This window comes from Pseudofrankia coriaricola (genome assembly GCF_032027725.1).
Lineage (GTDB): Bacteria > Actinomycetota > Actinomycetes > Frankiales > Frankiaceae > Pseudofrankia.
On the sequence record NZ_JASNFO010000072.1, the window covers coordinates 1 to 103,657 of the forward strand.

At 72.2% G+C, this 103,657-nt stretch carries 83 protein-coding genes and 2 pseudogenes; 50 read left to right on the forward strand and 35 right to left on the reverse strand.

Going from position 1 to position 103,657, the window contains the following annotated elements:
- Positions 1 to 44 precede the first annotated feature (44 nt).
- Positions 45 to 1,772, reverse strand: coding sequence for an IS1634 family transposase (locus tag QOZ89_RS31980; RefSeq protein WP_312623741.1), 1,728 nt, complete (start codon positions 1,770 to 1,772; stop codon positions 45 to 47).
- A 147-nt stretch (positions 1,773 to 1,919) separates the two neighbouring features.
- Positions 1,920 to 2,468 carry a TetR/AcrR family transcriptional regulator gene (locus tag QOZ89_RS31985; RefSeq protein ID WP_071047425.1) on the reverse strand — a complete coding sequence of 183 codons (549 nt, stop codon included), beginning with the start codon at positions 2,466 to 2,468 and terminating at the stop codon, positions 1,920 to 1,922.
- A gap of 127 nt (positions 2,469 to 2,595) precedes the next feature.
- Here QOZ89_RS31985 and QOZ89_RS31990 point away from each other — a divergent pair, with 127 nt between their 5' ends.
- Both QOZ89_RS31990 and QOZ89_RS31995 read left to right on the forward strand, forming a co-directional pair.
- Positions 2,596 to 3,390 carry a class II aldolase/adducin family protein gene (locus tag QOZ89_RS31990; protein ID WP_071047424.1) on the forward strand — a complete coding sequence of 265 codons (795 nt, stop codon included), beginning with the start codon at positions 2,596 to 2,598 and terminating at the stop codon, positions 3,388 to 3,390.
- Positions 3,391 to 3,395: 5 nt separating this feature from the next.
- Positions 3,396 to 4,934 (forward strand): class I adenylate-forming enzyme family protein, encoded by a 1,539-nt coding sequence (locus QOZ89_RS31995; protein ID WP_071047423.1) that lies wholly within the window; start codon positions 3,396 to 3,398, stop codon positions 4,932 to 4,934.
- Between the two features lie 11 nt (positions 4,935 to 4,945).
- Here the strand turns inward: QOZ89_RS31995 and QOZ89_RS32000 are convergent, their stop codons facing one another.
- The gene (locus QOZ89_RS32000; RefSeq protein WP_312627389.1) at positions 4,946 to 5,707 is read right to left on the reverse strand and encodes a sugar phosphate isomerase/epimerase family protein; all 762 of its coding nucleotides are present in this window, start codon (positions 5,705 to 5,707) and stop codon (positions 4,946 to 4,948) included.
- A gap of 50 nt (positions 5,708 to 5,757) precedes the next feature.
- Between QOZ89_RS32000 and QOZ89_RS32005 the strand changes: the two genes are divergently transcribed.
- Positions 5,758 to 6,513 carry an SDR family NAD(P)-dependent oxidoreductase gene (locus QOZ89_RS32005; RefSeq protein ID WP_071047421.1) on the forward strand — a complete coding sequence of 252 codons (756 nt, stop codon included), beginning with the start codon at positions 5,758 to 5,760 and terminating at the stop codon, positions 6,511 to 6,513.
- 109 nt (positions 6,514 to 6,622) lie between these two features.
- On the opposite strand, the gene QOZ89_RS32010 is transcribed toward QOZ89_RS32005, so the two are convergent.
- The gene (locus tag QOZ89_RS32010) at positions 6,623 to 7,591 is read right to left on the reverse strand and encodes a TIGR03621 family F420-dependent LLM class oxidoreductase (protein WP_071047420.1); all 969 of its coding nucleotides are present in this window, start codon (positions 7,589 to 7,591) and stop codon (positions 6,623 to 6,625) included.
- Positions 7,592 to 8,289: 698 nt separating this feature from the next.
- On the opposite strand from QOZ89_RS32010, the gene QOZ89_RS32015 reads away from it, so the two are divergent.
- Positions 8,290 to 8,736: a hypothetical protein gene (locus QOZ89_RS32015; protein ID WP_131803821.1), complete on the forward strand. Its 447-nt coding sequence runs from the start codon at positions 8,290 to 8,292 to the stop codon at positions 8,734 to 8,736.
- 277 nt (positions 8,737 to 9,013) lie between these two features.
- Here QOZ89_RS32015 and QOZ89_RS32020 read toward each other — a convergent pair whose 3' ends face one another.
- The 7 genes from QOZ89_RS32020 to QOZ89_RS32050 all read right to left on the reverse strand — a co-directional run bounded on the left by QOZ89_RS32020 (position 9,014) and on the right by QOZ89_RS32050 (position 18,002).
- Positions 9,014 to 10,549 carry a class I adenylate-forming enzyme family protein gene (locus QOZ89_RS32020; protein WP_071047418.1) on the reverse strand — a complete coding sequence of 512 codons (1,536 nt, stop codon included), beginning with the start codon at positions 10,547 to 10,549 and terminating at the stop codon, positions 9,014 to 9,016.
- Positions 10,546 to 11,535: an enoyl-CoA hydratase/isomerase family protein gene (locus QOZ89_RS32025; protein ID WP_071047417.1), complete on the reverse strand. Its 990-nt coding sequence runs from the start codon at positions 11,533 to 11,535 to the stop codon at positions 10,546 to 10,548. The genes QOZ89_RS32020 and QOZ89_RS32025 overlap by 4 nt, the downstream gene beginning before the upstream one ends.
- Positions 11,536 to 11,811: 276 nt before the next feature.
- Positions 11,812 to 12,675, reverse strand: a complete 864-nt coding sequence (locus QOZ89_RS32030) for an enoyl-CoA hydratase/isomerase family protein (RefSeq protein ID WP_071047416.1) — start codon at positions 12,673 to 12,675, stop codon at positions 11,812 to 11,814.
- 115 nt (positions 12,676 to 12,790) lie between these two features.
- A complete protein-coding gene (locus QOZ89_RS32035; RefSeq protein ID WP_198543126.1) occupies positions 12,791 to 14,212 on the reverse strand; it encodes an acyl-CoA dehydrogenase family protein in 1,422 nt (473 codons plus the stop codon).
- A 5-nt stretch (positions 14,213 to 14,217) separates the two neighbouring features.
- Positions 14,218 to 15,060 (reverse strand): enoyl-CoA hydratase-related protein, encoded by an 843-nt coding sequence (locus QOZ89_RS32040; protein WP_071047415.1) that lies wholly within the window; start codon positions 15,058 to 15,060, stop codon positions 14,218 to 14,220.
- A 60-nt stretch (positions 15,061 to 15,120) separates the two neighbouring features.
- Positions 15,121 to 16,452: a hypothetical protein gene (locus QOZ89_RS32045; protein ID WP_312627396.1), complete on the reverse strand. Its 1,332-nt coding sequence runs from the start codon at positions 16,450 to 16,452 to the stop codon at positions 15,121 to 15,123.
- A gap of 296 nt (positions 16,453 to 16,748) precedes the next feature.
- On the reverse strand, positions 16,749 to 18,002 hold the full coding sequence (locus tag QOZ89_RS32050) for an amidohydrolase family protein (protein ID WP_083418263.1): 1,254 nt from the start codon (positions 18,000 to 18,002) through the stop codon (positions 16,749 to 16,751).
- Positions 18,003 to 18,373: 371 nt separating this feature from the next.
- On the opposite strand from QOZ89_RS32050, the gene QOZ89_RS32055 reads away from it, so the two are divergent.
- From QOZ89_RS32055 to QOZ89_RS32075, 5 genes are all read left to right on the forward strand, one after another.
- Positions 18,374 to 19,609 (forward strand): acyl-CoA dehydrogenase family protein, encoded by a 1,236-nt coding sequence (locus QOZ89_RS32055; protein WP_071047414.1) that lies wholly within the window; start codon positions 18,374 to 18,376, stop codon positions 19,607 to 19,609.
- Positions 19,610 to 19,612: 3 nt separating this feature from the next.
- A complete protein-coding gene (locus QOZ89_RS32060; RefSeq protein ID WP_071047413.1) occupies positions 19,613 to 20,680 on the forward strand; it encodes an acyl-CoA dehydrogenase family protein in 1,068 nt (355 codons plus the stop codon).
- A gap of 109 nt (positions 20,681 to 20,789) precedes the next feature.
- Positions 20,790 to 21,644, forward strand: a complete 855-nt coding sequence (locus tag QOZ89_RS32065; protein ID WP_071047412.1) for an enoyl-CoA hydratase/isomerase family protein — start codon at positions 20,790 to 20,792, stop codon at positions 21,642 to 21,644.
- Between the two features lie 45 nt (positions 21,645 to 21,689).
- Positions 21,690 to 23,867 carry an acetate--CoA ligase family protein gene (locus QOZ89_RS32070; protein WP_071047411.1) on the forward strand — a complete coding sequence of 726 codons (2,178 nt, stop codon included), beginning with the start codon at positions 21,690 to 21,692 and terminating at the stop codon, positions 23,865 to 23,867.
- 503 nt (positions 23,868 to 24,370) lie between these two features.
- A complete protein-coding gene (locus QOZ89_RS32075; protein ID WP_083418262.1) occupies positions 24,371 to 25,168 on the forward strand; it encodes an OmpA family protein in 798 nt (265 codons plus the stop codon).
- Positions 25,169 to 25,365: 197 nt separating this feature from the next.
- Here QOZ89_RS32075 and QOZ89_RS32080 read toward each other — a convergent pair whose 3' ends face one another.
- On the reverse strand, positions 25,366 to 26,031 hold the full coding sequence (locus QOZ89_RS32080; RefSeq protein ID WP_071047409.1) for a TetR/AcrR family transcriptional regulator: 666 nt from the start codon (positions 26,029 to 26,031) through the stop codon (positions 25,366 to 25,368).
- A 553-nt stretch (positions 26,032 to 26,584) separates the two neighbouring features.
- On the opposite strand from QOZ89_RS32080, the gene QOZ89_RS32085 reads away from it, so the two are divergent.
- The 4 genes and pseudogenes from QOZ89_RS32085 (at position 26,585) to QOZ89_RS32100 (ending at position 31,283) form a co-directional block, all read left to right on the forward strand.
- On the forward strand, positions 26,585 to 27,928 hold the full coding sequence (locus QOZ89_RS32085; RefSeq protein ID WP_083418261.1) for an ABC transporter substrate-binding protein: 1,344 nt from the start codon (positions 26,585 to 26,587) through the stop codon (positions 27,926 to 27,928).
- Positions 27,929 to 28,044: 116 nt separating this feature from the next.
- A pseudogene (gad, locus tag QOZ89_RS32090) lies at positions 28,045 to 29,052 on the forward strand (glutamate decarboxylase); the annotation flags it as partial.
- 42 nt (positions 29,053 to 29,094) lie between these two features.
- Positions 29,095 to 29,640, forward strand: coding sequence for a hypothetical protein (locus tag QOZ89_RS32095; RefSeq protein WP_071047408.1), 546 nt, complete (start codon positions 29,095 to 29,097; stop codon positions 29,638 to 29,640).
- Positions 29,637 to 31,283 (forward strand): recombinase family protein, encoded by a 1,647-nt coding sequence (locus tag QOZ89_RS32100; RefSeq protein WP_083418260.1) that lies wholly within the window; start codon positions 29,637 to 29,639, stop codon positions 31,281 to 31,283. The genes QOZ89_RS32095 and QOZ89_RS32100 overlap by 4 nt, the downstream gene beginning before the upstream one ends.
- Positions 31,284 to 31,419: 136 nt before the next feature.
- On the opposite strand, the gene QOZ89_RS32105 is transcribed toward QOZ89_RS32100, so the two are convergent.
- The gene (locus QOZ89_RS32105; protein ID WP_198543137.1) at positions 31,420 to 31,584 is read right to left on the reverse strand and encodes a hypothetical protein; all 165 of its coding nucleotides are present in this window, start codon (positions 31,582 to 31,584) and stop codon (positions 31,420 to 31,422) included.
- Between the two features lie 99 nt (positions 31,585 to 31,683).
- Here QOZ89_RS32105 and QOZ89_RS32110 point away from each other — a divergent pair, with 99 nt between their 5' ends.
- Complete coding sequence (locus tag QOZ89_RS32110) at positions 31,684 to 32,061, forward strand: PLP-dependent aminotransferase family protein (protein WP_071047406.1); 378 nt, start codon at positions 31,684 to 31,686, stop codon at positions 32,059 to 32,061.
- Here QOZ89_RS32110 and QOZ89_RS32115 read toward each other — a convergent pair.
- The 4 genes from QOZ89_RS32115 to QOZ89_RS32130 all read right to left on the reverse strand — a co-directional run bounded on the left by QOZ89_RS32115 (position 32,058) and on the right by QOZ89_RS32130 (position 34,821).
- Positions 32,058 to 33,302 (reverse strand): CaiB/BaiF CoA transferase family protein, encoded by a 1,245-nt coding sequence (locus QOZ89_RS32115; RefSeq protein WP_397428881.1) that lies wholly within the window; start codon positions 33,300 to 33,302, stop codon positions 32,058 to 32,060. The genes QOZ89_RS32110 and QOZ89_RS32115 overlap by 4 nt on opposite strands.
- A gap of 97 nt (positions 33,303 to 33,399) precedes the next feature.
- On the reverse strand, positions 33,400 to 33,888 hold the full coding sequence (locus QOZ89_RS32120; protein ID WP_071047405.1) for an FAS1-like dehydratase domain-containing protein: 489 nt from the start codon (positions 33,886 to 33,888) through the stop codon (positions 33,400 to 33,402).
- Between the two features lie 52 nt (positions 33,889 to 33,940).
- The gene (locus QOZ89_RS32125; protein WP_071047404.1) at positions 33,941 to 34,351 is read right to left on the reverse strand and encodes a Zn-ribbon domain-containing OB-fold protein; all 411 of its coding nucleotides are present in this window, start codon (positions 34,349 to 34,351) and stop codon (positions 33,941 to 33,943) included.
- Positions 34,348 to 34,821 (reverse strand): MaoC family dehydratase, encoded by a 474-nt coding sequence (locus QOZ89_RS32130; protein ID WP_083418259.1) that lies wholly within the window; start codon positions 34,819 to 34,821, stop codon positions 34,348 to 34,350. Before QOZ89_RS32130 ends, QOZ89_RS32125 begins: the two co-directional genes overlap by 4 nt.
- A 283-nt stretch (positions 34,822 to 35,104) precedes the next feature.
- Between QOZ89_RS32130 and QOZ89_RS32135 the strand changes: the two genes are divergently transcribed.
- From QOZ89_RS32135 to QOZ89_RS32150, 4 genes are all read left to right on the forward strand, one after another.
- Positions 35,105 to 36,250, forward strand: a complete 1,146-nt coding sequence (locus QOZ89_RS32135; protein WP_071047403.1) for a thiolase C-terminal domain-containing protein — start codon at positions 35,105 to 35,107, stop codon at positions 36,248 to 36,250.
- 177 nt (positions 36,251 to 36,427) lie between these two features.
- Positions 36,428 to 37,288, forward strand: a complete 861-nt coding sequence (locus tag QOZ89_RS32140; protein ID WP_241841561.1) for an ABC transporter ATP-binding protein — start codon at positions 36,428 to 36,430, stop codon at positions 37,286 to 37,288.
- A 138-nt stretch (positions 37,289 to 37,426) separates the two neighbouring features.
- The gene (locus QOZ89_RS32145) at positions 37,427 to 40,267 is read left to right on the forward strand and encodes an ABC transporter permease subunit (protein WP_071047402.1); all 2,841 of its coding nucleotides are present in this window, start codon (positions 37,427 to 37,429) and stop codon (positions 40,265 to 40,267) included.
- Positions 40,268 to 40,919: 652 nt separating this feature from the next.
- Positions 40,920 to 41,615 (forward strand): GntR family transcriptional regulator, encoded by a 696-nt coding sequence (locus QOZ89_RS32150; RefSeq protein ID WP_071047401.1) that lies wholly within the window; start codon positions 40,920 to 40,922, stop codon positions 41,613 to 41,615.
- 97 nt (positions 41,616 to 41,712) lie between these two features.
- Here QOZ89_RS32150 and QOZ89_RS32155 read toward each other — a convergent pair whose 3' ends face one another.
- Positions 41,713 to 43,347 (reverse strand): AMP-binding protein, encoded by a 1,635-nt coding sequence (locus QOZ89_RS32155; RefSeq protein WP_312627408.1) that lies wholly within the window; start codon positions 43,345 to 43,347, stop codon positions 41,713 to 41,715.
- Positions 43,348 to 43,521: 174 nt separating this feature from the next.
- On the opposite strand from QOZ89_RS32155, the gene QOZ89_RS32160 reads away from it, so the two are divergent.
- The 9 genes from QOZ89_RS32160 to QOZ89_RS32200 all read left to right on the forward strand — a co-directional run bounded on the left by QOZ89_RS32160 (position 43,522) and on the right by QOZ89_RS32200 (position 55,333).
- A complete protein-coding gene (locus QOZ89_RS32160; RefSeq protein WP_083418258.1) occupies positions 43,522 to 44,637 on the forward strand; it encodes a Rieske 2Fe-2S domain-containing protein in 1,116 nt (371 codons plus the stop codon).
- Positions 44,638 to 44,741: 104 nt separating this feature from the next.
- Positions 44,742 to 45,506 (forward strand): acetoacetate decarboxylase family protein, encoded by a 765-nt coding sequence (locus QOZ89_RS32165; protein WP_071047399.1) that lies wholly within the window; start codon positions 44,742 to 44,744, stop codon positions 45,504 to 45,506.
- Between the two features lie 19 nt (positions 45,507 to 45,525).
- Positions 45,526 to 46,761, forward strand: coding sequence for an amidohydrolase family protein (locus QOZ89_RS32170; protein ID WP_071047398.1), 1,236 nt, complete (start codon positions 45,526 to 45,528; stop codon positions 46,759 to 46,761).
- On the forward strand, positions 46,758 to 47,660 hold the full coding sequence (locus tag QOZ89_RS32175; RefSeq protein ID WP_071047397.1) for an SDR family NAD(P)-dependent oxidoreductase: 903 nt from the start codon (positions 46,758 to 46,760) through the stop codon (positions 47,658 to 47,660). Before QOZ89_RS32170 ends, QOZ89_RS32175 begins: the two co-directional genes overlap by 4 nt.
- A gap of 147 nt (positions 47,661 to 47,807) precedes the next feature.
- The gene (locus tag QOZ89_RS32180) at positions 47,808 to 49,898 is read left to right on the forward strand and encodes a TerD family protein (RefSeq protein WP_312627412.1); all 2,091 of its coding nucleotides are present in this window, start codon (positions 47,808 to 47,810) and stop codon (positions 49,896 to 49,898) included.
- A gap of 498 nt (positions 49,899 to 50,396) precedes the next feature.
- Positions 50,397 to 51,923 carry an HNH endonuclease signature motif containing protein gene (locus QOZ89_RS32185; protein WP_312627414.1) on the forward strand — a complete coding sequence of 509 codons (1,527 nt, stop codon included), beginning with the start codon at positions 50,397 to 50,399 and terminating at the stop codon, positions 51,921 to 51,923.
- A gap of 209 nt (positions 51,924 to 52,132) precedes the next feature.
- Entirely contained in the window at positions 52,133 to 52,999 is an 867-nt protein-coding gene (locus QOZ89_RS32190; protein WP_071047394.1) for an alpha/beta fold hydrolase, read from the forward strand.
- A gap of 197 nt (positions 53,000 to 53,196) precedes the next feature.
- On the forward strand, positions 53,197 to 54,408 hold the full coding sequence (locus tag QOZ89_RS32195) for an acetyl-CoA C-acetyltransferase (RefSeq protein WP_071047393.1): 1,212 nt from the start codon (positions 53,197 to 53,199) through the stop codon (positions 54,406 to 54,408).
- Between the two features lie 115 nt (positions 54,409 to 54,523).
- Positions 54,524 to 55,333: an SDR family NAD(P)-dependent oxidoreductase gene (locus tag QOZ89_RS32200; RefSeq protein WP_071047392.1), complete on the forward strand. Its 810-nt coding sequence runs from the start codon at positions 54,524 to 54,526 to the stop codon at positions 55,331 to 55,333.
- Positions 55,334 to 55,445: 112 nt separating this feature from the next.
- Here QOZ89_RS32200 and QOZ89_RS32205 read toward each other — a convergent pair whose 3' ends face one another.
- Both QOZ89_RS32205 and QOZ89_RS32210 read right to left on the reverse strand, forming a co-directional pair.
- The gene (locus QOZ89_RS32205) at positions 55,446 to 56,381 is read right to left on the reverse strand and encodes an aldose 1-epimerase family protein (RefSeq protein WP_071047391.1); all 936 of its coding nucleotides are present in this window, start codon (positions 56,379 to 56,381) and stop codon (positions 55,446 to 55,448) included.
- Between the two features lie 84 nt (positions 56,382 to 56,465).
- Complete coding sequence (locus tag QOZ89_RS32210; RefSeq protein WP_071047390.1) at positions 56,466 to 57,215, reverse strand: enoyl-CoA hydratase-related protein; 750 nt, start codon at positions 57,213 to 57,215, stop codon at positions 56,466 to 56,468.
- Positions 57,216 to 57,929: 714 nt separating this feature from the next.
- Between QOZ89_RS32210 and QOZ89_RS32215 the strand changes: the two genes are divergently transcribed.
- The gene (locus QOZ89_RS32215; protein WP_071047389.1) at positions 57,930 to 59,471 is read left to right on the forward strand and encodes a class I adenylate-forming enzyme family protein; all 1,542 of its coding nucleotides are present in this window, start codon (positions 57,930 to 57,932) and stop codon (positions 59,469 to 59,471) included.
- 136 nt (positions 59,472 to 59,607) lie between these two features.
- On the opposite strand, the gene QOZ89_RS32220 is transcribed toward QOZ89_RS32215, so the two are convergent.
- From QOZ89_RS32220 to QOZ89_RS32230, 3 genes are all read right to left on the reverse strand, one after another.
- Entirely contained in the window at positions 59,608 to 60,099 is a 492-nt protein-coding gene (locus QOZ89_RS32220; protein ID WP_071047388.1) for a hypothetical protein, read from the reverse strand.
- Positions 60,100 to 60,340: 241 nt separating this feature from the next.
- Positions 60,341 to 60,922, reverse strand: coding sequence for a hypothetical protein (locus tag QOZ89_RS32225; protein WP_312627420.1), 582 nt, complete (start codon positions 60,920 to 60,922; stop codon positions 60,341 to 60,343).
- Between the two features lie 95 nt (positions 60,923 to 61,017).
- Complete coding sequence (locus QOZ89_RS32230) at positions 61,018 to 61,767, reverse strand: hypothetical protein (protein WP_312627422.1); 750 nt, start codon at positions 61,765 to 61,767, stop codon at positions 61,018 to 61,020.
- An 82-nt stretch (positions 61,768 to 61,849) separates the two neighbouring features.
- Between QOZ89_RS32230 and QOZ89_RS32235 the strand changes: the two genes are divergently transcribed.
- Entirely contained in the window at positions 61,850 to 62,056 is a 207-nt protein-coding gene (locus QOZ89_RS32235) for a helix-turn-helix domain-containing protein (RefSeq protein WP_241841558.1), read from the forward strand.
- 120 nt (positions 62,057 to 62,176) lie between these two features.
- Here the strand turns inward: QOZ89_RS32235 and QOZ89_RS32240 are convergent, their stop codons facing one another.
- Complete coding sequence (locus QOZ89_RS32240) at positions 62,177 to 62,398, reverse strand: Clp protease/crotonase-like domain-containing protein (RefSeq protein ID WP_071047386.1); 222 nt, start codon at positions 62,396 to 62,398, stop codon at positions 62,177 to 62,179.
- A gap of 345 nt (positions 62,399 to 62,743) precedes the next feature.
- On the opposite strand from QOZ89_RS32240, the gene QOZ89_RS32245 reads away from it, so the two are divergent.
- From QOZ89_RS32245 to QOZ89_RS32255, 3 genes are all read left to right on the forward strand, one after another.
- Complete coding sequence (locus QOZ89_RS32245) at positions 62,744 to 63,859, forward strand: NDMA-dependent alcohol dehydrogenase (RefSeq protein ID WP_071047385.1); 1,116 nt, start codon at positions 62,744 to 62,746, stop codon at positions 63,857 to 63,859.
- A gap of 188 nt (positions 63,860 to 64,047) precedes the next feature.
- On the forward strand, positions 64,048 to 64,299 hold the full coding sequence (locus tag QOZ89_RS32250) for an SDR family NAD(P)-dependent oxidoreductase (protein ID WP_071047384.1): 252 nt from the start codon (positions 64,048 to 64,050) through the stop codon (positions 64,297 to 64,299).
- Between the two features lie 135 nt (positions 64,300 to 64,434).
- Positions 64,435 to 64,941: a pyridoxamine 5'-phosphate oxidase family protein gene (locus tag QOZ89_RS32255; RefSeq protein WP_312627425.1), complete on the forward strand. Its 507-nt coding sequence runs from the start codon at positions 64,435 to 64,437 to the stop codon at positions 64,939 to 64,941.
- Here the strand turns inward: QOZ89_RS32255 and QOZ89_RS32260 are convergent, their stop codons facing one another.
- From QOZ89_RS32260 to QOZ89_RS32270, 3 genes are all read right to left on the reverse strand, one after another.
- Entirely contained in the window at positions 64,942 to 65,844 is a 903-nt protein-coding gene (locus QOZ89_RS32260) for a sterol desaturase family protein (protein WP_071047382.1), read from the reverse strand.
- Between the two features lie 124 nt (positions 65,845 to 65,968).
- Positions 65,969 to 67,606 (reverse strand): amidohydrolase family protein, encoded by a 1,638-nt coding sequence (locus QOZ89_RS32265; RefSeq protein WP_071047381.1) that lies wholly within the window; start codon positions 67,604 to 67,606, stop codon positions 65,969 to 65,971.
- Complete coding sequence (locus QOZ89_RS32270; RefSeq protein WP_071047380.1) at positions 67,600 to 69,309, reverse strand: CoA transferase; 1,710 nt, start codon at positions 69,307 to 69,309, stop codon at positions 67,600 to 67,602. The genes QOZ89_RS32265 and QOZ89_RS32270 overlap by 7 nt, the downstream gene beginning before the upstream one ends.
- 39 nt (positions 69,310 to 69,348) lie before the next feature.
- Here QOZ89_RS32270 and QOZ89_RS32275 point away from each other — a divergent pair, with 39 nt between their 5' ends.
- Entirely contained in the window at positions 69,349 to 70,413 is a 1,065-nt protein-coding gene (locus QOZ89_RS32275) for an enoyl-CoA hydratase/isomerase family protein (protein ID WP_083418255.1), read from the forward strand.
- Between the two features lie 116 nt (positions 70,414 to 70,529).
- Positions 70,530 to 71,291: an enoyl-CoA hydratase-related protein gene (locus QOZ89_RS32280; protein ID WP_312627428.1), complete on the forward strand. Its 762-nt coding sequence runs from the start codon at positions 70,530 to 70,532 to the stop codon at positions 71,289 to 71,291.
- A gap of 120 nt (positions 71,292 to 71,411) precedes the next feature.
- Here QOZ89_RS32280 and QOZ89_RS32285 read toward each other — a convergent pair whose 3' ends face one another.
- Positions 71,412 to 72,263, reverse strand: coding sequence for an ABC transporter permease (locus QOZ89_RS32285; RefSeq protein WP_312627430.1), 852 nt, complete (start codon positions 72,261 to 72,263; stop codon positions 71,412 to 71,414).
- A complete protein-coding gene (locus QOZ89_RS32290) occupies positions 72,263 to 73,360 on the reverse strand; it encodes an ATP-binding cassette domain-containing protein (protein ID WP_312627432.1) in 1,098 nt (365 codons plus the stop codon). The genes QOZ89_RS32285 and QOZ89_RS32290 overlap by 1 nt, the downstream gene beginning before the upstream one ends.
- 258 nt (positions 73,361 to 73,618) lie before the next feature.
- Between QOZ89_RS32290 and QOZ89_RS32295 the strand changes: the two genes are divergently transcribed.
- From QOZ89_RS32295 to QOZ89_RS32320, 6 genes and pseudogenes are all read left to right on the forward strand, one after another.
- On the forward strand, positions 73,619 to 74,362 hold the full coding sequence (locus tag QOZ89_RS32295) for a TetR/AcrR family transcriptional regulator (RefSeq protein WP_312627434.1): 744 nt from the start codon (positions 73,619 to 73,621) through the stop codon (positions 74,360 to 74,362).
- A 205-nt stretch (positions 74,363 to 74,567) separates the two neighbouring features.
- Positions 74,568 to 75,857, forward strand: a complete 1,290-nt coding sequence (locus tag QOZ89_RS32300) for an apiosidase-like domain-containing protein (RefSeq protein ID WP_312627437.1) — start codon at positions 74,568 to 74,570, stop codon at positions 75,855 to 75,857.
- Positions 75,858 to 76,022: 165 nt separating this feature from the next.
- Positions 76,023 to 77,336, forward strand: a complete 1,314-nt coding sequence (locus QOZ89_RS32305) for an SAF domain-containing protein (RefSeq protein WP_312627439.1) — start codon at positions 76,023 to 76,025, stop codon at positions 77,334 to 77,336.
- A gap of 389 nt (positions 77,337 to 77,725) precedes the next feature.
- On the forward strand, positions 77,726 to 80,548 hold the full coding sequence (locus tag QOZ89_RS32310) for a beta-glucosidase family protein (protein WP_312627441.1): 2,823 nt from the start codon (positions 77,726 to 77,728) through the stop codon (positions 80,546 to 80,548).
- Positions 80,549 to 80,831: 283 nt separating this feature from the next.
- Positions 80,832 to 82,019, forward strand: coding sequence for an ATP-binding protein (locus QOZ89_RS32315; protein WP_312627443.1), 1,188 nt, complete (start codon positions 80,832 to 80,834; stop codon positions 82,017 to 82,019).
- A 649-nt stretch (positions 82,020 to 82,668) separates the two neighbouring features.
- Positions 82,669 to 83,433: pseudogene (locus QOZ89_RS32320) on the forward strand (flavin-containing monooxygenase); the annotation flags it as partial.
- Between the two features lie 753 nt (positions 83,434 to 84,186).
- Here QOZ89_RS32320 and QOZ89_RS32325 read toward each other — a convergent pair.
- Complete coding sequence (locus tag QOZ89_RS32325; RefSeq protein ID WP_397428883.1) at positions 84,187 to 84,588, reverse strand: hypothetical protein; 402 nt, start codon at positions 84,586 to 84,588, stop codon at positions 84,187 to 84,189.
- A 303-nt stretch (positions 84,589 to 84,891) separates the two neighbouring features.
- A complete protein-coding gene (locus QOZ89_RS32330) occupies positions 84,892 to 85,101 on the reverse strand; it encodes a hypothetical protein (RefSeq protein WP_312627445.1) in 210 nt (69 codons plus the stop codon).
- A gap of 732 nt (positions 85,102 to 85,833) precedes the next feature.
- Between QOZ89_RS32330 and QOZ89_RS32335 the strand changes: the two genes are divergently transcribed.
- The 7 genes from QOZ89_RS32335 (at position 85,834) to QOZ89_RS32365 (ending at position 95,987) form a co-directional block, all read left to right on the forward strand.
- The gene (locus tag QOZ89_RS32335) at positions 85,834 to 86,004 is read left to right on the forward strand and encodes a hypothetical protein (RefSeq protein WP_198543124.1); all 171 of its coding nucleotides are present in this window, start codon (positions 85,834 to 85,836) and stop codon (positions 86,002 to 86,004) included.
- Between the two features lie 747 nt (positions 86,005 to 86,751).
- Positions 86,752 to 89,559, forward strand: a complete 2,808-nt coding sequence (locus QOZ89_RS32340; RefSeq protein WP_312627447.1) for a GMC oxidoreductase — start codon at positions 86,752 to 86,754, stop codon at positions 89,557 to 89,559.
- 93 nt (positions 89,560 to 89,652) lie between these two features.
- Entirely contained in the window at positions 89,653 to 90,189 is a 537-nt protein-coding gene (locus QOZ89_RS32345) for a DUF1697 domain-containing protein (RefSeq protein ID WP_071047370.1), read from the forward strand.
- 98 nt (positions 90,190 to 90,287) lie between these two features.
- Positions 90,288 to 91,232, forward strand: coding sequence for a ribokinase (locus QOZ89_RS32350; protein WP_083418251.1), 945 nt, complete (start codon positions 90,288 to 90,290; stop codon positions 91,230 to 91,232).
- 191 nt (positions 91,233 to 91,423) lie between these two features.
- A complete protein-coding gene (locus QOZ89_RS32355) occupies positions 91,424 to 92,266 on the forward strand; it encodes a polysaccharide deacetylase family protein (RefSeq protein WP_241841557.1) in 843 nt (280 codons plus the stop codon).
- Between the two features lie 241 nt (positions 92,267 to 92,507).
- On the forward strand, positions 92,508 to 94,913 hold the full coding sequence (locus QOZ89_RS32360) for a DEAD/DEAH box helicase (RefSeq protein WP_071047369.1): 2,406 nt from the start codon (positions 92,508 to 92,510) through the stop codon (positions 94,911 to 94,913).
- Positions 94,914 to 94,955: 42 nt separating this feature from the next.
- Positions 94,956 to 95,987, forward strand: a complete 1,032-nt coding sequence (locus QOZ89_RS32365; protein WP_071047368.1) for an amidohydrolase family protein — start codon at positions 94,956 to 94,958, stop codon at positions 95,985 to 95,987.
- Positions 95,988 to 96,189: 202 nt separating this feature from the next.
- Here QOZ89_RS32365 and QOZ89_RS32370 read toward each other — a convergent pair whose 3' ends face one another.
- A complete protein-coding gene (locus QOZ89_RS32370; protein WP_071047367.1) occupies positions 96,190 to 96,912 on the reverse strand; it encodes a Mut7-C RNAse domain-containing protein in 723 nt (240 codons plus the stop codon).
- A gap of 204 nt (positions 96,913 to 97,116) precedes the next feature.
- Here QOZ89_RS32370 and QOZ89_RS32375 point away from each other — a divergent pair, with 204 nt between their 5' ends.
- Positions 97,117 to 97,290, forward strand: a complete 174-nt coding sequence (locus tag QOZ89_RS32375) for a hypothetical protein (protein WP_157910443.1) — start codon at positions 97,117 to 97,119, stop codon at positions 97,288 to 97,290.
- Between the two features lie 209 nt (positions 97,291 to 97,499).
- Here QOZ89_RS32375 and QOZ89_RS32380 read toward each other — a convergent pair whose 3' ends face one another.
- The 3 genes from QOZ89_RS32380 to QOZ89_RS32390 form a co-directional block, all read right to left on the reverse strand.
- Entirely contained in the window at positions 97,500 to 98,852 is a 1,353-nt protein-coding gene (locus QOZ89_RS32380) for a glycosyltransferase (RefSeq protein ID WP_312627454.1), read from the reverse strand.
- 228 nt (positions 98,853 to 99,080) lie between these two features.
- Entirely contained in the window at positions 99,081 to 99,875 is a 795-nt protein-coding gene (locus QOZ89_RS32385) for an alpha/beta fold hydrolase (RefSeq protein ID WP_071047365.1), read from the reverse strand.
- 29 nt (positions 99,876 to 99,904) lie between these two features.
- Entirely contained in the window at positions 99,905 to 100,288 is a 384-nt protein-coding gene (locus QOZ89_RS32390) for a VOC family protein (protein WP_071047364.1), read from the reverse strand.
- Positions 100,289 to 100,344: 56 nt separating this feature from the next.
- On the opposite strand from QOZ89_RS32390, the gene QOZ89_RS32395 reads away from it, so the two are divergent.
- Together QOZ89_RS32395 and QOZ89_RS32400 are read left to right on the forward strand one after the other, a co-directional pair.
- The gene (locus QOZ89_RS32395; protein ID WP_071047363.1) at positions 100,345 to 100,986 is read left to right on the forward strand and encodes a TetR/AcrR family transcriptional regulator; all 642 of its coding nucleotides are present in this window, start codon (positions 100,345 to 100,347) and stop codon (positions 100,984 to 100,986) included.
- Positions 100,987 to 102,436: 1,450 nt separating this feature from the next.
- The gene (locus QOZ89_RS32400) at positions 102,437 to 103,615 is read left to right on the forward strand and encodes an ISAs1 family transposase (protein WP_312623925.1); all 1,179 of its coding nucleotides are present in this window, start codon (positions 102,437 to 102,439) and stop codon (positions 103,613 to 103,615) included.
- Positions 103,616 to 103,657 lie beyond the last annotated feature (42 nt).

Genomic DNA, 103,657 nt, shown 5'->3' on the forward strand with positions numbered 1-103,657 from the left:
CTGCGGGCTCGTGACTTGCGGGTTCGCGGCAGCCATTGATCGTCTTACTGACTACCAACGGTCTTGGAGATAGGCGCGCCGATTAGCTGGAAGACCTTTCTCTGGGTTTCGGTGGCGTTCGTGAGTAGCTGAAGGCTGCCGCCGCCGCTGATGCGGATCTCGTCGCGGGTCAGGGTGGCCAGGTGCGCGAGGAGGCCCTGGAAGCTGTAAAGAGGCGTTCCGTCGGGCTGTTCCTTGCGTGTGGATTTCCGGTTGGCGGCCTCGGAACGGAGAGCGGGCGCGACCGGGTCGGTGCGGCCTGGCGGCTCCTCGTCCGTGAAGGTGAGGGGGGCGAGCCGTTTCCTCAGGTGCCAGGTGATGTAGGCAGCGAGGGAGCAGATCAAGAGATGTGCGCGGACCCGGTTTTCCAGGTAGTGGTAGATCGGTCGCACCTGAAGGTCGGTCGTCTTGATCGTACGGAAGACTCGTTCGACCTGGGAGAGGTTCTTGTACGCGGTGACGATCTCGTCTCCGCGCATTCCGCTCGCGTGTTTCTCCTCGGCGCGGACGACGTAGATGCCGTCGAGCGCCGCCTCGGCGGCGATGCTCTCCTCCCGCCGGGCGATGGTGACATCGGCGTCCGTGATCGTGATCTCGAGGTGCTTCGCCATCTTCCGCCTGTGGACAATCTTCCCGATCTTCATGCCGATGTCCGCGGCGCCGACGATCCGGCCTTCCGTGACGGCGGCGACGACTGGGGCGAGCGCCTTTTCGGTGGCATCGAGCAGTTCGTCACGCTTGCGGGCACGCTCGGCTGCCAGGAAAGGGTTCCGGCAGGCGATCAGCCGCTCTCCGGGAAATTTCGGGTGGCGGATCTCGGCGAGGTTGGTCTCGTCGAACAGGGTCGGCTGCAGCGGGCCGTCCACGGCCGCGAGCTGGGCGATCTGGGGCGCGCGCAGGGCGGTGATCCATCCCAGGTCGTCGGACTCGCGGAGCGCCCTGATACGCGCCGACGTGATCATCCCTCGATCGCCGACCATGATCACACTCTTCAGGTGGAACGTTTTCTGGACGGCGTGCACGGCTTCGATGAACGCGGACGGGTCGCCGGTGTTACCGGGGAAGACGCGTATCGCGACAGGCCGGCCGTCGGCGTCCGTGAGGACTCCGTACTCGATCTGCTCGAGCCCGCGACGGCCGTCACGGGAATAGCCATGGGACGCCAGCGGGCAGCAGTGCCCTTCCATCCAGGACGACGACAGGTCGAAAAGAACCTGGCCGCCGTCGACGAGATGCCGGCCCACGAGTTGCCTTTCGATGTCGTCCTGCCGGTGTAGCAGCCAGTCCATGGCGGCATAGATCTCGTCGGTCGACGCCGTGTCTATCCCCAGGTCCGCGCCGAGCGTGTTGTCGGACCACCAGGATCTGGTGGCGAGCTTCGAACCGGGCTGGATAATCCGGGCGACAATCAGCGCTAGGGCGATATCCCGCTGTCGCCCAGCCGGCCCCAGCAGTGCCGGCAGGCCGAGCTGCCGGGCGACCGTCATGACCGCGGCGACATTGCCGTGCTGAAGAGACCGAGCGATCTCGACATCTTTCTCGACATCGACCAGCGTCCGGCCCGCGAGCGCTTTCCTGAGCACGTCGATGGCCGCCGGCGGAAGGTGCGAGACGTTCGCAATGGTCTCGTTCTTGACCTTTCCGTCTTCCCGGAAGGTACGCCGCACCAGATGCGACACGTACTCCCGCGGCTCGCCGGCCGCGTTCGTCTGCCGACTGACAATCCGGTCCACGTGCATAGCACCCGTTTGCCTCGCCACGAGTCGATGATCCCATCCAGCAAGATCCCGATCAAGCAACCTACTGACTACACTTCGGACAACACAGGCCAAAGTGCCAGGCTGTGCGCGTAGCGATCTTCGAGCACTCGCAAGTTCGGTCTAGGCGGGGCGCAGCGCCGCGAGCACCAACCGGACGTGCTCGCGCACGTCGTCCTCGTCCAGCGGCTTGTGCCCGACCATCAGTCGGAAGTAGAGCGGCGCGTACACCAGGTCGAGCACCACGTCGGGATCGGCGGGCCGAATCTCCCCGGCCGCGATGGCCGCCCGCACGATCGCGATGCCCTGGCGCCGCCGCGCGTTGATGTAGCCGTCGCGGAACGCCTCGGCGAGCTGCGGGTCGGACCGGCCGGCGGCGATCAGCGCCGCCATCGCGGTCCCGGTCGCGCCCCGGAACGCCGCGGTCATCATCAGCAGCCGGTCCTCGACCTGCTGTAGCTGGAAGCGCTCGGGGTAGGGCAGCAGGTCCGCGGACTCGCGCAGGAACGCCGACATGATCACCGCCGCGCGGTTGGGCCACCACTTGTAGATGGTCACCTTGCTCACGCCCGCCCGCGCGGCGATCGCTTCGACCGTCGTGGCCTCGAGCCCGCGTTCGACCAGCAGCGCGTACGCCGCGTCGAGGATCGCCGACTCGGCTCGTGCCGCCATGGCTGGCGCTCCTTTCTGTTGACGCTGAGCTGCCCGGTTGACGCCGCGCTGCCGGTTGACACGGCACCTGCCCGGTTGACACAGTGAACTGAACGTTCAGTTCAGCCTAGTCGGACGGTGGGCAGTCATGGCAGCGGTCGCCGAGTACGCGTCGTTCGAGCTGCCCGTCACGCGGGTCGCCGAGGCCGGGCCGATGTCGGCCGAGGAGCGGCGGATCCGGCGCGATCTGGCCGCCGCGTACCGTCTGTGCGCTCTCTTCGGCTGGGACGACCTGATCTACACCCACATCTCGGCGCGGGTACCCGGCCCAGGCGGCCACTTCCTGGTCAACCCGCTCGGCCTTGGCTTCGACGAGATCACCGCGTCCAGCCTGGTGAAGATCGACCTGGACGGCACGGTCGTCGGCGAGAGCCCGTTCCGGCCGAACGCGGCGGGCTTCGTCATCCACGGCGCGATCCACGCCGCCCGCGAGGACGCGCACGCCGTGGTGCATCTGCACACCGAGGCCGGCATGGCGCTGTCGACGCTGGCCGACGGGCTGCTTCCGCTGACCCAGCATGCGATGCGCTTCCACGACCGGCTCGGCTACCACGACTACGAGGGCATCGCGCTCGCCTCGGGAGAGCGGGAGCGACTGGTCAGTGACCTCGGCGACCACGCCGGCCTGATCCTGCGCAACCACGGGACGATCACGGTCGGCCGCAGCGTCGGGCACGCCATCACGGAGACCTTCTATCTGGAGAAGGCCGCGCGGGCGCAGCTTCTGGCGCTGTCCAGCGGGCAGCCGCTCACCATCCCGCCGCCCGAGGTCGTCGCGTTGACCGTCCGCCAGTGGCTGCGCGACCTCGCCGGCTCGCACGACCGCGAGTGGCCCGCGCTGCTGCGGAAGGTTGAGCGGCTCGACCCGTCCTACGCGGACTGACGCCCGTGCCTTCCACGACGTTCCACGAGCTGTGGTCCGCGGCCGTGGCCGGCCACGGCGACCGGCTCTTCCTGCTCTTTCGCGACGACCACGCGATCAACGCGTACTCGTACGAGGAGTTCGACGAGGTCGTGGCCGAGACCGCCGGGACGCTGCGGGCCGCCGGGGTCGGGCCCGGCTCGTGCGTGCACCTCGCGCTCGCCAACTGCCCGGCCTTCGTCGCCGCCTGGCTCGCCGCCGCCCGGCTGGGCGCCTGGATCGCGCCCGCCGACCCGGCGTCGACGGCGCGCGACATCGCCTCCCAGGTCCGCCGGATCCGGCCGGCCGTCGCCCTGTGCGCCGCCGCCCGCGCGGACGCCTACCGCGCGGGCGCCGCCGGCGCGGTTCCCGTGGTGGTCGAGCTCGCCGAGACGGCCGCCGATGTGGCACCGGGCGGCCCGCTCTCCCGCGGCGAGCCCGTCGCCGCCGCCGCGGCCGGCATCGGCCCGTCCGACCGGCTCGCGGTGATGTTCACGTCGGGCACCACGTCCGAGCCGAAGGGCGTCGTGCTGACGCAGGAGAACTACCGGACGGTCGGCGCGGTCATGGCCGCGGCCGTGGGCCTGCGCCCCGAGGACCGCTGGCTCGTCACGCTGCCGCTCTTCCACGCGAACGCGCAGTACTACTGCTTCGCCCCGGCGATCGCGACCGGCGCCGCCGTCGCGCTCACCCACACGTTCTCCGCGTCCCGCTGGTTGCGGCAGGCGGACGAGCTCGGCGTGACGCACGCGAGCCTGTTCGCGGCGCCGATCCGGATGATCCTCGCCCGCTGCGGGACCGAGCTCCCGCCGCTGCGGCTGCGGCACGTGTGGTTCGCGCAGAGCCTCGGGGAGCAGCACTACGAGCGATTCGCCGCGATCGTCGGGTGCCGGCCCCGCCAGCTGTACGGGATGACCGAGACCATCGCCGCGGTCACCGGCGACACCAGCGTCCCGCTGCGGCACGACGTGATCGGCGAGCCGCTCGGCGACCGCGAGATCGCGGTGGTCGACCCGGTGGACGGCGGTCCCGCCGCCACGGGGGCGCCCGGCATGCTGCGGGTACGCGGGGTGCGCGGCGCGGACCTCTTCGCGGGCTACCTCGACGACCCGGAGACGAACGGCCGGTCGTTCACCGACCTTCCGGACGGGACGAGCTGGTTCACGACCGGTGACCTGGTGGCGGCCGACGCCGACGGGCGGCTGCGCTTCGTCGGCCGGCTCGACGACGTGATCAAGGTTTCCGGCGAGAACGTCAGCCTCACCGAAGTGGAGTCGGTCCTGGCGCAGGCGCCGGGCGTCCTGGAGGCCGCGGTGGTGGCCAGGCCGGACCCGACCCGCGACGTCGTCCCCGTCGCGTACGTCGTGCCGCGGGACGCGGGCGCCCCGCCCGACCTGGCCGCGTTGGCGGACTGGGCGACCGGCAACCTCCCACCGGCCGCCCGCCCCCGCGAGTGGCACCTGATCGACGAGCTGCCGCGTACCAGCGTCGGCAAGGTCCGCCGGTTCCGGATCGGCTCGGCGTGAGCGGCCCGCCGTCAGCGCCAGTACGGCACCGTCGCCGCCATGGCCGCCTGCGGCAGCTCCAGCGGGCGGCGGCGCAGCTCGTCGTTCAGCACCTCGACGCTGACGAGCCCGTCGTAGCCGCGGTCGCGCAGCGTCCCGACGAACCGGGCCAGGTCCAGCTCGCCCTGCCCCGGAAGCGCGCGCCGGTGCGCGGTCTCGCTCATCGCATCGTCGGAGGCCGGCGGCAGCGCGTCGGCGAGCTGCACGTACGCGACGCGGTCGAGCGGGACCTGCTCGAGCTGCTCCCAGGGGGCGCCGCCGCGGAAGAAGTGCCAGCTGTCGATCAGCACTCCGGCCCGCTCCGGGCCCGCGGCCTCGACCACCTCGATCGCGGCGTCGATCGACGGCACCCCGCCGAGCGGGCTGAACTCCACCGCCAGCCGCGCCCCCGCCTCGGCGAAGACGTCCGCGCTCCGCTTGATGAGGTCCAGCGTCTGCCCGCCGAGCGGCGCGAGGAACGTCGCCACGACCCACTCGGCCCGTACGGCCGCCGCCGACGTGGCGAGCCGGGCCGCGTGCCGGAGCACGGTGTCGTCCCGCCCGGTGAACAGCAGCGCCATCAGCTCGTGGCAGCGCAGCCCGGCCGTGTCGAACGCGGCCGCGGCCTTCTCGTCCGCCCCGCCGACCACGAGCCCGAGCGCCGAGAAGCCGGCCGCCTGGGTCGCGCCGGCCATTGCGTCAATGTCGACATCCCACATCGTGTCGGGGCTCAGCGCGAACTCGACAGTCACCATGGCCTCCTCAAAATCCGCCCCCACTATACCGTTGTACTATACTTTCCCCCATGAGCGACGAAAAGACGGGTCGGCTTGCCGGAAAGGTCGCCGTGGTCACCGGCGCCGGTTCAGGAATAGGGCGCGCGACAGCCCTCCTCTTTGCGCGGGAAGGTGCTCGCGTGGTATGCGCGGACATCAGCGGGCGAGAGAAGGAAGCCGTTGCCGAGATCGGTGATGGAGCGGTCGCGGTTCATGTCGACGTATCACAGAACGACGACGTCGCGCGAATGATCGAAACCGCCGAGCGCGAATTCGGCGGCCTCGACGTGCTGTTCAACAACGCCGGCTTCGGCGGCCCGCGCCGCCCGCTGGCCGAGTTCGACGAGCAGATCTTCGACGACGTTGTCGCGGTCAACCTCAAGGGCGTCTTCCTCGGCATGCGGCACGGCATCGCGGCCATGCTGCGCAGCGGCGGCGGCTCGGTGGTCAACACGGCGTCCGTCACCGGCCTGGTGGGGATGAAGAACCAGGCGGTCTACGCGGCGGCCAAGGGCGGGGTCGTGCAGCTCACCAGGTCGGCCGCGCTCGACTACGCCACCAAGGGGGTGCGGGTGAACGCGATCTGCCCCGGCATGGTCTGGACGGGCCTCGCCGGCGGGGAGCCCGGCTCGACCCCGCCGCCCGACCTGATCCCGCCGCAGCCGATGAAGAGGTGGGGCATGCCGGAGGAGCTGGCGGCCGCCGCGCTCTTCCTGGCGAGCGACGAGTCGTCGTTCATAACCGGCACGCTGCTCCCGGTGGACGGCGGCTACACGGCCCGCTGAGTGATCCTGGGGACAATCGGACCTGCCAGATCGCTTCGCGATCCGGCAGGAACCCCGGCCGGGCATGCGAAGAAGATCATTTTCGCACGCCCTTTGGCCCTCCAGGGACCTACTTCCCGGCCAGCCGGTCGACGATCGGCGCGAACGCCTCCGCGTCGGACTGCTGGACGCTCACGTAGTTGACCCCGAAGGTCTCCCGCCGCAGCTCCAGCAGGTCGACGATCTCGTCGGCGGTGCCGGCCAGGACGTTGGGGTGCCTGCGCAGCTCGGACGGCGGCATGCCCATCGCCTCGGCGACTGGCGCGAGCGCGCCCTCCGGGTCGTCGGTCACCCGGGTGAAGAACGGCGAGCCCTCGACGTCGAGCGTGGCGAACCGCTCGCCGGCCGCGTCCCGCACGTACCCGAGCCGGCGTTCCGCCTCCTGGTGCGGGGTCAACCCGTCGTCGTTCACGGGCGTGAACGGCACGTTCGCGATGCTCGCGATGTCGGCCTGCCGGCCGGCGAGCGACAACACCCGCTTCTTCCCGCCGCCGATCATGATCGGCGGGTGCGGCCGCTGCACGGGCAGGGGCAGCCCGGTGTAGCCGCTCACCTCGACGAACTCGCCGTGCCGGTCCAACTCCTCGCCCGCACAATGCGCCTTGAACAGCGCGATCACCTCCTCGAGCTTGGTGATCCGCCGTGGCCCCGGCGCGAACTCCAGTCCCATCGCCCGGTACTCGGGCGCGCTCCAGCCGGCGCCGATGCCGAACTCCAGCCGCCCGTCCGACAGCAGGTCGAGGGTGGCCGCCTCCTTCGCCAGCACGGCCGGCACGTGGTAGTCGACGCAGAAGACCCGGCAGCCGATCCGCAGCGTTTCGGTCACGGCCGCGGCGACGGCCATCGCGGTGATCGGCGCGAGATGCTGCGGCGGTTGGCGGGCCTCGCTGCTCGCCGGCCCACGACCCAGATAGTGGTCCGCCAGGAAGAGCGTGGAGAACCCCAGGTCCTCGATCCGGCGGGCGAGCGTTCGCCACTCACCGCCGGAACGCGCCTTGGTCGCCTGCACCGCGAATCGGAAGGCCCTCGAACTCGCCATGATCGTGAACTTTAGAGCAAGGGACTGCCGCCGGTCCACGATCGTTGACCCAGTCCGACTTCTGTGATCGTTTGGATCTGGCGGGCTGGGGTTGTGTGGCCGGGCTGTCCTGAGCGGCGTGGTGGTCCCAGACGTAAGGGGACAGGGACGTGAAGGGGACAGCCGGGGGCTCACCGGACTCGTGGCCGGGGTGACGATCCAGTGCCATGATCGCGGCGACCGCGCTGTCCAGAGGCCTTCCCGTATATACCTGCAACCCCGCGGACTTTGCCGGCATCGACGAACTGACCGTTGTCGCCGTCCCAGTACCCGCGCCACCGGTCATGTCAGGAGCGTAGGCATCCGGCGTTCCCGGTCAGCTGCTGAGTTCGGTGGCGATTTCGACCGGTCGGTGACGCGGCCCCTGGTTACCTCTCGGTGCCGAGGGCGGACGCGGCGGAATTCGTCCGACAGCATGTTTGCAGTCACCTGCCGCGCGGGAATACGGACCGCGCCGACGGCTCCGGCCCGAGAACGCGGGCACGGTATTTCCGTCATGTAATGCCGGGTAGTCGAAGGTGACAATATCGACCTGATGGTCGGACCTTCTCCGGAGCCGCTCGGCGCGAGGGCTCCTGCGTGCCGAGGTCGGCCGCCCGTGCCGGCCTTCGGGGAACCTTCGGTCGGGTTTGTTCGCTCACTTGGAGGGGATTCCGATCATGAAGGCTATCTCGTCCGCCAGGCGAAAGAACCGTGCGCGCCACCGGGCCGTCGACCGGCCGGCGTGGGCTGGCGGATCCAGCTGGCGGCTCCTGCCCGCGGCCGTCGCCCTCGGCGTGACCGCGGTGGGGCTGGCGGGAGCGTCCCCCGCGGCGGCGGCGTTGCCGTATGGACCGGACACCTGCAAGCAGGGCTACGTCTGGCGGGAAGCCTTTTCCGGCGACCATGTCTGTGTGACGCCGGGAACTCGTGCGCAGGCCGCGGATGACAACCTGCACGCCGCGGCGCGGCGGGCAGGTTATGGGGCATACGGCCGGGACACCTGTAAGCAGGGTTACGTCTGGCGCGAGGCCAGGCGCAGCGACCATGTCTGTGTGACGCCGGGGACTCGTACGCAAACCGCCTACGACAACAGCCAGGCCGCCAACCGCCGCGTCCGGGGCTGACCGGAAACCCGCCTGCTGTGACGAAGCCCGCCCTGACCGCGCCTGAGCGACGTCACGGCCTACCTAGCTGATGAAAGCGTGAGATCTCAATCGACCGGCGTCCAGGCGTCATAGGGGCGTTTGGGCGCCGGTCTCCTTTGCGAGCCTTCAATGGGCCGATGCGTGCTCATAACCCGGCCGTGAAACCGGCCGGGGCGCGGCCGCGGCGCGCCGGACCGATTCGGGACAACCCCGTCGCGACTCTCCCGCGGTCTGATCCGGGCTGGTCCGATCCGGGTCAGCTGGTGGTGGGCTGGGTGGCGAGTCTGACGAGGTCGCCGGCGCGGATCTTGCCTACCTCGGTGCGGGGGAGCTCGTCGAGCTGGACGAAACGGACCGGCACCTTGTAGGGGAGGAGCTTCTCCCGGGCCGCCGCGGCGAGGGCCGCCGGGTCGAAGGCTGCGCCCGGGTGGGTGACGACGAAGGCCCAGGGGACCTCGCCGAGGCGGTCGTCCGGTATGCCGACGACGGCGCAGTCGGCGACCGCGGGGGAGAGACGGAGGACCTCCTCGACCTCGCCGGGGAAGACCTTCAGGCCGCCGCGGTTGATCATGTCGGAGACGCGGCCCTCGATCCAGAGGAAGCCGTCCTCGTCGATCCGGGCGATGTCGCCCGTGCGGAACCAGCCGTCCGGGGTGAGCCGGTCGCCCAGCGCCTTGCCGTCGGCGTATCCGGCGGACACCGCCGGCGTGCGGACGTAGAGCTCGCCCTGCCCGCCCGGCTCGGCCTCACGTCCGTCCGGGCCGACGATGCGCGGCGTCACCCCCGCGTGCGGGCGGCCGATCGAGCCGAGCTTGGACTCGCCGAACGCCCGCGCGTCCGCCGCGTTCCAGCCGACGATCTCGCCGCCGATCTCCGTCTGGCCGTAGCAGTTGAGCACGGTGACGCCGAACTTGTCCTTGAACAGCCGGGCGCGCAGCGGCGAGAGCGGCGCGGTGATGCCCCGGACGTAGCGGAGCGGCGCGAGCGAGGTGATCGACGGGTCGTCCGTCAGCATGTTCATCGCCGCTGGTGGCAGCACCGTCGAGCGGATCTGGTGCTTCGTGATGGCCTTGCCGAACGCCGCCGTCGTGAACGTCGGCATGATGACCGCGGGAGCACCGACGCGGAACGCGAACAGCACGTTGTAGATGCCCGCGGACAGCGCCATCGAGGTCGGGATGAGGTTCGGCATCGGTACCTTGCGCTGCGCCAGCTTGTCCTTTGCCGCGTCGCCGACGAGCTTCGCCAGCACCGGCTCCAGCAGTGCCAGGTAGCCCGAGTGCCGCAGCAGCACCGGCTTGGGCCGGCCGGTCGTGCCGGACGTGAACTGCACCAGCGCGATGTCGGCGTCGTGCGCGGGCACGTCCGCGGGCGTGCGCAGACCGGGCACCGCCTCGGCCCAGGCCAGCTCGCCACCGCTCGTACCCGCGTGGACGACGACCGGCAGGTCGCCGCCGGTGACGCGGCCCGCCCAGCCGGGCATCGTGACGACCGCCGCCGGGCGAACAGCCTCGACCAGGTAAGCGATCTCCGCGTCCGACGTGCGCGGGTTGAGCGGCACGTACACGGCCTCGGCGGTCCAGACGCCGAACATCGCGGCTACGACCTCGGCCCCGCCGGGCAGCATCACCGCCACCGGGTGGCCGGGGCGCACCCCGGCCGTCCGCAGCGCCGCTGCCAGCGCCTCGGCGCCGCGGCGCAGCGCCGCCCGGGTCGTCTCCTCGTCCCCGACGAAGACCGCGGGCGTCGTCTCGTCGTCGGCGCGGGGCTCCAGCAGGTCGACGAGCCTCATGCCGACCCCTCCGGATCGGTCGGGTCCGTCGCCGCGGCCGTGGTCGTGGTCCGCTCGTCGGCCCGCTTCGCGGCCGCGACCGCGGTGGCCGGCTTCGGCTCCTGTTCCAGCTCGGCCCACTTGGCGGGGCGCTTCTCGACGAACGCCGCCGGGCCCTCGACCTGGTCGGCATGGCCCCAGACGGAGACGAGGTGCGCGGCGCCGGCCTTGCACGCGGCCGTCAGCCCGTCCTCCAGCGCCCCCCACAGCGCACGCTTGGTCGCGCGCATCGCCACCGGCGAGTTGCGGGCGACCAGCTCGGCGATCTCGGCGGCCCGCTCGCGCAGCCGTGCCGGCGGGTCGACAACCTCGCTGACCATGCCCAGCTCGTAGGCGCGCGCCGCCGGCATCCGCTCGTGCGCGCCGACCAGCGCCATCCGCATCACCGGCTCGAACGGCATCTTGCGCAGCAGGGCCATCAGCTCGAACGAGACCACCTGGCCGACGGAGACGTGCGGGTCGAAGAACTTCGCGTCCGCGGCGGCGATGACGATGTCCGCGTCGGCGACGAAGTGGAACCCGCCGCCGCCGCACAGCCCGTTGACCGCCGCGATGACCGGCTTCTCGACCTTCTGGTGCCAGGCGGTGAAGTGCAGGTCGAAGACCTCGGCCTCCGCCCGGTAGCGCTCCATACCCAGGCCGTCGGTGGCGATCTCGGCCACGTCGACGCCGGTCTGGAACGCCCGGCCCTCACCGGTGTGCACGATGACGCGGATCTCCGGGTCGCCGTCGAGCTCCAGCCAGGCCTTGGCCAGCTCGTCGCGCATCCGGTTGTTCATCGCGTTCAGCTGCTTCGGCCGGTTGAAGATGAGCCAGCCGACGTGGCCGCGGCGGGCGACGACGAGCGTCTCGTAGCCGGGGTACAGGTGGTCGAAGTCAGCCTCGGTCGCGGGCGTCCCCGGCGCCACCGACGCCGCCCCGGTCGCCGACGAGTCCGTCACGCTCATCCTCCTAGGCCGTTTCTTCGAGATCTGGAATGGAGACGGGCCGGAGCTCCGCCGCGGACACAGAATGTGTTCGGGCATACACGGCTGTGTGGGCCGCTGGGGCGCCAGACGGCCGCGGGAGGGGTGAGGGGTGGGCCGTCGGCGAGCTCAGCTCTGGTCCATGCGAGCCGCCGAGGCCGAAGCGTGGCGGATGGGCAAGCCCAGAGGCTTGCCCATCCGCCACAGTCCAACGGACGGCCTGGGGTTCGTGGCGGATGGGCAAGCCTATAGACGGGCTCATCTGACACGCTCCGCTGTCGGCTTCCGCGAGGCGAGCACCTTCTCGTGCTCCGCCTCCCGGTCGAGTGACGCCCAGCGCGCCGCGCGCTTCTCGACGAACGCCGCCGGGCCCTCGACCTGGTCGGGGTGGCCCCACAGGCCGACGAGGTCGGCGGCCGCGGCCTGGCAGGCGGCCGTCAGGCCGTCCTCCAGCGCGCGGTAGAGAGCGCGCTTGGTCGCGGCCATTGCCGCCGGCGAGTTGCGGGCGATCTTCGCGGCCAGGTCCGCGGCCCGCTCGCGCAGGTCGGCCGGGTCCCGGGCGACCTCGCTGACCATGCCGAGCTGGTAGGCCCGGGCGGCGCCGAGCTTCTCGTGCCGCCCGGCGAGCGCCAGCCGCATGATCGTCTCGGCGGCGAGCTTGCGGGTCAGCGCGATGCCCTCGAACGCGGTCACCTGCCCGACCGACACGTGCGAGTCGATGAACGTGACGTCGGATGCGGCGATGACGACGTCCGCGTCCGCGACGAAGTGCAGGCCGCCGCCGACGACCCGCCCCTGGATCGCGGCGATCACCGGCTTGACGACCCCGCAGTGCCAGCCGGTGATCCGCAGCTCGGACCGCTTGGTCCGCCGGGACTGCTCGCGCAGCGCGCCCGGGTCGCGGCTGAGCTGGACGACGTCCAGGCCGGTGCAGAAGTCCCGGCCGGCGCCGACGTTGACGATGACGCGCACCTCCGGGTCGGCGTCGAGTTCGGCCCAGGCGCGCGGCAGCTCGTCGAACATGGCGCCGTCCATGGCGTTGCCGGCCTTCGGCCGGTTCAGCTCGAGCCAGCCGACCGGCCCGTCCCGACTGACCCGAAGGGTCTGGTACTCCTCAGCCATCTACTCCGACTCCGAATAGCTCCGACTCCGAATAGCTCTGACTTCGAATAGCTCTGACTTCGATTGGCCCCGACGTCGACCAGCTCTGACTGGCAGCGATCTCGTGAGGGCGCGGTCAGCTGCGGGGGACGTCCTTCCAGGCCTTGCCGCGGTACTGGTCGGGCTCGCGAGGCAGGCCCAGCACCCGCTCGGCGAGGATGTTCTTGTTCACCTCGGACGTCCCGCCCTCGATCGTGTTGGCGCGGCTGCGCAGCATGCCCCGTACCTCGTGGGGGAGGGACTCGGCGTAGACCTCGGCCGGGTCGAGCGGGGCGCCGTCAGCGCCCGCGTGCTCGGTGCCGGGAAGGAACTCCGACTCCCAGGCGGCGCCGTACGCGCCGAGCAGGTCGGCGGCCAGCGCCTGGGTGCGCTGGTTGAGGTCGCCCTGGTGGACCTTGCCGATCGAGCTCTCCGGACCGGGCGCGAGCCCGGCGGCGAGTCGGGCGCGGATGCGCTCGTTCGTCCAGGCCCGGATCCGCTCCTCGCTGTAGAGGTGCGCGATCTCCTGCCGGACGGTCGGCTCGTCCCAGCCGCCCGGCCGGCCCGCGGCGCTGACGTCCCTTGCGAGCTTCACCAGATGCAGCGCGCCCGAGCCGCCGATCCGGTCGACGCCGCCGGAGCCGGAGCCGGAGACCATCTGCCGCTCGCCGGACAGGGTGGAGTTGCCGACCCGCCAGCCGTCGCCGACCGCGCCGAGCCGCTGGCTGTCCGGGACGACCGCGTCGTCGAGGAAGACCTCGCAGAAGTCGACCTCGCCGGTGACGTGCCGCAGCGAGCGCACCTCGACGCCCGGCTGGCGCATGTCGATGAGGAAGTAGGTGATGCCGTTCCGCTTCGGTACGTCCGGGTCGGTGCGGGCCAGCAGCACGCCGTAGTCGGCCAGGAAGCCCCAGGTCGTCCAGACCTTCTGGCCGGTGACGATCCAGTTGTCACCCTCGCGGACGGCCCGGGTGGCCAGCGACGCGAGGTCGGAGCCGGCGCCGGGCTCGGAGAACAGCTGGCACCACACCTCCTCGTTGCGCACGATCGGCGGCAGGAAGCGGCGCTTCTGCTCCTCGGTGCCGTGCGCGAACAGCGCGGCGGCGGCGTTCGCCAGGCCCAGCGGGTTGAGCCGGCCCAGGTTGTACGGGCGCAGCTCCTCGTCGGCGGCCCGGGCGGCCCCCGACGACAGACCGAGGCCGCCGTACTCGGGCGCCCATCGGGCCGCGACCAGCCCGGAGACGCCGAACACCGGGTACCAGCGCTCGTAGTCCGCCCGGCTGCGAACTCTCCGGATCGCCGCCCGCCCGCCAGCCGTGGCCGCTTCGCGCCAGGCCACCGGCACGTTCGCCTCGACCCACGCGCGCACCTGGGCGTGGGTCTCTTCCGGCGTCGCGTCCGCGGCGAGCAGCAGCCTGCCGTCCGGCCCGACCGGCCCCTTCGCGTCCGCGGCGCCCTTGGGAAGCACCGCGTCCGGGCCGCTGGCCGCGTCCGGCGCGTCCGGCGTCGTCACCGACATCCCTGTCACCGCCCCTTGAAGTTCGGCGAGCGCTTGGCGGCGAAGGCTGCCAGGCCCTCCCGGAAGTCCTCGCTGCGCGATGAGAGCTCCATGCCGAAGCCCTCGCTGCGCAGCTGGTCGTCCAGGTTGTTCGACGCGCCGACGTGCAGCAGCCACTTGGTCAGGCCCAGCCCGACCGTGGGGCCGGCCGCGAGCCGGGCCACGACGCCGCCCACGGCCGCCTCGAGCTCCTCGGCCGCGGCGGCGGCGTGGATCAGGCCCCACTCGACGGCGGTGGCCGCGTCGATCCGCTCGCCGAGCAGCAGCATCCGCCGGGCCCGCACCTCGCCGACCCGGCGTGGCAGCAGCCAGGTCAGGCCGCTGTCCGGGGTGAAGCCGCGCTCGGAGAACGGCGCCCAGAACCGGGTGTCCGCGGCGGCGACCGTCACGTCGGCCGCGACGGCCAGCGCCAGGCCGATCCCGGTCGTCCAGCCCTGCACCGCGCACACCACCGGGGTCTGCAGGCCGCAGATCAGCGGGATCAGCCGGTGCGCCTGGAACGGCAGCCGGCGCTGGATCGAGCCCGCCCGCGGCTTCGCCCCGCCGGCGGCATTGCGGGCGACGATGTCCGCGCCGCCGCAGAAGTTCTCGCCGTTGCCGCGCAGCAGGATGACCCGGACGGCCTCGTCGGTGCCGGCCTGGGCGATCGCGTCGATCAGCCCGTACATCATCGTGTCGTTGATCGCGTTGCGCTTCGTCGGCCGGTCCAGGGTCAGCCGCAGGACCGGCCCGTCGAGCACGATGCTGAGGCCCGGCACGCTGTCGTAGGCGGCGGCGCCGGGAACGGCGGCCGGATCGTCGCTCGTCACGTCAGCCCTGACCCAGGTCGTGGGCTCGCCGCGTCGCCGCGCTCATCACGCTCGTCACGCTCACCGGAACTGCTCGACGATCGCGTCGAGAGTGCTCTGGAGGTTGCCGGTGCCGCCGGGCGGGTCGGGCAGGCGGACGGCGCCGTGCTCCCGGCTGGGCAACAAGATCGTCGCCGTACCGGGCGTCGTGAGTTCGTCGCGCTGGTTGGTCGCCGCAAGCTCCAGGTCGACGGCGGGCCGGCCGCCGTCGGCCAGGTACTTCTTCACGACCGTGCCGCGCAGCCACTGCGTGTCGCCGACGTAGTTGAACTTGCGGAACTCGCAGGAGAGCTTCCACAGCCAGGCGTCGTCGCCCATCCAGTCGGTGCACAGATGAATGAGCCAGGTCTCGCGCATCCGGCCGTAGTCGTAGGTCGTCGGGTTGCCGGCGCGGCGGGCGAGCTCCGGGTCCCAGTGCACCCGCTGCTGCACGTCCGGGATGTTCAGGTCGTCGCGATAGTAGAAGCCCGGGATGCGCCGGCGGTTCGTCAGCGCCAGGCGCAGCGGGGCGACGCCGTAGAGGCCCATGCCCATGCCGACGTGCCAGCAGACCATGTCGGTGACGCGCAGCGGGCCCTTCACCATCGGCCCGACCGTGTCGCCGACCTGGACGTCCTCCCAGTGGCGCGGGTCGCCGCCGCGCCGGGCGGCGGCCTCGGCGTCGTAGGCCGCCTCGATCTCGGCGATCTGCTCGTCGGTGTAGCGCTGGGGCTCGACCTTCGCGTACTTGCCGCGCTCCCGGGCCTTGCGGCGCTCGGTGCGGACCATGTTGCGGTACTGCCCGGACAGCGGCGTGCCGGTCTCGTCCATGAAGACCTGGCCGCCCCACTCGTGGACCGCCCGGCCGGCGAACTCGCTCACCTTGTCGTGCACGCCGACGAGGGCGTTGCGGCGGAACACCCGCAGCCCCGGCCGCAGCGGTGCCCACCACTCGCGGGACGCCGCCGAGTAGAAGGCGTGCACCCCGCGCAGCGGGTCGCCCTTCATCACGTCGCGCAGGTGGTCCGGGATGCGGGTGACCTCGTCCTCGCCGATGAGGGTGTCGCCGCCGACGAGCGGCGGCGGGGCGATCGGCCCGCCCCACACCGAGGCGGTCGCGTAGTCCTCGTCGCACCACAGCGGGTTGTCGTCGCCGTAGCAGCGGGCCACGTTGCGGAACGCGTCGACGTTCGGGCGCCGGTACTGCGGCGGGGCGGTGTGCGGCTCGGCGATGCCGATCCGGGCCCGCAGCCGCGCGATCCCCTCGTCGGTGATCGTCCCGTCGGGCCTGCGCTCCTTGGCCTCGGTCCTGGCCTCGCCGTTGGCCTCGGGCTTCCCTTCGGTCGCGGTGGCGTCGTTGGCATTCGTGACCACGGATGGGCCGCCTTTCGGTCTTACGGCCTGCTATGACGGTAGATGCGGAAGACCCCGGTCGTAACGGTCAGGACCGAGCAACCGAGCTGGCGCGGAGGCGCGCCACCGCGGAGGCCCGGCCCCGGAGCGAAGCGAACGTGGTTGGGCCGCAGCGGAGGTCGCCGAAGCGCACGTTGGCGGGGGTGGACCCCGCGCGGCGGTGCCGTGGGAGCGAAGCGAGTACGGGGCCGGAGTGCCGTGCCCGGACGGAGCGAACCAGCAACACAGCGCCGCGCCCGGACGGAGCGAACCAAGAATCACAGCTCCAGGCCCAGGAGCCTGGCCGCGTTGCCACGGGCGATCTTGTCGATGTCCGCTTGGGGCAGGTGGCCGAACTGCTGCGCGGCGGCCTTCTTCGACTGCGGCCAGGTGCCGTCCTGGTGCGGGTAGTCGGTCTCGAAGACGACGTTGTCGATGCCGATCCGGTCGAGCAGGTCGACGCCCACCGGGTCCTTGAAGAAGCAGCTGTAGACCTGGCGGCGGTAGTAGACCGACGGTGGCTCGGGGCAGTGCAGCTGGCCGTGCGCCCAGCCGCGGTGGGTCAGCCACACGTCGTCGGCCCGGTCGAGCACGTACGGGATCCAGCCGATCTGGGCCTCGGCGTACATGAGTTTGAGGTCCGGGAAACGATGCGGCACGCCGGAGAACAGGAAGTCGACGAGGCTGCCGGCGCTGTTGCTGAACAGGACTGTCGCCTGCACGGCCTCGGGCGCGTCCGGTGCCGTCTGCATGACCTTGGTGCCCGACCCGATGTGCATCGCGACGACGGTGCCCGTCTCCGCGCAGGTGGCGAAGAACGGGTCCCAGTACCCCGAGTGCAGACTCGGCAGGTCCAGGTACGCCGGAAGCTCGGTGAACGCGACCGCGCGCACGCCACGGGCCGCGTTGCGGCGCACTTCGGCGGCGGCCAGGCTCACGTCCCACAGCGGCACGATGCACAGCGGGAGCAGCCGCCCGCCCGACGTGCCACACCACTGTTCGACCATCCAGTCGTTGTAGGCCTCGACGCAGAGCTTCGACAGCTCCTTGTCCTTGCCCCACAGGAAGATCTGCCCGCAGAACCGCGGGTAGTTCGGGAATGCGAGCTGCGCGGCGACCCCGTTGATGTCCATGTCGGCGATCCGGTCGGCCACCTTCCAGCAGCCGGGGCGCATGTCGTCGAAGGTGATGCCGTCCATGGTGACCTCGTCGGCGGGGACGCCGGCCGCGGCGATGTAGCGCTTGAGGCTCGTCATCCGGCCCTCGTAGCTCCACCAGGCAACGTCCGGACCGTCGGTGCCAGGAGCCTCGATGTAGCTGGAGCCGACGAGCTTCACCTCGCCGGCCGGGGCCATGACGATGCGTGGGCCCTGCTCGCGGTGCTTCGCGGGCAGCCGGGAGCTCCACACCTCCGGCGCCTCGACGACGTGCGCGTCCATGTCGATGAGATCCGGGATCTTCGCCAGGACCGACGCGTCGACGTCGGGCCCGCCCACCACCTGCGGGAGCTGCTCTGTCGTCAGGTCTGTCATGGCCGTATGCACCACCGATCCGGCTGAGTACTGCTCGTCACTGCTCGATCGACCGCCGCGCCGCTGTACGGCCGCCTGCGTCGCCCGCGGTCACCGCCGTCCGGCCGCTCCCGGCGGATCGCGGCTGTCGCTGGTGTCGCGGCGGTCCGCTGCGCTAGCATAATGTATACGATCTGCCCGGCCAACCGTTTGCGGAGCCGCCAACGATGTCGGCGCCGCGGGCGAGGCGGCGCCGGAGGGGGCGTAGCCCCCGTCCCCTCCGGCGTGGGCGCCTGCTTGGGCGAAGGGCGCGCGACGATGGCGAAGCCACGTGCCCGGGGCCTGCCCAGGGACCGGCGAGGCCGGGTCCGCCGGACGAGACGAGGTGGAGCATGCGGCTGCGGGACTCCGAGTCCGACGCGAGGTTCCGCAAGGAGGTGCGTGCCTGGCTCGCCGAGAACCTGCCAGTCCTCGGCCCGCGGCCCGCCTACGGCGACTGGCCGGCCAAGAAGGCCTACGACCAGCGCTGGCAGCGGATGCTCTTCGACGCCGGCTACGCCGGCATCGACTGGCCGGCCGCCTACGGAGGCCGCGGCGCGACCGCGTCCGAACAGCTGATCTTCCTCGCCGAGTCGGCGGCGGCCGGCGCCCCCGACCTCGGGGTGCACTTCGTCGGTCAGCTGCACGCCGGCCCGACGCTGATCGCCGAGGCGACCGACGAGCAGCGGGACTTCCACCTGCCGCGGATCCTGCGCGGCGAGTCGATCTGGTGCCAGGGCTTCTCCGAGCCGGGTGCCGGCAGCGACCTGGCGAGCCTGCGCACCAGGGCCGTGCGCGACGGCGACCACTACGTCGTCACCGGCAGCAAGATCTGGACGTCCTACGGCTTCGCCGCCGACTACTGCGAGCTGCTGGTCCGCACCGACCCGGACGCCGGCAAGCACCGCGGCATCAGCTGGCTGATCATGCCGATGGACACCCCCGGCATCGACGTCCGCCCGCTGCGCACCATCCAGGGCGAGAGCGAGTTCGCCGAGATGTTCCTGGACGAGGTCCGCGTCCCGGTGGAGAACCTCGTCGGCCGGGAGAACGACGGCTGGCGGGTCGCGATGGTGACCTTCAGCTTCGAGCGCGGGACATCGCTGGTGCGCGAGCTGCTCACCGCGATGACGATGGTCGAGGAACTGGCGACGCTCGCCAAGACGCTCGGCCACGGGCAATATCACTCCGGGCCAAGGGCGGGCCAGAGCCGCACGGCCTGGGACGACGACGCGATCCGCCGGGAGATCGGCCAGGTCGCCGCCGAGCTTGACGCCATGTGGGCGCTGACCCGGCGCAACGTCACCCGCGCGGCCGGCGGCGGCGGCGTGCCGCCCTCGGGCGGGTCGGCCTTCAAGCTGACCTACTCCGAGGCGATCCACCATTTCGGCGAGGTCGCGATGAAGGTGCTGGAGCGCTACGCGATCAGCCTCGACGCGCTGCCCCTGGGCGCTGGCGCCGGCCTGCCCGTCGGTCGCCACATCATCGAGCATCTGCACGCCTTCGCGATCAGCATCGGCGCCGGCACCTCGCAGATCCAGAAGAACATCCTCGCCGAGCGCGTCCTCGGCCTGCCCCGGGAGCGGTGAGCGGTGCACTTCGATCTCGACGAGGACGGCCTCGCCCTGCAGGCGACCGTCCGCGACCTGTGCGGTGCGCGGCTCCCGCTGGAGACGACGCGGAACTGGACGGACGCGGCGAGCTTCGACCGCGCCGCGTGGTCCGCGCTCGCCGGGCTCGGCGCGTTCACGATGACCCAGCCGGAGGCGCGCGGCGGGCTGGAGCTCGGCGTCGCCGACGCGGGCCTGGTCTTCCAGGTGCTCGGGGCCGAGCTGGTCCCCGGGCCGCTGGTCGCGGCCGCGCTCGTCGCCGACCTTGACGAGCGGGTCGGCGCGGGCGAGGCGTTCGCGACGGTCGTCACCCGCCCGCCGGCGGGCTCGGGGCCGGCCCGCGCAGGCGGGCCATGGGTCATCCCGCATCTGGACCTCGCCGCCGACGTGTACGTCGTCGACGACCAGGGCGTCTGGCGGACGGCCGCGGGCGCCGTCGAGGGCACGCCGGTGCCGAACCCGCTCGACCCGACGACGCCGATGTGGCTCGCCGACGCGGTGCCGGCCGGGGAGCAGGTCGGCGGGCCGGAGCTGGCGCGCGGCTGGCTGCTGCGCGGCTCGGTCCTCGCCTCGGCGCTGCTCGCCGGCAACGCGACGCGGACCGTCGAACTCGCCACCGCGTACGCCAAGCAGCGCGAGCAGTTCGGCCGGGTGATCGGCGGCTTCCAGGCCGTCAAGCACCTGCTCGCCGAGGCGTTCACCCGGGCCGAGGTCGCCCGTGTCGCCGTCGACGCGGCCGCGGTCGCGCTCGACGACGCCGGCACGAGCGTGGGCGACGGCGAAGGCGAAGGGTTCGACGACGGCTACGCGGATCCGACATTCAACCCGGTCCGCGCCATCGCCGGCGCCCGGGTGCTGGCGGCCGATGCCGCGTCGCGCAACGCCAAGACGGCGATCCAGGTGCACGGTGGCATGGGCTTCACGTGGGAGACCACGATCCACCTTTTCCTGAAGCGGGCGTGGATTCTGCGGAACGCGTTCACGACTCCCGAGGAGGCGGCCGACACGGTCGCACACTCGCTTGCCCGGCCGAAATGGATGGCAGCATGATCACCCCTCCGTCCATGGAGGCCATCAGAGACTCGGCCGAAATGGATGGCAGCATGATCACCCCTCCGTCCATGGAGGCCATCAGAGACATGGAAAGAAGGGCTGCCGCATGACCAGCTCGGCCGTCGTCGAGGGTGTCGAGGGTTCCGACGTCCCGCCTCGGGAGATCACGCTCGACGTCCAGGACGGGATCGCCACCATCACGCTGAACCGGCCGGACGCCGGTAACGCGCTCACCGCGGACCAGCGTGAGAAGATCATCGCCTGGCTCGACCAGTTCAACGAGGACCCGACGGTCCGCTGCGTCGTGCTGACCGCGACCGGACGGTTCTTCTGCACCGGGGCGGACCTGCGTAACCAGTCCGCGCCCCCGGCTCGGCCGGACGACGTCCCGGAGAAGCTGGTCGGCGACGTCCGGCGCGCCATGCTGCGCGGCGCGATCCGGCTGATCCACGCCATCCTGGACTGCGAGAAGCCGGTCGTCGCCGCCGTCAACGGCACCGCCGCCGGCATCGGCGCGCACATCGCCTTCGCCTGCGACATCGTCGTCGCGACCGAGAAGGCGAAGTTCATCGAGGTCTTCGCCCGCCGTGGCCTCGCCGTCGACGGTCTCGGCACCTGGCTGCTGCCGCGGCTGGTCGGCCTCACCAGGGCGCGCGAGCTGGTGCTGCTCGCCGAGGACGTTCCCGCGCCGCGCGCCGCCGAGATCGGGCTGATCACCCGGTCGGTGCCGGCGGACGAGTTCGATGCCACCGTCGCCGACATCGCCGGGCGGCTCGCCGCTGGGCCGACCAGGGCGCACAGCGCGAACAAGTGGCTGCTCAACCGGTCGCTCGACGTCGAACGGCACACCCTCGCCCAGGAGGAGGCCTGGATCGTCGACGTCATGTCGAACACCGTCGACTCGAACGAGGGCGTCGCGAGCTTCGTCGAACGCCGGCCCACCCGCTTCCGCGGCTTTTAAGATCCGCCGCCGGCCGTCAGCCCGTACGTCGAGGAGGTCTGTGTCATGCCCGAGCCGCGGCACCCTGGCCCACGCAACCCTGGATTGCGGCACGTCGACTGGTCGCGGCTGTTCTCCCCGCGGGTCGTCGCCGTCGTAGGTGCGTCCGACACCGAGGGAAGCCCACAGCGGGCACAGTGGACGCAGGTCAACCAGCGGTTAGGCGCGCTTGGCGCCGAGGTCATCCCGGTGCACCCGAAGAAGCCCGACATTCTCGGCGTGAAGGCCTACCCGAGCGTCACCGCGCTGCCGGCCGACCCGGACATCGTCATCGTCCTGGTGCGCGACCCGTTGCCGGTCGTCGAGGAGGCGGTGAACCGGAACGCCGGTTTCGTCGTCGTCTTCTCGGCCGGTTTCGGGGAGCTCGGAACGGCCGAGGGCGACGCCGCCGAGGCGAGGCTGCGGGAACTCGCCAGCGGCGCGACCCGGGTGCTCGGCCCGAACACCAACCTCAACATCTTCGAGCCGTGGCCGGACGGGCTGCCCAGCCGCAGGAAACTCGCCATCATCACCCAGTCCGGCTACCAGGGCCGCCCGATCACCCAGGCGCAGGCCCTTGGTGTCGGCATCGAGATCTGGGCGACGATCGGCAACGAGGCCGACCTGGAGTGGGCCGACTTCGCCGGCTACCTCGCCGCCCACCGGCCGAACGTCGGCGCCATCGCGACATACGTCGAGGGTTTTCAGAACGGCGAGGCGTTCATGCGCGCCGCCGACGCCTGCGCGAATGCGGGCATCCCGATCGTCGCCATCAAGATCGGTCGCAGCGAGGAGGGCCGGGTGATGGCCGCCGCGCACACCGGCCACCTCACCGGTCCCGACGCCGTGCACGACGCCGTGTTCGACCAGTACGGCGTCATCCGCGTCGACGACCTCGACGAGGTCATCGAGATCTCGAACATGTTCTGCCAGACGGGGCTCGTCGACGGCCCCGGCGGGATCGCCGTCTACGCGATGTCCGGCGGCACCGCCTCGCACGTCGCCGACCTTTTCGGTGCCGCCGGGGTCAAAATTCCGAAGTTCGGGCAGAAGACGGTCGACGCGCTCGAGAAGTACATCCCCTGGTACCTGCGCCGGGACAACCCGGTGGACTCCGGCGGCGTCATCACCGCCCGCCCGGAGAACCGCGAGGTTCTCCAGCTGATGCTCGACGACCCGAACACCGACGTGCTGTTCGCGCCGATCACCGGCGTGTTTCCCGGCATGAGCGACGCGCTGTCGCGCGACCTCATCGCGCTGCACCAGAAGTTCCTGGCCGGCGAAGGCAAGCCGGTGGTCGCGGCGTGGATCTCCCCGATCCGCGACGACTCCTACCGGTCGCTGTGCGAGGCCGGTGTGCCGGTGTTCCATTCATTCAACGCGGCGGTGCGCGGGCTTTCGGAACTCGGCCGGTACTCGCGGTTCGTGCGCGCGTACCGGAGCCCGTTCGGCGACGACGCGACGGCCGGCATTCCGGCGCCGGCCGAGCGCGCCGTCGCCGCGGTCGCGGGCCGGGAGCTGCTGGCCGGGGCCGGCGCGACCCTCAACGAGGTCGACTCGAAGAAGTTGCTCGCCGGCTATGGCATCCCGGTCGCGGGGGAGCGGGTCGTCACGTCGGCCGACGACGCCGTCGCGGCGGCCGCCGAGCTTGGCCCGCCGGTCGTCATGAAGATCGTCTCCGCGGACATCGCCCACAAGTCCGATCTCGGGCTGGTAGCCGTCGGCGTCGCCGACGAGGACGCTGTCCGGGCGACCTACGACCGGCTGCTGGCCACCGCCGCGAGCGCCGCGCCCGAGGCGGCGATCGACGGCGTGCTCGTCGCCCAGATGGTGACCGACGCGGTCGCCGAGGTGATCCTGGGCCTGTCGCATCAGCACCCGTTCGGCCCGACCATCACGTTCGGCCTCGGCGGCGTGTTCACCGAGGTGTTCGCCGACGTCGCCTTCGCCGTCCCGCCGTTCGACGCCGCCCGCGCCCGCAGGGTCATCGAGTCGACGAAGGGCGTGAAGATCCTGCGCGGCACCCGCGGCCGCCCCGCCGGCGACATCGACGCCCTCGTCGACGTCATCCTGCGCCTGCAGTCCCTGGCCCTCGACCTCGGCGACGCCATCTCCGAGCTCGACATCAACCCCATCCTGGTCCGCCCGGCGGGCCAGGGCGTCGTAGCCGTGGACGCCCTCGTCGTCCCCACCAGGCAGCCCTGACCCGACCGCCTGCCCGCGTTGGCCGGGGCCCGGCCCGGCCAGGCTGAAGGAGTCCTGCCAGCGCCTGATCCGTGCCATCGCGGGTGGCGAGATCCTGGCCACCACGGCAGTGGAGGTCATCCAGAAGTTTTCGCATGGCCGGGCGCGTCGCCGCGACCGGAAAGACGCGACGGAGCGGGCGCGCGCCTACATCGGACTGCTGCGCCGCTACTCGTGGTCGAAGAACGGGACCTACGCAAAGGGTTGCGCCTGTTTCAGGAAAGCGTAGAGATGAGACCGTGCTACGCCGTCCCGGCCGCGCGGCGCATGCAGCTGGCGTCGTGCCAGGCTTCGACGACCCTTCGCCGGCGCTGGAACCAATCCGTCGGCCCGTTCCTGCGCCGTGCGTCCAAGTCAACCGTATTCCCCACTTCCGTGTGCGGACGGATGGCCGACACGCTCGGCGCCCTCCGGGCTTTCTCTCGGAGGGCTACGCTGCGTCTGCTTCGGCCATGGGGGGATATATGAAACGGCTTCACGGGTGGCGTCTGCTAGCCGCGGCGGTCACGCTCGGGGTGGGCTGCACAGGGTGCGGGGGATCGGATGGTGGGCCGGATACGGGGCCCACGAGCCCCACCTCGGTCGCGGCCACATCCGCCGAACCGACGGCGGACGCGGCTCCCGACGACGCGGCGACCACCCTGCCGCCGGGGGCGCAGCCGGGACTGGACGACTACGACGGCGACGGTCAGCCCGACCCGACCTGCGACACGCAGGACTTCGGTGGCGGGCTGGTGCTGCGCATCCCGTGCGAGATCGGCACGGCCAACGAGCCGGAAAGTGGCAGCCGGCTCGTCGACGGATCGCTGTATCGACTGCCGGGCTCCACCGACATCGACCTCACCGGAATCTCGGGCAGCCTGCTGCTGGCCCGGGACACGGCCGGCGTGAAGGTCGTCATCGTCGTGTTCAACAGCGACAACCTGTTCGCGACCGGCAGCGACGCAATCGGCAGCACCGACACGATGGACAACACCATCAAGCTGATCAACTCGAGGTTCCCCGGCGGCAAGATCCAGGTCCGCGGCCACACCGACTCGACCGGCACCGCCGGCGCGAATCAGGCACTGTCGGAACGCCGGGCCGGCGCCGTCCGGGCCTACCTGCTTGACCACCGCGTCAACGCCACCGAGGTCACCGCCGTCGGCATGGGCAGCACCAGACCCCTCGCCGAGAACGCCAACCCCGACGGTTCACCCGACCCCGAAGGCCAGGCCTTCAACCGTCGGGTTGAGTTGGTTCTACGCCTTCCGAACGGCTGAGCGGAAGCCACCCGCGTATCGCCCGCGGAACGCGGGCGCGGCGTGCCCGCCCGCGGGCTGTCCCACCGGCCGGTTTCCATGATCTGGTGGAGTTGTGGGAGCCATGGCTCCGAAAATTCCACCAGATCATGGGCGGGCTCTTCGTCTCTCAGCCTGCGCCGGAACGCTTACGGCGCGGGCCGGTCGGCCGGTCGGCGCTATTCGGCGGCGAGGTCGGTCGTAGTCAGGGGATGGCCGGGCAGCGGCGTCGTGGGGCGGGCGCGCAAGCCGTCGAGGATGATGGCGCGGGCGCGATCGAAGGCGATCTCGGCCGTCGTGCCGAGGCCGCGGCTGAGGCTGTAGGCGGCGAGCGCGAGCAGGTGGGCGACGTCGCCGGAGCCGACGTCGGGGCGCAGTGACCCCTCGGTCTGGGCCGCGCGGATCAGGGCGTCGAGCGCCTCGGCGTACTCGCGGCGGATCCTGGTGATGGCCGGGTCGGCGCGCACGGCCGCCGCCATCCCCGGTGAGAACAGGACGGTCAGTCGCATCGTGAGCCGCAGCTCGCGCGACGGGCTGAGGCTGCGTACCAGCGCGTCCCAGGCACGGCCATCGGCCGCGGTCTCGTCGGCCGCGGTCTCGTCGGCCGCCGCGCGGGCCCGGGCGAGCGAGGTCGCCAGGCTGTCGCGCACGACGGCCACGACCAGCGCCTCCCGGTCGGGGAAGTGGCGGTACAGCGTGCCGACACCGACGCCGGCGAGCCGGGCGATCTCCTCCATCGGCACGTCGGGCCCGTCGTCGGCGAATGCCTGGGTGGCCGTGGCGATGATGCGGTCGCGGTTGCGGCGCGCGTCGGCTCGCAGGTGAGGTCGAACCTCCGCCGTCATGGCAGGACACCCTCCCCAGCCATGCGCGCCCTTGTCGCGCGCCGCCTGGCTAAGGCCTCCGGAGCCGACGGGCGACAGGCCACCATCGGAAAATCATACCGTCGGGCGCTGCTCACCCGCCGGGGCGAGGCGCTGGGCGCGCTCGCCCCGTGTCGGGCGCTGAGCCTAACCTCCCAGATCGCTTCGCGATCCGGCAGGAACCCTGCTCCTGGCGTGGTGCCGGGGTCCTGGCTTCTGGCGGTGGTGGGCCTTGGGCCGGGCTGACGAGGTGGTCGGGTTGGTAGTGCGCCGATGCGCTGTCACCAGGTGTGGCCGAGGTGCATTTGCTGGTCGCTGGGACCGTGTCGCGGGCCGCCGCGTGGCTGGACATCCGAGCCCATGGGATGTCTGTCGGCTGGCGGCAGCCGACCTGACCCGGGATCCCTCGTCCTCGTGACGCGGCGTGACCGCGGCTTTCTGGCTCATTTATCCAGGGCATTTGTCAATCCGTTGACCAAATGACCATGGTACGCGAGCATTCACTCCCGAGCTCCGGCGAGTAGAGGGATACCGCATGCACGCCATAGAGATACCAGCCAACAGCCCGTCCGGCGACCGAGGGCGACGGCGGGCGCGTGGGCACGTCCGCGCGTCAGCCGCATTAGCCGCGTTAGCCACCGTCGCGGCGAGCCTGCTGCTCGCCGCCTGCGGCGGCTCCGGCAGCGACGACGAGGGCGGCGCGGCCCCGGCGGCCACCGCCAGCACGGCCGGCACGGATCAGGTGCTCGGCGCCCTGAACCCCGCAAAGGGCGCGCCCGTCAAGATCGGGATGATCTCGGACGGCAAGGGCGCCGTCACGGACCTCTCCTTCGAGAGTCCCGTCGCCGACACGACCGTCGCCTATCTCAACGACCGCAAGGGCGGCATCGGCGGGCACCCGATCGAGCTGGTCAAGTGCGACGCCCTCGCCGACCCGGCCAAGGGCACCGACTGCGCGAACCAGATGGTCGAGAAGAACGTCACCGCGGTCGTCGTCGGGTCGTCCTCCGTCGTGGAGAGCATGTGGGAGCCGCTGCACCAGGCGCACATCCCGGTGATCTTCGGTGGCGCCAACGCGGCCTCGATCCTCACGGACAAGGACTCGACGTTCGTCCTGAGCGATGCGCTGTTCTCCCTGGTCAGCCTGCCGATCCAGCTGGCGAAGGACAAGAAGATCGACACGGTGTCCGTCGTCGCCATCGACGTGCCGGCCGTGATGAGCATCTACCAGACGGTCGCGCCCGCCGCCTTCAAGGCCGCCGGCATCAAGCTGGACCTCGTGCCAGTCCCGCCGGGCACCGCCGACATGACGCCGCAGATGCAGCGCATCGCGGCCGCCGGCCCGCGGGTTGTGCAGATGATCGGTAGCGACTCGTTCTGCATCGCCGGGCTCAACGGTCTGCACTCCGTCGGCTTCACCGGCCCGGTCGTCGCCATCTCGCAGTGCGTCACCGACGCCCTACGCAAGGCGGTTCCGGGCTCTGTGCTCAAGGGCATCACCGTCTCGGCGACCGCCCCGATCGGCACGGACAACCCGTCGACGCGGCTGTTCTCCGCCGTCGTCGACAGCTACGGCAAGGGCAAGGGCATCCAGGTCAACCGCCAGGGCTCGCTGAGCATGTTCACCGTCGTCGCGGCGCTGCAGGCGGCGACCGAGGGCATCTCCGGAGACATCACCCCGGCGTCGATCACTGCCGCGATCAAGTCGATGCCGGAGAAGGACCTGCCCGGCGCCGACCCGATGAAGTTCCGCTGCAGCGGCAAGGCAGCGCCGGCGACCCCGGCGGTCTGCGTCCGCGGGGGCCTGGTCACCTCCCTGGACGACAAGGGCCAGCCCACCGAGTTCCGCGCCGTCGCCTCCACGCCCATCGAGGGCTGAGCGGGGTATCTGGACGGCCAGTTCGTACAGCCAGGGTTCCGCGGCGCCGTCGACGCCGCGGAACCCGCTGGCGCCCCCTGGCCGCCGAGGGTTTCGCGACCCCCTAGCCTTGCGGTGTGGCGCTGCACAGGCAGGCGATGGGGGAGCGGGCGGACGCGCGACTGGCGGTGCGGCCGCAGTTGCGGTTGCCGACGCGGCCGGCGGGCGTCGCGGCCGAGGGCGGCGGCGAGCTGCCCCGGTACCGGCTCCCGGCGGGGCCGATGGACCCGGAGACCGCCTACCAGCTGGTGCGCGACGAGCTGATGCTCGACGGCAACGCCCGGCTGAACCTGGCCACATTCGTCACCACCTGGATGGACCCGCACGCCGACCGGCTGATGGCGGAGTGCGCGGCCAAGAACATGATCGACAAGGATGAGTACCCGCAGACCGCCGAGCTCGAGGCGCGCTGCGTGAACATCCTCGCGGACCTGTGGCACGCGCCCGACGCCCGCGACGCGGTCGGCTGCTCGACGACCGGCTCGTCGGAGGCCTGCATGCTCGCGGGCCTCGCGATGACCCGCCGGTGGCGGGCCAGGCGGCGCGCCGCCGGCCTGCCCGCCGACCGGCCGAACCTCGTGATGGGCGCGAACGTGCAGGTCTGCTGGGAGAAGTTCGCCCGTTACTGGGACGTCGAGGCCCGGCTCGTCCCGCTCGCGCCCGGGCGCACCCACCTCACCGCGGACGAGGCCGTGCGGCACTGCGACGAGAACACGGTCGGGGTGGTCGCCATCCTCGGCTCGACGTTCGACGGGACGTACGAGCCGGTCGCCGAGATCGCCGCCGCGCTCGACCGGCTCGCCGCCGGCGGCGGACCGGACGTGCCGGTGCACGTCGACGCGGCCTCCGGCGGCTTCGTCGCCCCGTTCTGCGACCCCGACCTCGTCTGGGACTTCCGGCTCGACCGGGTCGTCTCGATCAACGCCTCGGGCCACAAGTACGGCCTGGTGTACCCGGGCGTCGGCTGGGTGCTCTGGCGCGACCACGACCACCTGCCCGAGGAGCTCGTCTTCCACGTCGACTACCTCGGCGGCACGATACCCACGTTCGCGCTCAACTTCTCCCGCCCCGGCGCGCAGGTCATCCGCTGATCAGCAGCAGATGAGGGCACCGGAGGGGCAAACCCCATGGCTACCAGGCTTTCCGACGCTCAGCGGCGCACGCTGACGATCATCACAGGTGGCGGTTGCACCGCCGTTGAGCAGGTCTACGGGACGATCGGCGCGAACGCCCGAAGCGAGTACCGCGACGCCAAGGGCAACCGGCTGGACGGCCGGACGGTTGGGTCTCTCGTTCGCCGTGGCCTGGTCGAGATGGTCAACCCGCGCGAGCGTGGCGCGTTCCGCATCGAAGCCCTGACCGTGCCTGCCAGCAACACGCCGGAACCGGCCGCGCCGGTCGAGTACCCGATCGTTGACCGGACCAACGAAGCTCCCGCGTGCGCGTCCGCCGTCCGCATGGGTGACAGGGCCCGTCTGGCCGACGGCAACACGGGCACCGTGACCTACGTCGAGCGCTTCCACCGTCCTTACGGGGACACGATCGAGATTGAGCTAGACGGCGTCACGGGCGGCCCGGACGGGCCGCACTCGGCCATGTGGCGTGAGCTTCGGGCGGACGAGCGCATCACGATCATTTTCCGTCGCCCGCTGGTGCGGAGCGTGGCCGCGTGACCAGCACATTTGGCGGCCGGCATACCGTGGCTGACGTGCGCGTCGTTCTCTACTGCCGTCGAAGCAAGGCAGACGACCGGGCGGGCAAGTCCGTAGGTGAGCAGGAGGCAGCTCTACGCGGCGTGGCTGAGCGTCTCGGCTGGACGATCGTTGACGTGATCGTCGAAGACGGCAAGGGTGCCTCTCCCTGGTCTGCGTCACCGCGCGAGACGTGGCCACGGGTCGTGGCGATGGTCGAAGCCAGACAGGTCGACGTTGTCGCCGTTTGGGAGATCTCCCGCCTTGACCGTGACGACACTCGGGGGCGCGTGTTCATCGACCGATGCGCCCGGTTGGGCGTGAAGATCGCCGAAGGTGATCGGGTCTATGACCCACGGGACGAGCGCGACCGGAAGACGATCACAGAGGCATTGGACGACGCCCGACAGGAGATCGTAAAGCTTCGCAAACGGTCCAAGCGTGGCCTTGACGCCAACATCGCTGCCGGAATCCCCCCATCATCCGTCGCATACGGATACGACGCGGTGAGAGACGCCCGTGGGCGTCTCACGGGCTGGGTCGAGAACCCTGCTACGGCCGCCGTCGTCCGGGAGATCTACGCCCGATATCTCAACGGTGAGGGTCGGCACACGATCACCATGGACCTGAATGCCCGGGGAGTGCCTACCCCTCGCAATGGCGATGAGTGGTCCGCCGCAACCGTTGGTCGAATTCTGGAGAACCAGACGTACACCGCCGTGCGCACCTTTGAAGGTTCGGAGAACCTTGACGCTGGTGAGTACGCGATCAACATTCCGGTCATGATCGGTCAGGGTGAGTTCCTGCGCGTCCAGGCCAGGCGCCGAGAGTCTGCCGAGCAGTACCGGCACGTCGCACGGCCAACGCGGTTCACATCGTTGTTGGCAGGCATCGCCCGGTGTGGAGTTTGCGACTCAACCGTGACGTCTAGGAAGATCGGCCCGTACCGATACCAGGGCTACATGTGTTGCGGCATCGGGCAGTGCACCATGATTCAGGCCAAGGGTTTGGACGATCACGTAATCCGACACATCGCATACGTGCTGGCGTCAGAGAACGCCATGACGATCATTGGCGCGCCGGACGAGTCCAGCGTGGTGCGGGCACAGATCAAGGTTGCCGACCTTGGGGCAGAGTTGGTGGAGCTTCAAGCCCTGGTGAAGACACGCAAGGGCGCATCCAAGATCGCGCTGTTGGATGAGATCGACGAACTAGAGCAAGCCCTGACATCTGCCCGCCAGCGTGCACAGGACGCATCCGTGCCGGAAGCCTTGCGGGAGTTGCTAGAGGGCACTACGGGCGACCCTGGGGCCATTGAGGCACGCCTACGGGGGATGAGCATGCCGGCTCAACGGGAGATCGTGAAGGTAGTTGCCCCCGGGTTGAAAGTCGCCAAGGGGCAGCGCGGCAGACGCGGGTTTGATCCCGGGCGCGTCCTTGGCTTGGAAAATCTCGCAGGGCTCGCCGAGTCAGCGGCCAAGCACCCCGCATACACAGGCGGACTAGAAATGCCCCCCGTACCGGTGGAGACACCGGCGGTTGCCCGACTGGTCGTCTCGAAAGTGAAGCAAGAGGTACCGGCCGAAGATCTCATTCGCATCCGGGAACTACTGGCAGAGGAGTAACCAGGCCGAACAACCCGAAGACCCCCCGACGTACCGGGGGGTCTTCGTCGTATCTGCCCGCTATGGGCGCTGTGAGCCACGTAGGCGCCCGTTCGTACGGTCCCGGTAGTCGGGGTCCGGCAGCCTACCGACGGCGTCACTCGTCCTTCGGTGCCGTCGCGGCGCCGAGCCGCGCCAGCTCGCGTACCAGATCGTCGGCCGTATGGTCGTCCGGCAGCTCGACCGACTCACGGTAGTAGGCGAACACGTCCGGCGCGATCTCCTCGCCGTTCGTCCAGGTGATCTCTACCTGCATCGTCATTCCCCCACCAGGTCGGGACGTTCCAATGATGTAGACTCGTCCCAGGTCGTCGGCCAGTACTACTCGCTGCTGCGCTTCGGCCGCGAGGGCTACCGGCAGGTGACGCAGGGCTGCCGCGACGTGGCGACCTGGCTGTCCGGCACGATCGCCGCGATGGGCCCCTTCGAGCTCGTCTCCGACGGCGCCACCGGCATTCCCGCGTTCGCCTTCGCGATCCGCGACGCTCGCGCCGCCGGGTTCAGCGTGTTCGACGTCTCGGAGCTGCTGCGGACCCGAGGCTGGCAGGTCCCCGCCTACCGCTTCCCGCCGGCGCTGGACGAACTCGCCGTGCTACGGGTCGTCGTCCGCAACGGGTTCGGCCCGGATCTGGCCGATCACCTGGCCACGGACCTGCGCCGCGTCGTCGACCGCCTCGCGGCCGTTGGGCACCCGGCCCAGCTCGGCGACGAGCCGGCCGTCACCGGCTTCCATCACTAGATGACGCCGCCGGCGCGCAGGGCGGCCAGGTCGTCGGGGGTGCGGCCGAGCTCGGTGAGGATCGACTCGGTGTGGGCGCCCAGGGCCGGGATGTCGCCCATCGGGAAGGCCCAGTCCTTGTTGACCGGGGGCGGCAGGACGGCGCGGACGGGGCCGGCGGGGGAGGAGACCTCGCGCCAGCGGTCACGGGCGGCCAGGTGCGGGTGGTCGATGACGTCGGGGATGGTGTTGAGGCGGGCGTTGCCGATGCCGGCCTTGTCCAGCTGCTCGCGGGCGTCCTCGAGGGTCACGGTGCTCGCCCAGGCGGCGAGGTGAACGTCGAGCTCGGCGCGCCGGCTGACCCGGTCGTCGTTCTCGGTGAACCGCGGGTCGTCGGCGAGGTCGGGCTGCCCGAGGACCTCGCGGGCCAGCCGCTGCCACTCGCCGTTGTTCGTCGTGCCGAGCACGAGCACCTGGCCGTCTGCCGTCTTGTAGTTGCCATAGGGGGAGACAGCGGGGGAGCTGACGCCGTTGGGCTCCTGGACGAGGCCCGAGCCCATGGTGAAGTTGAGCGCGTAGCCCATCCACTCGACGGCCGCGTCGAACAGGCCGACCTGGATCGCGGCGCCCCGGCCGGTCGTGGTGCGCGCGTGCAGCGCGGCGAGCACGGACGTCAGCGTGTACATGCCGCCGCCGATGTCCGCGAGCGGGACGCCGGCCTTCGCGGGGTGCCCCTCGTGGCCGGTGATGGCACAGGAGCCGGACTCCGACTGGACCAGCAGGTCGTAGGCACGCTTGTGGGAGAGCGGGCCGCCCTCGCCGTAGCCGGAGATGTCGACGGCGATGATCCGCGGGTATCTCGCGTGCAGCTGCTCGGCGGCCAGCCCCCGGCGGGCGGCGGCCCCGGGGGCGAGGTTCTGCACGACGACATCCGCGCGGGATACCAGTTCCTCCAACGCCGCCGCGCCGCGCGGGTCGCGCAGGTTGACGGCGAACGACTCCTTGCCCCGGTTCAACCAGGCGAAGTGCGCGCCGATCTCGCCATGCCAGGCCCCGTCGTACGAGCGGGCCATGTCGCCGCCGTTCGGGTTCTCCACCTTGACGACGCGGGCGCCGAGGTCCGCGAGGTGCCGGGTCGCCAGCGGCGCGGCGACGGCCTGCTCCAGGCCGACGACGAGCAGCCCGGCGAGCGGCAACGCTCCGGGGGCGGCGGGAACGGTCTCGGTCGTCGTCGCGTCTGTCGTCGAGGTGGAGGTCGTCACGTGCGACATCATTCCCTGGCTGGCGTCGACCCGCATTGCCCCGGAGCCGTCCCCGGGTAAATGCGACAACCACCACCCCGCCTGGGGAGGGGCGATGTCAGGCCCGGTGGAGCAGGGTCATGACCTCGGTGACAAGGAGCTCCCCGGCCTCGTCGCGGGTGTCGGAGCGAAGCCGGACGAAGGTCATCCGCTTGCCGCGGCTGTTGGTGGTGACGCGGACGTCCTCCACCTCGCCGGTGACGTGCACGGTGGTGCCGGCGAGCACGGGCCGGTGATAGGCGAACTCCTGCTCGGCGTGCAGGATCAGGCCACCGTCCTTGCGCAGCGCGGCGATGATCTCGGTGGTGTCGAGGGCGCCGTCGGGGCGGGCGGGCTGCAGGTCGGGGAACGCGCCGAGCAGCCGGGCGGCGAACGTGAACGTGGGTGGGGCGGGGACGTCCTCGAAGCCCGCCGCCACCGCCGCCCCGGCCCGCTGGTAGACGGCCGAGGTGTCGATGACGGCCTCGGCGAAGGCGGCGACGGCGCCCCGCTCGACGACGACGGTCGCCGGCGGCAGCTGGGTGCCGATGAAGTCGGTCGCGCTCACGGTGCTCTCCTCTGGAGACAGGCGGGGAGACGGGCGGGCCGGGGCGGAGGCCTCAGGCGAGCCGGAAGACGGGGACCGTCAGGTCGGCCTCGTCGTCGGCCCGGAAGTCGACCTTGACGCGCATGCCGATCGCCAGCTCGGCCTCGGTCACGTCGACGATGTTGGTCTCCAGCCGCGGGCCCTCGTCGAGGTCGACGATCGCCGCGATGTAGGGCACCCGGGCCTTGAACGGCGGCAGGTCGTTCACCCGCACCTCGGACCAGGTGTAAAGCGTGCCGGTGCCGGCGGCCCGTTCCCAGGTGACGTTCTGGCTCCAGCACGAGGGGCAGAACGGGCGGGGGTAGAGGTGCGCCTTGCCGCAGTCGCCGCAGCGGCGGATCAGCAGCTCGCCCTTGCGGGCGGCGTCCCACCAGGGCGCGGTCTCCTCCTCGATCGTCGGCAGATCGAACCGTGGACCGCTCATGCCCGCCTCCTTGGCGCCGCGACCGCGGATCCCGCGACGACGGCCGCGCCCTCCGCGTTGACCAGCTGGCAGTCGAGCTCGACGAGGCCGGTGGCCTCGTCCCTGCTCGTCACCGTGATGTCGGTGCTCAGCACGTCGCCCGGCCAGGCCTGCGTCGTGAAGCGCACCTTGTAGCCGCGCAGGTTACCGATGCCGACGAGGTCGGTCAGCGCGGTCGCGAGCACCCCGGCCGAGAACATGCCGTGCCCGAAGACGCTCTTCATGCCGGCGGCGCGCGCCCGCTCGTCGTCGTGGTGCAGGGGGTTGAAGTCGTGGGACGCGCCCGCGTAGCGGACCAGGTCCGTCCGGGTCAGCGTAAGAGTGCGTACCGGCGCCTTCCCGCCCACCTCGAGGTCCTCGAAGTAGACGGCACCCTTCTCCGTCTCCGTGCCCGGCTCGGCGGCCTCGGCGGGCGCCGTTGCGTCGTCCATGCGCTCTCCCGGCGGTGCTGTCCATGGGGTGCTGTCAAGGAGCGGTGCCCGGGACGGCGCCGGTGCAGGCACTCGAACCCGTAATCGGATAGTATATACAAAATTCGGGGTAGGCCGGAGTCTTCGCCGGATCGGCGGGCTCGGTGGGCGAGTGGCGGGGCGTAGTCAGCTTGGGGGCGGGCCCGTCGCCGTTGGCCACCTGATGGCGGGCCGTAGGTGGTACGGCACCGGCTGAATAGGTCGGATGAAGCGGTACCAGACTGGTACGGGGCGAGGAGGACGTATGACGGGGCAGGTGGCCGTCGTCGGCGCGGCGCTGTCGGACTGCGGGCGGGTCGACAACGCGACCCCGTTCGCGCTGCACTACCAGGCGGCCGCCCGCGCCCTCGCTGACGCGGGCCTCAGCCATGCGGACGTCGACGGCTTCGGCTCCACCGGGCTTGGCGTGCTGGCGCCGGTCGAGCTGGCCGAATACCTCGGCCTGCGCCCGACGTGGGTCGACTCGACCGGCGTCGGTGGCTCCACCTGGGAGGTCATGCTCGAGCACGCCGTCGACGCGATCAAGGCTGGCACGGCGCACACCGTCCTGCTGGCGTACGGCTCGACGGCCCGTGCCGACCTGAAGAAGCGGCTGCGCACCGCGAACCTGTCGCTGTCGACCCGCGGCCCGAGCCAGTTCGAGGCGCCTTGGGGGCACACGCTCATCGCCAAGTACGCGATGACGGCACGGCGGCACATGCACGAGTTCGGCACAACGATCGAGCAGTTCGCGAACATCGCGGTCGACACCCGGTACAACGCGGGCCTCAATCCCGACGCGATGTACCGGGACCCGATCACGGTCGACGACGTGTTGTCCGCCTCGATGGTGGCCACTCCGTTCACCAAGCTGCACTGCTGCATCCGCAGCGACGGCGGCGGCGCGGTGGTACTGACCTCCGCCGAGCGCGCCGCCGATCTGCCGCGCCCCGCGGTGCGGGTACTGGGCACGGGCACCGCCAGCAACGTCACGACGATGTCGGAGTGGACCGACTTCACGGTGTCGCCGGCGGCGGTTTCCGGGAAGCTGGCGTTCGAGCGCGCCGGGCTCACCCCGGCCGACGTCGACGTCTGCCAGTTCTACGACTCCTTCACCTCCACGGTGCTGCTCACTTTCGAGGCGCTCGGCTTCTGCGGTCGCGGCGAGGGCGGTGCCTACCTGGAGGGCGCCGCGATGCGGGTCGGCGGGCGGATGCCGACCAACACCGACGGGGGCGGCCTATCCGCCTGCCATCCCGGCATGCGCGGGATCTTCCTGCTGGTGGAGGCCGTCCGACAGCTGCGCGGCGAGGCGGCCGGCCGACAGGTCCCCGGCGCCAGAGTGGCGTGTGTCAACGGGACCGGTGGCTGGTTCTCGTCCACCTCGACCGTCCTGCTGGGCGTCGACTGATGCCGCCAGCCTCCCCGCCCGGCGCGTGCCGGCCCGGTGCGCGCGGGCGCCGCCCGCACTGGTCGGCCCGCGGGTGGCGGAACTGGCAGCCGAGTCAGACGTGACCCTTGTTACATCGAGGTCGGATTGCATATCATATCCACTCTCAACTGCCGTATGGCTGCACCAGGAGGCCCCATGTCGTCTGGCGGTACTGAGTCGATGGGCGGTACCGAGTCGGTGACGGCCGCGACACCGACGCCACGGCCGTCACCGGCCGGACCGGCCGCGACAGCCGTCGCCGAGCCACTGCTGCGCCTGACCAGCATCAGCAAGCGGTTCGGCGGTGTCCAGGCGCTTACCGACGTCTCGCTGGACGTCGCGCCGGGAATGGTGCGCGGGCTCATCGGCCCGAACGGTGCGGGCAAGACGACGCTGTTCGACGTCGTCTCCGGCATCACCGCGGCGACGACCGGCAAGGTCGAGTTCGGTGGCCAGGACATCACGAGGCTGACCTCCACCGGCCGCTCGCGCCTCGGGATGCGCCGCACCTTCCAGCGGGCCCAGGTGTTCAGCTGGCTGTCCGTCGAGGACAACGTGCTCGCGGCGCTGGAGTGGCGCGGCGGTGGTGGCGGCGTGCTCGCCGACCTGGTCGCCTGGCCGAAGCGGCGCTCGCTGGAGAAGGACCGCCGCGAGCAGGTGGACGAGGTGCTCGAATGGTGCGGCCTGGCCGACAGCCGCCGGGTCGCCGCCGGTTCGCTGCCGCTCGGCCTTCAGCGCCTCGTCGAGCTCGCCCGGGCGATCGTCGACACTCCGACGCTGCTGCTGCTCGACGAGCCGACCTCCGGGCTCGACCACGCCGAGTCCGAACGCTTCGGCGACCTGGTCCAGTCGCTGCGTGGCAGGGGCACCGCGGTGCTGCTCGTCGAGCACGATGCCGGTTTCGTCATGCGCATGTGCGACCGGATCGCCGTGCTCAACCTCGGTTCGGTGCTGGCGGAGGGCACACCGGCCGAGATCCAGGCCGACGAGGCCGTCCGCGATGCATATCTCGGCTAGCGCCAGCGCGTTGGCCGCGGCACAGCGGCACAGCGGCACAGCTCCACCCCGGTCCTGGCGGCTGCCCGCCCGCCGGCACCGGGTTTCCGGACGCCGCGTCCGCGCGGCTTCATGCGCGGACGCCATAAGGAGGAGTTCGTGACCGAGTTCTTCAACCTGGTGGTCTCGGGGCTGGTCACCGGTGCGTTATACGCGATCCTCGCGTCCGGCCTGACCCTGAGCTATCAGACGTCCGGTGTCTTCAACTTCGGCCAGGGTGGCGTCGCCTTCTCGACGGCCTACCTGTTCTTCCAGCTGAACACCGGCCAAGGTCTGCCGATCGTGCCGAGCGCGATCATCTGTGTCGGCATATTCGCGCCCCTGCTGGGCTGGTTGCTGCACCGGGTGCTGTTCAACCCGCTGCGGGAGGCGTCGATCGCCGCCCGCATGGTGGCCTCGCTCGGCCTGCTGATCGCCCTGCCCTCACTCGGGCTGTGGATCGTGGCCCTGCTGAAGGACAAGGCGCACTGGGATCTGCCCGCGATCGAGGACGTCTACCGGATCCCCGGCCTCGGTCCGAGCCCGAAGAAGATCCACGTCATCGGCGACGGCCTGGTCATCGACAGCGACCAGCTTGCGATGCTCGGTGCGGCGATCTTCTCGGCGGCGCTGCTCTACTACCTGGTCCGGCGCACCCGGATCGGCCTGGAGATGCGGGCCTCGGTCAGCCGGCCGAACCTCGCCGCCCTACGCGGGGTCGACCCGGACCGTGCCTCCGCCATCTCCTGGATCACCTCGTGTGGGCTCGCGGGCCTGGTGGGCGTTCTGCTCGCGCCGATGTTCGGCCTGAGCTCGTTCAGCTACAACACGCTGCTGTTCATCTCGATCCCGGCCGTCGTCCTCGGCCGGATGGCCTCGATCCCGATCGCGATGCTCGGCGGCCTGCTGCTCGGCGTGGCGCAGAACCTGGTCGACGGCTACGTCGACCTCGACATCACCGGGTTCCGCACCGCGGTGCCGTTCATCATCCTGTTCGGCCTGCTGATCTACTTCGGCGCGGAGCGCGGCCGCAGCGCCGGCACGACGCTGGAGGAGAAGCCGCCGGCGGACGCGCTGGGGGAGCACGGGTCGCCCTGGCAGCGGCGCATCCTCTGGGGGATCGGCACCGTCGGCCTGCTGGCCTACACCGCCTGGGGCGCGACCGACTTCTGGGCCGGCCTGCTCGCCCAGGGCCTGGCAACGTCGATCGTGCTGCTGTCCTTCACGGTCGTCACCGGCATCGGCGGCATGGTGAGCCTCGCGCAGGCGGCCTTCGTGCTCGCCGGCGCGTTCACGGCGGGCATCCTTCTCGACGGCGGGGTCCCGTTCCTGCCCGCGCTGATCGCCGGCACGCTGGTCTCGGCGATCATCGGCCTGATCGTGGCGCTGCCGACCCGCCGGCTCGGCGGCCTGCCGCTGGCGCTCTCGACGCTGGCGCTCGCCTACGTCGGGCAGAACCTGCTCTTCCAGATCCGGAGCATCTCCAACGGCTCCGGCGGCTGGGCGGTGACCCCGGGGCACATCGGCGGGATCGACCTGTCCAACCCGCGCTGGCTGGTGCTGCTCATGCTGCTGCTGGTCGGCCTCGGTGTCTGGGTCGTGCACGCCCTGCGCTCCTCCAGCACCGGACGGGCGATGCTCGCCGTCCGCTCCAGCGAGGCGGGCGCCCGCACCAGCGGCATCGCCGTCGACCGGATGAAGCTGCTGGTGTTCGTGATCTCCGCGGGCATCGCCGGCTTCGGCGGCGTCATGCTGGCGGCAAGCCGCGGCCGGGTCACCAACACCGACTACGACGCCCTGCTCGGCCTGGTGTGGCTGGCCACCACGGTCACGCTGTCCATCCGACGGCCGGCCGGCGCGGTGCTGGCGGGCCTCGTCATGGCGCTCGCGCCGCAGGCACTCGAGGGCGTCCCGGCGTCGAGCTACTTCATGCAGATGCTGTTCGGCCTCGGCGCGATCGGCCTCGCGCGCGACCCGGAGGGCGGCCTGTCCGCCGGGGCACGGGCCAAGCGCGAGCGGACCGCGCGCAAGGCGGCCAGGCAGCAGGCGGCCGCGACGGTTGGCACGGCCGGGGCGGACGCGCCCGCGACGACGCTGCCCGCGACGACGCTGCGGCCGCTGCCCGTGGCCACGACGTCCCCGGTCGCGGCCACGGACGGGGACCGGGCGTCGGCGGAGCCGGTGCTGCGGATCGCCGGCCTGAAGGCCGGCTACGACGAGATCGAGGTGCTGCACGGCATCGACCTGACCGTCGGCGCCGGCGAGGCGGTCGCGCTGCTCGGCAGCAACGGTGCCGGCAAGACGACACTGTGCTCGGTCGTCGGCGGCCTGGTCCCGATCCGCGCGGGCGGCGTGTGGCTCGCCGGTCAGGACGTCACCCGGGTGCCGGCGCGGCGCCGCGAGCGCGACAGCGTCTACCTCGCGCCCGAGGGCCGTGGCATCTTCCCCGACCTGACGGTCGAGGAGAACCTGATGCTGTGGCTGCGCGCGGCCGAGGAGCGGCAGACCGCGTACGCGGCCTTCCCGCTGCTCAAGGACCGGCGCAACCAGGCGGCGGGCACCCTGTCCGGCGGTGAGCAGCAGATGCTCACGCTCGCGCCGGCGCTCGTGCGGCCGCCGAGGCTGCTCGTCGCCGACGAGCCGTCGCTCGGCCTCGCGCCGCTCATCATCGGGCAGATCTTCGACGCGCTGCGGCAGTTGCAGAGCCAGGGCACCACGCTGCTGATCGCCGAGGAGAAGACCCGCGACGCGCTGGCGATCGCCGACCGGGTCGCGTTCCTCACCGTCGGCCACATCACCTGGACGGGTCCGGCGGCCGAGGTCGACGCCGAGCGTCTGGCCACCGCCTACCTGGGCATCATCCCCGAGGCTGCCGAGGCGGCGGTGGCCGGCGCGCGGCCGCTCGACGCCGTCGCGACCTCCGGCGCGGGTGGCGGCCCGCGCGTCGACCTGGAGGACTGACGCATGCCGCGCAGGCCCGTGACCGCGCGACGCCTCGCCGTGATGGCCCGGCCGACGGCCCGGCGGCGCGGCACGGCCGGACACGAGCGGTAAAGGACGTGTTCGGCGTGACGCGGACCGTGTACCCGTCCGCTGTCTTCTCCCGGTTCCGGAATCCGCGGCTCCCCGGGCCGGGCGCCGCGTGGTCACAAATGGGTATGGCTGCGGTAACTCGCGGTCTCTCGGGTATCGGATCCAGGTGTCCTCAGGGTGGTACCGATGGAGCAAAAGTGACGGACGCGATGTCCGGGCGAACGCCTAGAGCGACGATGTCACCACTGCCCAGTCGTATACTTCCTGCAAGTTCCCCGCGGTCCGCTGCCCGCGCGGGAACACGGCGGGTCACCTGTTCGCCGGCCTCGGCCGGCTTCCCGGCGGCCCGTGATGCCTTCCCAGCAGAAAGGTTCCCGCCGAGGCCGCGGAAGGCACGGCGAGGACCCGGCCTTCCTGGACCCCCGGGCGAGCTCTCGCCGTTGTGGGGTATCCACTGGTCCGCGTGCGGACTGGTGGGTGGGCGTTTCGCTCGACCCAGTCGAAGGAGCCAGCAACTCGGCACCCTGGACCTGAGCTGAAGGAGCCGGCCATACCTCCCAACCGCCGGACGGCGACCGCGGTGAGCCCGCTTGGGCACCACGCCCCGGGCAAGCGGTCCGTCGTCGACCGCAGGAGCAGCGGAAGCCAGGTCGCCGACCACATCCGGGGCTTGATCTTCGCCGGCACCCTGCGCCAGGGCGACCACGTCCGCCAGGACGAGATCGCCGAGGAGCTGGGTGTCAGCCGCATTCCCGTGCGCGAGGCGATGATCGCGCTGGAGAGCGAAGGCTGGATCTCGATCGAGCCCCACCGCGGCGCGTTCGTCCACGGCCTGGATCTGAACTCGGTGCGCGACCACTACGCGCTGCTTGGCCAGCTGTACGGCCTGGCCTCCGAACGGGCCACCGAGCGGGGCGACGACGACGGCATCGAGGCGCTGTCCACGGCCGAGCGCGCGCTGCGCGCGGCGGAGGACCCCGACGATGTCCTGCACGCCAACGAGGCCTATATTCGCCAGATTTTCGCGATGGCGCAGTCACCTCGGCTGTCGTCGTTCGGCCGGCTGATGACGGGCGTCATTCCGGGCAACTTCTTCGCGCTCGTTCCCGGCACGATCCAGCCGCAGAAGCGCGGCATCGCCGCGGTCAACCGGGCCATAAGGGCCCGCAACGGCCAGCGCGCCTCCGTGGAGTTCGTCAAGATGCTGCGCGGTCACGGCGACCTCGTCGTCGACCTCCTCAAGTCCCGCAACATCCTCTGGAGCCCGGAGGACTGACCCGGCGTTGAGTCGTGGCCGACGGCGGTGCGTTTCGGGCACCGCCTTCGGCCACAAACAATCTCGGGAAGGCGGGGACCGCGACCGACGCGGTGGGTCAGCGCTTCTCGTAGGTGATACCGGCGGCTTCGGCGTCCCAGGTGGTGGGAGTGACGCCCTCGGCGCGCAGGTCACGCTTGAGGACGCGGCCCACGGGGCTGCGGGGCAGCTCGTCGCGGAACTCGATGTAGCGGGGGATCGCGAAGTACGGCAGCGCGTCCACGCACCAGCGGAAGAGCTGCTCCTCGGTGAGCGTCGAGCCCTCCCTGCGGGTCGCCGTCACCTTCACGTCGTCCTCGGTGAGCTTGCTGAAGACGGCGTGCACGGCGACGTCGGCGAGCTCGCCGTGGCCCATGAGGATGCGCTCGACCTCGAAGCTGGAGATGTTCTCGCCGCGTCGGCGCAGGTAGTCGGCCTTGCGGTCGACGAAGAAGAGGAAGTCGTCGGAGTCGATCCGGCCGATGTCGCCGGTGTGGTACCACCAGTTCCTGCTGGTCTCGACGGTCGCCTCCGGCCGGCCCCAGTAGCCCTCGAACATGACGTGCGCGAGCTTCGGCCGGATGACGATCTCGCCGTCGGTGCCGCGGGGGAGCTCGTTGTCCTCGTCGTCGAAGACGCGGACGTCGAAGTAGTCCTTGTTGATCATGCCGGCGGCCCGCGGCCTGTTGCGCGCACCGGGCGGCAGGCTGGAGATCAGGCTCGCCTCGGTGACGCCGTAGGCGCCGGAGAACGTGTCGATGCCGAACCGGCCGCGCAGGATGTCGTCGACCTCGGGCGGCAGCGGGGCGGCGCCCATCATCCGCAGCGACGTGTTCGCCTCGGGCGCGCCGGACTTCGGCATCTCCGGCCGGTCGACGTCGTGGGCCAGCAGGTAGGCCATCGTGCCGAGCGTCGAGGTCAGGGTCGCGCCGGCGCGGTTCATCTCCGGCCAGAAGTTCGAGACCGAGAACTTCCGGTAGATCGCGGAGCGCCCGCCGAAGACCAGCGCGCCGATCACGGCGGTGGTCAGCGCGTTGTAGTGGAACAGCGGCAGCGGCGTCCACAGCACGTCGTCAGCGGTCCGCCCCCAGGTGACGCCGATCTGGGTGGCCAGCGCCTCGTGGTAGTTGTGGCTGAGCATGCAGCCCTTCGACGGACCGGTCGTGCCGCCGGTGTAGATGAACGTCGCGAGGTCCGACGGCCGGCGCTCAACCGGGGCGGCGAGCGGGCTCGCGTTCGCCAGGTCGTCCCAGCGGTGGGATGTGGTGCCCGGGAAGTCGACCGGCTCTGGCCCGGTCACGACGACGTGGCGCAGCGCCTCGAGGTCGCCGGTGACGGCCCGCGCCCGGTCGGCCAGGTCGGCGGCGACGACGAGCACGGTCGCGCCCGAGTCGCGCAGCTGGTGGCGCAGGTACTCGCCCTTGTAGGCGGTGTTGATCGGTACCGCGATGCCGCCGGCCCACTGGGTGGACCACCAGACGAGCATCGCCTCCGGCGAGTTCTCGAGCAGGCTCGCGACCCGGTCGCCCGGCTGGACGCCGAGCTCGCGCACCAGCGCGGCACCGAGAGCCGCGGCCGTCTGGGCGACGCCGGCCGCGCTGAACTTGGCGCCGTTCACGTCGAGGTACTCCGAGTCCGGGTCCTTCTCGGTGCGTGCCAGCAGCAGCGCGGTCGTGGTGTGCCGGGGAGCGCTACCCCAGACGCCGTCGGTCACGTGGCTCTCCCGCTTCTCGTCGTCGGGTGGACGGGTCTTGTGAATCAGCGAACAACGTTGTTGAATGATGGTTCAGTGATCGCGGCGGTCGGTTGGACGCTCGACGCCAGCCCAGGCCGCGAGGCCTGATCGTATATCTTATCCACTCTGCGTCCACTGCTTCGGAGGCAGCACATGACGATCTCGAGCGAGGCTCGCTTATCCCAGCAGGCGACACGGGCGGAACCCTTGGGACAGCCTGCGCAGCCTCCCGCGGACAGCCTCTACCAGGGTGTCGAGGTCCCGACCGTTACTGGGCCCCTCACGGAGCTGGTCGGCCTCCCGATGCCGCAGTGTCCGGACACCGTCACCGACCTCTCGATGCGCTACCGGGTCCGCCGCGAGCGGCGGCCGCGTTTCCCCTTCCCGATCCCGAACGGCTGGTTCATCGTCGCCACCGCCGACGAGCTCGCGCCCGGCCAGGTCAAGCCGCTGTACTACTTCGGCCGCGACCTGGTGCTCTTCCGGGGCGCCGACGGCACCCCGCACCTGCTGGACGCCTACTGCCCCCACCTGGGCGCCCACCTGGGTGCCGGCGGCCGGGTCGTCGGCGGCACCCTGCAGTGCCCGTTCCACGGCTGGCGGTTCGACGGCCAGAGCGGCACCTGCGTCGAGGTGCCCTACGACGACGTCGACCACATCCCGAAGACGGCCACCGCCCGCACCTACCCGACGCTCGAGCGCAACCACATGATCTGGGCCTGGCACCACCTGGAGGGCAAGGAGCCCTTCTACGACGTGCCCGAGGTGCCCGAGTTCCACGACGACGACTGGTCACCCATCGTCGTCCGCGACTTCGAGGTCGCCAGCTGCTGCCAGGAGATGGCGGAGAACAACGTCGACACCCCGCACTTCAAGTTCGTGCACGGCACCGAGGCGGTCCCGGAGGAGGAGTTCCACACCGACGGGCACCACAAGCGCACCGTCGCCCTCGACGGCGCCTTCGTCCGGGAGGGCTTCGGCCTGGGCCTCGGCGTGCTGCGGGTGCGCGATTACACCACGTTCCTGAGCTCCACGACGCCGATCGACGAGGAGCACGTCCACTGCCGGTGGATCTTCACCTCGCCGCGTTCGCTCGGCGATGGCACCGCCGAGGCCGCGGCCGACAGCTTCGTCGCCGGCGTCAGCCAGGACTTCCCAATCTGGGAGAACAAGATCTACAAGGACCCGCCGGTCCTGCGGCCTTCCGAGAAGGGCGTCACCGAGCACCGCCGCTGGTGCGAGCAGTTCTACTCCTACCCCGACGCCTGAGTACCGGCCCCGGAGCCTGAGCGCCGCCCCGGTGCGCGGGCCATCCCCCGAGACGTCACCCGAGAACCAACCACCGCCAGATCTACGTCTGTGAAGGAGATCCCATGGCCAACCGGTGGGTACATGAGGTCAAGAAGTTATCCGATGGCGAGCAGCAGGACCTGGGAGCCGGCCTGCCGCCGATCCCGTCCCTGGAGGTCGTCTACCTGACCGACCCGGACGTGCTGGCCGCCCTCCTGCCGCCGCCGCTGACCCCGCCGGCCGAGCCCCGCGTCCACGTCCGGGTCAGCGACATCGACCTGATGTTCGGCGCCCACCGGTACAAGGAGATGGTCGGCTTCCTCGCCGTCGACGCGGTGTACGACGGTGTGACGGGGGAGTACCCGCTGCTCATCCCGATCGACCTCGAAAGCGCGCTCGCGATCAGCCGGGAGCGCAACGGCGAGCCGAAGAAGCTCGCCGACATCGAGCTCACCCGCTCTGGCGACCACGTCGAGGGCCGGATCACCCGCAACGGCGTCACATTCGTGGAGATCGTCGGTGACGTCACCGGTGCCCTGCCGGTGCCGGAGCCCTACCCGTCGTCGCAGTGGTGGTACAAGTTCATGCCCGCTGTGTCCGGCACCGGCTTCGACGGCGACCCGCTGCTCGTCCGCTACGACCAGGTCCGCACTCCGGTCACCGTCGAGAAGGTCGAGGGCAAGCTCGTGCTGCGCGACGAGCCGACGGCCCCGATCGTCGACCTGCCCATGCTCGAGACCGTCTCGATCACGTGGACGACCCGGTCGTCGAAGGCCAGGACCAGCGTCGTCGGCCCGGTCGACCCGGTCGCCTTCGAGCCGTTCGCCCACAGCCGCTACGACCACTGACGGCGGGAGTGCACCGGCCATGAGTGAGAAGTACCTGCTGATCTCCACCGACACCCACGCGGGCCTGCCGCCCGAGCGGTACCGCGAGTACATCGACCCGAAGTACCGGGCGGCGTTCGACGAGTCCCTCGCGAACGACGTCACGCAGTCCCAGCTGATCAACCAGGACGAGCACCGCAGGTTCCTCGCCGAGTGGGACTCCGAGATCGGCGGCCACGGCGGCATGGCCGGGTCCTGGGACCCGGTGGTGCGTACCAAGGAGCTCGACGGCGAGGGTGTGGCCGCCGAGGTCGTCTTCCCGGACGCGGACGCGGCCGGCGTCGGCGGCGTCTCGGCGTCGCCGTTCGGCTCGGGGCTCGGCCTGTCGGGCGACTGCGACCCGGAGCTGGTCATGGCCGGCGCCTGGGCGCACAACCGGTGGCTGGCCGAGTTCTGCCAGCACGACCCGCACCGCCGCTACGGCGTCGCGATCGTGCCGGCGCTTCACGACGTCGCCGCGGCGGTCGGGCTGGTCGAGTGGACGGCCGAGCACGGCCTGCGCGGCGGCATCATGATCCCGGCCAAGTGGGGCAGTTACCCGGCCTACAACGACCCGGTCTACGACCCGCTGTGGGCGGCGTGCGCGGACGCGGGCGTGGTGGTGCACACCCACTCCGGCGTCGGCCCGACCGACTACACCTGGGGGCCGGGCCTGCTCGCGATCTACGCCATGGAGGCCTACTGGTGGGCCGCCCGGCCGTTCTGGGCGCTGCTGCTCGGCGGCGTCTTCGAGCGCCACCCCACGCTGCGGTACGCGATCGCGGAGAACGGTGCCTGGTGGGTGCCGGACGTCCTCACCCGGATGGACTCGAAGTGGGAGGGCGACCACCCCACTCGCAAGTACGGGCCGTCGACGTTCCGGGACGGGATGACGATGAAGCCGTCGGACTACTACCGGCGCAACATCTGGCTCGCGAGCTCGGTGATGGGCGAGGTCGAGGTCGCGCGGCGGCACGACGTCGGCGTCGACCGGCTGATGTGGGGCCACGACTACCCGCACCCGGAGGGCACCTGGCCGCACACCCGGGAGTGGCTGCGAGAGCGGTTCGGCGACGTCCCCGAGGCGGAGGCACGGCGCATCCTGGGCCTCAACGCCGTCGACCTGTACGGGTTCGACCTCGCGGCGCTGGCCCCGGTCGTGGACCGGATCGGCCCCGACCCGGAGGAGATCCACGGCTCGGCGAGCGGCTCGGGCGAGGAAAGCGGGACGGCATGAGCGCCACCCTCACGGACTTCGCCGGCAAGGTCGTCGTCATCACCGGCGGGGCGGCCGGCATCGGCCGCGCCCTGGGCGAGGCGTTCGGCCGGGCCGGCGCCGTCGTGGTGCTCGCCGACATCGAGAAGGGCGCGCTGGACGCCACCGCCGCGGAGCTGTCCGCCGCTACCGGCGCGGAGGTCAGCGGCGTCGTCACCGACGTCTCCGACCCGGCGTCGGTCGAGGCACTGGCCGACGACGTGTTCCGCCGCCACGGGCGCACCCATGTGCTGGTCAACAACGCCGGGGTCGGGCCGCCGTCGGCCAAGGCATGGGAGACCACACCGAACGACTGGCGCTGGACGTTCGGAGTGAACGTCTACGGCGTCGCCAACGGGGTGCGGGCGTTTCTGCCGCGCATGATCGCCTCCGGCGAGCCGGGGCACGTCGTGAACACCTCGTCCGGAGACGGCGCGGTCGCGCCGATGCCGGGTGCCTCGGTGTACGCGGCGAGCAAGGCTGCGGTGGCGACGCTGACCGAGTGCCTCGGCGCGCAGCTCACCGAGCAGGGGCACCCGATCGGGGTGTCGCTGTTCCTGCCGGCCGGCAAGGGGCTGCTCGCCACCGGCCTGTGGACCTCGGACCGCAACCGGCCGGCGGAGCTCGCCAGGGAGGCGCCGCGGGCAACCCCGGCGCTGACGATCGAGTCGCTCACCGAGGCGGCGGCGAAGGCGGGGCACGAGCTGCCGCTGCAGCCGCTGGACGAGGTCGCCGCCGACGTGCTGCGCGGCATTCTCGCGGGCGAGTACGTCATCATGCTCGGCCGCGACGGCGCCGCCGACACCCTGCGCGAACGCGCCGAACGCTTCGCAGCCGGCCTCAACCCCACCTCGCCGGGGCACACCCTGCTACCCGTCTGACCCCCGTCCCGGCCGACTTCGCGCACCGGCGACTCGGTCACAGGTAGGCCAACGACGCGAATGCGGCCCGCACGCCAATATCGCCCGGGTGCGGGCCGCAGCCGTCACGATGGCCATTGAAACTTCACATCGGCCCGACGCAGCTGCATGACATGCGATCGCAGGTCCCCGTCCTCACGATCGTGGCCCGGTGGCTCCAAGCGGTGCTGGCTGCCCTACCATGACGCGCTATGTGCGCTGCCAACGTCGCGGCATTGCGCAAGGGGGGGAAACTTCACCCTTAGCGCGCTCGCCGACGAGCTCGGGTCCGTTTCGGTGATGCTCGAATGGGGCGTCGAACTGGGCCGTCGACTCGACGCCGATGTGAGCGCCGTGCTCGTCGGCGACGACGGCCAGGCCCGGTCCAACGACGACCTCGTCTTCTACAACCAGAAGGCGGGCGGTGACGGTGCGGTCCGGCTGCGCGGCAAGGTGTCCTTCACCTCCGAACGGTTCACCGGCTTCGCCGACGTCATTGAAGTCGATGTGGACGACCTGGCGGACAGCATCGAGAAGGTCGTGCTCGCCGCGAGCATGGACCCGGCGACGGGCGGCGTCTTCGGTCAGTTGGCGTTTCTGCGATTACGACTGATGCGCAGCTCCGACTCCACCGAGCTGCTGCGTTTCGACATCCCGGACGCGACAACCGAGCGCGCTTTTGTGTTCGGGGAGATCTACCGGCGGGACGGAAAGTGGAAGTTCCGGGCCGTGGGGCAGGGCTATGACGGCGGGATCGATGCGCTCATCGCCGACTATGGCCTCGACGCCGCCACCGGCGCCGACGTCGCGACTCCCGGTTTCATGTCCGGCGAGGCCGGCGACTCTGAGGGTGACGGTGACGACCTCGTCATCGACCCGCCCACCGAGCAGATCGACATCCGCAAGATCCCTGGTGCGGATTCCATCCTCGCCACGCCGTCCACGCCCGCCCCACTGGCCGGCGTGGCGCGCGGGTGGCAGCAGGCCCGGCTGTTCCCGGTGGCTGGCATCGGCGGTGCCCAGGAGCAGGAGCGCCGGGCGACCTCCGCGCTGTTGGCTGTGCTGGCGGGCGTCGATGAACTGGGCGACATCTTCCGCGACCGGATGCGAGCGCCACGCGGCGGCCGCCTGACGACCTTCACCGAGGTGTCCTTCGCTCTCAACGGCAGTGCGTACCGTCCTGACGGAGTCATCCAGGTTGACCGGCCGGGCCAGCGACCATGGACCGGCCTGGTCGAAGTCAAGACCGGCAAGAACCTCCTCAATGACCGCCAGCTCACGGCCTACCTGCGGATCGCCCGCGACGAGGGGTTCGACGGACTGCTGACGATCTCCAACCAGATCACTTCGGTCGGCGAAGGCCACCCGCTCGAGCAGAGTCTCGCGGCACCGGACGACGTTGGCCTCTCCCATCTCTCCTGGGCAGAGATCCGCTACCACTGCCAGCTGCTCGCCCAGCACGGCGTCGCAGATAACTCCCAGGCCTACATCCTGCGGGAACTGCTGCGGTACCTCGAGCATCCCCGTTCCGGCGCGCAGATCTTCGAGGACATGGGGCGTCATTGGGTGCGGATACGTGACGGCGTCCTGCAGGGCACGCTGCGCGCGACGGACAAGGATCTGCCCAACGTCCTCGAGCGTTTCGACCAGCTGACCAGCTACCTGTGCCTGCACCTCGGCGGTCTGGCGGGACGGGCGGTGGTCCCGCTGGTGCATGCCGGCACGGACCGCCTCCGGCGCCGTGAGTACCTCGGCGATGAGCTGTGCCGACTGGGTAGCCTCACGGCGTCGCTGTCCCTGACCGGGGTCACCGGGCCGTTGACCCTGACAGCGAACCTGCGCACCAGCAAAGTGACCTGCTCCTTCCCGGTCGAACCGACGCCAAGGCGGCCTCCGGGTGCGGCCGTCGACTGGTTGCTGGGCCGGCTCGACGGTGCCTCCGGCCGCCTACGGGCCGAGGCCGTGTACGCCGCTGCCCCGAGCGGGGCCGAGACCAGCACCCGCGCCGAGACGCTGTCCACGATCCGCCGCCGGCCTACGGTGCTGCTCATGGCCCCGCCGGATGAGATCCGTCGATTCGTGGTCTCGGCGAGCTGGCCGCTCGGGTCGAAACGGGGCCGCGGCAAGGACACCTTCATCACGTCGGTCGTCACGGCCGTCGAGAAGTTCCATGGCGCGGTCGTGACCGCGCTGGCCACCGCCACGTCGTCATCTGCCTAGCGGCGACGCTGCGCGGAGGGCTTGTTGCCGATGCTGTAGTCCGGCTTCCGAGCCCGAGACCTCGGCGCGGGGCAGTAGGCCATCGATCGCCACGCAGATGGCAGATGCGCGCCTTTGACCTCGGGATACCTTTGGCGATGGCATCGACCGCTGATTCTTTGGCATTCCCGGCTTAGATCTCCAGGAATCTACCTTCGGGTTTCTAAATGCCGCCAGTGGCGCTCGCCGAAATGGCGAGAGCTGGACAGGTGTTCGAATATGTGGTTCCGTGGAGGCATGCTCGAGCTGCCCGTCTCCGAGGAACCGGAAGACCGGTCGGCGCAGGTACCGGCCGGCCTAAATTCTGGAATCCATCCCGACTCGCCGACCGTCGGCGGCGGTGTGGCAGGAAACGGGTGCGAAAACGGTGCGACGCCGGATTTCGGCGGCGGCTTTTTCGTTGGCGGGAATGGGATTGGTTCTGGCGGGCGGCATCACGCGCTGGCTCAGCTGGACGCGGTGGTCGGTGGTTTGAAGGCGCTGGCCGGGGTGAACCTGTGGGCGCTGTCGGAGCTGGAGGTGCTGGAGTTCCTCGACGGGGTGGAACAGGGGCGGAGGCTGCTGGCCGGGGTGCTGTTCGCGGTTGTGCGGGACCTGGGTGGGCGGGACCTACGGGGAGTGTTCGGGGAGGAGGACCTGCCCTCGACCGTCGAGCTTGTGCGCTCGCAGCTGAAGGCGCGCCCCGCTGACGCCCGCCGAACCGTGGACCTGGCCCGCGACCTCGACGCGGCCTACCTCCGCACCGGCCAGGCTCTCACCCGGGCCGCGATCAGTCAGGACCAGGCCGCCGTCATCGTCGGCGCGCTGCGGGCGCTGCCGTCGGACACGCCGGGGGAGCAGCGGGACTGGGCGGAGGAGTTCCTGCTCGCCCAGGCGGAGGTCCTGGATGCCGGTGATCTGGCGGCGCTCGGTCGTACGATCCGCGATCGGCTGCGTGACCAGCTGCACCCGCCCGGCTCGGACCCTGGCGACACCGGTGACCAGGCGCGGCGCCGTGAGCTGCACCTGACCGACCAGCCCGACGGCACGACCCGTCTGCACGGGACACTGGATGCTGAGGGTGCCGCGGCGTTGCGCGCCGCGCTGGAGCCACTGTCCAAGCCCAAGCCGCTCGGCGAGAACCCCGAGGACCACCGCACGGTCGCCCAGCGACGTGCCGATGCTCTGATCGAGATCACCGAACGGGTCCTGGCCAGTGGCGCCCTGCCGCTTGCTCGGGGCACCCGGCCACACGTCGCCGTCACCACCACCCTGAACGGGCTGCTCGGCCAGGACGGCGCCCTCCCGGCCACCACCGGCCACGGCCTGCCGCTTTCCCGCGCCGTCCTGGAAAGGATCTGCTGCGACGCCGACGTCACCCATATCCTCCTGTCCCAGGAGGGAATGCCGCTGGAACTCGGCCGGACCCGCCGGATCGTCCCGCCCTGGCTACGCCGTGCCCTGGCCGTCCGGGACGGCGGCTGTGCCTTTCCCAACTGCACGCGCACAACCGCGTTCGCCGACGCCCATCACATCATTCCGTGGATGTGCGGCGGAAGGACGGATCTTTCCAACACCGTCCTACTGTGCGGTTTTCACCACCGGGTTGTGCATCGAGGAGAATGGGCCGTCATGATGGGCCCGGACGGCCATCCCTACTTCGTCCCGCCCTACTCCGTTGATCCTCAGCGCAAGCCCCGCCGAAATCCGCTACACCGCAGTTTCGACCATCTTTACCGCGGAATCTGGGAACCTCCGGTCCACGTGGACGACGCTCGACACGACGGCGAGCCGATCCGGCTGCCCGTCGATGACTGCCTCGCCGCCGAGGTGTCCGTCTGCCCCGAGGCGGCCTGGCCCGGCGATCGCTCCGACGCCCTCTTCGATGACGCCCTCCTTCGAGAGGACCACGGAGACGACGAGTACGATCACAGCGCCCCGGCAGCCGGCGGCACCGGCCCGCCCGCCAGCGGATCAGCACCCGGCCAGCCAGAACCACCCGGCTGACCCGCTCCGGCAGGCCGCGCTGGTCGCAGGTCCGGCGCCGTGCGTCAGACGGCCGAGATCCGGCCCCTGGCGCGCCGTCGTGTCGACGTCAGGCCGGCTTGCGGCCGCCTCGCGCGGGCGCGGCGCCATCCTGTTCCGAGAGGCGGCGTTCATCTTCGCGAACGCCTTCCACGCCCCGCCGGCTCGGACACAGACACTAGGATCTTGTTGTGGTCGAGCTGTCGGACGGCACGCTGTTGTGGACCGCGGTCAGTGGTGATGGACCACCTCTTCTGCTGTGCCATGGTGGGCCAGGACTGTGGGATTACCTCGCGCCCCTTGCCGCGCTGCTGGATGACGTGTTCACGGTGATCCGGTTCGATCAGCGCGGCTGCGGACGGTCCACCGACCGCGGCGGTGGGCGGTTCACCATCGAGCAGGCTGTGAACGATCTGGAGCAGCTGCGGGCCGCGCTAGGAGTGGACCATTGGGGCGTGGTCGGGCACTCCTGGGGCGCCGAGCTCGCCCTGCGCTACGCCGCGCATTTTCCCGATCGGGTCACCGGCGTCGTCTACGTCGCCGGGGTCGGTGCGGGCGATGGATTTCGGGATGGATACGTCTCCGAGCGGGAGCGCCGCCTGGGCGCGGACCTGCCTCGGTGGATGGAGCTTGGCAGTCGCCAACGCAACCCAGCCGAGGAGCGGGAGTGGTGCCTGCTGCAGTGGCGGCCTGATTTCTCGCCTGGTCCCGCGGCGATCGAGCACGCCGCCGCGCTGTGGGCTACCCGCCCCCCGCACGTCGGGGTGAACACCGCGGCCTATCGGCAGCTCTGGGCGGATCGCGACACGGTGGATCTCCTCACCCTTGCCGCCGACCTGCGCCGACCGGTGACCATGCTGCTCGGCTCGGACGACCCGCGCCCCTGGCAGGCGACCGACTCCCTGTTCGTGGCCCTGCCCGCCGGAAACCGGATCGTGTTCAGCGCCGCCGGGCACGCCCCCTGGGCCGAACAGCCATCCGCTATCCGCGCGGCGATCCTGACGGCCTTCGCCACGGTGCCAGGACCGTCCCGGAGGCCTCCGCGCCAAGCGTGTTAGTTGAATAATGTATATAACCTGCGTATGGTGGGCCCGTCGGGGTCGCCGCCGAACGCCGGTCGGGGGCGACCCCGATGATCTGTCTTCCGGTGTCGTCGGGATGGGAGACCTGTTGCGGCGCGGTGCGCCGGCGCGTCACGGTGTGACCGACCAGGAGTCGGCTGACCGCCGACCGCGGGACTGTCGGTGGAGGATGAATGCGTGACGCGGTGATCTGCAGCCCGGTGCGGACCCCGGTGGGTGGCTACGGGGGTTCGCTCCGGCCGTTGGCCGTCCACGAGCTCGGCGCCGCCGTCGTGCGTGGTCTGGTGGAGCGGACGGGGCTTGCGGCGGCGGACGTCGACGACGTGCTGTTCGGGTGCTGCTATCCGAGCATGGACGCGCCGGCGCTGGGCCGGGTCGTGGCGCTGGACGCGGGGCTTGGGGTCGAGGTTCCCGGCCTGCAGGTCGACCGCCGCTGCGGCTCCGGGGTGCAGACCCTGGTCACCGCGGCGATGCAGGTGCAGACCGGCGTCAGTGACCTGATCATCGCCGGCGGCGCGGAGAGCATGAGCAACGCGCCGTTCTTCTCCCATGAGAGCCGCTGGGGCGTGCGCGGCGGCGGGCTGACCTTCCACGACGCGCTCGCGCGCGGGCGGGTCACCGCGGGCGGCCGGAACTTCCCCGTCCCGGGCGGGATGATCGAGACGGCGGAGAACCTGCGCAAGGAGTACTCGATCCCCCGGGCGGAACAGGACGAGCTGGCACTGCGCTCGCACCAGCGCGCCGTCGCCGCCCAGCGGTCCGGCAGGTTCGACGACGAGATCATCCCGCTCACCGTCCCGCGCAAGCGGGAAAGCGTCGTCGTCACCACCGACGAGCACCCGCGGCCGGACAGCTCGCTGGAAACCCTGGCCAAGCTGCGGCCGATCATGGGCAAGGCCGACCCGGAGGCCACTGTCACCGCCGGCAACGCCAGCGGTCAGAACGACGGCGCGTCGGCGTGCATCGTCACCCATCCCGAACAGGCCGAGCGCCTCGGGCTGCGTCCGCTCGCGCGGCTGGTGTCCTGGGCGGTCGCCGGGGTGCCGCCGCGCACGATGGGCATCGGCCCGGTGCCGGCGACCGCGAAGGCACTGGACCGCGCCGGGCTGAAGTTCTCGGACCTGGACCTCATCGAGGTCAACGAGGCGTTCGCCGCGCAGGTGCTGGCCTGCACCCGGGAGTGGGGCGTGACCGAGGCCGACTGGGAGCGGATCAACGTCAACGGCTCCGGTATCTCGCTCGGCCACCCGGTGGCCGCGACCGGCGGGCGGATCCTCGCCACCCTGTTGCACGAGATGCACCGCCGCGACGCCCGCTACGGCCTGGAGACCCTGTGCATCGGCGGCGGCCAGGGCATCGCCGCCATCTTCGAGAAAATCAACTGAGCGGGGCCCCGTCCCGGAGCTCGGCGCGGCCGCCTCACAGCAGGCTGGGGCTCGGCCGAGGAACCTGTCGCGAGACTCGACCGCGCCGCGCGGCGGCGCGCGGGAAGGAGATCCGGTGGACCTTGGATTAGGCGGCGCGGCCGTCGTCGTCAGCGGAGGCTCGAAGGGGATGGGCCGGGCCGCCGTCGAGAGCTTCGCCCGCGAGGGCGCGCGCGTCGCCGTCCTCGCCCGCGGCAAGGCGGCGCTCGACGAGACCGTCGAGCGCGCGCTCGCGCTCGGCGCGGCCGAGGCGTTCGGGACAGTCACCGACCTGACCGCCGCCGCGTCGGTGGCCGCGGCCTTCGAGGAGGTCGGCGGCCGCTGGGGTGAGCTGAACGTGCTCGTCAACGCGGCCGGGCCGGTCGAGGTGGGGGTCAAGGGGTTCGAGGGTTCCGACGACGCGGAGTGGGTCGCGACGTTCGACATCGGCACGCTGTCGGCCGTGCGGACGGTGCGTGCCGCGCTGCCGCTGCTGCGCGCCGCCGCCTGGGCTCGGATCGTCAACGTGTCGGCGCACTCGACCCGCCGGCAGTCGCCCGGCCTGGTGGCCTACACCGCGGCCAAGGCGGCGCTGACCAGCGTCAGCAAGAACCTGGCACAGTCGCTCGCGCCCGACGGCATCCTCGTCAACACGGTCTCGCCCGGCTCGTTCCTGTCCGAGGGCATGAAGGGCTACCTGCGGGCGCTGCCCGCCAGCCGCGGGATCGATCCGGACAGCCTCGCCGACGCGATGCGCGTCATCAAGGAGGACTTCGCGCATCCGGCGTTCCTGCCGCGTGCGGGCGACCCGGCGGAGATCGGCCCGGTCATCGCCTTCGTCAGTTCCCGGACCAACTCCTACATGACCGGCGCCGACATCAACGTCGACGGCGGCAGCGACTTCTGACCCACATCCGCCTCGACCCGGCGCGACCTGGACGAGTCCCGCGTGGCCAGTCGGCGTAGCACGGAGCGAACCGGGGCTGGCGTGGGATACCGCGGCTATTGCCCCGGCGGTGTCACAGGACGGGGGAGATGCCCCAGGAGCCGCCGAAGCTCTCCCCGGGTTCCAGGACGCGCAGCCCCTCGCCGGAGTTGAAGGCGTCGGCGGGGCAGGTCTGCGGCTCGACGGCGATGCTGCGGCGCCGCTCGTCCACGCTGAGCGTGTCGCCCGTGAACACCTGGATGTAGTCCCAGGCCTCGTCCATCCAGACGGTGACGGACCCGCCGCCGGCCGGCGCGGCGAGGACGACGCGAGCGCGGCCGTCAGGGTCGCGGCGTGGCCCGGCGAAGCAGTGATCGATGGCCAGCGGCCCGACCGCGCGCGCGGCGCGGAAGTCGAACGGCCCGCCCGCGACGTCCTGGGTCCCGGCCGGGATCATCCGGTCGTCGACGAGCAGCACCCGCTCCGTCGGCAGGGTGAGCGTGACGTCGTCGGCGCGCACCGGCGCGCCGCCCGGCCCGGGAACCAGCAGATACGGATGGGCGCCCATGCCGACCGGGGCGGGGGCCGCCGACAGGTTGGTCGCCGTCATGGTGACCGTCAGACCGTCGTCGCCGAGCGCGTAGGCGGCGGTGACGGCGACGGTGAACGGGTAGCCGGACTGGGCGCGGACCACGAACGACGCGGTGGCCGCGGCGGGGCCGGTCCGCTCCAGATCCCAGGCCGACCAGCGGGCGAGGCCGTGGCTCGCGTTGCCGGTCTTGACCTCGCTGATCGGCAGCTGCTGGGTCTTCCCGCCCCACGGGTAGCGGCCGCCGGCGATCCGGTTCGGCCAGGGCGCGAGCAGCTGGCCGCTGCTGTGCGGCGCCATGGCGTCGACGGGGTAGCCGTCGAGCACCCGGACGCCGCCGACCTGGTAGTCGCGCAGCCCGCCGCCGACCTCGACGATCGTGACGGTGCTGTCGGCATGGCTGAGCTCCAGCTGCCGCCCGGACGGCGCGATGGGTTCCACCGGGCCAGTATGGCGGGGTGCCGGCGGGCGCTGGCGCGAGCCGGGCCCGGTACACGGGCCCGGCTCGCCACCATCAGTGCCTGGTCAGCGGCCGACCCAGTTCGGCTTGCGCTTCTGGGCGAACGCGGTCGCGCCCTCCTTGGCGTCCTCGCTGGCGAAGACCGGGGCGACGGCCTTGCCGATGCCGTCCCAGTCGGCCGCCGGCACCTCGCCGTGCATCAGGGCCTTGGTGCACTGGACGGCCAGCGGGCCGTTGTCCGCGATCGCGTCCGCGAGCTCGAGCGCGGTCGTCAGCACGTCGGCGGCCGGGACGACCCGGTTGACCAGGCCCACCTCGTAGAGCCGTGCGGCCATGACGGGCTTGCCGGTGAGGCCGAGCTCAAGCGCGAAGGCGAGCGGGATCCGGGTCGGCAGGCGGGTGCCGCCGCCGGCCGCGACCAGGCCGCGGGAGACCTCGGGCAGGCCGAACTTGGCGGTCTGGGCGGCGACGATGAGGTCGCAGAACAGCGCCAGCTCGAAGCCGCCGCCGACGGCGGCGCCGTTGACCGCCGCGATGATCGGCTTGGGGTACGCCTGCCGCATGAAGATGCCCAGGCCGGGGCCCTGCACCTCCATCGCGCCCGGGGTGACGAAGGCCTTGAGGTCCATGCCGGCACAGAAGATCTTCTCGCCGGCGGCCGTGAGGACGACGGCGCGGACCTCGTTGTCCTTCGCCGCCTCCTCGAAGGCGTAGCCGATCCCGGTCATGGTGGCGCCGTCGAGCGAGTTGCCGGCGCTCGGCCGGTTGATCGTGACGATGGTGACCGGGCCACGCCGTTCGACGTCGACGGACATGTGCTGCTCCTTCGCGGGCGCTGACGCGCTGGTGTGGCGTCGCTGGTTCGTGGGCGTCGCTGGTTCGTGGCGTCCTGGCCTCGTTGCCGTTGCCGTTGCCGCGGACGGCGACGGTGGCGGCGACAGCGGCCAAGGCTATGACTGGCCGCGGCACGGCCGGCGGCCTGGGCACCAGGGAGGCCACCAGACCGAAGCCAGAACCACATTCTCACTTAAGAGAACGGCAATCAACCGGACGTCGCCCGACCATCCACGTCCCGACAGGCCGCGGTGGTCAGGGTTTCGCCCGCCTAGAACTTGATTCTTATCAGGGGGTTGGCCGCTGGCGCGCGTGCCGGCCGCGGCCGGTCCGTTCCGCGGGTCCCGGGTGGCGCCATCTCTCCTTGCGTCCGGCTGGCCAGTCGAGCGGATCGGTCCCGCGGTTGTTGGTCTCCGGGTGGCCGCTGCCCATGCGTCTCTGGGGGCGTCGGGTGGCGCATATCGTAGAATGGCGATCTGTTCCGTCCGGCGGCCCGCGGCACCTGCTGGAAGACTTGTGACGATCGCGCTGGAATGCCTGTGACGATCGCTGCGAACGGTTGCGCGCCCTGACCACGGGGTGCAAGCGTCTAGGCACCGATACCCGGGGCTGAGCAGGCTTTCCGCGTCGCGCCGCGGGCGCGCCGCCGGGGAGCCGCTCGGCCTGTCTGTGGCCCTTGACGAGCGGGAGTGCGGATGACGATCGCGATGCTGCTGGACATGGCCCGCGGCGCCTATGGCGAGCGAATCGCCCTGGGCTCGCGCTCCGGCGGCGGGTTGTCATATGAGGAGGTCGGCGCCCGGGTCGCCGCCGGCGCCGCCGCGATCAAGGCGTCCGGGGCCGAGCGGGTCGCGTTCATCGGTGTCAACGGGCCGGCCTTCCCCGTCGTCCTGTTCGCCGCCGCGTCCGCCGGGGTGCCGATCGCGCCGCTGAACTACCGCCTGTCCGCCGAGCAGCTGCGTGGCCAGATCGCCCAGCTCGGCGCCGTCCTGGTCATCGCGGACGAGGCCTACCGCGGCGCCGTCGACGGCGTCCAGGGCGTCGCGGGCATCGTCACCACCGAGGAGTGGTTCGCCGCCTCCGCCACCCCGGCGCCCGGCGCGGACCCGTTCGCCGACCTCGACCCGCCGGACGTCGACCCGGACGCCACCGGCGTCCTGCTCTTCACCAGCGGCACCACGTCCGCGCCCAAGCGGGTCATCCTGCGGCACTCGAACCTGATCTCCTACGTCCTGCAGACGGTCGAGTTCGCCTCGGCCGACGAGGACGACGCGATCCTGGTGAGCGTCCCGCCGTACCACGTCGCCGGCGTCGGCACGGTGCTGACGAACTTCTACTCCGGCCGGCGGATCTGCTACCTGCCGAACTTCGAGGCCCAGGCCTGGCTCGACACGGTCCGCGCCGAGCGGATCACCAACGTCATGCTGGTGCCGACGATGCTGGTGCGCGTCGTCGAGGTGCTCGGCGGCAAGCCCGCGGAGGCCCCGCACCTGCGCTCGCTCGCCTACGGCGGCGCCCGCATGCCCGGCCAGGTGCTCGAGGCCGCGCTGGCCGCCTTCCCGGACACCGGCTTCGTCAATGCCTACGGCCTGACCGAGACCAGCTCGACGATCGCCGTGCTCGGCCCCGACGACCACCGCGACGCCTTCGCCGCAGACGACGCCGCGGTGCGTGCCCGCCTCGGCTCGGCCGGCCGGCCGGTGCCGGGCGTCGAGTTCCAGATCCGTGACGAGGCCGGCAACCCGGCCGGCGTCGGCCAGCCCGGTCTGCTGTGGGTGCGCGGGGAGCAGGTCTCCGGCGAGTACGAGGGCCTGGGCTCGGTGCTGGACGAGGAGGGCTGGTTCCCGACCAAGGACGGCGCCTACCTCGACGCTGACGGCTACGTCTTCATCACGGGCCGCAGCGATGACACGATCATCCGCGGCGGCGAGAACATCGCCCCGGCCGAGATCGAGGACGTCCTCGGCCGCCACCCGAAGCTGCGCGACGTCGCCGTGTTCGGCGCGCCCGACGACACGTGGGGGCAGCGGATCGTCGCCGCTGTCGTCGCCCTGCCCGACGAGACGGCGACCGCCGACGAGCTGCGTGACTACGTCCGCGCCCGCCTGCGCGGCTCCCGCACCCCCGACGAGGTGGTCTTCGTCGACGAGCTCCCGTACACCCCTACGGGCAAGCTCCTGCGCAACCAGGTGGCCCAGCTCGTCGCCGATCTCGCGGACGAGTCGGTCGGTTCCTGAGGCAGGCTGGGCCGAGGCGCCTCCACTGATCGGTGGAGGCGCCTCGGCCGACCGGACGGCTGGACGTTCCGCCTTCTGGCGGCCAGCGGGAGCTGAGGATCGTCCGATGGGTCCTCGCCGCGGCCGTTCCGCCCGGTCAGGGCCGCCGCGACTCGTGGTGAACGCGGAGCTGGCGGGGCTGGCGGTGCCGGCCGGGCTGGCGCGCGCTGTCGGCCCGGTCGGGCACGGCGGTGGCGAAGGCCGACCCCGACCGGCGGCCGTTGACGATGCGGACGACCGTCAGCATGAGCAGGCCGCAGGCGGCGTGCTCGAGCTTCAGCCAGCCCGGCAGGCCGGGCATCACGAGAACGGGTACGACCGTGACCGTGACGATGGCGGACACGATCCGCAGCCGCTGGAACGCCCGGCGGATCCCGTGGGCGGCGCGTTGGGAGAGGATGACCACGACGACGCCGGACAGCACGCGGCCGCCGGCCGCGGCGTAGACCATCGGTGCGTGGCCGCGCAGCGCGAGGGCCCCGAGCAGCGCCACCACGCTGAGCCCGAGGTACCCGGCGGCGAGCAGCTGGACTCCGGCGAGAGCCGCCTGCGTGCGCGGCTGGTCCGCGGCGTCGAGTGCGGTGTCCACGAGCTCGCCCGCCTTTCGCCGCGGGCCGCCCGCCTGGCCGCGCCGCCCCGTCGCCGATGGTGTCTCCCTCGGCGTTCCTGTCGCGCCAACCGGTCAGGGCGCAGGCCCTCGACCCATTGACCTGCTGATTCTTTCACGAACGTCGTGGGGGCCCGCAAAACGGGACAGGCGCGAAACTCCGCCGCGAACAGCTCGGCGCCGCCGTGAGCAGCTCGGCGGAGGCGAGCCGGGCCGGCCGAGCTCAGGGACGGCCGTCACGGCCGCTCCCGGCTGGCTGGCCTGGCGCGCGCTGGCTCGTGCCCAGGCCCGCGAGCCAGGCCGGGACGTCGTCCCAGGTGACGATCTCCCAGACGAGGCGCTCCTGCACCTGGCCGGCGGCCGCGACGCGGACCTCGTGCGGGATGGCCGTCTTGCCGTCCCCGAGGGGCGGGCACACGGCACATGTCACGACTGGCGCCGGGCTCATCCGCCGCTGCCGCAGCATGCCCGCGACCGCGAGCGCCAGCGCCGTCCGCCCTGGCGAGACCCCCGCCGGGCACACGACGACGGTCCGGACGTGCGCGAGCCTCGCCATGCTGAGCGCCACCCGGACGAGCTCCCCCCGCTGCAGCTCGACGAAGTGCAGGTCGGCCCGCACGTCCCCGACGACCGCCCGGGACCGCCGTTCCACCAGACGGCCGGCGTGCTCCGGCGCCGCGGTCCCGGGGGCACGCCGCAGCAGCAGCCCGGCCCGGTCCGGCAGCGCCAGGCTGACCAGCTGGGACCGCCCCGCCTCGGCGGCACCCCCGGCGTCCGGCACGACGACCCGCGCCGCGCTACCCATGGCCCTCTCCCCGTCCTTACTGGTGTCGTTCCGGGCGTCGTTCCCGGTGATGAACACGTGAGCGCTGTCCGTCCCCACCCTGGTGGCCCGTCCCGTCAGCTGAACAGGGAGCGCCACGGGGTCGCCGGCCCGTCGTGGACCGCCGAGCGCCAGAAGAACGACGCGGCGAAGTCCTCCGGCTCGGTGTCATCCTCCGTGGCCGTCTCGTCCTCCGTAGCCGGGTCGTCCGCGGTGGTCATGTCGTCTTCGGTGGCCGCGTCGCCTCCGGCCGCCGCGTCGGCTCCCACCGCCGCGTCGTCTTCCGCGTCGGCGAGGGCTTCCGGCCCGGAGACGCCGGCCCGGTCCACGACAGCCGCGGGCTCGTCGGCGCCAGCTGACGCGGTGACGCCTTCGGTCGCGGGGTCGTCCTCGGGTGCCACGGTCTCTTGCTGCTCGTCGGCGTCCGTCCGCTCGTCGGTGGGCGGCGGCGCGAGGCCGACCGCGGCTACCGCCGCCGCCACCTCGTCCGCCCAGGGAATCTCGTCGGCCTCGGGCGCCGCGCCCGCCCGCGGCGGGCCGGCCGGCCGAGCGCCGTGCGGGCCGAGGCGGATTGCCAGCCCGGCGCGGCGTGACCGCGGGCCCCTCGTGTCGTGCGGCGCGGTCGGCGGCTGAGCGGGCTCGCCCGTGCCTTCCAGGGCGGGGTGCGCCGCCCTGCTGGGCGCCGTCGGCGCATCACCGGCGCCACCGCTGTCGCTCGGCGTTTCCGCCTGCGCCGCCGGCTCGTCGATGCTCGCTGACGGGAGTCTCCCGCCTGGCTCGCCTTCGGCTGCCTGGTCTTGGTTGGACGTCGAGTCCTGCTTGGGCACGGCTCCTCCTGACGCTCCCGGCTCTGTCGCACCCGACAGTGTCGCACCCATCAGATCTACTGTCCGCGCAGTGGAGAGCTTCGTGACCATCGGCTACCTGATGAAGCGCCTAAAGGTGGGCCGAACGCGCGCGTATCAGCTCACCCGGCGCCCGTCATTCCCCATACCGGCCGGTACGGCTGATCACATGCGCATCTGGCGGAAGGCCGACGTGGACGCCTGGCTGGCCGTTCACCGCCCCGACGCCGTCCCCGAGGGCGACGCCGCCGGGGACGGCGACGACACGTAGCGTTGGTGCCTCGGGACCGCGAGGCTTTAGGACCGGCTGGCCTTAGGACTGCGGCGCCGGGCTCGCCCGCTCGATAACCGCTTGACGACCGTCCGAGGACGTCGCCGACGGCCGGTCGGGCTACAGACGGCCGCCGGTGCGGAGGTCTTCGCAGACCCAGGATGGGTCGGGGCGCTCGGAGAACGCGAGCCAGCCCTCGCGGGCCTCGTCGCCGAACGCGCTCTTGTCCATGGTCATGTGGTCGTAGGTGCCGTAGTGGGCGCCGATGACCCGCTTGACGTCGGCGCGGGCGTCCGGGGCGCCGCGGCAGCAGGCCCGCAGGCCCTCGAGCGCCGCGTCCATGACGTCATCGTGCGGGACGAGCCCGCTCGCTGGGTGCGGCTGAGCCCGCTGGGCACCCTCTGTGTGCGGGACAGGCGCTCCGGCCCGCGGTGCGCGGTCGGCGGCCCATCCGAGGAGATTGGTCGCATCCGGTAGCGGGGTGCGCCATTCTGACTAACCGTCAGGACTCCCACCGAGCCGGGGTCTTTCGGATCGCGCGATGGTCCACGCGAGAACGTCTTCCGGGGCATGAGGCAACCCGCCCCGACGGAGACCGGCCCGGGTCCCGGAACGGGCCACGCGGGAGTGGCGGGCAGCCGCGTCGGTGACACGCGCGGTCGGACGGCTCATGAGAGGACGGCTGCCATGGTCAGCACACGAGCGGCGCTGCTGTTCGGCCCCGGCCAGGACTACAAGATCGAGACCATCGAGCTGGACGAGCCCCGGGCCGGCGAGGTCCTCATCCAGCTGCGCGCGACCGGCCTGTGCCATTCCGACGAGCACGCCCGCACCGGCGACATGCCGATGCCGCATTACCCGGTCGTCTGCGGCCACGAGGGCGCCGGCGAGGTCGTCGCCGTCGGCGAGGGCGTCACGTCGGTCGAGCCCGGCGACCATGTCGCGATGTCGTTCGTCCCGTCGTGCGGGCGCTGCCAGCCCTGTCGGTCCGGGCGGGCCTACCTGTGTGACGTGGGGGCGAAGCTGTTCGACCTCGGAATGATCACGGACGGCCGGGTGGCGCACCGGTTCGGGGACACGGCGGTCGCCCGTTACTCGCAGCTCGGCGCGTTCGCCGAGTACCAGCTGCTCGCCGAGTCGTCCGTCGTCAAGGTCGACCCGGACATCCCATGGACCGCCGTCGCGCTGGTCTCGTGCGGGGTGGCGACCGGATTCGGCTCCGCCGTCAACCGCGGCGAGGTCCGGCCCGGCGACAGCGTCGCCGTCCTGGGTGTCGGCGGCATCGGCGTCAACGCCGTCCAGGGCGCGAAGATCGCCGGCGCGGGTAAGATCATCGCGGTCGACCCGGTGGAGTTCAAGCGTGAGCAGGCGCTGCGCTTCGGCGCGACCCATGTCTACTCGTCGCTGGACGAGGCGATCGGCGAGGTCGGGAAACTCACCGGCGGCGCGATGTGCGACGTGGTGATCTGCACCTTCGGCGTCATGCTCGGCAGCCTGCTCGAGCCGGCGCTGACGCTCACCGCCAAGGGCGGCACCTGCGTGATCACCTCGGTGGCGCCGATGGCGCAGGGGCAGGCCGACATCAACCTGTTCATGGTGGCGATGATGAACAAGCAGATCCGCGGCTGTATGTACGGCTCGGTCAGCCCGCGGGTGCAGATCCCGAAGCTGCTCGACCTGTACCGGGCCGGGATCCTGAAGCTCGACGAGCTGGTCACGAAGACCTACACCCTCGACCAGGTCAACGAGGGCTACGCCGACCTGGAGGCCGGCCGCATCCTGCGCGGCGCGCTCGTCTTCTAGGCCGTCCCAGTCCAGGCCGTTCCAGCCCGCGGGCGCCGTCCGCTCACGCTTCATCGATCGCCGGTGGTCGGGGCCTCACCCACCGGTCTGCGGGCGTCGCCACTCGCCACCGCCGATCAACCACCTGTGATGACGGGAGACTGAGGACGCCGATGGCTGCGCCAGGGCCCTTGGAAGGCACGCGATCCTTGGAAGGCACGACGGCCCTGGTCACGGGAGGTGGCGGCGGGATCGGTCTCTCGGTCGCCCTTCGGCTCGCGGCCGACGGAGCGAACGTGCTGATCTGCGGGCGGACGGCGAGCAGGCTCGACGACGCGGTGAAGCAGATCCAGGCGGCGGCCGCACCGGGCGCCGAGGTCCGCGCCGTCATCATCGGCGACCAGCGGCGGCTGGGTTGCGCGAACGTCTCACCGAACCGGGTCGCGGCCGACGTCGTCTGACAGCCGGACCGTGGGATGTCCGAGGCGCTGGGACGAGCGCCGGAGCTGGTGAGAGCACTATTCTCGCGAACGGGAGCGAACCTCCCGCACGCCGGTGGCACCGGCCGGGCGGGTTGACGAAGGGATGGGACGACGATGAGTGTCGACACCGCGGCGGAAGGCTCGGCGCCTGCGACCCCGCGTCAGCAGCGACGCGGGCGGCGGATAGCGATGGCGCCCGCCGAGATCGACGCGTTTCTCGCCGAGGAGCGCACCTGCCGCGTCTCCACCGTTGGCGCCGACGGCGCCCCGCACACCTCGGCGCTGTGGTTCGTCTGGGACGGCACGGCGTTCTGGCTGAACAGCATCGTCAAGAGCCAGCGCTGGACGGACCTCAACCGTGACCCGCGCGTCTCGGTCATCATCGACACCGGCCACGGCTTCGGCGAACTGCGCGGCGTCGAGCTGATCGGGCATGTCGCCGTGGTCGGCGAGGTGCCGCGCACCGGCGACGCGGCCGCCGCCGACCTGCTCGCCGAGCCCGAGCAGCTGTTCGGCGACAAGTACGGCAACGGGAAGTTCCACTACGACGGCCGGCACGCCTGGCTCAAGCTCGTCCCGGAGAAGATCGTCAGCTGGGACTTCCGCAAGACCGGGATGTAGCTACTCCGGGCCGGCAGGGGCGGTCGTCGCCGGCGAAGGACCGGCGTCCGCCCCGTCGACGTCCGCACCGCCACCGCGCGGGGGATGGACGTCCGGGCGGGCTGCGGCGGGGGAGACGGCGACGGCGTCGCGCGCCGGGCTGGTGCGGAGCACCACGTCGGCGACGGAGGACGTGACGCCGAGCCAGTACCGCTCGTTGCGGAAGTGGTGCAGCCGGTGGTTGCGCCAGGCCTGCCGGTAGAACGCCGAGCGTGGCTGGTAGCGGGTGTGGATCAGGAAGTGCGTCCAGTCGTAGGCGAGCACCGCCGCTCCGACGCAGAACATCCCGGTGGCCAGCCGCGGTGAGCCGACGGCACCGGCCGCGAGCGCGACCGCTCCGGCGCCGAGCACGTCCTGGCCCCGCATGAACATCGAGTTCAGGTTCGCCGGGTCCCGGTGATGCTGGGCGTGGCCCCAGCCGGCCGCCTGGTAGGCGGCGCGGCCGTATCGGCCTTCTGGCGCCGCGTGCAGCATGAAGCGGTGGATCGCCCACTCCACGAAGGGCTGCGCCGCCGCGGCGCCGACGGCGACCGCCGCGTCGGACCGGCGGAAGTCCCCGCGCGTGGCGCGCGCCGCTCCAAGCGTCGCGACGACGCCGATCAGCACCGGCGGGCGGGGGTGCTCCAGGAAGCGGCGCAGGGCGCCGGGCAGCGTGCTGACCTCGGTCGCGCGGCCATGCGGTCCCGGCGGGTCGAGGAGCCGCACGAACCGGCGGTAGCGCGCGTGGAGGGCGGTCCGCGCCCGCGCCGCGCTGGCGGCGTCCGGCCCGGGCGCGCGTCTGGCCGCCTCGGAGAGGACGGTACCGGCGGGGCCCAGCCGCCGCGCGACCGATCTTGGGCCGTGCAGCAGAAAGCCGTTGACCATGACGTGGACTTTACGTGTCTTGCCAGTGTCCGGCAGCCGACCTGGCGGGAACGCCGCAGAACAACCGGTATGCCACGTCGGGGTGGCGTGTGGGTACCGAGCGGCTCGGTGATCAGCCGGCGCCTCAGCCGGCGCGGTGGACGACGGCGCCGGCGACCAGGGTGAGGACGGCCGGGCCGGGGTCGAGGTCGGCGAGCATCGCCCCGGCGGGCTGGGCGAACAGACACAGGTCGGCGGGCGCGCCGGGGACGACCCGGCGCGGCGGGCCGCCCGGGTCAGCCGGGTCGCCGAGGTAGAGGGCGAGCGCCCTGGCCGCGGGCAGCGCCTCGCCGGGGCCCATGACCTGGCCGGACGGGGCCCGGCGGCGCACGGCGGCCCGCATCGAGGCCCACGGGTCGGCGCCGCCGAACGGGGCGTCCGTGCCGGCGGCCAGCGGGATGCCGGCGGCGAGCAGGCCGGCGCACCGGTACAGCCAGGGCACGTCATCCGGATCGACGTCGCGCAGGTAGGCGTCGCCGCGCTCGGCGAGGAAATGCGGCTGGGTGACCACGGTAAGGCCGGCCGCGGCGACCGGCTCGGCGAGATCGGGCGGCAGCACCGCCCCGTGCTCGATCCGGTCGCCGGGCAGCGCGCCGCCACCCGCGTCCAGCGCCGCGAGCGCGAGAGCGAGCTGAAGCCGGGTGACGCAGTGGACCGCGACCCGCCGGCCACGGGCCCGCGCCGCCCGCACCGTCGCCGCCAGCTCGTCCAGGTCGACCGCATGCTCGTCATCCAGCACGATCTTCACCGGCCCGAACCCGATCCGGCCTCCGGTGCCGCGCCATGATCTGGTGACATCCTCCGTGCGATTGCCCGGAAGATCCCACCAGATCGTGGGGCGGTCATGTGTGGCCCCGGAAGGAGGCCCCGTCGCGGCCAGGTCGGGCGGCCCCATCAGCACCAGGCGCTGCGGGATCGACCCGTCCTTGACGGCGGCGCGCAGCGTCGCGACCTGGGCCGGGCCGGTCGTGACGGTCGCGTCGGTGACGCCGGTGACGCCATGGCTGGCCAGACGGGCGCCGACGGCGGCGAGGTCTGCCCGTTCCACCGCGCCGCCGGCCCCCGCCGCGGCCAGCCACCGGCCGAGCCGGTCGTCGGCGCGGAAGAAGCGGCCGTCCGCCGGCAGGCCGGCCGCGGCGTCACCGGCGGCCCCGGGCCCAGCGGCCGTCTGCCCGCCAGCCGCGGGCCGAGCGGTCGGGTGCCCGGTGGTCGTGTGCCCGCGAGCCGTGTGCCCGCGAGCCGTGCGTGCGCCAGCCGTCCGTCCGGCAGGCACGCGCAGCGCCGCGAGGGCGGCCGAGTTGAGGACCCACAGCGCGCCGGAACGGTGCTGCACCCGCACCGGGACGTCGGCGACGATCCGGTCGAGCGCGTGGCGGTCGAGGTCGCCGGCGACCGACTCGTGATAGCCGACGGCGCGCACCCAGCTGCCGGGCGGCGCGCCCGCGGCCGCGGCCCGCAGCGCGCCAGCCAGCTCCGCCGCGTCACGTACCGCCGGCGGGCCGACGGGCACCGACGAGGCCAGCGCGGCGAGCGCCAGCAGGTGGATGTGGTGGTCATGCAGCCCGGGCAGCAGCATTCCGCCGCGCGCGTCGACCACCTCCTCCCCGCGCCGCGCGCGCGGTCCCTCCCGGCCGTCGCCGTCGCCCACCGCGGCGACGAGCCCGCCGTCGATCCGTACCGCCCGGCCGCCCCGGCCGTCGATCTCCGCGTTGACGATCAGCATGTGTGCTCGCCGGGGACCGGGGCGCCCAGCAGGCGGTGGTTGTCGTGGCCGGGTGGGGCGGCGCGACCGGCGGGGGCTCGCAGGCATGGCGCGGCGGCGACGAAGGGCGTCCCGCCACCGGGAGGCACCGGCAGGCCTGGGTCGTGGTCGGGCAGGGCGGGACGGCCGGCCAGCAGCGAGCCGACAGCCTCACGCAGGGCGACGTCGACATGGCGGCCGCCGCCGGCGGCGAGGCTCGCGAGCGCGGCGGCGGCCGCGAGGACGCCGGCGACCGGGTCGGCCACCGCGTCCGCGAGGAAGACGGGGCCGCCGGCCGCGTCGACGGCGACGGCGCCCGCCGCGGCCGCCGCGTCGTCCCCGAAGGCCGGGCGCTGCCGCCATGGCCCGGTCCTGCCGTAGCCGGTGATGCTCACCCAGGTCAGGCACGGGTTCCGGGTGATCATGGCGGCGGGGCCGATGCCGAGCTGGTCGAGGGCACGCGGGCGGGACGCCTCGAGCACGACGTCCGCGCCCTCGATCAGCCGGACCAGCGCGGCCCGGCCCTCGGCGCGGCGCAGGTCGACGGTGACGCTGGCGTGCCCGGCGTGCAGCAGGTCGTAGAACGCGGCGGGTCCCTCGCGGGCGCCGTCGAGCCGGCTGGCGCCCTCGACCTTGACGACCCGGCCGCCGGCGAGCCCCAGCAGGTGCGCGCACAGCGGCCCGGCCCAGAGCGAGGACAGGTCGATGACGGTGAACCCGCCGTCGTCATGCACGCCGCCGCCCACGCCGCCCGTGCCGCCGCGCGCGCCGGCCTGGCGGCCGGCCGTGGGACGGGTGGCGCCGCCGGCGGGCGTGTCCGGCGGGCAGCCATCGACGAGGAAGGGCGCGAACGGGAACCGCTGGCCCCTGGCCCGCGCCTGGGCATCGGCCGCCGCCGTCGCCGGGTCGACGACCAGCGCGACCGGCAGCCCCAGCAGCTCGGCCCGCTCCGTGAGCACCGTCACCGGCCGGTCGGCGACGGCGGCGGCCAGCGCGCTCCACGGCCGTGCCCGCGGCGGCGGCGCGCCGTCCTGGCCGCGCTCGGAAGCCGGGCGGGCACTGTCGGCGCGGTCCGCGTCGGTGGCCTCGAGGTCGTCACCCTCCAGCCAGGCGGGCAGCAGGTCGACGTCGTCCGGCCGGGCGAGGTTCACGGCAAGCCAGCCGTCGGCGGCGCGGATCAGCCGGGCGGCCCGGCCGGCGGAGAAGAGCCCGCCGCGGGTCAGCCCGAGGGCCGCGGCCCGCTCGCCGAGGAGCTGACCGGCGCTCGCGGGCGGATGCACGGCCGAAGTTCGCGCGACCGTGGCGGAGCCTCGCGCGGACGGAGGCCCATCAGCCGGGTGCACGGCCGAAGTTCGCGCGACCGTGGCGGAGCCTCGCGCGGACGGAGGCCCATCAGCCGGCAGGGGAGTGGCGCCGGCGGGGGCGCGAAAGGGATGCCCCAGCTCGGCGGCCAGTGCCCGGATGACGGCGAGCGCCGCGTCGAGCCGGGCCACGAACGGCACGGTCAGCCCGAGCGGGGCCGCGTCGGGATGCCCGGTCAGGGCCATCGCCCCGCTCGCCGCCCAGCCCGGTTCGACGCCGTACTCCCAGCTGGTGGTCCCTGTCCGGCCCGCGCGCAGGTCGGCGGCCCAGTCGGACAGCACGTCTGGGAGAGCCGCCCGTGCTCCGGTCGCCGCCACCGTCACCGCCCTCGCGCCGTTTCTTCACCCCACCGGGCATACGGTATGGCCGTGAGCACGGCATTGGGGGCGCAGGCGCAGGCGCTGCCGGCCGCGTCGGCGCTCGACCTCGTCCGGTCACTGTCGCCGGCCGACCTCGCCGACGTCTTCCCCGTGCCGATCCTCCTTGTCGACCTGGCCGACGCGCGCCCTGACGAGGTGGCGGCACTGACTGCCCGTCGCCCACCGCTCGTGCTCGTCGGCGTCGGCCCCGGGGCCGACCGTCCTGGTGCCGGCTCGGGCTCCCCGTCGAGTCCCGCCGAGGCGGGGCTCGACGTGCTGCTGCCCGAGGTGCTGGCGCCGGGCGATGACGTGGACGCGGCCGTGGCCACGCTGGTTCGGGCGGTCGGCGAGCACCCGGAGGCCGCGGTGGCGCTCGTCGGGCTGCTGCGGATGTCCGGGCGGCTCGAGCCGTTGGACGGGCTGGTCGCCGAGTCGCTGGCGTACTCGACGCTGCTGGCCGGCGCGGACTTCGCCCGCTGGCTCGCCGCGCGCCCGCCGCGCGAGCACCGGCCCAGCGCCCAGCCGCTGCTCGCCCGCCGCGACGGCGACCGGCTGGTGCTGACCTTCAACCGGCCGGAGGCCCGCAACGCCTTCGACACGGTGACCCGCGACGCGCTCGTCGCGGCCCTGCGCGCCGCGGCGGCCGACGACACCCTCACCGAGGTGGCGCTCACAGCCGCCGGGCCGGCGTTCGGCGCGGGCGGCGATCTCACCCAGTTCGGCACCGCCCCCGACCTGGCCAGGGCACACCTGGTCAGGACGGGCGCCAGCGCCGGCGCGGAGATCGTCCGCTGCCCCCACCGGACCGTCGCGCACATCCATGGCGCCTGCGTCGGCGCAGGCATCGAGATCCCGGCCTTCGCCGACCGCGTCGTCGCCGCCCCGGACGTCGCGATCCAGCTCCCCGAGCTGCGCCTCGGCCTGGTGCCGGGCGCCGGCGGCACGGTCAGCGTCACGCGGCGGATCGGGCGGCGCCGAACCGCCTGGACGGTCCTGACCAGCGCATTCCTCGACGCCCCCACCGCCCTGCGCTGGGGCCTCGTGGACGAGGTGGCCGCGTCCCGCTGACATGTCGCGATCGGCGTCGGTAGCGTGCCTAGGCGGATTGGGTCGGTGGCCGGCACCGCTTACCCGCTTACCCGTCGTCGCAGCCCAGCCCGTTCCCGACGTCGACAGGACGGACCATGAGCGAGATCCGCTACGAGGCCAGCGACGGTGTCGCCGTCGTGACCCTGGACGCACCGGCCCGGCGCAACGCCCTCACCGTCGAGATGGCGGCCGAGCTGGTCGCGGCCCTCGACGAGGCGGACGCGGACGGCAGGGTCGGCGCGGTCGTCATCGGCGGCGGCGCGTCGTTCTGCGCCGGCGCCGACCGCGCGGTGCTCGCCGCCGCCGGCGCGGACCCGGCCGAGGACGCGCACTTCAAGAGCATCGAGGCGATCTACCGAGCGTTTCTGCGGGTCGGCGAGCTGCGCTCGCCCACGATCGCCGCGATCCGCGGGGCGGCGGTCGGCGCGGGGATGAACCTCGCGCTCGCCACCGACCTGCGGGTCGTCGGCCGCGACGCCCGGCTGCTGTCCGGCTTCCTGCGGATCGGCCTGCACCCGGGTGGCGGGCACTTCGCGCTGCTCGCGCGGACGGCCGGCCGGGAGGCGGCCGCCGCGCTGGGTCTGTTCGGCGCGGCGATCACCGGGACGCGCGCGGTCGAGCTCGGCATGGCCTGGGCCGCCGTCGACGACGCGGCCGTCGACCAGACGGCCTTCGACCTCGCCGCGGCCGCGGCGGCGGACCCGGAGCTTTCCCGGCGCACGGTCGCCTCCTTCCGCCGCTCGACCGGCAGCCCCGGCGTCTCCTGGGACGTCGGCGTCGAGGTCGAGCGCTCCCCGCAAATGTGGTCGATGCGCCGCAAGGCGCCGGGCGCCCGACCTTCCCCACCGATTGGCTAGGTAGGGACTCGGTGCCTGTCGGCACGCCCGACCTGTCGAGACTGGCAGCCAATCGGCGGGGACCCCGCGGAGGGGCTGGTGCTGAAGAAGCGCGGTCAGACCCGTGACCGGTAGCTCCCACTAGTCGGTGGTGCGGCGGCGGTAGAGGTGGACGGCGAGCGGGGCGGTCACGGCCAGGATCGCGACCGACCACAGGATCGCCGCGGCGATCGGGTGCTGCATCGGCCAGGCGTGCGCCGCGGCTGATGGGTTGGGGTTGCCGAAGAGTTGGCGCATCGCGGCGGCTACGGCGCTGACCGGGTTCCAGTCGGCGATCGTGCGGACGAACGTCGGCATCCCCGAGGTCGGGACCATCGCGTTCGACACGATCGCGAGCGGGAAGAGGATCACCAGGCCGATGCCCTGCGCGCTTTCCGGCCCCTCCGTGACCATGCCGAGGCAGGCCGTCGCCCAGATCAGCGCGTAGGAGAACAGCAGCGGGATCGCGAAGCCGGCGATGAACTCGGGCACCGAGGTGTGCGGGCGCCAGCCGATGACGAGCCCGGTCAGCAGCACCATCGTCGTGCACAGGACCGCCGAGAGGATGTCCGCCACCGAGCGGCTCACCAGCACCGCCGCCCGCCAGATCGGCAGCGCGCGGAACCGGTCGATCGTGCCCGTGTTCAGGTCGGTGGTGAGCCCGACCGCGGTTCCCATCACCGAGGTGGTGAGGTTCAGCACGACGAGCCCGGCGACCGCGAAGTCCTTGTACGAGCCACCAGCGAGCGAGACGCCGGAGCCCAGCACGTAGATGAACAGCAGCGTGAACAGCACCGGCTGGATCAGGACGTCCGAGAGCTGCAGCGGCTCGCGGGCGATGTGGATGAGGTTGCGCCGGGTGAGGACGGCGACGTCCCGGAAGGGACGGGAGAACGTCCCGGACCGTGCCGGGAGACCCGGGGCGGCGTCGAGCGCCGGCGCGAGCTGGGTCATCACAAGGCTCCCTTGATCTTGTCGGGGTAGGTGGCGACCGGCAGCCCCGTGGCCATGGCCGGCGTACGCGGCAGAGGCGCCGCCGGCTCGCCGGCGTCGGCCGCGCCACCGCTGTCCGTGGGGTCGGCGCTGTCGGTGGATGGCTGGCCGGTGGCGGCGGCGGTGGCGCCGGTGGCGGTGAGCGCGAAGAAGACGTCGTCGAGCGACGGCGGGTGCACCGCCACGTCGTCGACGACGGCGCCGACGGCGTCGAGCGCGCGGATCACCGCCGTCGCCACGCCCGCGCCGGCGTTGACCGCGGCCCGCAGCCTCCGGCCGTCGGCGCTGACGTCGACCCGCCCCGCGACCAGCGGCGCGAGCGCCCCGACCGCGCCGTGGTGGGCGCCGGTGAGGGTTACCTCGAGCCGGGTCCCGCCGACGGCGGACTTCAGCTCGCTGGGGGTGCCGTTCGCGATGATCTGGCCGTGGTCGATGACGACGATCCGGTCGGCCAGAGCGTCCGCCTCGTCGAGGTACTGGGTGGTGAGCAGCAGGGTGGTGCCCTGCGCGACCAGCTCACGGATGACGTCCCACATCCGGACGCGGCTGGTCGGGTCGAGGCCGGTGGTCGGCTCGTCGAGGAAGAGCACCGGCGGCCTGGCGACCAGGCTCGCGGCCAGGTCGAGCCGGCGGCGCATGCCGCCCGAGTAGCCGCGCACCGGCCGGTCGGCCGCGTGGGTCAGCTCGAACCGCTCGAGCAGTTCGGTCGCCCGGGTGGCGCCCTGGGCGCGGCGCAGGCCGGCGAGCTCGGCGACCATCCGCAGGTTCTGCCGGCCGGTCAGCGCCTCGTCCAGCGTCGCGTCCTGCGCGGTCACGCCGATCCGGCGGCGGACCTCGCCGGCCTGGGCGACCACGTCGTGGCCGGCGACCTTGGCCCAGCCGCTGGTCGGCCTCGCCAGCGTGGTGAGGATCCGGACGGCGGTGCTCTTGCCGGCCCCGTTGGGGCCGAGGACGCCGAGGATCGTCCCCGCCGGGACGCTCAGGTCGATCCCGGCGAGCGCCTGCGTGTCGCCGTAGCGCTTGGTGAGGCCCTCGGCCTCGATCATGGTCTGGACCATCCGGTGCTCTTTCCCTAGAGTGGTTACTTGCCGCACGGTAAGGACAGTGTATAACCTGCCGGTCGTCAAGTAAGTTCTGCGTTACGATTGACCGGCGCGCTTCTGGCCTGCTCGGCGGGGGTCCCGCCGATCCGTCGGCCGATCGGAATCGGCGGTGGGGTACGGACTCGCGTGCATCCGGGTCTGACGGATCGGTGGGGAGGCTCTGATGGATCGCTGGGGAGGCACTGTCGGCCTGCCGACAGGTAAGATTGGCTGATGGCCAGGCCGCCGGCGCGCCCCGCGGGCGAGAAGAGCACTCGGGAGCAGATCCTCGACGTCGCTCTTCAGCTGTTCACCGCGAACGGCTACGAGAAGACCTCGCTGCGTGAGATCGCCGAGCGGATGAACTTCTCCAAGGCGGCCCTGTACTACCACTTCGCCAGCAAGGACGACATCCTGCTGGCGCTACACCTGCGGCTGCACGACATCGGCAAGGCGGGGCTGGAGCGGATCGAGGCGGATCGGGTCCGTCCGGCCGACTGGGTGCCCATGATCGACGAGTTCGTCGACCTGATCCTGGAGAACCGCCAGCTCTTCATGTTCCACCTGCGCAACCACGCGGCTCTGGAGGGACTGCAAGACCATGAGCACGACGGCGCGAACCAGGACATGGAGGAACGCGCCCGGCGCCTGCTGACCGACCCGGGGATACCGCAGGCGCGGCGTCTACGGCTGTCGTTCGCACTGGGTGCCGTGATATTTGGGCTCGTGATGACCGGCGACGTCCTTGCGGAGACGCCGACCGAGGAGCTACGGGCGGAGCTGCGCTCCGTCGTCCGCGACATCCTCGAACCCGGCGGCGTCTCGCCCGACACCGATCGCGAGGGCGCGGACGCCGGCGGGGCGCGCGACGTGCCCAACGGCGGCGGGCCGTCCAACGGCGGCGGGCCGCGGAACGGCGATGCGCGGGCGATGGCCGGGCAGGGTGGTCCGCTGCCGCTGGCCGGATCGGCCGGCTGACTTCCGGTCGTCGGCACTGTCAGCCGACTGACAGGTCCGAATCTGTACCACGGTAGGACGAACCCGGTCAAGAGGCGCGCCTCGGCGTCGGGCCAGGTCACGCGGGTACAGTGCGGCTGCCCACGACCGTCATACATTGTCGCGAGGGCCCGTTATGCCCGACCCCGCCGTCTCGCGACCTGTGTGACGGGAGTTGACTGCAAACATGTCGTTGCCAGGAACGGTGTCCGCCCCGGAGGGCGTGCCCTGCTTCCTGGCCGACACCTGGTGGTTCGCTCTCACCAGCAGGCTGTCCGATGACAGGTTCGCCGAGCTGGCCGGGCTACGGGCCGCGCAGGGGTTCAGCGCCGTCCAGCTCGTCGTCGGGATTCCGCCCGAGGTGGGCCCGGACAATGCCAGTGCCTGGAGCAGCCACGGCCCGCCCTGGTTCGCGGACGGCCGGCCGAACACGCACTACCTCGACCACGCGAGACGGCGTATCGAGCGCCTCAACGCCGTCGGGCTCACGGCCGTCGTCTACGGCTGCTGGGGCCACCAGCTGGCCTGGCTCGGCGTTTCCGGCGCCACCGCGTGGTGGGCGCGACTGGTGGACCGGCTCGACGACCTGGATGTCCTGTACTGCCTGTCCGGCGAGACCAACCTGTGGATCGGCAGGGAGGACGCGCTGCTGCCCGACCGGTCCACCGACGACCTGCGGCGCAGTGCCGCCCGCGCCCGCCTGCCGGGCCGGCTCAAGGGGGCGCTGCGGCCACTGCGCGCCCGCTACGTCCGCCGCCGGCACGCCGCCGCGGCGCGGGCCCGCCGCGAGGGCTGGGACGAGGTGCTCGGCACGCTCGTCGCCTCGACCGACCGGGCGGTGCTCGCGCATGTCATCCCGGGCGAGACCAGCGCGGATGCGCTGGACCGCGCCAGCCTGCTCGCCGCCGTCACCGTGCAGACCGGCCACGACCAGGCCAGCCGGCCGCTGCTGTGGGAGTGGCCGGCGCGGGTCGCCCGGCGCTTCCCCGGTCGGCCGTTCATCAACCTGGAGCCCTGGTACGAGGGGATCCGCGACGACTTCGGCCCCGCCGACCAGCTGTTCGCCTACTGGGTGTCGATGCTCGCCGGCGCGGCGGCCTACTGCTACGGCGCGCACGGGATGTGGAACGTCGGCGACGGGGCGTTCCTGGCGCACTGGGGGAGGCAGAGCCTGGACACCGCGGCCGCGCTGCCCACCCCGAGGCTGCTCGGCGCGAGCCACCGGGTGCTGCGGCGTCACGGACTCCCGGACCCCGGGGGCGTGACGACCGTCGATGCCTCCGGTGGCACGCTCCGCTCGATCACCCGGGCCCGCGCAGACGGCTCGGGAGCCGTCACGTTCTACCCCGACGTGACGCTCGCCGACCTGCCGGCGCGACTTGCCGGCAGGGACGCCATGGGCCGGTACTTCGCCCCCGACCAGGGGGAACTCGTCGCCCAGCCGCCCGGCGAGGGCTCGATTGTCCTGCTCACGTGACGGCCGGGAAACGCCCCCGGGCGGCGTCACCGTCATGGAAGGAACGTCACCAGTGCCCAACGGCTCACGTGTCCGGGTGAGGCAGCCAGCGCTCCCCAGCCCGACGGCATCGATGCCCACGGCGACATTCTGATGACTGCGAGTGCTGACATGACTATGAGAACGATGCGGTCCGCCTCGTCCATCGTGTGGCCGGCGCCCGGTGTGGCGTCCCCGACGCCGTCGGCGGAGGTGCGGGTCGGCGTCGTGGGGACGGGGTACATCGCGCGCGGCCTCGCGCACATGCTGGGCCGGTCGTCCCGGCTGCGGCTGTCGCGGGTGCTCACCCGGCGCCCGCTCGACGACGCCGTCGGCCCCTGGGACGGCCGGGTCACCCATTCGGTGGAGCGCCTGATCGCGCACTCCGACGTGGTCGTGATCACGACAGGGGACGCGGTCCACGGGACCGAGGTGGCGGCCGCGGTCCTGGAGGCCCGGCTGCCGGTGATCACCATGGACGCCGAGCTGCAGGTGACCTCGGGCTCGTACCTGGCGAGCCTCGGCCCCATCATCGAGGCCCAGGGCGATCAGCCAGGCACCCTCGCGCTGCTCGCGCACGAGGCCAGGCAGATGGGCGTGACCCCGCTGGTCTACGGGAACATCAAGGGCTTCCTGAACCACAACCCGACGCCGGCGGAAATGGACTACTGGGCGCGGCGGCAGGGCATCTCGCTGACCCAGGTCACCTCGTTCACCGACGGCACCAAGCTGCAGATAGAGCAGGCGCTCGTCGCCAACGGGCTCGGCGCGACGATCGCGCGCCGCGGCCTGCTCGGCCCGCGCACCGACACCGTGCGGACGGGCGCCCTCCAGCTCGCTGAGGCCGCCGCGGCACGCGGCGGGGACCCCCTCAGCGACTACGTGCTGCCCGAGCACGGGAACCCGGGCGTGTTCGTCGTGGCCACCTTCACCGAGGAACTCGGCGAGTTCCTCCGTTATTACAAGGTCAGGCTCGGCGACTCGCCATACGTCCTGCTGGAACGCCCGTTCCACCTGTGCAACCTGGAGATCCCGCTGACGATCGACCGGCTGCTGCGCGGTGACCTCGTCGCCTTCAACAACGGCCCGAACCCGCGGGCCAGCGTCGCGGCGGTGGCCAAGCGCGACCTGGCGGCGGGGGAGTCGATCGGGCAGGCCATCGGCGGTTTCCAGGTGCGCGGCGAGGCGGTGCTGATCGCCGACGAGCCCGACCACGTGCCCATCGGGCTGCTTGGCGGGGCGACGGTCGAGCGTCCCGTCGCCGCCGGCGAGACGGTGCGCTTCGAGCACGTGGACGTGCCTGAGAGCCTCGCGCTGCGGGCTTGGCGCTGGACGTTGCAGTCGGTCCTGACGCCCCCCGCCAGCGCCGGGACCCGCGTGCCGAGCCAGCCCGCGTCGCCCATGCCGCTGGCGAACGGCCGTGCCCAGCGGCACTCCGTCAATTGGCAGCAGGTCAACTAACACCAGGCCCAGAGACGTAGGCACTGCGGGCGGACCCCCGGATCGGCGGCTGGAACTCGGGCGTACACGATGTCAGGCGTTGGCGGTCGCCACCGCCGGTCACACGACCGCTGTCAGGCCTGGCATGGCCGTCGGCGGCCCGGTGGGCGTCTTCGCCGGTGACCATGCGACCATTGCGGGGCCTTGCGTAGCTGTGCGGACGGTTTGGTGGAGACAGGCATGTCCGGTGACGGTTTGGGGCCTGACAATACTCTCCAGCTACTGAAGTGTAGAAGGTGGTATCGGAACATCCGCACACCCCGCCCGCCGCTGGCGGGCCGACTCCGCCGGGACCAGCCCACCACCCGTCGGCCCGGTGGCGGTGAGGTCGGATCGCGCGGGGTGTGGGTGTGGAGGACACAGTGGCCAGGGACGTCGTGAACGGGGGCGCCGCCAGGGCGGACGTTGCCGGCGCGGGCGTCACGGGCACCGCGGACGTGCTGGAGAAGCGGGTCGCGGAGGCGCTCGCCCGGCTGGATCTGGAAGCGCGGGTCCGGCTGCTCACCGGCGCGTCGTTCTGGCGGACGTGGCCATCGCCCGAGGCCGGCCTGCGGGCGATGGTGCTCTCCGACGGCCCGGCCGGCGTGCGCGGCGAGCGTGCCGACGAGCGGGAGCCGTCCGCCAACCTGCCCTGCCCGTCCGCGCTCGCGGCGACCTGGGACGAGCCGCTGCTGCGCCGCGTCGGGCGGCTGCTCGCCGCGCAGGCCAGGGCGAAGGGCGTCGACGTCGTGCTCGGCCCGACCGTCAACCTGCACCGCAGCCCGCTGGGCGGCCGCCACTTCGAGTGCCTCTCCGAGGACCCGCTGCTGACAGCGCGGCTGGGCGCCGCGCTGGTACGCGGAATCCAGGCGGGCGGCGTCGCGGCGACCGTGAAGCACTACGTCGCGAACGAGTCCGAGACCGACCGGTTCACCGTCGACGTCCGCGTGGACGAGCGCGCGCTGCGCGAGGTCTACCTCGCGCCGTTCGAGGCGCTGGTGTGTGAGGCCGGCGTGTGGGCGGTCATGGCCGCCTACAACAGCGTAGGCGGCGCGACGATGACCGAGAACCCGTTGCTGCGCGGCCCGCTGAAGGACGAGTGGGGTTTCGACGGCCTGGTCGTCTCGGACTGGATCGCCACCCGCTCCACCGTCCCGTCCGCGCTGGCCGGCCTGGACCTGGTGATGCCGGGCCCGTGGGGCCCGTGGGGCCCCGTTCTGGTCGCCGCGGTGCGGGACGGGAGCGTCCCCGCCGAGCTCGTCGAGGACAAGGCCCGCCGCCTGCTGCGCCTCGCCGCCCGCGTCGGCGCCCTCGCCGACCCAGCCAGGCCCGATCAGGCCGCCGGCGCGGAGGAGATCGCGGGCGGTGGCGACCGAGCCGGCGCGGCCGACGGCACGGGGGCTGACGGCACGGGGGCTGACGGCACGGGGGCCGACGACGCGGGGGCCGACGACGCGGGGGCCGACCCCGCCGGACCGTACGCGCGCGACCTGCTGCGGCGGGCGGCCGCGGGCGGAATGGTGCTGCTGCGCAACGAGGGCGGGCTGCTTCCGCTGACGGGCGCCGGCGCACCCGGCGCGTCCGGCGGGACACGCCGGGTCGCCGTGATCGGGCCGAACGCCACGCTGCCCCGCGGGCAGGGCGGTGGCAGTGCCACCGTCTTCCCGCCGTACCTGGTCGGCCCGGCCGACGGGCTGCGCGCCGCGCTTGGCGAGGGCGGCGAGGTCGTCACCGCCACTGGCGTGCGCGCGGAGCCCTGGCCCGCGCCGCTGTCGACCGCGGGCGCGCGCGACCCGGAGTCGGGTGAGCCGGGTCTGCGGGTCCGTTTCTTCGACGCGGCCGGGAAGCTGCTGCGCAGCGAACGGCGGCTGTCCGGCCGGCTGATGTTCATGGACGACCCGGTGCTGGCCAGCTCCGCCAGGGTGGAGGTGACGGCGCTGTTGACCGCGCGCGCGAGTGGCCATCACCCGCTCGGCTTCGCGGGAATGGGCCGGTTCTCGCTACGCGCCCGCGTCGGCGCCGCGGCCGCCGGCGGCACCGGTACGGCCACGGCGACGGGCACGGGCACCGGCACGGAGACCGTGCTCTACGACGACACACTCGAGCCGCCCGACGGGGACATCGTCGCGGCGATCCTGCGCCCGCCGGTCTGGTGGGCCGGCATGGACCTGACGGCGGGCGAGGACGTGCTGGTCACGTTGCGCCACGACCCGCCGGCCGGGATGCCGGTCGCGTCGTTCGCGCTGCTGGGCGAGGACCCGTCACCGCCTGGCGCGGAGGAGCTCGAGACCGCCGTCGAGCTCGCCGCCTCGGCGGATGTGGCGGTGGTCGTCGTCGGCACGAGTGACCGGGTCGAGAGCGAGGGCGTCGACCGCGCGGGCCTGGACCTCCCGACCGGGCAGAACGAGCTGGTGCGCAGGGTGGCCGCCGCCAACCCCCGCACAGTCGTGGTCGTCAACGCGGGCGCGCCGGTGCTCCTGCCCTGGCGCGAGGAGGTGCCGGCCGTGCTCCTGTCCTGGTTCCCGGGACAGGAGTTCGGCGCGGCGCTCGCCGACGTGCTGCTCGGCCGCGTGGAGCCCGGCGGGCGGCTGCCGACGAGCTGGCCGGCCAGGGCCGAGGACTGCCCGGCCTGGTCGGTCACACCGGTCGACGGCGCCTTGGACTATGACGAGGGCCTTCACGTCGGCTACCGGGGCTGGTCCCGGCGCACCGCGGCGGCGTCGCCTGATGAGCCGGCGGCGGCGGAGGGCTCCCTGCCGGCCGCGCCGCCGCAGGGCGGGCCGGCTTATCCGTTCGGCCACGGCATCGGCTACACCACCTGGGTGTATGAGTCGCTCGCGGTCCCGGCGGCCGTCGCCCCGGGCGAGGCCGTGCGCGTGCGGGTCACCGTGCGCAACAGCGGTGACCGTCCCGGTCGCACGGTCGTCCAGGCATACCTGAGCCGCGAGGACTCGGCCGTCGAGCGTCCCGCGCTGTGGCTGGCCGGCTTCGCGACGGCTGACGTGGCTCCCGGTGAGAAGGCCACCATCTCGGTCGAGATCGCGCCGCGCGCCTTCCAGTACTGGCGACCCGCCACCGACGGCGACGGTCCGGGCGGCTGGTCGACCGAGCCTGGCACGTTCACGCTGCGGGTCGGCCCGTCCAGCGCCACGCTCACCCTGCGCGGCGCCGTCGCCGTCGTGACGCCGTCCTGACCGTCGCCACGCCGTCCTGACCGTCGCCGGGCCGCCGGCCGGGGTCAGCGGGCGGACCACCCGGCGGTGCGACTGGCCAGCCGTGGGCGCGCCAAAAAGGGGTAGCTAGCTTCCTGTCCTGGGATCGGACTGCCTGTCATGTTTTGGGCATGGTGATTTGTCGTCGTGCGGTTGGGGTACGCAAGGCACCGCACGGCCGACATTGCCGCCAATGGCTTCCGGAGGCGCACTGGATGGACATGATCGCAGCTCCTTCGGCCGATCTGCCGAGCTGGGGACGTATGTGATCGACAGCAGTGGAAACGCCGATGGCACCGCGAGCGGGTCGGATTCGGGTGCCGACGGGGCGTCTGACGGCGCCGAGGCCTCTGGCAGTGAGGTGCTGATGGCGCTGCGGGTCGACGGCGCGCCGGAAGCCGTGCCGCGAGCTCGTCGGGAGATCTCCAGCCGGCTGGCCCGCGCGACCCTGCCCATGCGTGACCTCGCCGGTGACATCAAGCTGCTCGCCGGCGAGTTGCTGACCAACGCCGTGCTCCACGGCGAGCCTCCCGTCCACCTGCGGCTCGTCGCCCGTGGCTCGTCGCTGCGTGTGGAGGTGGCCGACACCAGCCAGGTGGCCCCCCTGCGCGCCCGCAGCAGCGCGGACACGATGACCGGCCGCGGGCTGGCGCTCGTCGCCGCGATCGCGGCGAGGTGGGGGACGGACGTGAACCGGCACGGCAAGGTCGTCTGGGCCGAGGTCGACCTGGCCGGCGCCGGCGAACCGGACGGCCGGGCCAGCCCGCACCCCTCCGGCCCGGTCGAGACCGGCCTGGAGGGGGCAGGCCTGGACGGAGCCGCCGTCCCCGCCGTACAGCCCGGGCCCGGCGGCGGCCGAAGCGCCGATCCGGCCGTGGCGACGGCGTCGGCGGACGCCGCCTCGACGGGGCACGGCCTGGGCTCGCCGCCGCGCTACCGCGTCAGCCTCGGTGACGTCTCGACCGACCTGCTGCTCGCCGCGAAGAGCCATGTCGACAACCTCGTCCGCGAGTTCACCCTGGCCGCGGTGGGCGAGATCAACGGCGAGAGTGCCCCCGTCCCGCCGGAGCTGGCGGAGCTGATCCGGACGGTCACCGAACGGTTCAGCGAGGCGAGGCAGGCGATCCGCCGGCAGGCACTGGCCGCGGCGGCCGCCGGGCAGCGGCGCACCCAGCTGGAGCTGTGGCTGCCGGCGAGCATCGCCGACGCGGGCGAGGAGTACCTGGCGGCCCTCGACAAGGCGGACGGGTACGCGCGGGAGGCGCGGCTGCTCACGCTGGCCTCGCCGCCGGCGCATCGAGACTTCCGGCGCTGGTACGTCTCCAGCCTGGTCACCCAGCTGCGCGCCGCGGGCCGCGGCGAGCCGGTACCGCCGCCGCTGAGCTTCGAGGAGTACCTGCGCCAGCGGCAGGAGCGAGAGCTGCCGGGGGCGCCCGCCGGCGAGCCCGGCTGACCAGCCCAGCCAACGGGCCCGGCTGACCAGCCCGGCTGACCAGCCCGGCTGACCAGCCCGGCTGACGAGATCGGTTGACGAGATCGGCTGACCGGTCCCGTATGTCGGGGCGAGGCGCTGGGCGCGCTCGCCCCGTGTCGGGCGCTGGGCGCCCTCCCCGCGTGGTTCCGGGTCCTGGCATATGGCGGTGGTAGAGCTGGGACCGGGCTGGCGAGGTGGCTGGGTTGGTATTGCGCCGATGCGCCGTCACCAGCTGTGGCTGGGCTGGACATCCGAGCCCATGGGATGTCTGTCGGCCGGCGGGCCTGATCGATGACGCCGGGTACGACGGCGCCGGTGCGCGAGCGTGTGGCGTCGGCGAGCGAGCCTGCCGCGACAGCGAGCGAGCGTCCTCGCGACGACGCGCGAGCGTATGAAAAACAATCGCTGAACATGCCGCCGACAACGAGGCTGCCCGGTTGAAGCGGGCAGAATCGGGGCGACGGGCGCCGGTCCAAGCCTCGAAGGCCTGGTCAGCGGGCTCGCCGCCCGACCTGGCGGTGTTGCCCGCGGCCGGGGGATCGGTGGCGACGCCGTTGTCCTCGGGGCCGGCGGCTTCGCCCACCGGGGTGGCCCGTATCTTGGGGATGGGCTGGCGATGGGAGTGATCATGGCGGCCAGGCTGCCAGGCGAGCACATCGACGTTCTGATCATCGGCGCCGGGCTGTCCGGCATCGGCATCGCCGCCCACCTGCTGTCCAGCCAGCCCGGCCGCCGTGTCGCCCTGCTGGAGGCTCGCGGCACGCTCGGCGGGACGTGGGACCTCTTCCGCTACCCCGGCATCCGGTCCGACTCGGACATGAACTCCCTCAGCTACGGTTTCCGGCCTTGGACGGGCGAGAAGTCGATCGTGGACGGGCCTTCGATCCTGCGCTACCTGGTCGAGACCGCGCGGGCCCACCGGGTCGACGAACTGGTCAGGTACGGCCATCGGGCGGTCGCGGCCAGCTGGTCGAGCGCGCGGGCCAGCTGGACCGTCGATGTCGAGCTCACCGCGGACGCCTCGCCGGGCGTACCGGCCGCCCCAGCCGCCCCCGCCGCGGCCGGCGCGGCCGGCGCGCGGCACCCGGACGGGCCGGACGGCCTGGGCAGCCCTGACGATTCGGGCGACGCCGGGCCACGGCACGTTCGGCTGACCTGTGACGTCCTCGTCGGCGCCACCGGCTACTACCGCTACGACCGGGGCCATGAGCCGGACTTTCCCGGCCGCGCGGCGTTCCCCGGCCGGGTGGTGCACCCCCAGCACTGGCCGGACGACCTGGACCACACCGGTCAGCGGGTGGTGGTGATCGGCAGCGGCGCCACGGCGATGACGCTCGCACCCGCGCTCGCCGAGCGGGCCGCGCACGTCACGATGCTGCAGCGCTCGCCGACGTATGTCGCCTCATTGCCCGCCGTCGACCCGCTGATGAGCGGCCTGCGGCGCGTGCTGCCGGGCCGGTGGGCCGCCTGGCTGGTCCGCTGGCGCAACATCCTGCGCAACCAGCTCATATACCGGCTCAGCCGGAGCCGCCCCGAGATGGTGCGGCGGGAGCTGCTGGCCGGGGTCGCCAGGGCGCTGCCGGACGGCTACGACGTAGCCACTCACTTCACCCCGAGCTACGGCCCGTGGGACCAGCGGCTCTGCGTCGCGCCGGACGGCGACCTGTTCCGGGCGATCTCGGCCGGGAACGTCGAGGTCGTCACCGACCATGTCGACACCTTCACCGAGCGGGGCATCCAGCTGAGGTCCGGCCGGGAGCTCGCCGCCGATGTCATCGTCACCGCGACGGGCCTGCGGCTGCGGATGTTCGACGGGATCGCGCTGACCGTCGACGGCGAGACGGTGCGCGTGCCGCGGCAGCGGGTCTACAAGGGCATGATGCTCGAGGGCGTCCCCAACTTCGTCTTCGCCTTCGGCTATATCAACGCGTCCTGGACGTTGAAGGTCGACCTGGTGGCCGAGCACCTCGGCCGGCTGCTGCGCCACCTCGACCGGCGCGGCTACCGCATCTTCGTCCCAGGCCGCCCCGCCGCGCCGGCCGGAGCCGGTGCCGGGCCGGACGGCGCGAGCCTGGCCGACGGCGCCGCGCGCGCGGCGAACGGCGCGATCCCGGCCGGCTCCGTCGACGGGGCGGCCAGCGGGTCGTCACTGCTCGGCCTGACCGCCGGCTACGTGCTCCGCGACGCGGGAGAGCTGCCTCGCCAGGGCGACCGCCCACCATGGCGAACCCGGATGAGCTACCTGGCGGACGTCCGCGCGCTCCGGTTCGGCCGGGTCACCGGCCCCGACCTGCGCTTTCTCTCCCCGGCCGAGACGGCGCCCGAAGCGGTCACCGGACAGCCGGCCCGAGCCGACGTGCGTCCGGTGGTGCCGGAGCCCCGTGCGGGCACGAGCAGCTCGCCACGCGGCGGCGTCCGGGCGCAGGTCCCGGAACAGGCACGCCCGGGTGAGGCTCGCCAAGAGCCGGCCGTCGTGGCTGTGGATCGTCCCGGTGCGGACGCCGCGACCGTTGGCGGCCGCGTGCGGGGTGACATCCACCATGAGCACCCGGTCGTCGAGGCGCGCCGGGCGGTGGAACCAGACGGCGTGGTCCAGGCCCGCACAGGAATGGGCCTGCCCCTCGTGCCAGGCGGCGAGGCAGCCCGAGACATCTGACAGGCCCCTCGCTCAGCGTGGATGCGCCTGGTGGCGCCGCCGCGATCGCCGGCGCCTGGGCGGCCCAGCGTGCAGGGGGCTGGGCGAGGTCGGCCGGACCGGACCGGCGCCGGCCGGACCGGTGCCAGCCGGACCGGTCCGGCCGGATCGGCGCCGACCCCGGGGTGGTCGGCTTCGGCCGCTGTTGGTCCGAGCTCACACCCCGTCGGAAACGCGCCGGGTCGGGCGGTGCCAGCGACTCGCCCGGTCCGCGGGTCCGCGGGGCGCGGGCAGCCAGCCGGCGGCGAGCCGATGCGCGCCGTGCCGGGACAGCTCAGGGGCGTCGTCGGCGGCACTGATGCTCAGCAGATCCTTGTCGTTGGCGGCGGCGATCACCTCGGCCGCCCACCGCAGCTGGTCGCGCACCTGGCCTCCTGTCGGATCGACGCCGCGTCGCCGCGGACCACCGGCTCCGGCTCCTGGTTCAATCCTGTCTACGAACATCTACGACACTGTAAATCTCACCTCCGTGTCGAGCTGGTTACGTTTTGTTGTCCTCCCATGGGCCCTCGGTGGCTCCAGGCTGCCCGCTGTGGTCATCGGCGCGCCGCGCGGCACCTGGCCGGGAGCCGGACGAGGGGCGGCCGGCGGTGCGCCCGCCGTGTCCGAGGTCACGGCACGGGGCTGGCCGCGGCGGCGGCCGGTTCAGGCTCCCGCGCCAGCTCGGCGAGTGACTGGTCATAGCTGGCGGATCCCACGGTCGAGGGTCATTGGCGGGGCGGGTCAGAATCTCCGGTGAGGCTCGGCGGCGGCCTGCCGGCGCGGAGCGGCGAGAGGATCGCGGCGCCGCCGGGCGCTTTATAGGCCTGCCACCTGCGCGAACAACCTATTGGCATGGCCGGGCGGCAGCCGGCCAGAGAATCGATGCCAGTCAGCCGCTTTGTCTCCTGTGACCGGTGCCACTCATTCCTTGGCGTCGGTAAGAAAGAAGTGAATGTGGCCCGGACCACTCGCCGGCCGCCGGTGCCAATTGGCTTGTCTGGTATGCGTCAGAGGTCACTCCCGGCCGTCCTCGAAAAGCCCAGAAATATGGTTCACAATGGATTTGCGGCCGCCGGGGAAATGCGGTCGCGGTCACACCTGCCCCAGGAGAACGACATGAGCAACGACACCTCCACCATCACGCGTCTGCGGTCGCAGGCCGCCGCCCGCCGGGTCGCCCGCCGCCAGCGCCGGGCCCTCGAGACCTACCTCGCCCAGGACGCCCTCTCGCCGAACGCTCGCCACGAGCTCGAGGTCATCCTCGTCCGCCAGGGCTCGTCCCTGTAGGACCTCGGCGTCATCCGCGCTGCCGGGCCGCCGCATATGGCGGCGGCAGGGGGGCGCGGTGGCCGGGGGCGCGGGGCCGGGCGTTTCAGCCGGCTCGTATTCGGCGCCTTCCCGAATACCGGCGGTATCCACTTTCGGGCGGCTGGCAACGAGGCCCGCCGGATACCGGGCCGAGTGACCCACGACACGGGCGGGCGCGCGAGACCGGCCAACCAGGTGCCGGGCAACCGGGCACCAAAGAGACAGACCCCGAGTTACCCGCGACACATCCGCGACGCCGCCCGTCCACGGGCGTTGCGCGAGAAATGCATGACGGCCGTCACGAGCGGCCAGTACCTTTCGGAGCCGACCGGGACTTCCCGGCCGGCTCCGGGTGTTTCTGGGCCGTAGCGGCCAGCCCCGCCGACATCGATGAAAGTCTGGCGCGCACGATACGGGCCTTCCTGCGACTCGCGGGCTCATGGCGGTCCCGCGCCGCCGGCACGCCATGCTGGCCGTGCGCGGCTGGCCGTGCGCGTATCCATGCGTCCCAGCGTCACGCTCTGTCGCCAGCTTGACCATCCTGGGACGGGCGGCGCCGGAGCGCCGTCGTGGGCGCCCGCTCCTCGAACCCGCCGATGTCAGCGTGGCCCGGAAGCGGACGCGACCAGTCAGTACCTCCCCTTCTTCGACAGATGGCAATCGGGCGACTACCGTGCGTGCCGAATTGATGGTGACCGATTGTCGCAGCGAAGGGTCCGAGGGCGTATGGTCCGCAAGTCCGCGCCAGAGCAGGTCGAGACGGTCGTCGTCGGGTCGGGCTTCGGTGGATCGGTCACCGCGTTCCGGCTCGCCGAGGCCGGCCGTGATGTGCTGGTGCTCGAACGAGGCCGGGCCTACCCGCCGGGCGCCTTCCCGCGTACGCCGCGCGAGGTGGCCCGCGAGTACTGGAACCCCGGCGAGGGCAGGCACGGCCTGTTCGACATCTGGTCGCTGGGCGGGTTCGACGCGGTGGTGTCGTCGGGGCTCGGCGGCGGCTCGCTGGTCTTCGCGAACGCGCTGATGCGCGCCGACGAACGCTGGTTCGTGCAACCCGACGCGCGGGCGAGCCGCGGGGGGGCCGCGACCGGCGGTCGCGCTGGCGCCGAAGCCGCGAGCCGGACCCGCGGCGCCGGCGGGTCGGCGGGCGCAGGCTCGCGCCGCCGGGCGGCCGCCGGTCGGCCGTGGCCGATCAGCCGCGCTGACCTCGAACCGCACTACGACGCGGTGGAGAAGATGCTCGGCGCGGCGCCATTCCCGGCCGGGCGCCCCGGTTACGAGGCCACCGAGCGGACCACCGCGCTGCGCGCCGCGGCCGAGCGGATGGGGCTGGAATGGCGGCAGCCGGCGCTCGCGGTCAGCTTCGCCGCCCTCGGCGTCACCGCGCCTGGGCTCGCGCTCCCCGAAGCCCCTTACGGCAACGTGCACGGCCGCGCCCGCGCGACCTGCCAGCTCGCCGGCGACTGCGTCCTCGGCTGCAACCACGGTGCCAAGAACAGCCTGGACCACACCTACCTGTCGGCGGCGGCCTACCACGGCGCGGAGATCCGCACGCGTTGTGAGGTGTTGGCGATCGCGCCGGACGACGGCGGCGGCTGGGTCGTCACCTACGCCGAGCACCACGGCGCCGTCGACGGCACGTCGCGTGACCTGGCCATGCTGCCGGCGCGCACGGTGCGCTGCGCGCGGGTCGTGTTGGCCGCGGGCGCGCTCGGTTCCACCTACCTGTTGCTACGCAGCCGGGCCGCGCTGCCGGGGCTCAGCCCGATGCTCGGGCACGGCTTCAGCGGCAACGGCGACGCGCTCGGGCTGGTGGCTGGCGCCCGCCGCGAGGATGGCTCTCTCTGGCCGCTGGGCGCCGCCCCGACGGTCACCTCGGCCGTGGCGGTGCCGGACGGGCCCGACGGCGAGCCCGGCTTCCACATCCAGGACGCCGGCGTACCCACGTTCGTATCCTGGCTACTGGCGGGCCACCGGGCCGCCGCCGGCCGAGGTGGCGGTGGCGGTGGCCTGCGGGGCAGCCTGGTCCATCCACTGCGGCTCGCCCGAGACTGGGCCGCCGAGCGGCTGCGCGGTGGACCGGACGACCTGCGCGGACAGCTGTCCCGGCTCGCCGAGGCCGGCGCGGACGGGGAAGCCGTCCTGCCCCTGCTCGCCATGGGCCGGCCCGCGGCCGACGGAGTGCTGCGGCTGGACGGCGACCGGCTCGGCCTCGAACGCGCGGGCGCGGACCGGGATGTGGACGCCGAGCGGATGCGCGCGGCGATGGCGCGGCTGGCCGACGGCCTCGGCGGCCGGCTCGAGTCGCACCCGCTGGCCACGCCGCGCCGTCGGGTCACCGCGCACCCGCTCGGCGGTGCCCCGATGGGAGACAACCCGCGCGACGGCGTCGTCGACGGGCTTGGCCAGGTCTTCGATCACCCCGGCCTGTACGTCCTGGACGGCGCCGCGCTGCCCGGGCCGCTTGGCGTGGGCCCAGCGTTGACGATCGCGGCGTTCGCCGATCTCGCGGTCCAGCGCATGCTGGACGGGAGCCGCGGCCGGGCCGGCGGGGTGCCCCGTCCTCGCGTGGCGGCGAGCGGCGACGCCGCGGCCCGAGGCACGCTCACCCATGGCGCCGCCGCGGCGAGCGCCGCCCGGAAGAGCGCGGCTGGGAAGAGTGCGACCGGGACGGGAACGGCCAGGACGAAGAGCGCCGCGGGGACTGGCTCGGCCGCGACGAGGGCCACGGGAGCGAGCACAACCCAGACCAGCGCGGCTAGGACCGGCGCGGCCAGGGCACGAGGCGCCACGGCCGGCACGTCGGCGGCTGGAGCCGGCCGGTCCGGAAATGCGACGTCGGCCGAGATTCCGTCGCCCAGGTCGGATGCGACGCCGGCGGCCGCGGCGCGCGGGAAGGCGCGCCAGCCGCCGGCACTCCGGACGCCGGTGGCCGCCAGGGCCGCCGCGGCCGCGGCGGTTCCCGCGACCGCCGCCGTAACCACGGCAAGTTCGGCCCCGGCGGCCGCCGCGCGCCAGGACACCGAACGAGCCGCCGCCGTCAAGGCGAGTGACGCGGCGAGTGCCGCCAAGGGAAGCGGTGCTACTGACACCGTCAAGGGGAGTGGGGCAACCGGCGCGGCGAGTGCCGTCAAGGGGAGTCGCGCGGCCAGCGCCGCCAAGGGGACCAGTGCCACCAAGGGGAACGGTGTGACTGGCGCCGTCAAGGGGACTGGGGTTGCTGGCGCCGCCAAAGTGACCAGGGCGGCCGGCGTGACCAAGGCAACGAAGGCGACCACAGCGACCAAGGCGGCCGGAGTGACCAAGGCGGCGAGCGCGACCGGTGCGGCCCCGGGGGCTGCGCGGAACAGTTCGGGCGCGGCGCGGGGCGTCACCCCGGCGCCGGGCGGTGCCGCGGTGGGCGAGGCGGGTTCGGCGTCGGCTGGCACCGGCTCGAGGCGGTCCGCGGGCCCGGGAAGCCCTGCCGGCCCGGCCAGCGCGGGCGAGCCCACCGGCCGGGCCGCCGGGGCGGCTTCGGCGGCTGCGCCTCGGCGCTAGGGGGTCCGCGCGGATTCTGTCGGATCGGTGAACTAGCCGAGAGCGGGTGCCTCGTGCTCGTAGAGTGCCGCGTGGGGGGCCGGAAGGAGGCTGGTGACCACCTACGCGGCGCTGCTGCGCGGGATCAATGTTGGCGGCGTCAAGGTCGGCATGGCTGACCTGCACGCCATCTTCTCCGGACTCGGGTATGCGGGGATCTCGACCTATCTGCGGACCGGCAACGTGCTGTTCGGCACCGAGGCACCCCGGTCGGCGCTAGCGGCGGACATCGAGGCCCGCATCGACCGGGAGATCGGCGTGCGCACCACGGTCCTGCTGCGCAACCGGGACGAACTTGCCGCGTTGGCCGCCGGCAACCCGTTCCTTGACCGTGAGCCGGACCCCACCAAACTGCACGTCACGTTCCTGGCGGACCAGCCTGACAAGGCCCGCGTCGCCGGGCTCGCCGCGCTCACGGCCGAGGGCGAGGACGTCGCCGTCGTCGGGCGGGAGGTCTACCTGCACTGCCCGCACGGCTACGGGCGCACCAAGCTCAACAACACCGCGATCGAGCGCCGGCTCGCGGTCACGGCCACCACCCGCAACTGGCGCACGGTCACGGCGCTGCACGACCTCGCCACCGCGGCCTGATCACGCCGTGCCCGACCCCGGCCGCGTGGGCCGGACGGGCTGGGCTCATGTGAAGGCCACCGCATGTGCCCGGCCAGGCAGGCGGGCGAGGATGAGGCGTGGCTGAGCGCGGGCGGGTCGTCGTCATTGGTTCCATCAACATGGACGTGGTGGTGACGGTGCCTCGGCTGCCGGCGCCCGGCGAGACACTCGCCGGCGGCTCGGTGCACCAGGTGCCCGGCGGCAAAGGCGCCAACCAGGCCGTGGCCGCCCGCCGGCTCGGCGCCCCGACGGTGCTCGTCGGCGCGGTCGGCGCCGACGGCTTCGGGACCGTGCTATCCGGCTTCCTCGACGCCGAACGCATCGACACCGCGTGGGTCCGGACCGAGCGCGGCCCATCGGGCACCGCGCTGATCACGGTCGCCGACGATGGCGAGAACACCGTCATCGTGGTCGCCGGCGCCAACGCGGCTGTGAGCCCGACGAGAGTGACCGACGCGGCGATCCGCCCGAGTGACGTCGTGCTGCTGCAGGGCGAGATCCCGGCCGAGACCAACGAGTCGGCGGCGCGCGCCGCCCGCGCCGCCGGCGCGACGACGATTCTCAATCTGGCGCCGTTTCGCGTGCCGAGCCGGGAGCTGCTCGCCGCCGTGGACGTTCTGGTCGTCAACGAGACCGAGTTCGCCCAGTTGGTGGGCATCGGAACGGGCGTGGGCGGCGCCGCGCGGGGGGTCGAGGAACTGCTGCGCTCCGGCGACCGGCTGGCCGCTCCGGACGGCACGCCGCTCGGCGACGTGGTGGTGACCCTGGGAGCGGACGGCGCGCTGGCGCGGATCGGCGGCGAGGTGCTTGCCGTGCCCGGCCGGCGGGTGCCGGTGGTCGACACCACCGGCGCGGGCGACTGCTTCTGCGGGGCGCTCGGCGCGTCGCTGGCCGCGGGAGTGGCCCCGGCGGAGGCCCTCGAACGGGCGAACGCGGCCGCCGGCCTCGCGGTCGGCCGGTTCGGGGCCGGCCCGTCCATGCCCACCGAGGCCGAGGTCGCCGACGCGCCCAGCGCTGTCTGACCTCGCCGCGCCGCCGGCAGCCATCGCCGTCCGCCGGCCTGGGCGGTTGATCCTCGCCGCGCTCGTCGCCGCCCCGTGCGGCAAGGGCGACTGCCGTGTCGCTTTGGGCGCGCCGGGTGGTGAGATGAGGGGCTATTCGCGATAGCCATGGCACAGTGCGATACATGGTGGCCGATTCGGTGACCGACCCGATGACTGCGTCTCGCGAGGCGGTGACCATCGCGGGCGGGCCGCGCGGCCCGGCGCGGCGGGCGCTCGTCGGCGTCCTGGGGCTGCCGGTCGGCGCGGTGGTTTCCTGGCCGGCCGTGGCGGGCGCCGCCGTGGTGGCGGGACTGGGCTACGGGCTGCCCGCGGTGACGGCGCTGCGCGGGGTCCGTGGCCGGCTCACCCCCGCCCTTGCCGGGTTCGGCGCCGCCGACCATGTGGCGCTGACCTTCGACGACGGGCCGGACCCGCGTTCCACGCCCCATTTCCTCGAGGTCCTCGAGGAGCTCGAGATCCGCGCGACCTTCTTCGTCCTCGGCGACGCGGTCAGCCGCGCGCCGGGGCTCGTCGTCGACATGGCCGCCGCCGGGCACGAGCTGGCCATCCACGGCTGGGACCGCAAGCCGATGCTGCTGCGTGGCCCGCTGTCCACCTACGACCAGCTTGCCCGCACCCACGAGCTGGTCGCCGCGGCGACCGGCCGCCCGCCCCGGTTCGTCCGGCCGCCCCACGGCATCCTGTCGGCCGCGGTGCTCGCCGCCGCCCGCCGCCTCGAGCTGACCCCGGTGCTCTGGACGGCGCGTGGACGTGACTGGGAGGCGGGCGCCACGCCGCTGTCCGTCCTGGCCGCCGTCGGGCCCGACCTGCGCGGCGGCGCCACGATCCTGCTGCACGACAGCGACCGCGGTGGCGTACCTGGCGCGTGGCGCAGCGCGCTGGGCGCCCTGCCTGAGCTCGCCTGCCGGTGCGCGGACGCGGCCCTGCGCCTCGGCCCGCTCGCCGAGCACGGCCTGCCCGGCCACCCGCCGCAGGCACGGGTCCCGCGATAGCTCAGGTCTCTGGGTAGAGCGAATACGACGGGAAGTTGTACCGGGTGTTCCGGGACCTGAGCGGATCGCAGATCATGAGCCCCGGAAGATCCCCGCGCGTGCGGGGACGACGGGAGACCCATGTCTGAGTCTGCCTCACCCCTGGGAAGATCCCCGCGCGTGCGGGGACGACCGCGAGCACCCATCGCGGACCGGCGTACTCACGTTGGAAGATCCCCGCGCGTGCGGGGACGACTAGTTTGTGACTGTGGCGGAGCTTCCACCGGAGGTCGAGGCTGAGCTGGCGCGGTTGCGGGCCGAGAATACTCGCCTACTGCGCTTGCTGAAGCTCACCCCGCAGCAGGCGGCCCCGCCCGGCCCCACGCAGGCGGCCTTCTTCGAAGCACCTCCAGGGCTGGTGAACAACGGCTCCCCGCCCGCGGCGAAGGTGGCGTTTTTCGGGGCACTGTTCGCCGCCCGCACGGACGTGTACGCGGTCCGGTTCGACAACCGCCGCACTGGCAAGTCGGGCTGGGTCCCGGCGGTGCGCGGAGGATGGCGCAAGGGCGTCCGACACGAGGACCGCGACTACCTTCCGCTTACCGCCGACGTTCTGGCCGCCCATCTGAAAGGCGAGATGCACGTCGGCGTGTACCCGCTGCTGGACGGTGACCGCTGCTGGTGGCTGGCCGCCGACTTCGACGGGCCCGAGGCGATGTTCGACGCGCTGATGTACATCAAGGCCGGCCGCGCCCTCCAGGTCCCTGTCGCCTTGGAGGTGTCCCGGTCGGGTACGGGCGCGCACGCGTGGGTGTTCTTCACCTCGCCGGTCCCCGCCGAGACGGCCCGCCGCCTGGGTAGCGGACTGTTGCGGGAGGCGATGGCGCTACGCGGCCGGCTGAGCCTGGCCAGCTACGACCGGCTGTTCCCGTCACAGGACATGCTCCCGACAGGGGGCATGGGAAACCTGATCGCTGCGCCGCTGTTCAAACCTGCCCGACAGAACGGCGCAACCGTCTTCCTGGACCTGGCCATCCTGGAGCCGCATGCCGACCAGTGGGCCTACCTGTCCACGCTCGGCCGGATGACCCCGCAGGAACTCAGACGTGCCGTCGACCGCGTCGGACGGGTCGCCGTGGCCGCCGAGGCCACCACGCTCGCTTCCCCCACCTCAACCGTGACCCGGCCCGCCGTCGCCGCTGTCCTCCACGCCCGGCTCGGAGCTGGCATCCGGGTCGAGCAGTCGGAGCTGACCCCGGGCCTGGCCGCGACGCTGCGGCACGCTGCCTCCATGCACAATCCGTTGTTCCAGGAACGGCAGCGAATGCGCGCTTCCACCTACGGCATCCCCCGGTTCCTGCACAGCTACGACGAGACCCTCGACGGCGGCCTGATCCTGCCGCGCGGCATGCTCCCCACCGTCGCTTCGCTCACCGAGCAGGCCGGCAGCCGGCTGGACGTCACCGACGAACGGGTCACTGGCATCGCACACGCATTTACCTGCACCGCCACACTCACCGCCGTACAACACGAAGCCCTCACGAAGCTGACCGAACACGACCTCGGCGTCCTGGTCGCGCCGCCGGGCTCCGGCAAGACCGTGATGGCCTGCGCGGTCATCGCCGCTCACCAGACACCGACCCTGGTCCTGGTGGACCGCAAGGCACTCGCGGACCAATGGCGGACCCGGATCGCCGAGTTCCTGGGGATCAAGGCAGGACAGCTCGGTGGCGGCCGCGCCAAACTGCGCGGGACCGTCGACATCCTTACTCTGCAAACCCTCGCCCGCCGCGAGGACATCGCCGAACTGACCGCTGGCTACGGCCTCGTCGTCGCTGACGAGTGCCACCACGTTCCGGCCGCAGCCTTCACCCACGCGGTCAAGCAAATCCCGGCCCGACGCTGGCTCGGCCTGACTGCCACCCCATACCGGCGTGACAAGCTCGACGACCTCATCACCCTGCACGTCGGCCCGGTCCGCCACACCATCACCGGCCCCCACGAGCCCGCCGATGGCATCCCCATGCTGCCCGGCAGCGCCCCCGACGGACGGCCAACACCTGTGCTGCATGTCCACCCCACCGGCTACCGCTACGCGGGCGACGCCGACCCGACCGCCCCGGGCGGGATGGCCGAGATCTACAAAGACCTGATCGCGAACAGCCAGCGCATCCGCCAAGTCACCGCGGATGTCGCCGCCGCCCTGGCTCAAGGCAGAAACTGCCTGGTCCTCACCACCTGGACCGCACATCTACAGAAAATCGCCGACGCGCTGCGCGACATGGGCCACGACCCTGTCGTGCTCCGCGGCGGCATGGGTGCCAAAGACAGGACGGCCGCGCTCGCTCGCCTGACGCCACAACCCGGCGGTCCGCCCCTGCTCGCCGTCGCCACCGGCCCCTACGCCGGCGAAGGATTCGACTGCCCCGCCCTGGACACCCTGTTCCTCGCCGCGCCCGTCTCCTACAAGGGACGCCTCGTCCAGTACACCGGCCGCATCCTGCGCCCCCACGACGGCAAGACCACCGCCGAAGTCCACGACTACCACGACGAACTGACCGCTGTACTCGCCGCATCACTCACCAAACGCGCCCCCGGCTACACCAGCCTCGGCTTCCCCGACCCAAGACGCCTCGCTCACACCCCCAGCGTGCACTTCCCAACCTGATTGATCGTCCTTGGAACGATCATTGCCTCACCGGGGTAAGGCATGATGTTCGCCGTCCCGAAGCTTTCGGTTCTCCCTTTCATCGCTCGCCGAGTAACTGCTCCGACAGGCCCGAAATATTTCAACATCGACAAGAGCGTAGAGCCGGCCCGCCATTACACGGACGGCGCGGTCGGCGGAAAGAACGCGGTGTTCACCCGTCCCGGCTACGGCGACGGCGCCGCCCGCCTGGCCGACATGGACACCGACGGTGTCGACGCGGAGGTCGTCTACTCCGAGGTCAGCGCCTTCCGCTACATCGGGGACCTGAAGGAGGGCGCGGCCGAGGCGACCTACGCGTTCAACGAGGTGCTGCGCGACTACGCCAGCGCGGACCCGAAACGGCTGGTGATCTCCTACCAGATCCCCATCCACGACATCGAGGCCGCCGTCGCCGAGGTGCGTCGCGTCGCCGTGCTCGGCGCGAAGTCGCTGCAGCTGCCGGTGTTCCCCAACGAGTTCGGTCTGCCGGAATACCCCGACGACCGGTACGCGCCGCTGTTCCGCGCGATCGAGGACACCGGCCTGCCCGTGTGCTGCCACACCGGCCTCAACACGAACCTGGACGACCTGGTCCGGCGCGACCCGACGCCGCAGAAGGGCGTGATGGTGCCGCTCGCCGCCCTGTCCGCCTCCGAGGCGCTCGGGATGTGGATCATGGGTGGTGTCCTCGAGCGACACCCCGGCCTGCGCGTGGTGTTCGTCGAGCCCGGCCTCGGCTGGGTCGCCTGGTGGCTGTCGGCCGTGGACAACATGGTCAAGCGGCAGGGTTACGACTTCCCCGCCATCAACGGGCTGCCGAGCGAGTACTTCCACCGACAGGTCAGCCTGACGTTCATCGAGGAGGCGGACGCGGTCCACCTGCTGCGCCACCGCCTCGGGGTTGAGAACATCCTATGGTCGACGGACTACCCCCACCCGGTCACGAGCTGGCCGCGGTCCCGCGAGATTGTCGAGGAGCAAATGGCCGGCGTCCCCGCGCACGAGCGAGAACTGATGGTGGCGGGCAAGGCCGCCCGGGTGTGGAACCTCTGACACAGGCACGGCGCTACGGCGCGACGCGGTGTGCCTGACAGCGTGACGTACCTGGCTCGCGGGCCGCTGCCCACCCTCGCCGCAGCCCGGTAAGCCCACGGTGCCAGACCGGCGCCTTGGGCGCGGCAGCCTGACCAAGCTGGTCATCCAGCGGTGGGCTGGGGTTTCCGGGGGCGCGACGCGCGCGAGCGCCCGGTATCGGCTACCGGTGTCGACCCGTGCTGGCCGTGGCGATGAGCGCGTCGAGGCGGTGGGCGTGGGCGCCGCGCCAGTAGATCTGGCCGCAGGCGACGCAGCGGGTGAAGTGGGCCGCGGTGCGGCGGGTGCCGGGCTCGACCTTGTCGAGGACGGCTTCCCTCGGCACTGACCGCAGTTCGTCTCCGCAGGAGACGCAGCGGGTGAGTGGCGCCAGTGGCGGCGCGAATCGGTCAAGGACATCGTGTACCTGGTCGTCGGGCCGGTCGCCGCGGACATACGCGCCGCGCGGCAGGCTTCGCCGGAACAGCAGGCCCCGGTCCCGCGTCAGCAGCACCCGGCGTTCTCGGATCGCCTGGGCGACGAGTTCGTCATCGGCGGCGTCGTTACGGTAGGCCACGTCCAGGCCGAGTAGCCGCAGCCGACGGGCCAACGCGCCCAGGTGTACGTCGAGGACGAACCGTGGCTCGGCCAGCGGCTGGGGACGCGTCGGCGGCTCGACCCGCACGATCTCGTCCGGCCCGGGCCGGCTGGACTGGCCGAGGACCGCACCATCGGCCCGCCGCAGCGCTCCGACCTCGGTCAGCGGTACCCCGATCGACTGCACGACGTGCCCCAGCGTGGCGTCCGGATCCGGAGACAGCCCGCCGACCAGACCGCCTTTCCGCGCCCGTCGCCAGGACCCGTACAGCAGCGGCCGCAGTTCCTCGGCGACCTCCAGCACCACCACATCCGCTGCCTACCCACCTGGCACCACCCCGAGTCGGCCAGCCGGGACTCGTTCTTCGTGGAATGCGTTGGCGCTCTACTTTTCGGGTGCTACCGACGGCCGCCTTCCCGGCCGCGGTGCAGCTCACTCGGGGCTGTCCTGCGGTAGGTCGGCCTTGCTGGGCGTCCGAACTCGGAGGTGCTCGGAACCGGACGGAGGTCGGGCGTGCTCAGCAACGGAAAGACGCATCCGCCCTCAGCGAACCTCGACTTGCTGGCCGCGCTCCAGAAGCAGTACACCGAGATCATCGCGTCGCTTGACCGCGACGCCGCGATTCGCCGAGTGGTCACGACCGTTCCGCCCAGAGACGACATAGCGCGGCCCCTGGCCGGCCGATGACCTGGGCACCGCCGCCCAGCTGGGTTGGGTACCGCCGACGCCGGCCTACCTGGTCCGCTCTGCCCGGGCCACCCGCCGCGCCCGCAGGGCCGCGAAGGCGGCATGACCGCCGAGCCTCAGGCATCGCGCCTCGACCCGCCGGGTAGCCCCGGGCCCAAGGCCGGTCGAGGAACCGCTGCCGGAGGAGGGGGATGCCTGCCGAGCGACGCTCAGCCGGCGGCACCTACTCGGTGGTGCAGGCCGCCTTCGCCCTCGGCACCGGCCTGGGCCGTCCAGGGCCGCTCCAGCGCCGGCCCTCCGGCGAGCTGTTCGAGCAGCTCGGCCGCGCGGATCTCGCGTCCCGCCTTCGTGATCTCGGCCTGCATCCGGCGCGCGGCGGTGGCGTACCGGGAGTCGGCGAGTACCGCCGCGACGGCCGCGCGGATCTGGCCCAGCTCCGGGGTCTGTGTGCGCAGGTTCACCCCGACACCGGCCGCGGCCACCCGCGCGTTGACCTCGATCTTGTCCTCGGTCTTGCCTGCGCCGACGATCGGGACGCCGTGCGAGAGCGCGAGCTGCACACCGCCGTAGCCGCCGTTGGTGACGAACACGTCGACGTGCGGCAGCAGCCTGTCGAACGGTATGAACCGCTCCACCCGTGCATTCGCCGGCAGCGGCGCTAGCCCCGCCGGGTCGCCGCCTCCGGTGGCCGCGACGACGAGCACGTCCTCGCCCGCGAGCCCGGCCAGCGCGGGCCGGATCAGCTGGTCGGCGTCGGTCGCGACCGTCCCCTGGTTGACGAGCACGACCCGCCGCCCTGACAGCTCGGGCCACCAGGCCGGCGGCTGCCAGCCGGGGTCGACCGGCTGCCGCGGTGGTCCGACGAAGGCGACCTGGCTGGGCACGTCGGGGACGGCGTACTCGAAGCTTGGCGCGCTGAACTGCAGGTAGAGCTGGGTGGCCAGCGGATAGTCGAAGATCGCGGCGGACGACGCGGGCAGGCCGAGCATCCGCCGGGTCCGGTTGAGCTCGGCGGTTACCGGGCGAAGCAGCAGCCGTCGGATGGAGCTGGCCAGCGCCCGGTTGCGCAGCCGGCCGAGCGGGCCGCGGGCCGGCGCCAGACCCATGCCGAGGGGCGCGAGGTCCCTGTTGGTGAAGGGCAGCACGCTCACGCCGAACCCGGCCAGCGGCGGTCCGCCCAGCTCCCGCAGGAACACCCCGCCGATGAACCCGGTGTCGGCGATCACGGCATCAGCCGGCTCCTCCCGCAACAGTGCCCGCAGGTCCCGAACCTGGCTCGGCACCGGTCTCGAGAACCCCTGCACCATGTCGAACTGCAGCTTCTTCAGCCCGGACAGCTCCCGGCGCCGCGGGTAGCGCTGGTCGAGCCCGTCCAGGCTGTAGTCGAAGCCGGGATCGGTGATCGGGTGGAAACTCGCACCGACAGCGGTGATCTTGTCGGCGAAGGCGACGCCGGTGTACCAGCGCACGGTGTGGCCGCGTTCGATCAGGGCGCGGGCGATGGGTAGTGCGGGCAGGGTGTGGCCGACGGCGGGAACCGTGGCGAACAGGAATCGGGCCATGGCGGGTTCTCCTCAGGCAGGGCGACAGCGGCGGCCGGGCGGCGCGGCGGTGGGTGCGGTGGTGGGTGCGGTGGTGCTGGTCACGGCCGCGCGGGCATCGCGTGTTCACGGTCCTGGTTCTGGTCGACGCGTCGGGTGGTGCGCTGTCCCTCCCGCGGCGAGAGCAGCACGGGAGGGACGGCGCACCAGATCTGAGTCGAGGGAACGCGCGCCGCACGGTCGGAGCGGTTAGGGGGCAGGGGTCGGGGTGGGGAGGAGGGTGGCGAGGGCGGCAGGGGCGCGAAGGGGGAGCAGGTGGTTCTCGCCGGGGACGACGGTGGTGCGGGTGTCGGGCAACATCGTGGCGAGGTGGTCGATGAGGCGATGGGTGAAGGGTGGGCTCTCGCCGCCGGCGACGAGATGGACCGGCTGCTCGATCCGGCGCGCCAGCTCCTCGTCGAAGTGCCACGCGGCGAGCGCGGGCACCTCGCCGGCGAAGCAGTAGCCGCAGTCGCGTTCGGCGCGTTCCAGGCCGGCTCGGCCGAGGGCGGACTCGATCACGGACCGGTGCTCCGGTCCGCACACCGCCGCCAGGAAGGTGTCGAAGGCGGTGCGCAGGTCGCCCTGGGCGGCGGCGCCCATCGCCGCGCCCAGGGCAGGGCCGATCGCGGCGGCGACCGTCGCCCGGTCCCGCGGCGGCAGGAGCGGGTCGATCAGCGGCGGCTCGACCAGGACGAGCTCGCTGACCAGCTCCGGGTGGTCGAGCGCCAGCTGCAGCGCGACCACGCAGCCGGAGGAGTGCGCGAGCACCCGGGCCCGCCGGGTCCCGAGGCGGCGCAACAGATCCGCGCACTCGGCGGCGTGGTCGGCCACCGACAGCGGCTCGGCGGGTGCGGGGTCCGAGTACCCGGTGCGGGTGACGCGGATCCGGCGCAGGCCGGCGACGGCCGGCTCGCGCTCGAACGGGACGAACCAGTCGGCGAAGACTGCTGCGTGGATCAGGACGAGCGGCTCGCCGTCGCCGCCGGAGTCGGTGTGTCGCATGGAGATTCTCCTTCTCGGTCTGTGATCGGTCAGTTGGCGTAGAGACGGATTTCTATGCCGTCGGGGTCGTGGAGGCCGACGAGGACGGTGCCGCCGTGGTGGCCGGTGACGAGGCCGCCGTGCTCCTGGTCGATGGCGGCCAGGTGGTCGGCCCAGGCCTGGACGCCGTCCCGGGTCGGGACGCCGAGCGCGACGAGGTCGAAGCCGGCGAGGGCGGCGGCGCGCTCGGGGTCGTGCCGGAGCGCGATCTGGGTGGTGCCGTCTGGAGCCCCCAGGGCGACGCCACGGAGCTCGCCGTCCTCGGTGAACTCGATCGCCACCTCCAGTCCGAGCACCCGCAGGTACCACTCGCTGCTGGCGCGGACGTCGCTGACCGGGATCTTCACGTGGTGGATCGGTGCTAGGTCGGGCATGGCCCCTCCTTTGACTAGAGTCGACTCTAGCAATTCACTAGAGTAATCTCTAGCGAGTGAGTGGTCCCGTCAACGACAGGCCGAGTCGGGCCGAGAAGACCAGGCTGACCAGGCGGCGGATCGTCGCCGCGGCGGCGGACCTGTTCCTCGACCAGGGCTACGGCACGACGACGCTCGACCAGGTCGGGGCGCGCGCGGGCGTCGCCGTGCAGACCGTCTACTTCCACTTCGGGAACAAGGCGACGCTGCTCAAGGAAGCGCTCGATGTGGCCGCCGTCGGCGACGACGAGCCGGTCGCGCTCCTCGACCGGCCGTGGCTCGAGGAGCTGGCCGCCGAGCCCGACCCGGTCCGGGTGATCGAGCTCTGGACGAACGGCGGCCGCGAGATCATGGGGCGGGTGGCGCCGCTGCTCGCCGTCGTCCGCGGCACCGTCGGCGCCGATCCCGACCTCGCGGCGCAGTGGGACGTGAACGAGGGCCAGCGCCGCGCCGCGTTCCGCGCTCTCGCCGGCCTGCTCGCCGACCGCGCGGCGCTCCGCCCGGGGCTCACCGTCGAGGACGCCGCCGATCTCGCCTTCCTGATCACCAGCGCCGAGAACTACATCGTCGCCACGGGCACCCTCGGCTGGTCGCCGGAACGCTGGCGGAGCACCACGGCCACGCTGCTCGCCCGGGCGCTGCTCGGCGAAACGGCCTAGACGCGGAGGGGGGCGGGTGTCGCCGCGGTCGAGGTCGAGGGACTCGGGGGCGTGCGGCCGCTCCATGATCGGCTGCACGCCGGTGGACACCGCCGCGGGCGCGGAGAGCAAGACTTTTTGCCGGCCCGATACGACGCCCACCGAGGGCTCTGTTGCGTTGGTGGGGCGCAGCGGTCGGGCCAGCCGCTCAGGAATGATCGACTGGTGGGTCGTCCTGTCCGTCCCGTGGTTCTGGCTTCCGAGTTCGCCGGGTTCCGGTTCCCGGCAGAGGTGATCGTGCTGGCCAGCCTGCCGTGCCCACCCAAGCGTCGTGCCCAGTGGCTGGTGGCCGCACCGGATCACGACAGACACGCAGGCTTTCCGACCCCCCGGGGGTCGGAAAGCCTGCGAGCAGTCAGACGTCGGAACGGAACCCCGACGAAACACGGCCGAGAGTGAGGCCGACGCAGCGACATCCCTCGGCCGCTCTGGGGTGTCGCAACCTGTGGGGTGTCAGACATCCTCTAGGCGGTCCGAGCTGGTGGTGGCCGGTGGGTGGCGGTGAATGGTCCGGTCCAGGGGTGCTCTGTCAATCTCCGCGTCACCGTCATCTGGCTCCCGGGCGCAGTGAGGCCATGAAGATCGTCTATCGCGGATTTTCTCCGCGGGTTCGAGCCGGGTCGGTCGTTTGGGTTCATCCTTGACCTTCCCGGCGCCCGGGAACCCGGCAGACCGCGGGCCAGCGTGCCCTTGCGCGGCAGCGCCGCGTACCGCCTCTCGCTGGGACGCCTCGCCCCGCCACGGCCGCGCACACCACACGGCCGCGACTGCCAGCGGACAGCAAATTGCCACATTCCGCTTGCCGTCTGTTCATCCCACCGCGACCATACGGCCGTGGCTCCCATTCCCAGTTTGACCGCTATCGACGACCCGGTGCTGCGGGCCGTCACCGCGAATGACCTGCTCTGGAACGGTGCCCCCGGATCGAAGGATCTCCGGACGACGCGCGGTCAGGCGATCCTCCAGGCCATCGAGGCGGGTCGAACGCACCAGGAGATAGCGGACCATCTCCACGTCCGGCCCAGCGATCTGGCCTGGATGACCGAGGACCTTGAATCGTCATACCAGCCCAGGTAGGCCAAACGCCGCCCCCCGGCCCCAGGTCAGGGCTGCGCGAAGGTCGCCCAGAGTTATGATTGGCTACGTCACGTAGCTGCCTCGCGGAAGCATCCGGATGCGGTAGACGGGATAGCGCGCGTCAGTCCTATCCCCGCGCACTTCGATCGAGATTCGCCTCAGTAGATCGAGCCGGGCATGCCGTGTGCCGACCCGGGAAATCTGCTGGACCGCGATTGGCGAGCCTTGGCCGCCGAATTATCTGAAACCTGGCCTGTCGTTGTTACAGAAGTGGCCTCCTGTTCGGGATAATGAAAGTTCCACCAAACAGAACCCCTGACCAGAAGGCCACCGCATGCCATCATGCCAGACCGGCGCCGCTCTGTCGAGCGGCCATGACCAGGCCGGCGAGAACAAAGCCAGTCGACTTCTCGAGATGCTGCGTCAGGTGAAAGATTTCCGTGCGGCCCGCGGAAAGATGTACGACCTCCATTTCGTACTCGCTGTCGCGGTCGTCGCCACACTGGCTGGCGCCGCGAACTACCGCCAGATCGGCAGACGGTCAGGCGACCTTCCACAACGTCTGCTCGCACAGATCGGTGCACCCTACGACTACTTCCGCGCGGCATACGTGGCGCCGGGCGAGTCCACTATCCGGGAGGTCCTCACGAATGTCGACGCGGACCTGCTGGACCTCCTCGTCGGCGTCTGGCTGCACGAATGCGCGACACGTGACCACGACGGAGACCTGGTGATCTCGCTGGACGGCAAGGTCCTGCGCGGCGCCTGGACCACCGGGAACAAGCAGGTCAAGCTGTTCGCCGCCATGATCCACGGAGAAGGTGTCGTCGTCGCCCAGACCCAGGTCCCCGACGACACGAACGAGACCACCCAGGTCGAGAACCTGGTGAAGATCCTCAAACACAAGCGCGGACGAACCATCGCCACCGCCGATGCCGCCCACACCCAGTTCAGGACCGCCATCCTGCTCCACAAACGCGGTATCGACTACGTCCTAACCGTCAAAAGGAACCAGCCCACCCTCTACCGGCAGGTCTTCGAGCGCTGCCTGCCTCTTCTCCAGCAAACACCGGGCCACGACGAAGAGGAACGCTCACACGGGCGCATCAAGCGGTGGACCACCTGGACGACCACCGCCGAGGACATCCGCTTCCCGTTTGCTCGGACGATCGCCGTCATCCGCCGTGACGAATTCGACCTCGAAGGTAACCGTCTCACCAGGGAGTACGCCTTCATCATCACCAACCTGCGCGGGGGCCGCGCCGCCCCAGCCGCAATCCACACCCACGTTCGCCTGCACTGGGGAATAGAGAACCGCGTGCATTACATCCGCGACACCGCCTGGCAAGAGGACGCCTGCCGCGCTCACCTCGGCAACGGCCCACGAAACCTCGCCATCCTCCGCAATCTCGCTCTCGGCCTCCTTCGGCTCCACGGCGTCAAAAAAGTCAAGGAAGCACTCGAACACATCGCCGCAGACCGCAACCGGGCACTCCAATTCCTAGCCACCTAGAGTGACCGACCGCCACCCTCGGCGATCTTCGCGCAGCCCTGG

Coding starts and splice junctions, on each gene's coding strand:
- QOZ89_RS31985 (WP_071047425.1), bottom strand. CDS start 2,468: ATGGCGGCACGAGCCGAGTCGGCGATCCTCGACGCGGCGTACGCGCTG.
- QOZ89_RS31990 (WP_071047424.1), top strand. CDS start 2,596: ATGGCAGCGGTCGCCGAGTACGCGTCGTTCGAGCTGCCCGTCACGCGG.
- QOZ89_RS32000 (WP_312627389.1), bottom strand. CDS start 5,707: ATGGTGACTGTCGAGTTCGCGCTGAGCCCCGACACGATGTGGGATGTC.
- QOZ89_RS32005 (WP_071047421.1), top strand. CDS start 5,758: ATGAGCGACGAAAAGACGGGTCGGCTTGCCGGAAAGGTCGCCGTGGTC.
- QOZ89_RS32010 (WP_071047420.1), bottom strand. CDS start 7,591: ATGGCGAGTTCGAGGGCCTTCCGATTCGCGGTGCAGGCGACCAAGGCG.
- QOZ89_RS32015 (WP_131803821.1), top strand. CDS start 8,290: ATGAAGGCTATCTCGTCCGCCAGGCGAAAGAACCGTGCGCGCCACCGG.
- QOZ89_RS32020 (WP_071047418.1), bottom strand. CDS start 10,549: ATGAGGCTCGTCGACCTGCTGGAGCCCCGCGCCGACGACGAGACGACG.
- QOZ89_RS32025 (WP_071047417.1), bottom strand. CDS start 11,535: ATGAGCGTGACGGACTCGTCGGCGACCGGGGCGGCGTCGGTGGCGCCG.
- QOZ89_RS32030 (WP_071047416.1), bottom strand. CDS start 12,675: ATGGCTGAGGAGTACCAGACCCTTCGGGTCAGTCGGGACGGGCCGGTC.
- QOZ89_RS32035 (WP_198543126.1), bottom strand. CDS start 14,212: ATGTCGGTGACGACGCCGGACGCGCCGGACGCGGCCAGCGGCCCGGAC.
- QOZ89_RS32050 (WP_083418263.1), bottom strand. CDS start 18,002: ATGACAGACCTGACGACAGAGCAGCTCCCGCAGGTGGTGGGCGGGCCC.
- QOZ89_RS32055 (WP_071047414.1), top strand. CDS start 18,374: ATGCGGCTGCGGGACTCCGAGTCCGACGCGAGGTTCCGCAAGGAGGTG.
- QOZ89_RS32065 (WP_071047412.1), top strand. CDS start 20,790: ATGACCAGCTCGGCCGTCGTCGAGGGTGTCGAGGGTTCCGACGTCCCG.
- QOZ89_RS32070 (WP_071047411.1), top strand. CDS start 21,690: ATGCCCGAGCCGCGGCACCCTGGCCCACGCAACCCTGGATTGCGGCAC.
- QOZ89_RS32075 (WP_083418262.1), top strand. CDS start 24,371: ATGAAACGGCTTCACGGGTGGCGTCTGCTAGCCGCGGCGGTCACGCTC.
- QOZ89_RS32080 (WP_071047409.1), bottom strand. CDS start 26,031: ATGACGGCGGAGGTTCGACCTCACCTGCGAGCCGACGCGCGCCGCAAC.
- QOZ89_RS32085 (WP_083418261.1), top strand. CDS start 26,585: ATGCACGCCATAGAGATACCAGCCAACAGCCCGTCCGGCGACCGAGGG.
- QOZ89_RS32095 (WP_071047408.1), top strand. CDS start 29,095: ATGGCTACCAGGCTTTCCGACGCTCAGCGGCGCACGCTGACGATCATC.
- QOZ89_RS32105 (WP_198543137.1), bottom strand. CDS start 31,584: ATGACGATGCAGGTAGAGATCACCTGGACGAACGGCGAGGAGATCGCG.
- QOZ89_RS32125 (WP_071047404.1), bottom strand. CDS start 34,351: ATGAGCGGTCCACGGTTCGATCTGCCGACGATCGAGGAGGAGACCGCG.
- QOZ89_RS32130 (WP_083418259.1), bottom strand. CDS start 34,821: ATGGACGACGCAACGGCGCCCGCCGAGGCCGCCGAGCCGGGCACGGAG.
- QOZ89_RS32135 (WP_071047403.1), top strand. CDS start 35,105: ATGACGGGGCAGGTGGCCGTCGTCGGCGCGGCGCTGTCGGACTGCGGG.
- QOZ89_RS32140 (WP_241841561.1), top strand. CDS start 36,428: ATGTCGTCTGGCGGTACTGAGTCGATGGGCGGTACCGAGTCGGTGACG.
- QOZ89_RS32160 (WP_083418258.1), top strand. CDS start 43,522: ATGACGATCTCGAGCGAGGCTCGCTTATCCCAGCAGGCGACACGGGCG.
- QOZ89_RS32165 (WP_071047399.1), top strand. CDS start 44,742: ATGGCCAACCGGTGGGTACATGAGGTCAAGAAGTTATCCGATGGCGAG.
- QOZ89_RS32170 (WP_071047398.1), top strand. CDS start 45,526: ATGAGTGAGAAGTACCTGCTGATCTCCACCGACACCCACGCGGGCCTG.
- QOZ89_RS32175 (WP_071047397.1), top strand. CDS start 46,758: ATGAGCGCCACCCTCACGGACTTCGCCGGCAAGGTCGTCGTCATCACC.
- QOZ89_RS32180 (WP_312627412.1), top strand. CDS start 47,808: ATGACATGCGATCGCAGGTCCCCGTCCTCACGATCGTGGCCCGGTGGC.
- QOZ89_RS32195 (WP_071047393.1), top strand. CDS start 53,197: ATGCGTGACGCGGTGATCTGCAGCCCGGTGCGGACCCCGGTGGGTGGC.
- QOZ89_RS32210 (WP_071047390.1), bottom strand. CDS start 57,215: ATGTCCGTCGACGTCGAACGGCGTGGCCCGGTCACCATCGTCACGATC.
- QOZ89_RS32215 (WP_071047389.1), top strand. CDS start 57,930: ATGACGATCGCGATGCTGCTGGACATGGCCCGCGGCGCCTATGGCGAG.
- QOZ89_RS32225 (WP_312627420.1), bottom strand. CDS start 60,922: ATGGGTAGCGCGGCGCGGGTCGTCGTGCCGGACGCCGGGGGTGCCGCC.
- QOZ89_RS32240 (WP_071047386.1), bottom strand. CDS start 62,398: ATGGACGCGGCGCTCGAGGGCCTGCGGGCCTGCTGCCGCGGCGCCCCG.
- QOZ89_RS32245 (WP_071047385.1), top strand. CDS start 62,744: ATGGTCAGCACACGAGCGGCGCTGCTGTTCGGCCCCGGCCAGGACTAC.
- QOZ89_RS32255 (WP_312627425.1), top strand. CDS start 64,435: ATGAGTGTCGACACCGCGGCGGAAGGCTCGGCGCCTGCGACCCCGCGT.
- QOZ89_RS32260 (WP_071047382.1), bottom strand. CDS start 65,844: ATGGTCAACGGCTTTCTGCTGCACGGCCCAAGATCGGTCGCGCGGCGG.
- QOZ89_RS32265 (WP_071047381.1), bottom strand. CDS start 67,606: ATGCTGATCGTCAACGCGGAGATCGACGGCCGGGGCGGCCGGGCGGTA.
- QOZ89_RS32275 (WP_083418255.1), top strand. CDS start 69,349: ATGGCCGTGAGCACGGCATTGGGGGCGCAGGCGCAGGCGCTGCCGGCC.
- QOZ89_RS32280 (WP_312627428.1), top strand. CDS start 70,530: ATGAGCGAGATCCGCTACGAGGCCAGCGACGGTGTCGCCGTCGTGACC.
- QOZ89_RS32285 (WP_312627430.1), bottom strand. CDS start 72,263: ATGACCCAGCTCGCGCCGGCGCTCGACGCCGCCCCGGGTCTCCCGGCA.
- QOZ89_RS32290 (WP_312627432.1), bottom strand. CDS start 73,360: ATGGTCCAGACCATGATCGAGGCCGAGGGCCTCACCAAGCGCTACGGC.
- QOZ89_RS32295 (WP_312627434.1), top strand. CDS start 73,619: ATGGCCAGGCCGCCGGCGCGCCCCGCGGGCGAGAAGAGCACTCGGGAG.
- QOZ89_RS32300 (WP_312627437.1), top strand. CDS start 74,568: ATGTCGTTGCCAGGAACGGTGTCCGCCCCGGAGGGCGTGCCCTGCTTC.
- QOZ89_RS32305 (WP_312627439.1), top strand. CDS start 76,023: ATGCGGTCCGCCTCGTCCATCGTGTGGCCGGCGCCCGGTGTGGCGTCC.
- QOZ89_RS32335 (WP_198543124.1), top strand. CDS start 85,834: ATGAGCAACGACACCTCCACCATCACGCGTCTGCGGTCGCAGGCCGCC.
- QOZ89_RS32340 (WP_312627447.1), top strand. CDS start 86,752: ATGGTCCGCAAGTCCGCGCCAGAGCAGGTCGAGACGGTCGTCGTCGGG.
- QOZ89_RS32355 (WP_241841557.1), top strand. CDS start 91,424: ATGACTGCGTCTCGCGAGGCGGTGACCATCGCGGGCGGGCCGCGCGGC.
- QOZ89_RS32365 (WP_071047368.1), top strand. CDS start 94,956: ATGATGTTCGCCGTCCCGAAGCTTTCGGTTCTCCCTTTCATCGCTCGC.
- QOZ89_RS32380 (WP_312627454.1), bottom strand. CDS start 98,852: ATGGCCCGATTCCTGTTCGCCACGGTTCCCGCCGTCGGCCACACCCTG.
- QOZ89_RS32385 (WP_071047365.1), bottom strand. CDS start 99,875: ATGCGACACACCGACTCCGGCGGCGACGGCGAGCCGCTCGTCCTGATC.
- QOZ89_RS32390 (WP_071047364.1), bottom strand. CDS start 100,288: ATGCCCGACCTAGCACCGATCCACCACGTGAAGATCCCGGTCAGCGAC.
- QOZ89_RS32400 (WP_312623925.1), top strand. CDS start 102,437: ATGCCATCATGCCAGACCGGCGCCGCTCTGTCGAGCGGCCATGACCAG.